General features: G+C 48.9%; 93 protein-coding genes (2 of these 93 cut by a window edge). 70 read left to right on the top strand and 23 right to left on the bottom strand.

The window, feature by feature from the left end:
- The 7 genes from FPZ45_RS04250 to FPZ45_RS04220 all read right to left on the bottom strand — a co-directional run.
- Positions 1 to 668 carry the 5' portion of a carbohydrate ABC transporter permease gene (locus FPZ45_RS04250; RefSeq protein ID WP_425456947.1) on the bottom strand. 244 nt of this gene lie to the left of the window's left edge, so 668 of the gene's 912 nt are visible here — the first part of the coding sequence; its start codon is at positions 666 to 668; its stop codon lies off the left edge, out of view.
- Between the two features lie 123 nt (positions 669 to 791).
- Positions 792 to 2,513, bottom strand: a complete 1,722-nt coding sequence (locus tag FPZ45_RS04245; protein ID WP_144698764.1) for an extracellular solute-binding protein — start codon at positions 2,511 to 2,513, stop codon at positions 792 to 794.
- A 90-nt stretch (positions 2,514 to 2,603) separates the two neighbouring features.
- Positions 2,604 to 3,464 (bottom strand): ABC transporter permease, encoded by an 861-nt coding sequence (locus FPZ45_RS04240; RefSeq protein ID WP_144699268.1) that lies wholly within the window; start codon positions 3,462 to 3,464, stop codon positions 2,604 to 2,606.
- 103 nt (positions 3,465 to 3,567) lie between these two features.
- Positions 3,568 to 4,293, bottom strand: coding sequence for a glycerophosphodiester phosphodiesterase (locus FPZ45_RS04235; protein WP_144698762.1), 726 nt, complete (start codon positions 4,291 to 4,293; stop codon positions 3,568 to 3,570).
- A 337-nt stretch (positions 4,294 to 4,630) separates the two neighbouring features.
- On the bottom strand, positions 4,631 to 5,428 hold the full coding sequence (locus FPZ45_RS04230; RefSeq protein ID WP_144698760.1) for a DeoR/GlpR family DNA-binding transcription regulator: 798 nt from the start codon (positions 5,426 to 5,428) through the stop codon (positions 4,631 to 4,633).
- 29 nt (positions 5,429 to 5,457) lie between these two features.
- Positions 5,458 to 7,206: a LamG-like jellyroll fold domain-containing protein gene (locus FPZ45_RS04225; protein WP_144698758.1), complete on the bottom strand. Its 1,749-nt coding sequence runs from the start codon at positions 7,204 to 7,206 to the stop codon at positions 5,458 to 5,460.
- A 1-nt stretch (position 7,207) separates the two neighbouring features.
- Complete coding sequence (locus FPZ45_RS04220; protein WP_144698756.1) at positions 7,208 to 7,777, bottom strand: 5' nucleotidase, NT5C type; 570 nt, start codon at positions 7,775 to 7,777, stop codon at positions 7,208 to 7,210.
- A 633-nt stretch (positions 7,778 to 8,410) separates the two neighbouring features.
- Here FPZ45_RS04220 and FPZ45_RS04210 point away from each other — a divergent pair.
- The 8 genes from FPZ45_RS04210 to FPZ45_RS04175 all read left to right on the top strand — a co-directional run bounded on the left by FPZ45_RS04210 (position 8,411) and on the right by FPZ45_RS04175 (position 19,881).
- Positions 8,411 to 10,105 (top strand): extracellular solute-binding protein, encoded by a 1,695-nt coding sequence (locus tag FPZ45_RS04210; RefSeq protein ID WP_144698754.1) that lies wholly within the window; start codon positions 8,411 to 8,413, stop codon positions 10,103 to 10,105.
- An 84-nt stretch (positions 10,106 to 10,189) separates the two neighbouring features.
- Positions 10,190 to 11,080 carry an ABC transporter permease gene (locus tag FPZ45_RS04205; protein WP_144698752.1) on the top strand — a complete coding sequence of 297 codons (891 nt, stop codon included), beginning with the start codon at positions 10,190 to 10,192 and terminating at the stop codon, positions 11,078 to 11,080.
- A 15-nt stretch (positions 11,081 to 11,095) separates the two neighbouring features.
- Entirely contained in the window at positions 11,096 to 11,980 is an 885-nt protein-coding gene (locus FPZ45_RS04200) for a carbohydrate ABC transporter permease (protein ID WP_144698750.1), read from the top strand.
- A 29-nt stretch (positions 11,981 to 12,009) separates the two neighbouring features.
- A complete protein-coding gene (locus tag FPZ45_RS04195; RefSeq protein ID WP_144698748.1) occupies positions 12,010 to 13,770 on the top strand; it encodes a glycoside hydrolase family 35 protein in 1,761 nt (586 codons plus the stop codon).
- A gap of 21 nt (positions 13,771 to 13,791) precedes the next feature.
- Positions 13,792 to 15,906, top strand: coding sequence for an alpha-N-acetylglucosaminidase (locus FPZ45_RS04190; RefSeq protein WP_144698746.1), 2,115 nt, complete (start codon positions 13,792 to 13,794; stop codon positions 15,904 to 15,906).
- A 23-nt stretch (positions 15,907 to 15,929) separates the two neighbouring features.
- Positions 15,930 to 17,252 (top strand): sulfatase family protein, encoded by a 1,323-nt coding sequence (locus FPZ45_RS04185; protein ID WP_144698745.1) that lies wholly within the window; start codon positions 15,930 to 15,932, stop codon positions 17,250 to 17,252.
- Between the two features lie 243 nt (positions 17,253 to 17,495).
- Positions 17,496 to 18,341 (top strand): formylglycine-generating enzyme family protein, encoded by an 846-nt coding sequence (locus tag FPZ45_RS04180; protein ID WP_144699266.1) that lies wholly within the window; start codon positions 17,496 to 17,498, stop codon positions 18,339 to 18,341.
- A gap of 25 nt (positions 18,342 to 18,366) precedes the next feature.
- Positions 18,367 to 19,881, top strand: coding sequence for a sulfatase family protein (locus FPZ45_RS04175; RefSeq protein ID WP_144698743.1), 1,515 nt, complete (start codon positions 18,367 to 18,369; stop codon positions 19,879 to 19,881).
- Between the two features lie 256 nt (positions 19,882 to 20,137).
- On the opposite strand, the gene FPZ45_RS25210 is transcribed toward FPZ45_RS04175, so the two are convergent.
- The gene (locus FPZ45_RS25210; protein WP_186438225.1) at positions 20,138 to 20,329 is read right to left on the bottom strand and encodes a hypothetical protein; all 192 of its coding nucleotides are present in this window, start codon (positions 20,327 to 20,329) and stop codon (positions 20,138 to 20,140) included.
- A 510-nt stretch (positions 20,330 to 20,839) separates the two neighbouring features.
- Here FPZ45_RS25210 and FPZ45_RS25205 point away from each other — a divergent pair.
- From FPZ45_RS25205 to FPZ45_RS04135, 8 genes are all read left to right on the top strand, one after another.
- A complete protein-coding gene (locus FPZ45_RS25205; protein WP_186438224.1) occupies positions 20,840 to 21,742 on the top strand; it encodes a sensor histidine kinase in 903 nt (300 codons plus the stop codon).
- A gap of 5 nt (positions 21,743 to 21,747) precedes the next feature.
- Positions 21,748 to 22,566, top strand: coding sequence for a response regulator transcription factor (locus FPZ45_RS04165; protein ID WP_144698739.1), 819 nt, complete (start codon positions 21,748 to 21,750; stop codon positions 22,564 to 22,566).
- 199 nt (positions 22,567 to 22,765) lie between these two features.
- Complete coding sequence (locus tag FPZ45_RS04160) at positions 22,766 to 29,158, top strand: DUF7601 domain-containing protein (RefSeq protein WP_144698737.1); 6,393 nt, start codon at positions 22,766 to 22,768, stop codon at positions 29,156 to 29,158.
- Between the two features lie 22 nt (positions 29,159 to 29,180).
- Positions 29,181 to 29,948 carry a class B sortase gene (gene srtB / locus FPZ45_RS04155; protein WP_144698734.1) on the top strand — a complete coding sequence of 256 codons (768 nt, stop codon included), beginning with the start codon at positions 29,181 to 29,183 and terminating at the stop codon, positions 29,946 to 29,948.
- A gap of 340 nt (positions 29,949 to 30,288) precedes the next feature.
- Positions 30,289 to 30,723: a heme-binding protein gene (locus FPZ45_RS04150; protein ID WP_144698732.1), complete on the top strand. Its 435-nt coding sequence runs from the start codon at positions 30,289 to 30,291 to the stop codon at positions 30,721 to 30,723.
- Positions 30,724 to 30,750: 27 nt separating this feature from the next.
- Complete coding sequence (locus FPZ45_RS04145) at positions 30,751 to 31,227, top strand: tautomerase family protein (RefSeq protein ID WP_144698730.1); 477 nt, start codon at positions 30,751 to 30,753, stop codon at positions 31,225 to 31,227.
- A 36-nt stretch (positions 31,228 to 31,263) separates the two neighbouring features.
- Complete coding sequence (locus FPZ45_RS04140) at positions 31,264 to 32,058, top strand: SDR family NAD(P)-dependent oxidoreductase (RefSeq protein WP_144698728.1); 795 nt, start codon at positions 31,264 to 31,266, stop codon at positions 32,056 to 32,058.
- 416 nt (positions 32,059 to 32,474) lie between these two features.
- Positions 32,475 to 33,680, top strand: a complete 1,206-nt coding sequence (locus FPZ45_RS04135; protein ID WP_144698726.1) for an MFS transporter — start codon at positions 32,475 to 32,477, stop codon at positions 33,678 to 33,680.
- A gap of 26 nt (positions 33,681 to 33,706) precedes the next feature.
- On the opposite strand, the gene FPZ45_RS04130 is transcribed toward FPZ45_RS04135, so the two are convergent.
- Both FPZ45_RS04130 and FPZ45_RS04125 read right to left on the bottom strand, forming a co-directional pair.
- Positions 33,707 to 34,168 carry an Lrp/AsnC family transcriptional regulator gene (locus FPZ45_RS04130; RefSeq protein WP_144698724.1) on the bottom strand — a complete coding sequence of 154 codons (462 nt, stop codon included), beginning with the start codon at positions 34,166 to 34,168 and terminating at the stop codon, positions 33,707 to 33,709.
- 316 nt (positions 34,169 to 34,484) lie between these two features.
- Positions 34,485 to 35,855 carry an LLM class flavin-dependent oxidoreductase gene (locus tag FPZ45_RS04125; RefSeq protein WP_144698722.1) on the bottom strand — a complete coding sequence of 457 codons (1,371 nt, stop codon included), beginning with the start codon at positions 35,853 to 35,855 and terminating at the stop codon, positions 34,485 to 34,487.
- Between the two features lie 345 nt (positions 35,856 to 36,200).
- Between FPZ45_RS04125 and FPZ45_RS04120 the strand changes: the two genes are divergently transcribed.
- The 6 genes from FPZ45_RS04120 (at position 36,201) to FPZ45_RS04095 (ending at position 43,603) form a co-directional block, all read left to right on the top strand.
- Positions 36,201 to 37,226: a methionine ABC transporter ATP-binding protein gene (locus tag FPZ45_RS04120; RefSeq protein ID WP_246120314.1), complete on the top strand. Its 1,026-nt coding sequence runs from the start codon at positions 36,201 to 36,203 to the stop codon at positions 37,224 to 37,226.
- On the top strand, positions 37,216 to 37,878 hold the full coding sequence (locus tag FPZ45_RS04115; protein WP_144698718.1) for a methionine ABC transporter permease: 663 nt from the start codon (positions 37,216 to 37,218) through the stop codon (positions 37,876 to 37,878). Before FPZ45_RS04120 ends, FPZ45_RS04115 begins: the two co-directional genes overlap by 11 nt.
- Before the next feature lie 54 nt (positions 37,879 to 37,932).
- Positions 37,933 to 38,910: a MetQ/NlpA family ABC transporter substrate-binding protein gene (locus tag FPZ45_RS04110; protein WP_144698716.1), complete on the top strand. Its 978-nt coding sequence runs from the start codon at positions 37,933 to 37,935 to the stop codon at positions 38,908 to 38,910.
- Between the two features lie 136 nt (positions 38,911 to 39,046).
- Positions 39,047 to 40,276 carry an acyl-CoA dehydrogenase family protein gene (locus tag FPZ45_RS04105; RefSeq protein ID WP_144698714.1) on the top strand — a complete coding sequence of 410 codons (1,230 nt, stop codon included), beginning with the start codon at positions 39,047 to 39,049 and terminating at the stop codon, positions 40,274 to 40,276.
- Between the two features lie 88 nt (positions 40,277 to 40,364).
- Positions 40,365 to 42,602 (top strand): SfnB family sulfur acquisition oxidoreductase, encoded by a 2,238-nt coding sequence (locus tag FPZ45_RS04100; RefSeq protein ID WP_186438223.1) that lies wholly within the window; start codon positions 40,365 to 40,367, stop codon positions 42,600 to 42,602.
- 32 nt (positions 42,603 to 42,634) lie between these two features.
- Entirely contained in the window at positions 42,635 to 43,603 is a 969-nt protein-coding gene (locus tag FPZ45_RS04095) for an aldo/keto reductase (RefSeq protein WP_144698710.1), read from the top strand.
- A 58-nt stretch (positions 43,604 to 43,661) separates the two neighbouring features.
- Here the strand turns inward: FPZ45_RS04095 and FPZ45_RS04090 are convergent, their stop codons facing one another.
- The gene (locus FPZ45_RS04090; RefSeq protein ID WP_246120313.1) at positions 43,662 to 44,579 is read right to left on the bottom strand and encodes an AraC family transcriptional regulator; all 918 of its coding nucleotides are present in this window, start codon (positions 44,577 to 44,579) and stop codon (positions 43,662 to 43,664) included.
- A 98-nt stretch (positions 44,580 to 44,677) separates the two neighbouring features.
- Between FPZ45_RS04090 and FPZ45_RS04085 the strand changes: the two genes are divergently transcribed.
- Positions 44,678 to 45,340 carry an SDR family NAD(P)-dependent oxidoreductase gene (locus tag FPZ45_RS04085; protein WP_246120312.1) on the top strand — a complete coding sequence of 221 codons (663 nt, stop codon included), beginning with the start codon at positions 44,678 to 44,680 and terminating at the stop codon, positions 45,338 to 45,340.
- Here FPZ45_RS04085 and FPZ45_RS04080 read toward each other — a convergent pair.
- Positions 45,337 to 46,584 (bottom strand): M20 metallopeptidase family protein, encoded by a 1,248-nt coding sequence (locus tag FPZ45_RS04080; RefSeq protein WP_144698706.1) that lies wholly within the window; start codon positions 46,582 to 46,584, stop codon positions 45,337 to 45,339. The two genes, FPZ45_RS04085 and FPZ45_RS04080, sit on opposite strands and share 4 nt — an antisense overlap.
- Positions 46,585 to 46,828: 244 nt before the next feature.
- On the opposite strand from FPZ45_RS04080, the gene FPZ45_RS04075 reads away from it, so the two are divergent.
- From FPZ45_RS04075 to FPZ45_RS04055, 6 genes are all read left to right on the top strand, one after another.
- Entirely contained in the window at positions 46,829 to 47,785 is a 957-nt protein-coding gene (locus tag FPZ45_RS04075; RefSeq protein WP_144698704.1) for an ABC transporter permease, read from the top strand.
- 17 nt (positions 47,786 to 47,802) lie between these two features.
- A complete protein-coding gene (locus FPZ45_RS04070) occupies positions 47,803 to 48,672 on the top strand; it encodes a carbohydrate ABC transporter permease (protein ID WP_222430759.1) in 870 nt (289 codons plus the stop codon).
- Between the two features lie 135 nt (positions 48,673 to 48,807).
- On the top strand, positions 48,808 to 50,415 hold the full coding sequence (locus FPZ45_RS04065; protein WP_144698702.1) for an extracellular solute-binding protein: 1,608 nt from the start codon (positions 48,808 to 48,810) through the stop codon (positions 50,413 to 50,415).
- 75 nt (positions 50,416 to 50,490) lie between these two features.
- Complete coding sequence (locus tag FPZ45_RS04060; RefSeq protein ID WP_144698700.1) at positions 50,491 to 51,951, top strand: response regulator transcription factor; 1,461 nt, start codon at positions 50,491 to 50,493, stop codon at positions 51,949 to 51,951.
- Positions 51,941 to 52,351, top strand: coding sequence for a hypothetical protein (locus FPZ45_RS25650; RefSeq protein WP_246120311.1), 411 nt, complete (start codon positions 51,941 to 51,943; stop codon positions 52,349 to 52,351). Before FPZ45_RS04060 ends, FPZ45_RS25650 begins: the two co-directional genes overlap by 11 nt.
- A gap of 47 nt (positions 52,352 to 52,398) precedes the next feature.
- A complete protein-coding gene (locus tag FPZ45_RS04055; RefSeq protein WP_246120310.1) occupies positions 52,399 to 53,757 on the top strand; it encodes a sensor histidine kinase in 1,359 nt (452 codons plus the stop codon).
- On the opposite strand, the gene FPZ45_RS04050 is transcribed toward FPZ45_RS04055, so the two are convergent.
- From FPZ45_RS04050 to FPZ45_RS04035, 4 genes are all read right to left on the bottom strand, one after another.
- A complete protein-coding gene (locus tag FPZ45_RS04050; protein WP_144698698.1) occupies positions 53,745 to 55,067 on the bottom strand; it encodes a sensor histidine kinase in 1,323 nt (440 codons plus the stop codon). The genes FPZ45_RS04055 and FPZ45_RS04050 overlap by 13 nt on opposite strands.
- A 128-nt stretch (positions 55,068 to 55,195) precedes the next feature.
- A complete protein-coding gene (locus FPZ45_RS04045) occupies positions 55,196 to 56,263 on the bottom strand; it encodes a hypothetical protein (protein WP_144698696.1) in 1,068 nt (355 codons plus the stop codon).
- Positions 56,244 to 56,600 (bottom strand): PadR family transcriptional regulator, encoded by a 357-nt coding sequence (locus FPZ45_RS04040; protein WP_144698694.1) that lies wholly within the window; start codon positions 56,598 to 56,600, stop codon positions 56,244 to 56,246. The genes FPZ45_RS04045 and FPZ45_RS04040 overlap by 20 nt, the downstream gene beginning before the upstream one ends.
- Before the next feature lie 142 nt (positions 56,601 to 56,742).
- Positions 56,743 to 58,110, bottom strand: coding sequence for a dicarboxylate/amino acid:cation symporter (locus FPZ45_RS04035; RefSeq protein WP_186438221.1), 1,368 nt, complete (start codon positions 58,108 to 58,110; stop codon positions 56,743 to 56,745).
- Positions 58,111 to 58,286: 176 nt separating this feature from the next.
- Between FPZ45_RS04035 and FPZ45_RS04030 the strand changes: the two genes are divergently transcribed.
- From FPZ45_RS04030 to FPZ45_RS03985, 10 genes are all read left to right on the top strand, one after another.
- Positions 58,287 to 58,718, top strand: a complete 432-nt coding sequence (locus FPZ45_RS04030) for a MarR family winged helix-turn-helix transcriptional regulator (RefSeq protein ID WP_144698692.1) — start codon at positions 58,287 to 58,289, stop codon at positions 58,716 to 58,718.
- Between the two features lie 59 nt (positions 58,719 to 58,777).
- The gene (locus tag FPZ45_RS04025; protein ID WP_144698690.1) at positions 58,778 to 60,052 is read left to right on the top strand and encodes an MFS transporter; all 1,275 of its coding nucleotides are present in this window, start codon (positions 58,778 to 58,780) and stop codon (positions 60,050 to 60,052) included.
- A gap of 110 nt (positions 60,053 to 60,162) precedes the next feature.
- The gene (locus tag FPZ45_RS04020) at positions 60,163 to 60,771 is read left to right on the top strand and encodes a class I SAM-dependent methyltransferase (protein ID WP_144698688.1); all 609 of its coding nucleotides are present in this window, start codon (positions 60,163 to 60,165) and stop codon (positions 60,769 to 60,771) included.
- 403 nt (positions 60,772 to 61,174) lie between these two features.
- Complete coding sequence (locus tag FPZ45_RS04015; RefSeq protein WP_144698686.1) at positions 61,175 to 61,396, top strand: hypothetical protein; 222 nt, start codon at positions 61,175 to 61,177, stop codon at positions 61,394 to 61,396.
- Between the two features lie 169 nt (positions 61,397 to 61,565).
- Positions 61,566 to 62,795, top strand: a complete 1,230-nt coding sequence (locus tag FPZ45_RS04010; RefSeq protein ID WP_144698684.1) for an MFS transporter — start codon at positions 61,566 to 61,568, stop codon at positions 62,793 to 62,795.
- Positions 62,796 to 62,996: 201 nt separating this feature from the next.
- Positions 62,997 to 65,066 carry a HelD family protein gene (locus tag FPZ45_RS04005; RefSeq protein WP_144698681.1) on the top strand — a complete coding sequence of 690 codons (2,070 nt, stop codon included), beginning with the start codon at positions 62,997 to 62,999 and terminating at the stop codon, positions 65,064 to 65,066.
- 83 nt (positions 65,067 to 65,149) lie between these two features.
- Positions 65,150 to 66,493: a spore germination protein gene (locus FPZ45_RS04000; RefSeq protein ID WP_144698680.1), complete on the top strand. Its 1,344-nt coding sequence runs from the start codon at positions 65,150 to 65,152 to the stop codon at positions 66,491 to 66,493.
- A complete protein-coding gene (locus FPZ45_RS03995; RefSeq protein ID WP_144698678.1) occupies positions 66,486 to 67,556 on the top strand; it encodes a GerAB/ArcD/ProY family transporter in 1,071 nt (356 codons plus the stop codon). Before FPZ45_RS04000 ends, FPZ45_RS03995 begins: the two co-directional genes overlap by 8 nt.
- The gene (locus FPZ45_RS03990) at positions 67,553 to 68,620 is read left to right on the top strand and encodes a Ger(x)C family spore germination protein (RefSeq protein WP_144698676.1); all 1,068 of its coding nucleotides are present in this window, start codon (positions 67,553 to 67,555) and stop codon (positions 68,618 to 68,620) included. The genes FPZ45_RS03995 and FPZ45_RS03990 overlap by 4 nt, the downstream gene beginning before the upstream one ends.
- A 276-nt stretch (positions 68,621 to 68,896) precedes the next feature.
- The gene (locus FPZ45_RS03985; RefSeq protein ID WP_144698674.1) at positions 68,897 to 70,381 is read left to right on the top strand and encodes an Lsa family ABC-F type ribosomal protection protein; all 1,485 of its coding nucleotides are present in this window, start codon (positions 68,897 to 68,899) and stop codon (positions 70,379 to 70,381) included.
- Positions 70,382 to 70,392: 11 nt separating this feature from the next.
- Here the strand turns inward: FPZ45_RS03985 and FPZ45_RS03980 are convergent, their stop codons facing one another.
- Positions 70,393 to 71,304: a LysR family transcriptional regulator gene (locus tag FPZ45_RS03980; protein ID WP_144699258.1), complete on the bottom strand. Its 912-nt coding sequence runs from the start codon at positions 71,302 to 71,304 to the stop codon at positions 70,393 to 70,395.
- A gap of 117 nt (positions 71,305 to 71,421) precedes the next feature.
- Here FPZ45_RS03980 and FPZ45_RS03975 point away from each other — a divergent pair, with 117 nt between their 5' ends.
- From FPZ45_RS03975 to FPZ45_RS03965, 3 genes are all read left to right on the top strand, one after another.
- Complete coding sequence (locus FPZ45_RS03975; protein ID WP_144698672.1) at positions 71,422 to 72,576, top strand: MFS transporter; 1,155 nt, start codon at positions 71,422 to 71,424, stop codon at positions 72,574 to 72,576.
- A gap of 429 nt (positions 72,577 to 73,005) precedes the next feature.
- The gene (locus tag FPZ45_RS03970) at positions 73,006 to 73,587 is read left to right on the top strand and encodes a TetR/AcrR family transcriptional regulator (RefSeq protein ID WP_144698670.1); all 582 of its coding nucleotides are present in this window, start codon (positions 73,006 to 73,008) and stop codon (positions 73,585 to 73,587) included.
- Entirely contained in the window at positions 73,584 to 74,522 is a 939-nt protein-coding gene (locus tag FPZ45_RS03965) for an SDR family NAD(P)-dependent oxidoreductase (RefSeq protein WP_144698668.1), read from the top strand. Before FPZ45_RS03970 ends, FPZ45_RS03965 begins: the two co-directional genes overlap by 4 nt.
- A 19-nt stretch (positions 74,523 to 74,541) precedes the next feature.
- Here FPZ45_RS03965 and FPZ45_RS03960 read toward each other — a convergent pair whose 3' ends face one another.
- Complete coding sequence (locus FPZ45_RS03960) at positions 74,542 to 75,726, bottom strand: MFS transporter (protein WP_144698666.1); 1,185 nt, start codon at positions 75,724 to 75,726, stop codon at positions 74,542 to 74,544.
- A 98-nt stretch (positions 75,727 to 75,824) separates the two neighbouring features.
- Between FPZ45_RS03960 and FPZ45_RS03955 the strand changes: the two genes are divergently transcribed.
- The 7 genes from FPZ45_RS03955 to FPZ45_RS03925 all read left to right on the top strand — a co-directional run bounded on the left by FPZ45_RS03955 (position 75,825) and on the right by FPZ45_RS03925 (position 83,610).
- On the top strand, positions 75,825 to 76,772 hold the full coding sequence (locus tag FPZ45_RS03955) for a helix-turn-helix transcriptional regulator (protein ID WP_144698664.1): 948 nt from the start codon (positions 75,825 to 75,827) through the stop codon (positions 76,770 to 76,772).
- 243 nt (positions 76,773 to 77,015) lie between these two features.
- Positions 77,016 to 78,548: an argininosuccinate lyase gene (gene argH, locus FPZ45_RS03950; RefSeq protein ID WP_425456955.1), complete on the top strand. Its 1,533-nt coding sequence runs from the start codon at positions 77,016 to 77,018 to the stop codon at positions 78,546 to 78,548.
- A 45-nt stretch (positions 78,549 to 78,593) separates the two neighbouring features.
- Positions 78,594 to 79,544 carry an amidohydrolase family protein gene (locus tag FPZ45_RS03945; RefSeq protein WP_144698662.1) on the top strand — a complete coding sequence of 317 codons (951 nt, stop codon included), beginning with the start codon at positions 78,594 to 78,596 and terminating at the stop codon, positions 79,542 to 79,544.
- Complete coding sequence (locus FPZ45_RS03940; RefSeq protein ID WP_144698660.1) at positions 79,541 to 80,914, top strand: sugar ABC transporter substrate-binding protein; 1,374 nt, start codon at positions 79,541 to 79,543, stop codon at positions 80,912 to 80,914. The genes FPZ45_RS03945 and FPZ45_RS03940 overlap by 4 nt, the downstream gene beginning before the upstream one ends.
- A 16-nt stretch (positions 80,915 to 80,930) precedes the next feature.
- The gene (locus FPZ45_RS03935; protein ID WP_144698658.1) at positions 80,931 to 81,866 is read left to right on the top strand and encodes a carbohydrate ABC transporter permease; all 936 of its coding nucleotides are present in this window, start codon (positions 80,931 to 80,933) and stop codon (positions 81,864 to 81,866) included.
- Between the two features lie 14 nt (positions 81,867 to 81,880).
- A complete protein-coding gene (locus FPZ45_RS03930; RefSeq protein WP_246120308.1) occupies positions 81,881 to 82,708 on the top strand; it encodes a carbohydrate ABC transporter permease in 828 nt (275 codons plus the stop codon).
- Positions 82,709 to 82,944: 236 nt separating this feature from the next.
- A complete protein-coding gene (locus FPZ45_RS03925; RefSeq protein WP_144698654.1) occupies positions 82,945 to 83,610 on the top strand; it encodes a FusB/FusC family EF-G-binding protein in 666 nt (221 codons plus the stop codon).
- A gap of 202 nt (positions 83,611 to 83,812) precedes the next feature.
- Here the strand turns inward: FPZ45_RS03925 and FPZ45_RS03920 are convergent, their stop codons facing one another.
- Entirely contained in the window at positions 83,813 to 84,589 is a 777-nt protein-coding gene (locus FPZ45_RS03920; RefSeq protein WP_144698652.1) for a DeoR/GlpR family DNA-binding transcription regulator, read from the bottom strand.
- A 233-nt stretch (positions 84,590 to 84,822) separates the two neighbouring features.
- Here FPZ45_RS03920 and FPZ45_RS03915 point away from each other — a divergent pair, with 233 nt between their 5' ends.
- From FPZ45_RS03915 to FPZ45_RS03880, 8 genes are all read left to right on the top strand, one after another.
- On the top strand, positions 84,823 to 86,172 hold the full coding sequence (locus FPZ45_RS03915) for an ABC transporter substrate-binding protein (RefSeq protein ID WP_144698651.1): 1,350 nt from the start codon (positions 84,823 to 84,825) through the stop codon (positions 86,170 to 86,172).
- A 95-nt stretch (positions 86,173 to 86,267) separates the two neighbouring features.
- Positions 86,268 to 87,188, top strand: a complete 921-nt coding sequence (locus tag FPZ45_RS03910; protein ID WP_186438220.1) for a carbohydrate ABC transporter permease — start codon at positions 86,268 to 86,270, stop codon at positions 87,186 to 87,188.
- An 18-nt stretch (positions 87,189 to 87,206) separates the two neighbouring features.
- A complete protein-coding gene (locus FPZ45_RS03905) occupies positions 87,207 to 88,025 on the top strand; it encodes a carbohydrate ABC transporter permease (RefSeq protein ID WP_144698647.1) in 819 nt (272 codons plus the stop codon).
- A 17-nt stretch (positions 88,026 to 88,042) separates the two neighbouring features.
- Entirely contained in the window at positions 88,043 to 89,053 is a 1,011-nt protein-coding gene (locus FPZ45_RS03900) for a zinc-dependent alcohol dehydrogenase (RefSeq protein ID WP_144698645.1), read from the top strand.
- Positions 89,050 to 90,486: a xylulokinase gene (locus FPZ45_RS03895; protein ID WP_144698643.1), complete on the top strand. Its 1,437-nt coding sequence runs from the start codon at positions 89,050 to 89,052 to the stop codon at positions 90,484 to 90,486. Before FPZ45_RS03900 ends, FPZ45_RS03895 begins: the two co-directional genes overlap by 4 nt.
- 81 nt (positions 90,487 to 90,567) lie before the next feature.
- Positions 90,568 to 91,362 (top strand): glucose-6-phosphate isomerase family protein, encoded by a 795-nt coding sequence (locus FPZ45_RS03890; RefSeq protein WP_144698641.1) that lies wholly within the window; start codon positions 90,568 to 90,570, stop codon positions 91,360 to 91,362.
- A gap of 24 nt (positions 91,363 to 91,386) precedes the next feature.
- Positions 91,387 to 91,941: a glucose-6-phosphate isomerase family protein gene (locus tag FPZ45_RS03885; RefSeq protein ID WP_144698639.1), complete on the top strand. Its 555-nt coding sequence runs from the start codon at positions 91,387 to 91,389 to the stop codon at positions 91,939 to 91,941.
- Positions 91,926 to 93,086, top strand: coding sequence for a mannitol dehydrogenase family protein (locus FPZ45_RS03880; protein WP_186438219.1), 1,161 nt, complete (start codon positions 91,926 to 91,928; stop codon positions 93,084 to 93,086). The genes FPZ45_RS03885 and FPZ45_RS03880 overlap by 16 nt, the downstream gene beginning before the upstream one ends.
- A gap of 150 nt (positions 93,087 to 93,236) precedes the next feature.
- Here FPZ45_RS03880 and FPZ45_RS03875 read toward each other — a convergent pair whose 3' ends face one another.
- Positions 93,237 to 94,631, bottom strand: coding sequence for an MATE family efflux transporter (locus FPZ45_RS03875; RefSeq protein ID WP_425456944.1), 1,395 nt, complete (start codon positions 94,629 to 94,631; stop codon positions 93,237 to 93,239).
- A 189-nt stretch (positions 94,632 to 94,820) separates the two neighbouring features.
- Here FPZ45_RS03875 and FPZ45_RS03870 point away from each other — a divergent pair, with 189 nt between their 5' ends.
- The 5 genes from FPZ45_RS03870 (at position 94,821) to FPZ45_RS03850 (ending at position 101,311) form a co-directional block, all read left to right on the top strand.
- Positions 94,821 to 97,922: an ATP-binding protein gene (locus tag FPZ45_RS03870; protein WP_342780021.1), complete on the top strand. Its 3,102-nt coding sequence runs from the start codon at positions 94,821 to 94,823 to the stop codon at positions 97,920 to 97,922.
- 126 nt (positions 97,923 to 98,048) lie between these two features.
- Positions 98,049 to 98,420, top strand: a complete 372-nt coding sequence (locus tag FPZ45_RS03865; protein ID WP_144698635.1) for a GntR family transcriptional regulator — start codon at positions 98,049 to 98,051, stop codon at positions 98,418 to 98,420.
- Between the two features lie 55 nt (positions 98,421 to 98,475).
- Complete coding sequence (locus FPZ45_RS03860; RefSeq protein WP_144698633.1) at positions 98,476 to 99,249, top strand: hypothetical protein; 774 nt, start codon at positions 98,476 to 98,478, stop codon at positions 99,247 to 99,249.
- Positions 99,250 to 99,274: 25 nt separating this feature from the next.
- Positions 99,275 to 100,582 carry a hypothetical protein gene (locus tag FPZ45_RS03855; RefSeq protein ID WP_144698631.1) on the top strand — a complete coding sequence of 436 codons (1,308 nt, stop codon included), beginning with the start codon at positions 99,275 to 99,277 and terminating at the stop codon, positions 100,580 to 100,582.
- Positions 100,583 to 100,606: 24 nt separating this feature from the next.
- Positions 100,607 to 101,311 carry an ATP-binding cassette domain-containing protein gene (locus FPZ45_RS03850; RefSeq protein ID WP_144698629.1) on the top strand — a complete coding sequence of 235 codons (705 nt, stop codon included), beginning with the start codon at positions 100,607 to 100,609 and terminating at the stop codon, positions 101,309 to 101,311.
- Positions 101,312 to 101,687: 376 nt separating this feature from the next.
- On the opposite strand, the gene FPZ45_RS03845 is transcribed toward FPZ45_RS03850, so the two are convergent.
- The 3 genes from FPZ45_RS03845 to FPZ45_RS03835 form a co-directional block, all read right to left on the bottom strand.
- Positions 101,688 to 101,933: a hypothetical protein gene (locus FPZ45_RS03845; protein WP_144698627.1), complete on the bottom strand. Its 246-nt coding sequence runs from the start codon at positions 101,931 to 101,933 to the stop codon at positions 101,688 to 101,690.
- Positions 101,934 to 101,935: 2 nt separating this feature from the next.
- The gene (locus FPZ45_RS03840; RefSeq protein ID WP_144698625.1) at positions 101,936 to 102,256 is read right to left on the bottom strand and encodes a heavy metal-binding domain-containing protein; all 321 of its coding nucleotides are present in this window, start codon (positions 102,254 to 102,256) and stop codon (positions 101,936 to 101,938) included.
- 79 nt (positions 102,257 to 102,335) lie between these two features.
- Positions 102,336 to 103,268 (bottom strand): helix-turn-helix domain-containing protein, encoded by a 933-nt coding sequence (locus tag FPZ45_RS03835; RefSeq protein ID WP_144698623.1) that lies wholly within the window; start codon positions 103,266 to 103,268, stop codon positions 102,336 to 102,338.
- A 142-nt stretch (positions 103,269 to 103,410) separates the two neighbouring features.
- On the opposite strand from FPZ45_RS03835, the gene FPZ45_RS03830 reads away from it, so the two are divergent.
- The 8 genes from FPZ45_RS03830 to FPZ45_RS03795 form a co-directional block, all read left to right on the top strand.
- A complete protein-coding gene (locus FPZ45_RS03830) occupies positions 103,411 to 104,523 on the top strand; it encodes a glycosyltransferase WbsX family protein (RefSeq protein WP_144698621.1) in 1,113 nt (370 codons plus the stop codon).
- Between the two features lie 134 nt (positions 104,524 to 104,657).
- A complete protein-coding gene (locus FPZ45_RS03825; protein WP_144698619.1) occupies positions 104,658 to 106,394 on the top strand; it encodes a sensor histidine kinase in 1,737 nt (578 codons plus the stop codon).
- Positions 106,391 to 107,944, top strand: a complete 1,554-nt coding sequence (locus tag FPZ45_RS03820; protein ID WP_144698617.1) for a response regulator — start codon at positions 106,391 to 106,393, stop codon at positions 107,942 to 107,944. The genes FPZ45_RS03825 and FPZ45_RS03820 overlap by 4 nt, the downstream gene beginning before the upstream one ends.
- Positions 107,945 to 108,047: 103 nt before the next feature.
- Positions 108,048 to 109,403 carry an ABC transporter substrate-binding protein gene (locus FPZ45_RS03815; RefSeq protein ID WP_186438218.1) on the top strand — a complete coding sequence of 452 codons (1,356 nt, stop codon included), beginning with the start codon at positions 108,048 to 108,050 and terminating at the stop codon, positions 109,401 to 109,403.
- A 92-nt stretch (positions 109,404 to 109,495) separates the two neighbouring features.
- Positions 109,496 to 110,368, top strand: a complete 873-nt coding sequence (locus FPZ45_RS03810; RefSeq protein WP_186438217.1) for a carbohydrate ABC transporter permease — start codon at positions 109,496 to 109,498, stop codon at positions 110,366 to 110,368.
- Positions 110,369 to 111,196 carry a carbohydrate ABC transporter permease gene (locus tag FPZ45_RS03805; protein WP_144698611.1) on the top strand — a complete coding sequence of 276 codons (828 nt, stop codon included), beginning with the start codon at positions 110,369 to 110,371 and terminating at the stop codon, positions 111,194 to 111,196.
- 7 nt (positions 111,197 to 111,203) lie between these two features.
- On the top strand, positions 111,204 to 113,462 hold the full coding sequence (locus tag FPZ45_RS03800; RefSeq protein WP_144698609.1) for a glycoside hydrolase family 88/105 protein: 2,259 nt from the start codon (positions 111,204 to 111,206) through the stop codon (positions 113,460 to 113,462).
- A gap of 1 nt (position 113,463) precedes the next feature.
- Positions 113,464 to 115,343, top strand: the 5' portion of a protein-coding gene (locus FPZ45_RS03795; RefSeq protein ID WP_186438216.1) for a LamG-like jellyroll fold domain-containing protein. 1,249 nt of this gene lie beyond the right edge of the window; only the first 1,880 of its 3,129 coding nucleotides appear in the window; it begins with the start codon at positions 113,464 to 113,466; its stop codon lies off the right edge, out of view.

Genomic DNA, 115,343 nt, shown 5'->3' with positions numbered 1-115,343 from the left:
TCTCGAACGTAGAATGCGCCAGTAAACCAATCATTCCAGTGCGCAACAGCATTAAACAACGCGATGACAGCGACAACTGGTTTGCTGAGCGGCAAAATAATTCTCATAAAAATGGATAAATCATTGTACCCGTCGATCCGTGCCGATTCTTCAAGACTTGGACTGATTTCCTGGAAGAAGGTCCGCATGATAATGATGTTCCATGCACTGTACAATCCCGGTACAACGTAGACCCAGATCGTGTTCGTCAGTTGCAAGTCTTTCAACAGCATATAATAAGGAATGATACCGCCGCTAAACAGCATTGTGAAAAATATGAGCATTGTAAAAAAACGAACGCCTGGCATCGTTCTGCTCTTTAAAGCGTAAGCTGCCATCGCGGTTAAAAAAACGCTCGCGACTGTCCCGGCAATCGTACGAAACATGGATATACCAAATGCATTCAAAATATTGGAGGAAGTAAAAACTTCTTTATAGTTTTCAATAGACCACATTCTCGGCCAAAAATAAATGCCGCCTCTTTCTGCATCTTTACCGGAATTGAAGGAGAGCGCGAAAATATTCAAAAGCGGCAAAATAATGGATAAACATAACAGGATGATCGTCACATAGATAACGATCCGGGTAATTTTTTCTCCTGTAGTAATCTTGTAAAATTCGTTCCCCACGTGATTTGCACTCCTTCAAGGTTTGCGATGCAAAACGGATGCCAAAGCATGTACAAATAGTGAGAGGTCGGTTTTATCGAAGAACCGATAAAACCGCCCCCCTCAAACAGCAATCAAAATATGTTACAGGTTCACCTTCGTATTCGGATCAGCGTCTTTTTTCTCAAGCAGCGCCAAGTAATCTTCCAAGCCGGCTGCGTACAATTGCTTCGATGCCTGATCGAGAATTTTCTTTACTTCATCCTCGCTTTTTGCATAATAAGCCCGTATGATGCTTTCGTTATAATTATCGAGTGCAGCCTTGAATTCCTGTTCCTTCGAGAACTCGCCTAGGAAAGCCATTGGAGAGTACGTATCCAACATTTCCGCATTTTTCCGTTTTTCGTCCCAGCCCCAATATTCGGCAAGCTTGAGCGGGCCCTCATCAACGTTGGGATGAGCTGCGTTGCCATATTCTATTTCACCGAAGTCGTCAATTCGATCAACGTCAGTATTGCCCAGAAGTTCGCCCCAAGCATTTCCTACACCTGCGAACCCGAGCGCTTTAGCAGCATTGGGATCTTTATCTTTCAGTTCAAACACTTCTTTTTTTACAATCGGATTGCCTTTAGCATCCAACGTGTAGTCTCTTCCTTCAATTCCATACTGCCATAACAGCTTGCCTTCGCGGCTCGCCAGGAAATCCGCAAATTTAACAATTTCTTCTGGATTTTTCGTCGTAGTCGGAATTGCCCAAGCGCCGCCAGATGTTTTATAGTCAATCCCCATTCGAAAAGGCTTGTCGCCTACATTAAGTGGGCCAATCGGTAAATAATGCATATCTTTATTGAAATCAAGGTAGTTGTGCATATCCGCAACGATCGCGAAAGACCCGTTCAAAATGCCTTCTGTTGCGCGATTTTCATCCATTGTATAAAATTCAGGGTTCATCAGTTTTTCTTTCAGCAGCTTTCGGACGAATTCTACGCGCTTCAACGGGTAATCCGTCTGGATCTCCTGAACGATTTTGCCTTCCTTGTCCCGTCCAAAAGTATGGTTGACGTTGATTGTTAGATCGCTATACAATGCTTTAACTTCCTGGCCGCCCCAATATCTCGGACCGATGACAGAGACGTCTTTCCCATTGTAATCTTTGAAATTGCCTGCTTTAATTTTTTGTGCCAGTTCATAGATTTGCTCTGAAGTTGTAATCTTTCTTGGATCCACATTCAGTGCTTCAGCGATATCTTTGCGAATGAAAGGTCCACCAAACGATTTTCTCGTCACATATCCTACTTCTCGCGAAACGTTCATATGCATGAAGTAGGCTGCGCCGTTAAATTCCGGACGGAACATGACACCTTTATTCGTATCAAGCGGCAAGTATCCCTCTTGTAAATACTTGCTGTATACTTTCGTATCCTTCATGAAAGGGGCTAGGTCAGTAAACTTGCCTTCGCGCGCAGCTTTCAGTACAATGGGCATTTCCTTTCGACCGCTATGATTCAAATAAAAGGCGATAAAGTCCGGTAAGTCGTTGGCAGCAAGACCGGCAATTAATCCGTCGAGCGAATTTTGCGCACGCATGAGATTGAATTCGAAATCTATTCCTGTTTTCTCTTTAATTTGCTTCAATATTTCCGGGTTCATATCTTCCGTAATATCGTCTGCATCCATAAAGACCAAGCCTTTAATCTTGCGGTCGGCAATCCAAGTCGCTGGTTTTCCTGTGTTATCCTTGCCGGTTTCTTGCTGGGTATTCTGCTGATTCCCTGCATTTTCTTCCTTTGTTGTACATCCTGTCATAACTACCGAAGCGATCAGTGGAATTGCTAGCATCCTTGCCCATTTTGTTTTCTTCAACATGGTTTCTCCATTCCCACTTTCTCTTTGTTTTAGATGGTATAAAAAGCTGTTAATCGTTTCTCTCCAAAGAGAGAGGCTCTCAAGGAAAAGTTACCAAACCGAAGTGCCAGACACTTTTCGAGCGAAACGATTAGCAGCGACCACAAGAATTAAACCAATAACGCCTTGCATCATACCGACCGCAGTTGCGTAGCCGTATTGGCCTTCCTGTAAACCAACGCGGATCACATACGTATCCAGAATGTCTACAAGCTCTGCATTGCCTGGCATTTTGAGCAAATAAAGCTGGTCGAAGCCAGCTGACAAAATGCTTCCAAGCGATAGGATAAATACGATCAAGATGGTCGGCCGAATCGATGGAAGGGTGATGTTCCATACTTCTGCCCATTTGCTCGCCCCATCTATTTTGGCCGCCTCGTACATATCTTGATTAATTCCGGCAATAGCCGCCAGGTAGATGATTGAATCCCAGCCGATTGTTTTCCAGAGATGGCTGCCGAACATAATTTGATAAAAATAGTTTGATTCATTCATATAGAACGTGCTGCCGTCACCGCCGAAATAGGTAATCATTTCGTTTAACAACCCGGTATCCGGTGCCAAAATTCTTTGCATTAAACCGACGATAATTACCCATGACATGAAATGCGGCAAGTACGCAATACTTTGGGCTATGTTTTTAAACCATCTGCTTCTGATTTCATTGAACATAAGCGCCAGAAGAATCGGGAAGGGCATCCCGAGAAAAAGTTTCATGGAGCTGATGATGAGTGTATTTTTGATTAATGTCATGCTTTTATAGTCGTTGAAAAATTGTTCGAAATATTTGAGGCCTACCCAAGGACTCTCAAGTATGCTTAGATTAAATTTGAACTCCTTAAACGCCAGCAGCAACCCGCCCATCGGAATATAGGAGAAAATAATGAAGGATGCAATACATGGCATAAGCATCAAATACAAATAACGATGGAGTAGTACTTTTTTCCATATGTATAAAGGGCGTTGCAAGACAGGATTCCTCCTTCATTAGAAAATTTCTGAGAAAAACAAACAACTAGCCTCTTTGGGCTTGGAGCTGTTTTAACAGCGTTACATTGTTGGTGGTAATCTCATCTACGCCTATCTCAATCATGTTGCAGATCGCTTCCTCATCGTCCACGGTATAAACCCACACCGCTAAACCTAACGCATGAGCCTCTTCAACGACTTCCCGTCGGCAAGTTCTGTAATCCATGTTCAAGCCGAAGTATCCGCCAGCATGCGCCCGTTCGCTTATGGCTCGCGACCATGAGGCATATTCTCGTTCTTCATCATTAGTAAGATCATCCGGAGTGTTGTAAAGAACCTTGATCCCGCTATAAGAGTCTGTAATGCCATTTGAGCATCCTGTAATGAAGACAAGGTCTTCCGCTTCGGAGCGTTGAATGCTTTGAATGGCCGGTTGAATTGTGGCTTCCGTTTTGATATCTAGGTTGAGCTTTATCCCGTGTGTTCTAGCCTTGTCCACAATTTCATCGAGCGAAGCGATATTGTGAAATTCGTAGGCGGGGTTGATCTCCATACGGTTTTCAAGCTGGTTTAATTGCTCGAATGACATTTCGTGAAGTAACGGGCTATGGTCATGCATGAGTACTACTGTGCCGTCTTTAGTCGCCCGGAGATCGACTTCTACTACGTTTGCTCCCATAGAAATGCCGTCCATGAAGGAAGCCATCGTATTGTCCGGGGCGGTTCCGCAACCCGTATGTGCGCAAGTAAGTGGAAAAGATCGGTGGTTCATAAATCGTTCTCCTATTCCTTCAATTTTCATCACGCCATAATTACTATTGTTGTGATATTTATATTGTAAGTTGAGATTGTTATCGTGGTATTTCCACATTGACAAGTTATTATTAAGACTGATGTTGATGTTTTATTATGAATTAGAGGAATAATGGAAAAAAAACGACCTTTTTGTGTGGTTTATTGACGGAATGTTAAAAAAGCAAAAAGAACCAGGCTGAAATGCCGTAGGGAGCGGAGGGAGGCGTTGGAATAAAAATGCCCTCCCGATTTCCTGTTAGGAATCGAAAGGGCTAAAAAATTTGTTGCCTAGCTATTCGGGTTATCTGACCGAACTACTCCATGATTGCATTGGCGGTAATCCACGTAACCCCCTTCACCTCTAGCTCTTGTGCCCATGCTTTTGGATGCTCCTTTTCACATACGACCACATCAATTGATTCTAAAGGAGCAATGTGGCAGAAGGCTTGTATACTGATCTTGCTATAATCCGCCAGAATTATGACTTCCTTCGCTTTCGATATCACCGTTCTGGTTATAACAGAATCATTCATATTGTAATCGCTAATACCTGTCTCAATCGAAATACCCCCCACCGAAATAAAAGCCTTATCCACATAGAGATTTTTAAGCATCTCCAACGAAAGATAGCCACTTACAGATTGTTGCTCCAGCGATATTTCGCCGCCCAGAATAATGATTCGCCCGCTGAAGAGGGCTTGGGACAACGATTCCGTCAGCAGATTCGCGACCGTTAAGGAATTCGTGATAACCGTTATTCGTTTCTTGCCATTGAGGGAGCGTGCCAATTCATGGATCGTTGTTCCCATATCCATATAGATGGTATTTCCGTCCTGGATCAGATCGACAGCCCGGTACCCAATAGCCTTCTTTGCTTCATGATTAAGAATTTGTCGTTCCCGATACGGGGGCTCGCCCTCATCATATTGCACCTTTACAGCTCCGCCGTATACACGTTTAAGCTTTCCTTCCTCCTCCAACACAAACAGATCACGCCGAATCGTTTCATTCGAGACTTGAAGTTGTTCAGCCAGCGCGATAACCCGTACCTTTCCAATCGAATCCAATTGTATGAGAATATGCTGCTTTCGTTCTTCGGATAATAGAGACATTGAGCGATCACTCCGTATTTATCGGCTTATTAACTCTCGGTTACAAAATCAAAGCGTTTCTTAAAAAAAAATGGAATCACAAAAGTATGATATTCTCCCGTCAAGTACCGGTAATCCGGATAGGACAGCGGTTCGTTTTTTCCTAATTGCTCTACCCAAGGCGAGTAGGTCAGAAAAGAAATTTGGTTAGCCTCCTCATTAAATCCAGCTAGTCTCATCCAACCATTCCCGCCACGATAGCTATCTTGGTAATTGACCAACAGTTGGATGACCTCATGATCGGAATTATTTTTTCGTGTATGGTGAACAGTCCCGTCATAATGTCCATTCACGGTCATGAACACCTGATTATATGGAGCAACTAACTGCTCCCATATAATCCTTCCGTTCTCCGATTCATGGGAAGTCCGGCGTTCACCGTCCTTCGTCGCATAAAGAATATCATGTGACACAATAATAGTAGGCATTTGCCGATGTTCCTCGAGCACTGCTTTGCACCATGCCATGTCCTGCAAAAGGTACTGCATATCTGCCATTAACCATAGATAATTATAGCTTCCTGCTTTAATAAAACCATACGAGCTGTATCGGGACGGTGAATGGCCTTTATAGTGTTCCTTGCCGCGAAAGCGATCAGGTCCGAAGTGTTGCAAATAAGTATCGACGGCATCATAGTCGTGGTTTCCGGCGGTCATCATATACGGAGTATGAGATTGATCCAAGAGGGATATCGCTCTGGAAGAGCGATCCCACTCATCCGGGGCATCACTATGATCAACGATATCTCCTACAAACGCAGTCATGGCAATATTCATTCTGGAGTGATTGTCCACAATCCATTTCATCTGCGCATCAAACATTTCGGGGTTTAAATAGACAAGCTTCTGGGCATCGGGGACAAGAACGAAATGATAAGCGCTACTCTGGAATGAAAGCGGAGGCTCCTCGTTAGTGCCTTGAAGAACTTGCCGCGGCTTGGAATCGTGCAGCCAATCTGATCTTTCAAGAGGTTCTCCTGTGATGCGAATCTCTCGAATAGAGCCAGAAAACAGTTGATCCAGTTGGCCGCCCCATTCCGAGGCTCCAATGTTCCACGCGTTTCCTGCGATTACAGAGACACCCATGATATCTCTTGAAGGACTGTTGAAATCACAAATTCCGTCCACATACAAAAGGGTTTGTATCGTATCATTAACGATGACGACATGATGCCATTGTCCGGGCTTCATATAACGCGACCAATTCGTAACCGATGAAGTCTGATTCGTAGGATGACATACCCATTGGTATTCCTTGCAATTTGAAATAGATAACGTTGCAAGAAGTTCGTTTTCTCCCGACTTGCCAAGATCCGCCGCTCTGCCCTGTCTTGTCAGCACTCCCATCCAGCTGTGTCTATTCTCATCGAATAACTCTGGCATTTTAACAACGGCTTCGATTGTGTATCCTTGCTCGAATCTCTCATGATTGAGAGGGGCATCTTTCACGGTTCGAAAATAGCAGCCTGTGCCTTTCTCGCATCGATCATTATATAAAGATAAGCTGGCTCCTCCCGAAGTATCCTTCATCCATTCAAGATGAGAGTTGTAGAGTTGCTGGTTGCCTTCTTGAGTTGTGACTAATTCGATATGATTGCAGAGGCCGCTCTCATCGGTTAGGACCAGATTCCCTTCCTGAATCGATCCGGATTTCGTATGGATCGGATCGAATATCCAGTGGGCTAGTACTTGTGGAGGTTCCTGGCGCTTGGGGATATGCATGACACGACTCATTTGCATATTACTTAACCTCCCTTTCTATTTCGATACCATCTATCAAACGTTCTCTGTCTATGAAAAACTCTCTCACCTCAGGCCAGTTATTCACTCTAACGTACCCGGTTTCCAAAATATTGTGGGGCGCAGTGTAAAGAATGCCTTTCCCTCGAAAACGATCAAGCTGTTTTACATTGTCATCAATTAAATAATCAGCGTGAATAATGCTCTTGTTTCCGCAAAAAACAAAATTCATTTGATCAAGAAAGCTAAAGTGTTCAAGTAACCATTCGTATTTGGCTTTAAAGGAAGCCGGAACCTCCATTGCGGCAGTCGTGATATATATTTCATAAAAATGGCTGAGCTCGCGTATGACCTCTTGACTATGTTCGATAACCTTCAGTTCACGAAAGAAATTTTCTTTACCATAGTAGCTTTCTATCTCTCTTGTACGCTGAGGCCTTAATTGTAGCAATGTCTTTCCATGAAGATCCGTTAGATGCAGGTTATCCTGATAATCCCTATTGTACCATTCCAGATGTGTGGCCACAGTATCCGCCATGACTTCATCCATATCAATTGCTATCCGTTTCAAAATAATCTCTCCTACTTTCAACATTGAACTACTCAACAAAACGAAACAATCGGAAATAAACAGTCTACATACCAAAATTGTAGGCGTTTATTGTTTTCATTATTTAAAGTCCATATCAGCGTATTGTAAAACCAACGGAAAAGGCATGCACTTAAGGATATTTATAGTTTTGAGTTGATCGACTCGGCGAAATCGAGGTTGTTCATTTATCGTATAGATCGCGGCAGCTGTCGACAAAACTATCGGAAGAGGAGGGAAATTTGGAAATAGAACGAAAACGCAGCATAAGTAGATCCGTGTATGTTCCTTGGATTTAGCTTCACCTCTCATCGTCAGGCGACGATACGGTTGGCTCCTAAGACGATCTCACGGTTCAAGTAGAAAGTACGGGAATTAACGAACCGAACGAAACCGATGTCGATGGAGGAGCGAATTGGGAAGCTGAACCGCTCCCTGATAATCGATTGTATAATTCACTTTTTGTCTACTGCAAAGTCACTTATTTTCTCTTAACCTCTAATTGGACTGCTTAACTGTAGATAATAAGATACTAATCAAAGATACATTTAACCCATAGCTACCTACATAGCCGTTATAGTAAAGACAAGCTATTACATAAGAGAGGGGATTTCAATGAGAAAAAGAAAGATGCTAGCGGGTGTAATCGCTTTAACCTTGGTACTATCGGCATGCGCGAAAAATGAGGGCAATGAAGGGAAAGCGTCAAACTCGGGAGCGAGCCCAACGGCTTCGCAAAGCGCTGAAGGTACCGCCTCGGCATCGAAAGCTTCGGAGGAAAATCCATTCAAGATGGCAGAGCCTGTTGAAATCTCCATTATTAAATCTGTCGTTCCTGATCTTCAGCTGCCTGCAGGCGAGTCCATCGAGAATAATCACTACGCGGACTATATTGCGGAGAAAACAAATATTCGCTTTAAGGTTTTGTGGTATGCGACAGGAGATGATTATACCCAGAAGCAGAAATTAGCGATCGCTAGCAACGACTTGCCGGATATCATGACCGTTGATGAGACAACGTTTCGTTCTTTGGTTGAAGGCGGGCAGGTTGAAGATTTAACCGAGTATTATAATAAATATGCCACGGATAAAGTGAAGGAAATGTATGGAGTTGCCAACAATCTGCCTTTGGAGAAAGCGACGATAGATGGAAAGCTTTACGCCATGCCGAATATTAGCGTGCTGGCCGACTCGATCAGTATGGCATGGGTAAGACAGGATTGGCTGGATAAGCTAAAGCTGCCGGCGCCGAAAACAGTGGACGATATCGCTACGATCGCCAAGGCTTTTGTCGAGCAAGATCCTGACGGGAACAATAAGAACGATACCATTGGATTGGTAGGCAACAATGTAGATCTATATTCATTCGCTTATACAGGCAGTTATGACTTCACAGGGATTTTCCATGCGTTTGATTCCTATCCCGGCTTATGGTTGAAGGATGAGAACGGGAAGGTTGTATATGGCTCGACAACGCAGGAAACGAAACAGACCTTGGCCAAGCTCAAGGAGATGTACAATAACGGCCTTATTGATAAAGAGTTCATGATCCGTAAAGAACCGAGCCAACTTGTCAACAGCGGCAAAGCGGGACTTTTCTTTGGGCCTTGGTGGACTCCTTGGCCGCTGGGCGACTCCATAAAAGTGGACAAAACAGCAGATTGGAAGCCCTATCTGATTCAAGATTCGCAAGGTAAATATAATACGCATATGGTTCCGCCGACTACGCAATTTCTTGTCGTGAAGAAAGGCTTCAAGCATCCCGAAGCGCTTGTGAAGCATATCAACTTCTACTTGAGTTCCGGTACGGGCGTTAGTGGAGCAAGAGACAAGGCAGAAGAGGAACAACGGTTGGATAACAAATTGTTCCAGCATCTCTATCCTTTGTATACGACATTCGACTATCCTGACGCAGTGGCGCGCAAGCATGACATGCTGAAGAATGCATTGGACGGTCAAATTCCGCTTGAAGAGCTTACTCCGGAAATGAAAGGGCATTATGACAGATGGCAGAGAGACCTTCAAAATCCGAAAGCCGAACCCGGCGACTGGTCTGCTCCTTATGCTTATCTGTATGGCGGCGGCCTTCTGAAGCAAAAAATGGATAAAGAAGTCTATAACGCATTTACGGCGACGACCAAAACGATGAGTCAAAAATGGGCGAATCTCTTGAAGATGGAAAAAGAAGTTTTCTTCAAAATCATTGCCGGCAATAAGCCGGTAGATGACTTCGACAAGTTCGTCGAAGATTGGAAGAAGCAAGGCGGAGATCAGATTATTGCGGAGATCGAGGCGGAATTGCAAAAATAACCAAGAAACGAGGGACGCATGCTACTGCGTCCCTCGTTATAACAAGAAGAGCATGTATGTATAACAGATTGGATGTGGAAATCGATGAAATTCCGGGCTAACCAAGTACATTACCACATGATGTTGCTGCCGGGACTCTTGCTCCTTGTTGTGTTTAGTATCATCCCGATGGCAGGGATTGTCATGGCTTTTCAAGATTTCAAAATAGGTCTCGGCATATGGAGATCCCCTTGGATTGGCTTGCAAAACTTCAAATACTTATTCGAACTGTCTGATAGCAGGGTGATTTTCTATAATACCATTTTTATTGCAGTATTCAAGATCATTGGGAATCTGTTTGTTCCCTTGACATTCGCCATTCTTCTTAACGAGTTAAGGGGGCGTATATTCAAAAGGTTCGTCCAGACCGTCGTTTATTTGCCCCATTTTTTATCGTGGGTTATTTTATCGGGAATCATCGTTGAAATGACCACTACGGACGGCCTAGTCAATCAAGTCGTCAAAGCGTTCGGCGGAGAACCCATTATCTTTCTGGCAAGCAATCAATGGTTCCCCTTTATTCTGATTTCTAGCGATGTATGGAAGGAGTTCGGATTCGGAACGATCATCTACTTGGCTGCGTTAACGGGAATTAATCCTGCTCTATACGAGGCGGCGGTCATCGACGGAGCATCGCGACCGCAACAGATTCGATATATTACGTTGCCGCTGCTCGTTCCTACGTTTATCCTGCTTGCAACCTTAAGCATTGGGAATGTGTTGAATGCTGGATTCGATCAAGTATTCAATTTATATAACCCGTTAGTCTATGAATCGGGCGATATTATCGACACCTACGTCTATCGCGCCGGCCTGATCAATGCCCAATTCGGACTCGCGACAGCTGTCGGCCTTATGAAATCTGTCATTTCATTTCTGTTGATTATTGTATCTTATACGTTGGCATCCCGGTTTGCCAATTATCGCATCTTCTAAGAAGCAGGTGATCTTATGGTCATGAATCGAACTCTATCGGCACGGCTGGCTCAGTATGCATTAGTGATTTTTATGATACTTGTCTTGCTTACTTGTATCATCCCCATCTGGCATACGGTTGCCGTTTCATTCAGCCACAAATCGTATGCCGCAGCCGGCATGGTCGATTTTTGGCCGAAAGGGTTTAATACGATCGCTTATCAGCAAATTATTGCTGACCCCGTGTTCGTTAACTCCTTTTTAGTTTCCGTTAAGAGGGTATTGCTCGGCGGAGGCATTAACTTCCTATTGGCGGTATTAATGGCGTATCCGTTGTCCCGGTCGTCGCAAGAGTTTCGATTCCGCAACATTTATATGTGGTTCCTTGTCTTCACGATGTTGTTCAGCGGAGGCATTATTCCACTGTACATTCTCATGAAAACTCTGGGAATGTTTAACTCGATTTGGGCGTTGGTTCTGCCCGGTGCCGTTCCCGTTTTCAATGTGATTTTGCTGGTTAACTTCTTCCGGAGCATTCCGAAGGATTTAGTGGAAGCCGGTCACATGGATGGGGCGGGCCCCTGGTATATGCTATTTAGGGTGTTTATCCCGATTTCGACCCCCGCATTAGCAACGATTACCCTTTTTAGTATCGTCGGACATTGGAACGCTTTCTTTGACGGACTTATATTTATGCGTACACCGGAGCATTATCCGCTTCAAACGTACATTCAGCAGCTTGTTGTTCAACTAAACACGCAAAATTTAGATTCATCACAAGTAGAGCTATTGTCCAAGCTTTCCAACCAAACGTTAAATGCGGCTAAGCTTGTTGTGGCCATGGTTCCGATTCTAATCGTTTATCCTCTTATTCAACGGCACTTTATACACGGCATTATGCTGGGATCTGTCAAAGAGTAAACCCATACCAAACGACAAGGTGATTGTAAATGACAGTCTTTCATACGGATGGAAACCGATTTGTTATGGACGGGAAGCCGGTCCGGCTCATCTCCGGCGCGATCCACTATTTCAGAATCGTACCCGACTATTGGCTCGACAGGCTTAACAAGCTGAAAGCTTGCGGCTTTAATACGGTTGAAACCTATATTCCATGGAATCTGCATGAGCCTCAAAAGGGGCGGTTTCATTTCGAAGATATCGCCGATGTCGTTCGATTCATTGAGACGGCGGCTGAACTTGGCTTGCACGTTATTATTCGGCCAAGCCCCTATATATGCGCCGAATGGGAGTTCGGAGGACTTCCCTCGTGGCTGTTAGCCGATTCGGACATCCCCCTTCGTTGCGCGCATCCCTCCTATCTGGCTCATGTAGACGATTACTACGACGTTCTAATGCCTCTATTAAAGCCGCTATTATGTACGAACGGCGGCCCGATTATTGCGATGCAGATCGAGAACGAATATGGCAGCTACGGTAATGATTTAAGCTATCTTCAGTATTTGCGGGACTCGATTACAAAACGTGGAATAGACGTATTGCTGGTTACATCCGATGGCCCCGAGGATATTTGCCTTCAGAGCGGCATGATACCCGGAGTTCTCGGGACTGTAAACTTCGGTTCGAATCCAGAAGAGGCATTCGCCAAATTGCAAGAATATCAACCCGATCAACCGCTCATGTGCATGGAGTACTGGAACGGGTGGTTCGACCATTGGGGAAAAAACCATATAACAAGAGAGTCGAAGGATACCGCAGACGTTTTCGACCGGATGCTGGAGATGGGAGCTTCCGTTAACTTCTATATGTTTCATGGAGGAACGAATTTCGGATTTTACAACGGAGCGAACAACCACACTGGGGTTTACGAGCCGATCGTAACCAGTTACGACTACGATGCTCCATTGAACGAAGCAGGCGACCCTACGGCGAAATACTTTGCCATTCGCGAGGTGCTGTCCAAGTATACGGATTTAAGAGATGTCCCGGCACCTGAACCTTCCAAGAAAAAAGCGTATGGCAAGGTTCGGTTATCGGAGCGTGCGGATTTATTCGACAGTCTTCCTCGCTTATCTCAGTCGATCCGACGGATATCCCCCGAGTCTATGGAGAAATTGGGTCAGGATTACGGATTCATTCTGTATTCCACGTTTGTAACCGGACCGAAAAAAGATTGCGAATTGATCATCGAGGATATCCGAGACCGTGCCATCGTGTTCGTGAACGGGACCGAAGCAGGTGTGCTGGAACGGTGGAAACCGACGCAATTGATGCTTGATATTCCGCCTGAAGGCGCTCAAATTCAAATCCTCGTTGAGAATATGGGACGGGTAAACTACGGGCCATATATCAAGGATACCAAAGGGATTACTGGCAGTGTTCGCTTGCAAAGCTTGGGCTGGTGCAATCAGTTTCTTTTCGATTGGGATATCCGTTCGTTGCCCATGAATGATTTAAGCGAGCTGCAGTTTCATTCTCAGGACCATTCAACAACGATGCCGGCCTTTTACAAAGGAACCTTTCAAGTTGCCGAGGCAGCAGATACCTTCCTCGATGTAGAAGGTTGGTCGAAAGGCGTCGCATTTATCAATGGCTTTAATCTAGGCCGGTATTGGAGCGTCGGTCCGCAACGCAGATTGTATGTTCCGGCGCCGCTGCTGCGCCAAGGGCTTAATGAGATTGTATTGTTTGATCTTCACGGCGTTAGTGAGCCGTCCGTCACATTCCATGAAACATCGTCATTAGGGTAAGGGAGATCGGAGGAAAAGAACTTGGATTTCGGAATAAACAAAAATCTGAATACGCAGTCTGTTGCAGGCTTAATCGAGCGAGTGATCGGAGAGGAGCTTGCGAGTAAGGTAATCGTTGAACAGATTAAAGCGGAGAGCGGTCATGACGTGTTTGAAATCGAGAGCCGCCCCGATCGCCTCATCATCAGAGGTTCATCCGGCGTGGCGGCGTCATCCGGATTTTACTGGTATTTGAAGCATGTTTGCAAATCCCATCTCTCTTGGTGCGGTAGTCGTGTTCATGTTCCTTATCCGTTCCCTGAAGTATCGATCCCGGTTAGGAAAGTAACCCCTTATCAGTTCAGATACTACTTGAACTACTGCACGCACTCCTATTCCATGGCTTTCTGGGACTGGGACCGTTGGCAGCAGGAAATCGACTGGATGGCCTTAAACGGCATCAACTTGGTGTTAAGCCTGGTAGGTCAAGAAGAAGCATGGAGGCGAACGTTATTAAAGCTTGGTTATACGGAAGCCGAGTGTAAAGCATTTCTTTGCGGACCTGCCTATTTCGCCTGGCAATGGATGCAGAACATGACCGGTTGGGGCGGCCCTCTCCCCGATTGGTGGTTTACGGACCGCGCGCAACTTGCAACTAAAATACATGAACGCATGTTATCGTTGGACATTATGCCTGTTCTGCAAGGCTACAGCGGGATGGTCCCGAACGATTTCCAACAGAAGTTTCCCGAATCCGAGCCTGTTGATCAGGGAAAATGGTGCGAATTCGAAAGGCCATCCTTACTGCTGCCTAGCGACCCTATGTATCGTAAGGTTGCTTCTACTTTCTATTCCGAGCAATCAGGCCTGTTTGGAAATGACATTCATTACTACAGTACGGATCCTTTCCACGAAGGAGGAAGAACGGAAGGGATTGACTTGACGGCATACGCCCGAGATGTACAAGCGATCATGCGGGAGTATGACGACAAAGCGGTCTGGGTACTTCAGGCATGGCAAGAGAATCCGCATAGCGAAGTGCTTGCCGGACTAGACAAAGACCATGCCCTGGTTCTTGATTTATGGTGCGAATCGCAGCCGGCATGGGTTCAGCGAAATGCATTTGACGGCGCGCCATGGGTATGGTGCATGATACAGAATTATGGCGGCAAGAACGGCTTGTTCGGTAACCTGCGGTTGCTCATGCAAGAACCGGTGAACACGGTCGGGCAATCCGGGTCAGGCCGCATGTCAGGCATCGGGCTGGCGATGGAAGGGATCGAGACGAATCCGGTCGTATACGACCTGATGACGGATATGATCTGGCGAACGGAATCGCCGGTATTGACCGAGTGGTTGGAGGGCTATATCGAACGCCGCTACGGTAAAGTCGTGCCGCAGGCGTTACAGGCCTGGCTCTTGCTTGCGGATAGCGTCTATAACTGCACGACCATTCAGCAAGGGGCGGTAGAATCCATTATTTGCGCTAGGCCTCATCTGGATATTTCCAATGTATCTACGTGGGGACCGACTCAATCCTATTACGATCAAACGAAAATTCAAGCGGCGGCGCGGCTGTTGCTGGAATGCTTCGATGAGCTGCAGGATTCGGAAGGCTACCTCTATGATCTAGTCGATATCACACGTCAGGGACTGGCTGATCTTGCACGGGATTATTACCATGCTTTCGTTGCCGCTTACCGTAGTGGGGAGAAAGAAGATTACGCGATGTGGTCGAACCGGTTTTTGAGCCTTGTGAAATCTCAGGATCAACTGCTCGGTACCCGTAAGGAATTTCTGTTAGGCCGTTGGATTGAGCAAGCAAGGTCTCTTGGCAGAACAACGGAAGAAAAGGAACGGTTTCAATTTAATGCGGTCACGCTAGTCACGTTATGGGGACCGGCAAAACCCGCTCAAAGCTTGCACGATTATTCTCATAGGGAATGGTCGGGGCTTATATCCGGATTCTATTTCCGTAGATGGCAAAAGTACATTGCGTTGTTACAAGAGTCACTAGATGATCATACAGATCCGAATCCGGTTGATTGGTATCAATGGGAGCTCGAATGGACACAAAACCCTGGCGCCTATTCGACTGAACCAAGCGGGAATATTAAACAAATCGTTTCGGATCTTCTCGGAGAGTACTTTGGTTAGAACAATGAAATGGAGGTCGCAGCTTGAATCCAACTCCTGAAAAACCTAATGTCATTGTTTTCTTCACGGACCAGCAGCGATGGGATACGACAGGCGTACATGGAAATCCTCTAAATTTGACTCCGAATTTCGATCGAATGGCCATTCATGGCACGCATATTGATTATGGCTTCACCTGCCAGCCGGTATGCGGTCCTGCTAGATCCTGCTTGCAAACAGGTGAATATGCGACACAAACAGGGTGCTTTACGAACGGGATTCCACTGCCGGAGGACAAGAAAACATTAGCCCATTACTTTCGTGAAGCTGATTATCATACCGCATATATTGGCAAGTGGCATCTGGCTAATACGCGAACGGAGCCGGTTCCAGAGGAGAAACGCGGAGGTTATGAGTATTGGTTGGGTGCAGATACGCTGGAACTCACATCCGATGCCTATGATACCGTCCTGTTCAATCAGGATAATGAGCGAGTTAAGCTGCCAGGCTATCGGGTCGATGCCCTAACCGATGCGGCCATTCGTTATATCGACGAGCAAAAGCAACAAGAGCATCCTTTTTTCCTATTCCTATCTTATTTGGAGCCGCATCATCAGAATCATCGAGATGATTATCCCGCTCCTGATGCCTATTCGGGTGCATATCATTCCAGTTGGGTTCCGCCAGATCTCGCTGCTCTTGGCGGTACGGCTCACCAGCATCTAGGCGGCTACTACGGTATGGTGAAACGTTTGGACGAAGCCTTGGGCCGAGTTCAAGATGCCTTGAAGAGCTTGGATATGACTAAGAACACGATTCTCTTGTTCCTGTCCGATCACGGCTGCCACTTCAAGACGAGGAACGCCGAGTACAAGAGATCGTGTCATGAGAGCTCTATACGAGTTCCAATGGCCATGACAGGACCGGGTTTTACCGCCGGAGGGCGTCTAGAGCAGTTAATCAGCTTAGTGGATATGCCGCCGACCTTGCTAGATGCGGCTGGCATCCAAGTGCCTGAATCCATGCAAGGACGATCGATTCTGCCGCTAGTCAAGCGCTCATCAACGGAATGGCCCGAAGAAGTATTCGTGCAGATTAGCGAGAGCGAAGTAGGTCGTGCGATCCGTACGAAACGATGGAAGTACAGTGTGGTGGCTAAGGATAGAAGTCCGACTGAAGATTCCTGCTCTGCCGAGTACGAAGAGCAATTCCTCTATGATTTGCAGGCCGATCCTTATGAGCTTAACAATCTGGTCGGTTGGGAATCTCACCGCGAAGTATCCGACGAGCTTCGCAGTCGCTTGATTCGTAGAATGATCGAAGCAGGCGAGATAGAACCGGTAATCAAGCCGGCGACTTACCAATAATGAATAGTAGAAGAACCCAGACTCTGGGTTCTTCTTATATACGCGGCGATCACATTTGCGCAGCAAGCCAGATGGCCGCCTAATACCCATAGAACACGAAAGGAGCTTTTGAACTTGGATCAACAAACAAGCCCTTGCTGCGCTGCTCGAAGAACCGCCGATCAACTGGAACACCAGCCGATATCCTTCGCATCTCCTATTTTTACGGAGGGGCGAAGCCCGAAGCCGGAACTGCAGGAAAATATGGTCTTCATCCCCGCTGGATCATTTATTATGGGTACAGATTTGAAGGAGGGGTTCCCCGCAGATGGAGAAGGCCCGCCTCGCTTGGTGCAAGTCGACGCATTCTCCATCTCCGCCTACGCAGTTACGAACGCCCAGTTCCAAGCTTTCGTAGCCGACACGGGATACGTGACCGAAGCGGAACGCTTCAACTGGTCCTTTGTGTTCCATCTGTTTGTCTCGGAAGTCGTCAAGCTTCAGGTGAAAAGCGTACCGCAAGCTACTCCTTGGTGGTACGTCGTGAACGGCGCATATTGGGCAAAGCCGGAAGGTCCTGACTCCGATATCCATGACCGGATGGACCATCCAGTCATCCATGTGTCGTGGAATGACGCGGACGCTTACTGCCGGTGGTCCGGCCAGAGGCTGCCGACCGAAGCGGAATGGGAGTATGCCGCCAGAGGCGGCCTTAAGCAGAAAACTTACCCTTGGGGAGACCTGCTTAAGCCGGATGGAAAGCACCGCTGTAACATCTGGCAGGGCAAATTCCCCATTAAGAACAACGCGAGTGACGGATACGAAGGAACGGCTCCCGTATATGCTTACGAACCGAACGGCTACGGCTTGTACAACATGTCAGGCAACGTGTGGGAATGGTGCGCCGACTGGTTTACGCCTTCTTATCATGTCGAGACTTCGCCAATGAATCCAAGATTCGATCGTCCCACAGGCAGAAGATCTATGCGCGGCGGTTCCTATCTGTGTCACCGCTCTTATTGCAACCGTTACCGAGTGGCAGCGAGAAGCTCGAATACGCCGGACAGCTCTACCGGCAACTGCGGATTCCGGGTCGTACAATCTCATTGACATGACGGAAGGAAGTGCGCGAACCATGCCACGTAAACGTAAAAATATTTTACTCATCACGAGCGACCAGCAGCACTGGAATACCCTAGGATTCCGCAATCCAGAAGTATCGACGCCGAACCTGGATCGTCTCGCGGCGCAGGGGACGACTTATAACCGGGCTTATTGCCCGAATCCGACGTGTACACCGACCCGCTCTTCCATTATTACTGGCCAATATCCGAGCCAGCACGGCGCTTGGTCTCTAGGGACGAAGCTGTCCGAAGATCAGCGTACGGTCGGCGAAGATTTCACGGCGGCGGGCTATCGGACGGCGCTCATCGGAAAGGCGCATTTTCAACCGCTCGTTTCCACGGAGGAATACGTGTCCTACGAATCGTACCCGATCTTGCAAGATCTCGATTTCTGGCGGAAGTTCAATGGCCCGTTCTACGGCTTCCAGCACATCGAGCTAACGAGGAACCATACGAACGAAGGTCATGCTGGACAGCATTATGGGGTTTGGCTGGAAGAGAACGGCTGCGACAATTGGCGCGACTACTACATGAAGCCGGCTGGCTCAATGGATCCGTCGGAACGGCATAAGTGGCGCATCCCGGAGCGGTTCCATTATGACGCCTGGATCGCCGAGCGCACGAACGCGTTGCTGGTAGAATACGCGGACAACGATGAGCCGTTCTTCCTCTGGTCGAGCTTCTTCGATCCGCATCCGCCTTACCTCGTGTCGGAGCCTTGGGATACGATGTACGATCCAGACAAGCTTACGCTGCCTACAGTTACCGAAGGCGAGCATGACGCCAATCCGCCTCACTTTGGGCTGACGCAGCAGACCAACCCGGATTTCTCGGCGTTCCGCGAAACGGGCAAGGGGATGATTGGCATGCACTCCCACGTTCACGACGAGCAGGAATTGCGCAAGGATATTGCCGTCTACTATGGCATGATCAGTCTCATGGATAAGTACATCGGCAAGATTCTCGACCAACTGGAGCGGCTCGGGCTCGCGGACGACACTGTCGTCGTGTTCACATCCGATCACGGGCATGCGTTCGGCCATCATGGCCTTATCGCAAAGGGTCCATTCCACTATGAGGACTTGATCCGGGTGCCGATGATCGTACGACATCCGGAGCAGAAGGTACGAGGACAGGTATCGGATGCGTTGCAGTCGCTTGTCGATTGCGCGCCGACGTTCCTTGGACTTGCGGAATTGCCGATTCCGCGCTCGATGACGGGCATCGACCAGAGTGCGGTGTGGCAAGGCGAGGTAGAACGCATCCGGAACCATATTCTGTGCGAGAACCATCACGAGCCGACATTGATTCATTTGAAAACGTACGTGGACGACCGCTACAAGCTGACTGTCTATTACAACAGGGAGTATGGCGAGCTGTTCGACCTCCAAGAGGATCCGGGGGAGCTGCGCAACCTATGGAACGATCCGCGGGCTGCGGAGCTGAAGTCGAAGTTGATGCTCCGGTTCATCTGGGCGGAGCTTGGCAAGGAACCGATGTGGATGCCGCGAGTGTCGGGAGCATAGAATCCGTTCTATTTCTATAAGTCTTGCAAGTTGCCGCACTTGTGTGTCACAATCCACATAATTGCCAAAGTTGCTTTTTTACGAATTATCGGCGAATTCTTGGGGGCTTGAGATCCGTATGATGATGAAATTTCTGGATGATTTTCTGTTGCCCGGTTCACTTAAAAAACGTCTAGTCATTTTACTGCTTATATGCTCTTTGTCCCCGCTCATCGTAATTGGCGGTATTTCCTACTATTCGATGCACTCCATACTTTCAAACAAGGCAGAACGGGCTGTTCGCGCGAATCTTCAGCAGGTCAGACTTACGTTCGAGAATACTTTCTCCCAGTTGAATCATGCCTCGCAGCTTCTTGCCTTTGATGGACGTGTCGGTCAAAGCTTGGATGCCTATCTCCAGGCCGAGCAATTCGAGAAGAGAGAACGGCAAGAAGAAATTCAAAGCCAATTCAATTTAATCCACTTCACTAATCCTTCGATCGGCCTTATGTTTTATTTTTCTGGAGATACATTGGAACACTTCTTTGAGAACTATTCCGTTAGCAATTTTGACCCTGAAGCTCTGCCTTTGCTGTCCCAATTCACGGGAATAAACTATTATGGCCCTCATAAGTCATTTAACTCCCTAAATGGGGATAACGCTGTTTTGTCCGTCATTCGGAAAGTGGACTTGCCCTCGAAAGGAAATATATATGTCTATATTGAAACTAACTACAAATATGCCGAGAGCATCATAAAGAATGACTTGTCGGTACAGTATTTAATCGTGGATCGAACGGACACTATTGTTTATAGTGAAAATCAGAAGGACTTTCCGCTACATACTAAATATTTTCAAAACGATAAGAAAACCGAATCGCGAAAAAGATATTTGACGTTTGAAGATGTAAGCAATCAAGAATGGAAGGTTATTTCTATCATCGATAGTAAAGTGTACACACAGGAAATTAGCAGCTGGGTGAAGCAATTTACGATATTTGCGATATGCTCCCTTTTGCTAAGCTTTCTGATTGCCTGGATCTTATGGCGCAGTATTTATAAGCCGCTTCAAATCCTATCCAAATCGATCGGACTTATTAAAAACAATAAGCTGATCTATTCGGTCCCCGCTACCCAAATCGTAGAGTTTGATCTCATTCGGGATGAGTTGGAAATGATGAGAAAACGAATTGGGGAATTGATAAACGAGGTTCGCGATAAAGAAAAGAAGAAAGCCCTTCTCGAAATCGAAAAGCTAACCCATCAGATTAATCCGCATTTCCTTTATAATACGCTGGATACGATAAGATGGCTGGCACGTGCGAACGGACAAGCCGAGATTGATACTTTGGTATCCACTCTTAATAAAGTATTGCACTATAACCTTGGCAAAGGCGGTCCTGCAGTTATTCGCGAAGAAATTGAAGCATTGCGCAATTATGTGAAATTGCAAGGGATTCGATATAACTTTGATTTTGATGTTAAAATTTTCGCGTCCGACGACATACTTGAGCTCCCGATCCCCAGATTTTTATTGCAGCCGTTAGTTGAAAATTCACTCTATCATGGGCTTGAGGATAACGGCTCCATTCAAGTTATCGTGGAGAGAGATGGAGAGAGGCATGTCCATTTATTTGTATCCGATAATGGACAAGGGATGTCCGACAAACAGATTCGCCGTTTAACGGGCACAGACGACGGCAATCAAGATAACATGGGTTTGGGGATCGGTTTGAATTATGTATACCGGATGTTAAAGTTCAAGTACGGCGAGGAAGCGGATTTGACGATCGAGAGCAATAACGGAAAAGGAACGTTGATCAAGCTTCGTATACCGATTATGGAACAGTTGCCAAACAGCCTTATGGAACTTGGGGGGTGACACCGATGATTAAAGTGCTGGTGGTGGATGACGATCATCTTGTAAGACGCGGATTCATATCGATGATGCCTTGGAGCCAACATGGGATGGAAGTCGTCGGGGAGGCATCGAATGGGCTAAAAGCATTAGAGTTTCTGCAAGAACATTCCGTCGACTTGCTAATCGTCGATTTGTTAATGCCGATAATGTCGGGCATGGAGCTAATGCGAGAAGTGAGGAAATTGTATCCTTCCCTTCATATTGTCGTTCTTACGTTTCATCAGGAGTTCGAGTACATTCAAGAATCGTTGCGGCTCGGAGCCGTTGACTATATTACAAAATTAGAGCTGGAAAACGAGCAAATGGACAGTGTTTTGGAGAGGATCTCTCAACGTGTCTTAGAGAAAACAAGGGATCAAACGAAACCCGCGGACCAGACGAGTCAGTCGATTTCAGATGGCATTCGAGATCGTAAGCAAACGGGGCTAGTCCACAACGACTACTCGGAGGAAGTAAGTAATGCTATCGTCAAAGCGATGGAGTATATTCAGAACGAAATTCATCATGACCTTCATCTCCCTGCCGTAGCAGCGAAAGTAGGCATAAGCCGGAGTTACTTTAGCCGTTGCTTCAAAGACATTGCCGGCACAAACTTCAACGATTATGTTCGGGGATTAAGGATTGAAAAGGCAAAGCAACTGCTAATGCAATCGAATCGTTCCATTCGCTGGATCGCATCAGAATCGGGATATCCGAACGAGAAATACTTTTGTCGGATTTTTCGAGAGGCAACAGGGCTACTGCCCAGTCATTATCGGAAAATAGAGGGGAGATCGTCGAAATGACGGTTTCTTTTTTTATGTCATCATCCATGAACTACAAGGCTCTGAGCATCATGCTCAGAGCCTTGTGTTCATTTATCGTACAGATCGTGGCGATAGAATGATGGCGATGTGCTGTGTATTTTTGGCGTATCGTGTTTGTGATTGGCGAAGATGGTCGTGCTGTCGACAAAAAATTCGAGAAAAGGAGGAGATTTTGGCAATGCAACGAAAACGCAGCATAAGCAAATCTATGCTATCTTTCTGTCTGGCGGTTATGCTCATGTTGCAAGCGGTGGCGTTCGTTGCTCCTGCGTACGCGGAGAGCGCATCGGACAATTCTGGAACGGCAACACCATCGGTAACGGAAGCAGTGTATGCCGCACCGATAGCACTCCCTGCTGCTCTGCTGGCAGTCCCGGCGGACAAAACGGAGGTGCTAAAGGGAGCTAATACATCCTTTCAACTGACGGTGGTGCAGGATGGCAAACCTGTTGTCGCCGGCGGAACCATCCAGGGCAGACAGCAATTTTCGCTCAAGATGGATGGTCTCAAGCTGCCGGTTAATGGTGATGACCCTCAACCGACGAATGCGGATACCAGCCTGTATATTCAGAAGGGTGACTGGATCGAGCTGAAAAGGGCGGACTACTTCCAGGAAGTGGTGCTGCCGACAGTTAACAAGCAATTGAATGCAGTAACAGAATTCGGACCGAAATTACTTGGTACTGCCTATTTCACTCCGAACAGTATCAAGATTGTATTTAATGGTGACGACTACTTTTTCAATGGTGTCGGACGAGAAGTTTCGTTCGGCTTTGAAACCACCGCTAATTCGGATTTGACCGGCCTGAATTACGGCGATACAATGCCGATCACTATTTTCGGTGGAGCGTACCAGTTGAAAAATCCGGACGTCATTCCGGCATACAGTATCATAATGAAGTCCAAGAGCAACCCTTCCGAAAACGGCTGGATCGCTACGGCGGCTATTGTAGAGGGGGCGATCGAGTGGCAGGTGGAAATTGCCGCTACGGATAAGTTTGACCCCTCCATCCCGCAGCCGCTGGATGGGCTGACGTTTTATGACGCACTTAATCCAGCTCTGGTGGGCACATATGTGGAGGGCTCCTTCAAGGTTAACGGTGTGGATGTAACGCTGAACAGTGGCACCACGAACGCGCTGGCCTACACCTTCCCTGCAGACTTCGGCGACAAGGCGACTATCACTTTCAAGACGTGGATCCCAAAGGCGAAGTATTACTATGAGTATAGGAGTAGCGATACTACATGGCAGACCGTCACCAACAAGGCGGAGCTGAGGGGCACACCGGGCACGCCGCTTTCCTCGAATGATTGGCGAGTCGCCATCAAGCCAGACTGGATTCAAACCAGCGCTTCGTATGATCATGCTAATGAAATGATCACATGGAAAGTCGTTGTCAACAACTATAACAAAAAAGGGTTAAAGGATTTTACGATCACAAATGTACTGCAAAATGAGCTAGAGTTTACTTCAGCCACATGGCAGACATGGGTAGATAATGTTGCCTCTGTAGTAACGTCAATTACACCAGATGCAAATAGCGTTTATTCTTTCGGGAATATTGACGGTAAAGTAGAGCTAGTGATTAAGAGTAAGGTGAAAAGTGGCTCCAGTTTCAGAATCGACCCACGCGCTAACTGGAATTTGGATACACCAGTCGGTATTCAGAATAATGATGTAAGGACTGGTACAAGACCTGGTGCAGTTACGGATGAAGCAATCGTTACTGTTGGGGCACACACCTTTACTAAAGGCGGCTCGATTTCGCAGGACGACTACAACCTCGGTGGGCTCACCTGGACCGTCGCCTTAACTCCGCAGTATGCGTTACCCGATGCGGTAGTATATGATGTACTGGTGCATGGCGGTAACTTGAGTGTCTTGGACAACGCTGTGGATGAAACAGGCGAGGTAGATCAGGCAACCATTGCGAAAATCAAATCAAATGTAAATGATGCGCAGCTTTGGAAGCAGTATTATCCGGGAACCTTGAAGCGTGTAACCAACGCGGCAGGCTTGAACCTAAAGGTGATTCCGTTGACCGTGAACAATGTAGTGGTGGCGGATTTGATCAAAGTGACCGGCTACAACAGCGATCAAACGACATCGTTCAGTTTCCGTTCTGTCGAAACCAATCCGGATATACTCTTCAGACAGCAAAATGCTGCAGCCGACGCAGCACGCTGGAATCGGGCATTGTTGTTTGATGGTTCGTCAGTAAAATTGGCGCAAAATTACAACAATCTATATCGGCGTATGCTGAATAAAGAGATGCTTTACGCGTCTAAGCCGGTGGATGTGAATGGGAACGAGCTTAAGGCTCCTCAATGGAATCGACCGGCTTCTGCTAATTGGGGATGGGTGATACCCAATGAAAAGAACTGGTTCACAAGCGATGATTTTACATCCGATGACCATATTCGAGCTGCCTATGATCAATCGACCAAAACCATCACTTTCCGACTGTCGGTGAACATGCCGGGCTATAACTCGGAGGTCATGAAGGATGATGGTGGAAACCGGGTGATCACTGATGTGGAGTTGGTAGACACGCTACCCGCGGGCTGGGAATTTGTCCCGTTTGATTCGAGCGGACAGTTGTATCAGCTTTGGAAAGGCTATTCGGACAATAGTACTTCCACGCGTGCACGCGCAGATACCGAAATCCTCCACGGCGCTCCGGCTCATGTGGTCAGCTTCTCCGCCACAGGCAACATCGGCACCTTCAAATTCTCCAAGCTGGAGAGTCCGTATGTCATTCTCGTGAAGGCAAAACCAACCAATGCGGCGCTGCAGCAGTATTTGGATGAGTTGATCAACAGTAATAAAAAAGAGCAGTTGTTGTATAACAATGCCGAGCTCTCCATGAAGTGGGGCGGCGTGGAAAAGAAAGCTACCGAAAAGCACAGGATTCTTGTGCCGATCCAAACGCTGAAAAAATCGGTGAAGAAGCCATCTCCCGGCGTGCTGGAATGGACGGTGAACTATTATCCGCCATATAACATGGATCAGGGCGTATATTTGGAGGACACCTTGGGAGCGGGTATGAACCTGCGCAAGGATGGAGCTGGAAAGCTCGTATTGACAACACCTAGTATGGCGGTTTACCGTGCCAAGCTGACCGCGAGCGGTGCACTGGAGCGGGATGGTGCAGCGCTGAACCTCAGCGACCCGAACTGTGAAGTTCAGGTGACAGCAGAAGCGGGCGAGGGTGGCAAGACTGTTTTGAAGTTCAATATGACAAATCCGAATAATCTCTATCAATTTGTGTACCAGACTGAGGTTGACCCTTCAAAAGTGAAACCTGGCGATAAGATGGGCAACGAAGTCAAACTGATGGGCGATGACAAGCTGAAATCTGTCAGCGCCAAGAGTGAGAGTACGCTGGACAGTTCAGACGTAGGAGGCGTTTCTAGCTCCAATGCCCAACTGCCATTGAAAAAGGTAGACCCTGACGGCAAACCGCTAAGTGGCGTAGAGTTTACGCTGTATAAGAAAGCCGACGGATCGCAAGTCGCCAAGGGGACAACCCAAACTGGCGGCACTCTCAATCTACTATTCCCGGATCCGGGCTATTATGAGCTAAAGCAAACTTATATTGACACAACGACATGGTTGCCAACTACGAAGATTTATCAGGTGTATGTAGGGAATACGCCAGGGAAGCCGATCTGGGTAGACGGCATTAAAGTAGATTCCACAAGTCCCCTGGTTGTGCCGACCCCTGCTGCAGGCAAACTGCTTATCAAAAACAGCGTGACCGGCAACGGTGGGGATACGAACAAGGACTTTACGTACACCATTACTTTTACCGGCGAGGGCGCGGATAAGAGCTATGCGTATACCAAGTCGGGCGGAACGAGCGGGAGTATCCAATCCGGAGAAACCTTCAAGCTCCAGCATAATCAGGAATTCAGCATCCCGTTGCTTCCTGCCGGACTTGGCTATACCGTTACTCAGACGGGTTACAGCACTGACGGTTATAGCACCGACCCAGTGGGCTTTGTACGCTCCGGAAGCATTAAAGCCGGAAATGAGCAAAAAGCAGAGTTCGTCAACAATCGGATGGTGTATGGGAATCTGTTGATCGGTAATACCGTGACCGGCAACGGTGGGGAGCAAGGTAAAGAATTTGAGTACACCGTCACATTCACCGGAACTGGAGAAGGCGGAAGCAAAGTCTATACCTACACTAAGCAGGACAACAGCACCGGAACCATCATTTCTGGCGGAATCATCAAGCTCAAGCACAACGAAACCGCCGACTTTAAGGATATTCTTCCGGGTACCGGCTATACCGTCACCCAAAAGGATTACTCGGCAGACGACTACAGCACCAACCCGGCGATCCTTTATCAAACTGGTAAAATCGTGGAGAAGACAACTTCCGAAGCCAAGTTCATTAATTCGAAGGATCTTCCCGGAGGTCTGCGGATCGGCAACACCGTGGAGGGTAACGGTGGGGACAAGGAGATGGAATTCGAGTACACTGTCACATTCACCGGTGCAGGTGCGAACAGAACGTATTCCTATACCAAGTCGGATAATACCACAGGAGTTATCCAATCCGGTGGCAATATCCAGCTCAAGCACGGACAGACGGTCACCATTATAGGCATCCTCAAGGATGCGGTTTACACCGTCACACAAGAGGATTATGCAACGTACGGTTACACCACCGACCCGGCGAGCAGAAAGCATACAGGTACCATTAAGGAGAATGAAATCGCCCAAGCTCCTTTTGTGAACGCCAGATACCTTCCTGGAACGCTTGCCTTAGAGCCAAAAACGCAGAAGGTACCCGGAGACGGTAAAACATCTTCTGAGCTGACAGCCACCCTCACGGGAACGGACGGTAAGCCGGTAGAGGGCAAGGAGATTGTGTTTACCTTGGCGGGCAAAGAAATCGGAAGGGCTATCACCGACAAAAACGGCAAGGCAAAGATTATATATACGCCGCCGAAGTTGAGTGATACAACGCCGAAGGAACACGAGATCACTGCGACGACCACAGCCACCAGTCCATCAGGTGTGCCATACAACGAGGCTAAGGCAAGTGTGATCACAATGCCGGCGGCGCTCATTGGTGTTCTACGGGACAATACTACGGGCGAAGTCATTCCAAATGCGGCCATTAGCGTAAAGAACGTTAAGACCGGTGAGGAGCAAACCATCACGACTGACACGGATGGAAGGTATTACCATCCAGTTCAGCGGGATGAAGAGTATACCATTACTTACACCAAGATGATTATGATTGGTGAAGTGTTAACGCCTGTTCCATTCACGCAAAAGGGAATCATTGAGAACACCGATCCTACAACGGAGGGTAACCTGATTCCAGCGGAAATTACGGCGGTGGGCATCGTGCTCTTCAAGAAGCCTGATGGGAAATCTTCGCTTCTTAACAATGTATTTGCCGGAAAGCTGCATGTCTATTTGAAAGATGAGAACGGCAACTTTATTTCGGAGAACGGTGCTCCTAAAGCATTCGCTTTGCAAAATAACGGCACATTCGCTGCAGCAGGGCTATCCACGGGTAAGTATACGATGGAAGTGCGTTATGAATTTGAGCCGGGCAAAGAACTGACGCTCATTCAGAATGCGGTGCTGGACGTGAGGGCGAACGGCGAATTGAATATTTCGCAGGAGCTCGTTGACCCGTATGGCATAATCACGGACGCAACGACTGGCGCAACAATCGAGGGCGCTGAAGTGACGCTGTACTATGCGGATACGCCTAGGAACAGGGCGAACGGCATCGTGCCGGGCACGAAAGTAACATTGCCTGCGATTCCGGGTTTTGCGCCGAACGATAACGCCGGCCCAAGTCAGAACAGCGACGCGACCGGCTCCTATGCGTATATGGTATTCCCGGACACCGATTACTATCTGATTGTAACGAAAGCCGGGTATAAGACACATACGAGCCCAACCATCACTGTCGGAACCGCCATCGTACGCTACGATGTCCAGTTAGAGCCGATAAGTTCCGGTGGCAATAACGGCAACAATGGCGGCAATAACGGCAACAATGGCGGCAATAACGGCAACAATGGCGGCAAAAACGGCAACAATGGCGGCAACAACGGCAACAATGGCGGCAACAACGGCAACAATGGCGGCAACAACGGCAACAATGGCGGCAACAACGGCAACAACGGCAACAACGGCAACAACGGCAACAACGGCAACAACGGCAACAACGGCAACAACGGCAACAACGGCAACAACGGCAACAACGGCAACAACGGCAACAACGGCAACAACGGTAACAACGGCAATAACGGCAATAACGGTAACAACGGTAACAACGGCAACAACGGTAACAACGGCAATAACGGCAATAACGGCAACAACGGCAACAACGGCAATAACGGCAACAACGGCAGTAAGGGCAACAACGGAGCCGGTGGCAACAACAGCGGCAAGAGCATCAACGAGTTGGACAATATTCCGAAGACAGGAGATAATAGCCTATCGCCAATCTTCTATATGGCTTTGGCGCTTATGTCTCTGATTGTGATCGGGCTTAGTCTGCTCGGCGGCAGGAAAAAAAAGCACATTTAGTAACAGGAAAGGCGGTAAGAAAATGAGCAAATTCAAAAAAATTCTTATCGCCTTTTCCTTTCTTCTGTTGGTTTTTTCACTCGTTTCTCTTGCACGTATTTACCTGCAGGATTATGCTGAACAGCGGCAGATGAAAGAGCTGGCAGAAATACGAGAGATAGGCGGGGGTGCTGGGGCACCCTCGTCTTTTATCGCGAAGGCGAAGTCGCAGGTTATGCTCCCTGAATTTCAAGAGCTTTACAGGAGAAACCCCGATCTTGTCGGTTGGTTGAAGGTGGATGGCACTCGAATTGATTATCCAATTATGCAGAATCGGCAGGATTCGGAATACTATCTCGATCATGATTTCGATAAAAAGAAAAACAAAAATGGGCTCCCCTTTTTGGACGCCCATAATCAGATAAACGGTTCGGATATTCTGCTGATTCACGCGCACCACATGAAAAACGGCGCGATGTTTGCGGATTTGATGAAGTATAAGCAAGAAAGCTATTATAAAGAACATGCTACGTTTCAGTTCAGTACGCTTTATGAAAAGGAAGAATACGAAATTGTTGCCGTCATCCTCTCAAAGGTTTATCGAAAAACGGATGACGTCTTTAAATACTACCAAATTGAGGGAGTAAGTACCTCCGACGAATTTGACTTGTATACTCAAAACATCCAGAAACTCGCTCTTTACGACACGGGCGTAACAGCTCGGTATGGCGACAAGCTTGTTGTTCTATCTACATGTGAATACTCAACTACAGACGGCCGGTTAGCAGTGGTCGCCCGAAAGCGTACATGATCATGTTGAAACACGGAATCAAGCTGCATAAAAACGCGTTCTCCCTTGGAGGACGCGTTTTTATATTCTTCAGACTGTATCGGCAGAGTATATCAGACGTATTTTGTTTGCCATGCTTCACCGCTACTCTTGATAATAAGCACTTTTTAGTGCCTATATCACAAAAAAGTACGTACTATTCATAATAGTTGTTATATCTCATAATAACATTCGTCAGGATGTCATCACCCTTAAAACCGTTCTGTTTGGACAAGAAGTGCTCCCACATTTTCCATCTCACGATGCCGAACAAAGAACATGCAAATTACATGAAATTCTATATATCAATGAGGTGAAGGACATGAGTATCGAATCTTTTGACCAAAAAATGGAAATGGTAAAACAGGAAGAGGATACGTTGCAATACGCCTCCTTTACAAATGAAGATGCACTTGAATTAGGGCTAAAAATAATCGAATTGGCGAAGGATGCAGGACAATCGATTGCTGTAGATATCACCAAACATGGTGTACAAGTTTTCCACTTTATGATGACAGGAACTACTCAGATTAATAACGAATGCTCCTATTATCTTGAAATCGAGGGGGCAAAAACCGGCATCACTTATAACGATAGAAATCTTTTGGATGCCTCGATTTATGGACCATATGGGGGCGGTTTTCCCATCGTAGTGAAAGGAAGCGGGATGATTGGGATCGTCGCGGTATCCGGTTTAACATCCGAAGAAGATCATGATTTGATCGTTAAGGCTTTGCGCTCTTTATTAAACAAGTAATTACGAATCAAAGAGGAGGTAATTAGTATGCCATTAATTACACTTCATACATGGCCAACAATGACCAAAGAGCAGAAAAAAGAATTCATCTTTAAGATAACAGAGTTAACGACTCAAGAATTACAGATTGTCCCTGATAAAATTCAAGTGTTGATTCAAGAACTTGAAAAAGAGAACTGGGGAAAAGCAGGATCTGCTGCATCTAACCCCGATTTTGCTCAGGAGAGCCGGGTTATCGATTGGGAAACTAAAGAGTCTTATCATAAACATGCAGACGATATAAATGGGATGGCTGTCGTAACCATTGATGTATGGAACACATTCGACCAAGCAACGAAAGATAGATGGGTTCAGAGTCTAACTCAGCTTATCGTTAATTTCACCCATGCGCCTCTCGATAAAGTTCTTATTGTCATTCGAGAAATGATTCCTGGCAACTGGGGACAAAGCGGTGTGACGGGGGCGGATAAAGACTTCCTATCAAAAAGTCGAACCTATTCATAACATTACGATCCTATTTAAATTCTTGGAGGAATGCGCGTGCATCTTCATTTACTAGGAAAAACAGCACTTGTTACGGGGTCTACGGCAGGCATCGGAAAAGCGATCGCCACATCATTAGCGGCGGAAGGCGCCAACGTACTTATTAACGGACGCAGTGAAGAAAAAGTAATGAACACGATCCATGAAATTCGAGACCGACATGCCGGCGTTAAACTCGAATCCGTAGTCGCGGATCTAGGAACAGAGCAAGGATGCCAACAGGTGATTGAGAAGTACGCTGACGTTGACATTTTGATTAACAACCTCGGCATATTCGAGGCTGCCGAATATTTCAATATTCCGGATGAAGATTGGTTTAGGTTCTTCGAGGTCAATATTATGAGTGGTGTCAGGCTCTCCCGCCACTACCTGAGCCGAATGATTCAGAAAAAAGAAGGTCGAGTCATCTTTATTGCCAGCGAGGCGGCCATTATGCCTTCGCAAGAAATGGCTCATTATAGTGCAACCAAGACGATGCAGCTCTCGATTTCCCGGAGCTTAGCCGAGCTAGCCAAAGGAACGAATATAACGGTCAATACCGTTATGCCGGGTTCCACTTTAACTGAAGGAGTGGAAGCCTGGTTAAATACTCTCTATCCTAATGAAACCATGACGGTAGAAGAAGCTGAGAAACGATTTATGAGAGAAAATCGGCCAACATCCATCATTCAAAGGCTTATTCGGCCAGAAGAAATAGCCAACCTTGTTACCTTCTTAAGCAGCCCTCTATCCTCAGCGATTAACGGTTCCGCTTTCCGGATTGACGGGGGACTAGTACGCAGCGTGTTTTAAGATTTGCTTTTAAAATGGATTGGGGAATTTCCTCAATCCATTCATTTTTTTTCGTTCAAATTGGAGCGAAGCATGCAACAACCAACAGTTTTTTTGGAAACGCCGACTAGGTTGAATGAGGGGGACACAGCATCCATCGCATATTCAGAAAGCTTGAGCCATTAAATGGCTTGAGCTTTATTTTGTTACGGGATACTTTGGGCTTTTGGCGGGGCAGCTTCGGGGGTTCAAGTGATTGCTTATAAGTTATAGGAGAACATCAATAAATGAATTGATTATATAACTGAAACGTTCAAAATCCAGTTACTATTATATGTAATTTATTTAATGTATCTTGTAAACTTTTATTCACTAGTCGGAAAGACGCTTGGCACAGATCAACCGATCTAGAAATTATAGATAAGAGGTGCATCAAAATGAACCAAAACATATCCACGGCCATACGGAGTGACACGGGCAAATCTGCTTCTGATCGTCTTCCATGGGCGGGATTACTCTCTTTGGCAATGGCGGGGTTTATCTGTCTCCTAACCGAGACGCTTCCAGCGGGTTTATTGCCCCAGATCAGCGATGGGCTTGGAATTTCTGAAGCTCTCGCCGGTCAGCTCGTTACCTTATTTGCGCTTGGCTCGGTGGTAGCGGCGATACCTCTGATCGCCTTAACACGTGGATGGCGAAGACGGCCATTGTTGCTTATGTGTATTATCGGGTTTCTTGTGTTTAATAGCATAACTGCTTTATCTTTCAACTATACACTAACATTAGTTGCACGTTTCTTCGCGGGTGTGTCCGCCGGTGTTTTGTGGGGGATGACGGCAGGTTATGCTCGACGTATGGTTAGTGATTCACTCAAGGGACGAGCGATGGCGATTGCAATGGTCGGTGCACCTCTTGCCATGGCGCTCGGGGTCCCTGTCGGAACATATCTCGGTGTCCTTGTTGGCTGGCGAACCGTTTTCTGGATCATGTCTTTGATGTCGATGGCACTCATTGTATGGATGTTTTGGAAACTGCCCGACTTTTCCGGACAGGCATCCGATAAACGTCTCTCTCTTCGCAAAGTGTTCGTTATACCTGGGGTTCAATCCGTACTCTTTGTCGTTCTAACTTGGGTACTTGCGCACAATATCCTCTACACCTATATTTCACCGTTCTTGAGTAAGGCTAATCTTACTCAGCGCGTCGATCTCGTATTATTTATCTTCGGCATAACATCGGTTGTCGGCATCTGGTTGACTGGTTTATGGATTGACCGAATGCTTCGATCGTTAGTTATAATCAGTTTATCTGGTTTTGTCCTGGCATCTATTCTGTTGGGTATTGGAAGCAGCCAGCCCATCATGATCTATATGGGGGTTGCCGCGTGGGGATTGACGTTCGGCGGAGCGGGAACATTGACGCAGACGGCGATTGCCGAGGCTGCAGGCGATAGCGCCGATGTAGCCCAGTCGATGCTGGTAACGGTATGGAATACGGCCATCGGCGGTGGCGGCGTAATCGGCGGGATTCTTCTCGAAAAATGGGGTGTAGGGAATTTCCCTTGGATATTGTGCGTGCTGGTGCTTATTGCGTTGACCGTAGCTTGGCGAGCAAGAGGGCACGGTTTCCCTTCGAAGAACTAACTGATGTCCTCCCGAATGATATCTCTCTAATCCCGGTTGGCTAATGCTTGTGCATCTTCAGGGCGGGATATAAGAAATTTATGATCGATTGGCGATGACATTACAATCAGAATGGTGTAGGTTCCATATTTATCGCATTTATTTCCGAACTCTTCGAGGGAACGCGTAGAATCGGTCATAATTTTCAGCAAATAGTTGTGTTCACCGCTAATACGGTGACATTCAACCACCTCTGATGAGGTGCGGCAAAAATCAATGAAGTCATTGCAATCCCGTGTGTGAAAAAGCATATAAGCGGTCGAATGTTTGCCGATTTTCTCAGGAGAAACAATCGTCCGATATTGCTCGATCATTCCCTTTTCTTCCATCCGTTTAACTCTTTCCGTTACAGCCGGTTGTGAAAGTCCGACGCACTTGCCAAGCTCCGTCATGGAAATTCGCGCTTGATGCTGAAGATGGTACAAAATATTTTGATCAATTGGATCCACGGACAGGACCTCCTTTAAATTGAAGGCATTTTAGATCGATTCCCTCATTTTTTATTTTACACTTAGTCACTTTAAAATTCACAATAAAATAGACTTCTCGCAGATTCGGATTCGAATTTGGCGAGAAGCCTTTTTTGCGATTCATGCACCAAATAAAAAATATCCCTTTACGCAGCGAATTCGCTCGAATAGGATACCTTCAGTGGTCTGATGGGTAGCTCGATTAAAACTGATTTTTTCGATAGGGTTTGTAAGAATAATAGCGGTTATTTTTCTTGCCGTCAACTGTCTTAGAGAAATTAATTATAAATCTTTTTTATCCTCTCCGAAAATTCGCACCCGGGTGACCGGTCGGAAGCAATCGTTGGTTTTCTCCAAATAGCTTTTCACGGAAGGTTCCCGGCGCGTACTCGGTTTTGTACACCCCTCGTTTTTGAAGCTCCGGTACGACCAGATCGACGAAATCGATCAAACTGCCAGGCGTAATCATATGTGCCAGGTTAAACCCGTCCACGCCAGATGCCTCAAAGTAGCTTTGAATACCATCCGCCACTTCTTGTGGATTACCTACAATCGACATCTTGCGTCCGGGCTGTTCAAATCCGTTCAGCACCTCGCGCACGGTTAGTTTCTTCGGATTGTCTTTTGTCAAGGAAGCCGCCCTAGACTGCCCATGTTCCGTATGCTTGTATTCAAAAGGGGCATCCAAATCGGAGTATTGGGAAAGATCGTATCCGGAAGATCCTCCGTATTGCGCCTTGGCAGCTTCTGGGCTCCACAGACTTGCATACTCCTCGTACTTCGCTTCAGCTTCCTCGGTCGTTTCCGCTACAACAACGTTCAGGAATGTAAAAGCTTTAATATGATCCGGATTGCGTCCGAGAGATTCTGCACGGTTCTTAATGTCCTGAATGTATTGCTTAGTCTGCGCTGGGGTCTGTCCTCCGACGAATATACATTCCGCATGGCGAGCTGCGAAGTCGCTTCCGCGTTGGGAACCGCCTGCTTGATAAATAACAGGAGTCCGTTGAAGCGAAGGCTCACTGAGATGGGGACCTGGTACCTTGAAATACTTCCCGGAATGATTGATCTCATGAACTTTGGCAGGATCCGTGAACATTCGATTCTCTACATCATGGACGATCGCATGATCTTCCCAGCTTGCTTCCCATAGCTTATATACGACTTCAAGAAATTCGTCGGCCATTTCGTAACGATCATCGTGCTTCATCATCTCCTGAAGCCCGAAATTTCGTGCGGCGCTTGGCAGATAGGATGTCACCACATTCCAGGCTAATCGCCCTTTCGTTAAGTGATCCAATGTGCTCATTCTTCGGGCGTGGGCATACGGATGCTCGTATGTTGTACTGACAGTTAGGGCAAACGACAAGTGTTTCGTTGCTTGCGCCATGGCGGGGATAACAAAGGCCGGATCATTGAGGGGAACTTGCACGGCATCACGGATGGCGGCATCTTTATTCTGCCCGTAGACATCATAAACCCCGATGACATCCGCCAAAAAAATAGCATCGAACTTTCCGCGCTCAAGCAACTGAGCCAGCTCTGTCCAATAATCCAAATCTTTGTACCTAGACGTTCGAACATTGAGCGGGTGTTTCCACAGTCCATGCGAGTTGTGCATGGCACTTGTCATATCAAATGCGTTCATACGGATTTGTTTACTCATATCGATTCCCCTAAACGTTGAAATTGACGATACTCTATCATTTTCCCCTTTTAGGTGTCAAGAGAGGTAAAAATGCTCATTTCTGCACATGAAAAAAAATGATTGACAACATCGCATGGTTGGAATTAAAGTGATTTCGTAGACTGGTGACTGATCAATCAGAACTGTGTTCCACTTCCAAGTGGCTCTGTTTCTCGGAGCAGAGGGGGCTAGTTCTGTGAGCGAATCCTCTTCCGAAAACGGGGGAGGGTTCTTTTTTTAACATCATTTCCGACTATTTTTATCTGTTTTATGAGTTTAAGCGACGCATTTATTAGGCTACACGCTGCAAAGGAGAGATCAGTATTGATTAAATTTGAGTCCGTCGGCAAAACATTCGGCCCCAAGAATAAACCTATCCGCGCTGTCGAAGATGTCTCCTTAGCTGTTGAGAAAGGAGAAATCTATGGCGTAATTGGATATAGCGGAGCTGGGAAAAGTACGCTTCTTCGGCTCGTGAATTTGCTGGAACGGCCTACGGAAGGCAGAATTCTGGTTAACGATCGTGACGTTACTGAAATCTCGTCCAAGGAGCTTCGTCATCTGCGCAGACGAATCGGGATGATCTTTCAGACCTTTAATCTATTCAACTCCCGAACCGTATTCGGCAATGTAGCCTATCCGTTAAAGCTGGGGGGGTATCCAAAGCATCAGCTCAAACAAAGAGTCGAAGAATTGCTTCGATTTGTCGGATTAGAGGACAAAGCCGATCAGTATCCCGAGCAGTTGTCCGGAGGACAAAAGCAGCGGGTCGGCATCGCGAGAGCGTTAGCGACATCACCGGACATTCTCATCTGTGATGAGGCAACCTCTGCCCTTGATCCAGAAACGACGAATGAGATTCTCAAACTGCTCAAAAAAGTAAATGAGGAGTACAACATCACCATTCTCTTGATCACTCATGAAATGCACGTCATTCGCAGTATATGCGACCGAGTCGCGGTTATGGAGCAGGGGAGAGTCATCGAGGAGGGGAACGTATTCGATCTATTTGCCAATCCGCAGAAACAAACAACCCAGAACTTCATCGGTTCCGTACAGAACGACAAGCTTTCCCCTAAATTACTGGAAAAGTTAAAGAGAGACCACAAAGGAAGGCTGTTTAGAATCATCTACAAAGACGGCATAGCAAGCGAGCCAATCTTGTCGAGGGCTACGAAAAAATATGATGTCGATTTTAACATTATTTATGGCAGCATCAATGAGTTACAGGGCAAATTGTTCGGCAGCCTCATCGTAGAGTTTACCGCAGAGAACGGCAAAATCAACGAAGTGATCAATGAACTGGGAGAGAGCGTCGAGTTCAGGGAGGTTATCGATCATGAAAGTTGATTGGAGTACATTTGGGCCGCGACTTTTAGAGTCGACCGGCCAAACCTTAACGATGGTGTTGGTAACCCTTGTTGTATCGAGTTTGTTCGGATTGATCCTTGGACTTCTGCTGTTTGTTACACGCAAAGGAAACATTCTGGAAAACCGAATCATTTTTATGATATTAAATTTGTTTATTAATATCATTCGCCCGATTCCATTCATTATTTTCCTAGTGACGATCAGTCCCGTAACGCGATTTGTCATCGGCACAACCATTGGAACGTGGGCAGCTGTTTTCCCGATGGCTATCGTGGCTTCATTCGTTATTGCCAGAGTGGTTGAGAATAACCTCGTCTCTATCGATCCGGGCATTATCGAAGCGGCCAAAGCGATGGGAGCCAATTGGTTCCAGATTGTATTCGGCGTACTTGTCCTAGAAGCGCTCGGCCCCCTCATACTTGGTTTAACGTTCATAACCGTTGCGCTTATCGATTTCTCGGCAATGGCAGGAACGGTTGGAGGAGGTGGTTTAGGCCACCTAGCGATGACATATGGCTATCAGCGCTTTGATAGCTCGGTAATGCTAGTCACCATCGTTATCCTTATTATTCTTGTACAGATTGCTCAGTTCCTGGGCAATCGGATCTCGCGCAAGTTTTTGCGCCGGTAATCTGCGGCCTTGTCTTCCAAACAAAAAAAACTATTCGAATGGAGCTGGATTTCAATGAAAAAACAATTATGGCTTAGCTTAGTAGTCATTCTCGCAATTCTGGTGGTTACCGCTTGCGGCAACAAAAATTCCGGGAATAACAAGCAAGCTGCTGCACCGGAAAGCTCGGCGCCGGCATCCGCTGCCGCTGTAGAATCACCTTCTCCGTCACCGTCTCCTGAACCTCCTAAAGAACCTATCAAGGTCAAGATCGGCGTAACCGGATCAGACGGCCCGCAATGGCCGCTGTTTAAGGAAAAAGCGAAAAAGGAACTGAATGTCGATATCCAGTTGATTGAGTTTGCCGATTACACATTGCCTAACTTGGCATTGGCGAATAACGAAGTCGACATTAACTCGTTCCAGCATCTGGCTTTCCTAAGCAAATTTAATGTGGAGCATAATCTGGACATCGTACCGATCGGTTCAACCGTTGTCGCACCGCTCGGTCTGTATTCCCAAAAATACAAAACGGTTGACGAGATTCCAGAAGGCTCCAAAATCGCCATTCCTGACGATCCGTCTAATCAAGGCCGCGGGTTGCTTGTGCTTCAACAAGCAGGTCTGATCAAGCTGAAGGATAACCCAGGTTTGTTTGCTACTCCTGACGACATCGTCGAGAACCCGCACAAAATTAAAATCGTTCCAGTCGTAGCCCAACAAACTCCTCGTGTTCTGCCGGATGTTGCAGCATCGATTATTAACGGTGGTATTGCGGGGCAAGCAGGTCTGAAGCTAGCGGATGCTATTTTCCATGATGATCCTAAAGCCGAGTCGACAAGACCTTATGTCAATGTCTTCGCCGTTCGCAGGGCAGACGTTAATAACGCTACCTACCTGGAGCTTGCTAAACTCTATCAGCAGCCGGATATCGAAGAAGCCGTATTAAAGGATACGAACGGAGCCAGCTTCGTTACGAACATCCCGGTCGAGCAGCTCCAACAAACGTTAGATCAATTGATCGAAAATATTAAAGCGGAAAAAGCGAAGTAATTAAAAGATCTGCACCGATTCTTAGGGACTCCTACGGCTGCTTACCGGTAATTTTACCGGGGAGCAGTCGTTAAGAGTCCGTTGAGCGTATCGGAAGGCGAACACTTGAGTTGTGAAATCAACAAGGAGGAGCAGGATGGGAGACACAAAAGGCGTATGGGGTAGCGATCCTTCGGACAGCTACGATCAGCTTGCAGATCGATTTAGACAGACTTTTCATCGAATTCGGGAAGGCTCCGTTCAGAGAGACTTAAACCGTAAACTGCTATACGAAGAAATCGGATGGTTAAAGGAAATCGGCTTCGGAGCCTTACGGATTCCCCAGGAAAAGGGCGGGTTCGGTGCAACGCTTCCCGAATTTTTCAACCTGCTGATCGAATTGGCGGAGGCGGATTCAAATCTGCCGCAGGCGATGCGAATTCATTTCGGTTTCACGGAGAGAATCTTGGGCTTGCCGGAAGGCGAGCAGCGGGATAGATGGCTGAAGCGGTTGGCGGAGGGGGCTCTCATTGGCAACGCTCAGACGGAGACCGGAGAGTCGAAGGTTGGGAGCTACGCTACGAAATTGTCCAAGAGTGAGGGACACTTGAGGCTAAACGGAGTGAAGTATTATTCGACGGGCACGATCTATGCGGATTGGATCGTCGTGGGAGCAACTGACGAAGAAGACGAATTTGTGACGGCGATCGTACCGGTGACGGCGAAAGGGATCGACATTGTGGACGATTGGGCAGGATTCGGCCAGACGCTTACGGCTAGCGGTACGACGACGTTTGCAGATACGCCAGTGGACAAGGACGAAGTGTTGAAACGCGAATCGTATCCGAAATATGGCACGGCATTCGTCCAGATGGTTCATCTCGCGACATTGGCGGGTATTGCCAGGGCGGCTGCGAGGGATGTCTCGGCGGCGGTTAAGGAACGCCGGAGAACGTTCTCGCATGCGGCAGCCAACACTTCTGCCGAGGATCCGCAAGTGCTTCAGGTTGTTGGGCGTGTGCATAGCCAAGCGTATGCCGCGGGAGCGATCGTATTGAAGGCTGCACAAGCCTTGCAGAGAGTGTACGACATCGAGGCGACCGCCGATGCCGAGTATGCGGATAAGATAAAAGACGAGGCCGATATCGAAGTGGCACAAGCACAGACGGTCGTTGCCAGACTAACGCTGGAAGCCGTTTCTTCCATCTTCGATGCGCTCGGCGCCTCGGCCACCGCCCGAGCGAAAGGGCTGGATCGTTATTGGCGCAACGCCCGGACGATCACTTCACACAACCCTCTGATCTACAAAGAGAGAATCGTGGGCGACTACACGGTTAATGGAACTCGCCCACCTATCGGCTGGCAGACCGGAATTGCAAACAATTAATGTCTTGACCATTTAACTGGAGAAAATGCGAATAGCAGCCCTTTCCAATACAAGGTATATTTCGATCAACCTAAAAAGGAGGAAAGGTATGTCGATTAAAATAGAAGCTCCGCCTGTGGTGGAGCCGGAAGTTGCTGACGTAATTGGACTTGCCTACGAACTTGGGGAGTTGCCGCTCGATCTTCGGCGGAGAGGCATCCCGGCGATTCGATATGCCAGTGCCTATGGAAGCAGCGGTTTGAGGTTTAGCACAAGCACTGCGGCTGATTATACGCTTCAATTCGAGAGTCCAGCGCGGGTGCTGCGGCGTTTATCTTCTGGGGAAGATATTCGCATCGTCGGACTTACGCTTCAGTATCGGCGAGAGTCGATACTCATACGTTCGGAATCGCCTTTTCGGACCGTGGCGGATTTGAAGAATACTAAACTGAATATCACCTATAGCGGCAATCCCGATGAAGTTATCCGCATTCGCGAAGCGAAAAAGAATCTGGATGCCGCGCTTATGCGGACCGGGATCTCGTCGGATAGACTGAATTGGTTAGAACTCCATCACACTGAGGGAGTGGACGATTTAAATGCCGGGAGGCGGGAATTGCAAGCTCTGCTGCTCGGAAAGGTGGATGCCGTCTACGCAAGCAACGCTCTCACTGAGCAGACTCGTCAGTTGCTCGGCGTTCGAGAACTGGAGGATTACATTTCCTATAATCCCGCCGTGGCGGTGTTGACAGCTTCCTCAGGCTTGATTGTAGAACATCCAGAATGGGTGGAACGCATTCTAGCCCATCTCTTCCTTGCTTCCAATTGGGCTTCGGAGAACCACGGCGAAGCGCACAGGTTCGCAGCCAAACAATTCGGTTTGCCCGAAGAAGCCGTTGAGTCTGTCTTTTCGGAGCACCTGTACAAACAATTCGGGACAGCCGTCACAGATGACAATTGGAACCGTCTCGTCCACCTCCAGAAGGAGCTGCAGTCGCTCGATTTGCTGAAACAGAATGTTTCATTGGACGATGCGCTGGACCAAGCAATCATTCAGAGGGCGCAATCGCTCTTGGACGGTGGGCAGATCGAGATTCCCCAGAACGAGCCGATCTCCCAATATGCGGAGAGTGATCTGCCGGACTCGTTCTTTACAGATCGTCAACCAGCTCGGATACTTACTGGGGACGAGGATGCGCTTGAGGCGGCACGAACTTTCGCTGAGGAGATTCGACCGGGTGCTTCGGAGCGGGATCGTCGGCGCAAGCTACCGCTCTGGGAAATGAAGCGACTCGCAGAGCTTGGCTTACTTGGACTGGTTGTGCCGAAGGCGTACGGCGGGCCAGACGTGAGTACCCGCACACTTGTGGAAATCTTCAAGATCATCTCGCACGCCGACGGATCGATTGGTCAAATACCGCAAAACCATCATTTCTTTTTAAAGTCAATCGAGCTTATCGGCAGCGAGGAACAGAAAAGCTTTTTCTTCAGTGAGGTGCTGAAGGGTGCTCAATTCGGCAATGCTTTGGCTGAGCGAAGCGGCAACAAAGGCGAAAAACGAATATTGACCTCGATTAGGAAATCGGGTGGCGAGGAAGGTTATGAACTTTCCGGCAGCAAATATTATTCGACCGGGGCGCTTTATTCCCATTGGATTCCCGTCACTGCACTGGATGAAGATGAGAAGCGATTGACCGCTTTCGTACCGAGACATGCTTCGGGCGTAACCGTGCTGGACGATTGGTCTGGCATCGGCCAGCGTACGACGGCTAGTGGCAGCGTCGTGCTCCGGGAAGTAAAAGTGCCGGAACGCGATCTATTCCAACATTGGAAAATTTTCGAGGGACCGCAGTATTTCTCGGCATTTGGTCAAATCATGCATGCGGCGGTTGACATCGGTATCGCTAAGGCTGCTTTGGAGGATGCGGCGTTGTTCGTCCGAGAGCGCACGCGTCCTGCTTACGGCAGCGGGGCGACCAGCGCGTCGGAGGAGCCAGATCTGATCCGCCGGTTCGGAGAGCTCGGCATTCGCTTGCAAGCAGCGGAAGCATTGCTAGATCGAGCCGCGGACGCCATCGATGCAGCGAAGAAGGATCTGAACGCGGAGACGGCAGGACAAGCCGCATTGACGGTGGATTCGGCGAAATGGCTCGTTACGGAGACCGCGATCGAAATTACGAACGCCCTATTCGAAGTCGCGGGCACATCCTCGATGGATCGCAAGTACAACTACGACCGTCATTGGCGTAACGTCCGCATCCATACGCTGCACGATCCGGCTCGCCTCAAGCTTCATAACGTAGGCAAGTGGTTCCTCAACGGCGTTTATCATGAATTCAAAATTTAGCGGAAATAGTCGACAATGGAGGCAAGCGGAACTTGAAGTATAAAACGGTTGGAAAAACGGGCATTCAGGTGTCAGAGCTCTGTTTCGGGACGATGTCGTTCGGCGGCAACGCCGACAAGGAGACGTCCAAACAATTGTTTCATCGATGCTTGGACAAAGGCATTAACTTTTTCGATAGCGCCGACGTTTACAGCGGCGGGGTGGCAGAAGAAATTCTGGGCGAACTTATCGCGGGCAAACGGGACGAATTGGTCATTACCTCGAAGGCCGGGTTTCAATTCGGAACCGATCCTAACGCACGAGGTGCCTCGCGCAGACACTTGTTTCAGTCGGTGGAGAAGAGTTTGAAACGGCTTAAAACGGATCGTATCGAATTCTATTTTATTCATCGTTTCGATTCGCTAACGTCGATCGAGGAGACAGTACGCGCATTGGATGATCTGCGTCGGCAAGGAAAAATATTATATCCCGCCGTGAGCAATTGGGCAGCTTGGCAGATCGCCAAGGCGCTTGGCATCTCGGCGAGAGAAAGCCTAGCCGGCTTCGAGCTGATTCAACCCATGTACAACCTCGTTAAGCGCCAAGCCGAGGTTGAGCTTCTGCCGCTGGCCGAATCGGAGAAGCTCGGGGTTATTAGCTACAGTCCGCTCGGCGGGGGATTGCTGACCGGTAAATACGGAATCGGCAAGAGGCCTGATTCCGGCAGGCTGGTGGAACAGAGCAACTATACGAAACGCTATGAGAGCCATGTCTATTACGATATTGCGGACAGATTCGCCGCATATTCCCGCGAGCATGGCATTCATCCAGCCACCTTAGCGGTAGCTTGGGTGCTTAGCCACCCGGCGATTACTTCACCGATTATCGGCGCCCGCAATGTAGAGCAACTGGAGCCGTCTCTTGCGGCAGTAGATCTGGATTTCACGGATGAGTGGAGAAACGAGATCACGGCGTTGTCGATCGACCCGCCGCTAGCCACAGACCGCAGCGAGGAAGCATAGCTGTGTTCGAGAGAACGCCCTTATTGCGGCGTTCTCTTTTTAGATCTTTGAATAGTCATTAACCACTCGTTACTTGTTGACGTAACCCGATAACGTCTCTGCGTGGTGGACTTCCAAAAAAGCGGCTGTAATCTCGACTAAATTGAGAGGGGCTAACATAACCTACTTGATAGCACGCCGTTGTCGCATCCATGATTTCGGAGAGCATTAGCCGTCTTGCTTCATGCAGGCGAAGTGCTTTTTGGTATTGTAAAGGACTCATTGAAGTAATGGATTTGAAGTGCACTCGAAAAGTGGATTCACTCATGTGTACCATATCAGCCAATTCAGCAACCTTTATTTGATCGGAGTAATGATCACGAAGCCAAGTAATCGCTCTCGTTACTCGATTGGCTTCCGATCCTGGAAAACCAAGTTCGGCGATGCGAGCTCCAATAGGGCTGCGCAGAACTCGGATTAAAATTTCATCCATCGCAAGGGGGCCAAGCAATTCTGCATCACTGGTATTCGTCAAACAATTCAACAGTCTTGATGCAGTGCTAATCATCCCTACGTCGGCATCCAGAATAATACCTGCGCTCCATTTCGTTACGGCTGGCACGCCCTTTGGATATACTCGGAGGGCTAATTCAGCAATTTTATGCGGGTCTAGAACCAATTTCACGCTTAGATAAGGCTCACGATGGCTAGCTTGAGTGACCTTCAAAGCAATAGGAAGGGCAACGGGAAGCATCAGGATTTGCGATTGATGGAATCGATAGACCTCTTGCCCAACGGTCACAGTCTTAGCACCTTGAGCAACGATTAACATGGAGGGCAAGTCGAATGAGTTTACAGAGTTTTCATTGACTTGCGAATAACGACTGACGGACAGGCTAGGGATGCGTTTCCCGAAAGTTCCATCATATGGGGCGTGGGTGCTGATAAGGCTAGCTAAGCGAGCTGTTTCTGCAGCAAGTGATTCTTTTGATTCCATCAATGTCGACAGTCTCCTCTGACTACCTTTTTTCATTTATTTGGCGTATAATCCAAGTAAATGCATAGGAATACAATAGATCATCTATAGGAGGATGAATGATGAGCAAAAAAGTGGCGGTAATCGTTGGAGCGGGGCCGGGTGTCAGCCTGCATGTTGCCCGTAAATTCGGTCAAAATGGCTTTCATGTCGTATTGGCGGCACGCAGTGAGACGGCATTGGAGCAATTCGTGTCGCAGCTGCGAAATGAAGGGATTACAGCAGATTATACCATAGTTGATGCGGGCAGCCCGGCTTCTATTGAATCAGGCTTTCAAACGATCAAAGAGCAGTATGGCTCGCCGGAACTGTTGATCTACAACGCTGCGATCATCGAGGCGCTCCAACCGTCTTCCTTAACGAACGAAACGCTCACCCGGCACCTTCAGGTCGATGTGATCGGAGCGGTGGAGAGCGTCCGTCAAGTGCTGCCGGATTTGCTGGAGAAGCAATCCGGAACGATCTTAATTACGGGCGGCGGCCTCTCTTTGTTTCCTGCTGCGAGTTACTCTGCGCTGTCCATCGGCAAGGCGGCCGTACGCAATTATGCGCTCACGCTGAGCGAGGAGCTTAAGCCTAAGGGAATTTTCGTCGGCACGGTGACGATCGCCGGAAGCGTAAAGCCGAATACGTATTACGATCCGGCGGTCATCGCGGATGCTTATTGGAAGCTGCATGTCGAACGCAAGGAGCATGAAATCTTATTTAGACAGCCCTCTTAAATCGACTGTTGCGGCAGTGAATGCAAGCCGGTCGTGATGAATTCTGTCCCGACCGGCTTTGTCAGGTATTGACCCACAATACTCAAAAAAGCTTTTGCCGACAGCACGAGCGCGCGTTCATCAATGTCGAAGCGGGGGTGGTGGTGCGGATAATGGGTTCTCTCGTCCGCTCCGCGCGCGCCGACATAGAAGAAACTGCCCGGTTTATGCTGCAAATAGTAGGCAAAGTCCTCAGCACCCATTCGCCTTTCCAGTTCTTTAATGATGGCATCGGGCATTGTATCGGCGATAGCCTCGCGCACAATCGAGGTTTCCTTGTCGTGATTGACTAGCGTGGGATAGCCGCGCAGATAGTCGATGTGAATGGACGCGTGCGAGGCGCGCGCCACTCCGTCGGCAATGCCCCGGAGCTCCTGCTCGATGAGGTCTCTGGCCTCGGGATCGAAGGTGCGGACCGTACCCTCCAGCAGCGTCTTTTCCGCGATAACATTAAACGCAGTGCCGCCTTGAATTTTACCGATGCTGACAACGGCAGGCTGCATCGGATCAACTCTACGGCTGACGATGTGCTGCAGCTGTCCGACCAGGCTGCAGGCAATTGCAATCGAATCGACCGTTTCGTGAGGACGGGCTGCATGCCCGCCTCTTCCCTCGACTTGGATCGTGAAGGCGTCAGCGGCAGCCATGAAGCTTCCGCTGCAAAACCCGATTTGACCGACTGGCAGCTCAGTGGAAAGATGAATGCCGAACACGGCATCCACGTCATGAAGACAGCCGTCGGCAATCATGGCCTGAGCGCCTCCCGGGGTCTTCTCTTCCGCATGCTGGAACAGAAATACGACCGTACCGTGCAGTTGCTCCCGCTGTTCGCTTAGCAGCGACGCGACCCCTAGCAGTGATGCGGTATGTCCGTCATGCCCGCACGCGTGCATAACGCCGGGAACGGTCGATGCGTATTCGGTCTGCTTTTCGTCCTGGATCGGCAACGCGTCGAAATCGGCTCTTAGCGCGATCGTCGCGCCCGGATGACTGCCCCGTAGCACGCCCAGCACACCCCCGCCGCCTACGCCTGTGCGCACTTCCAGTTCAAGCTTCTCCAGCTCGGCTGCTATAAAAGCGGCCGTCTGCTTCTCCTCGAACGACAGCTCGGGATGCCGATGCAAATATCTGCGCCAGCCGACAATACGATCCTCAAGCTTGTCCTCAACCTCTTGATGCCAGCGAACAATAAGTGACTCTGTCATAGATAATCTCACCTTTCTGTTGTCATTTATTTCATCCTTCGCCACTGTATAATTTATACTAATCCCATAGGATTAATTAGTCAATGAAATTAAAAATAGTACAAAATTCATTTAATTAATTCCATTTTATTAATTTCGGTTGAGAGTATCATTAATGACATGACATCGCCGCTCAGAGCTGCAGCGCCAACATTTCTACAGACAGGTGTTGAGTTAGAACTTACGCAAAAGAGGGATGATAAAAATGAAAGCGGTTTTAGACATCGAAGCAAATGCCACAATCAACAGAAAAACCCGAAAGAACAATTTCATACAAGCGATAAAGAGAGATTATCTGCTATATTTACTCTTACTGCTGCCAATGGCGTATATGTTCATATTTAAATATGCTCCAATCTATGGAATTTTAATGGCGTTTCAGGATTACAACATCTTTCAAGGAATCAGCGGCAGCGAATGGGTGGGGCTTGATGTCTTCAAATTCATTTTTGAACAAAATAGTTTTTACCGAGCTCTGACGAATACACTTGTTTTGAACTTTCTGGATTTAATAGCGGGTTTCCCGGCACCCATCATACTGGCCATTTTGCTGTATGAAATCCAATTTAAGAGATTTAAAAAAATAACCCAAGCTGTTCTGTACTTGCCGCACTTTTTGTCCTGGATCATTATCGGAGGGATGGTATTTCTGCTATTTTCCGCGAATGGCATGGTGAATACCGTTCTAAACGATCTTGGTTTAGGCAAAATTGAGTTTCTCTCTGATAAAACGAACTGGCTGATCATGTATGTCCTTGTTGGGATTTGGCAAAATGCAGGATGGGGCACCATCCTATATTTAGCGGCAATAACCGGAATCAATAGGGAGCTATACGAGGCAGCGGACATTGATGGGAGCAGCAGACTTCGTAAAATATGGCATATTACTTTGCCAGGAATTAAGCCTACAATTATTATTTTGCTTATCTTACAAATAGGAAAGATGCTCTCGATCGGGTTTGATCGACCCTACGTTATGGGGAACTCACTAGTAATCGAAAACTCCGATGTCATTAGTACATTTGTATACCGTGTAGGGATCGGGTCTGGCGATTTTTCGCAGGCAACGGCAGTTGGACTGTTTCAGTCTGTCGTAGGATTAGTATTTTTGGTAACGGCAAATTATATAGCTAAAAAAATTGGCGAGCAAGGAATTTGGTAAGGAGGGCGAGACTGTTGATCAGAAAAAGAAAAACGAATGTTGCTGATATCGTGATTATCCTAATTCTTACTGGCGTAGCGATTACTTGTCTGGTTCCATTCTTATATATGATTGCGCTTTCCCTAAGCTCGAATAATGCGATTATCTCTCAGAAGGTTACACTTTGGCCGGTCGAATTCACAATCGAAACCTATAAAACGATCTTAAACGATATGGAGATGATTTATACACTAGGCTACACGATTGTGCTTACCATTCTATTTACATTCGCTTGTATGTTTTTAACGATATGTGCGGCATATCCGCTTACAAAGAAAAGATTAAAAGGAAGAAACACGATCTTATCCATTATGGTGTTTACCATGTATTTTAGCGGAGGTTTAATACCGAGCTACATGCTGGTAAAGGAACTGGCATTGACAAATACCATGATGGGGTTAATTTTGCCCGGTGCTATGAGCGTATTCAATATGATCATCCTAAAAACCTTTTTTTCAGAGCTTCCGGAAAGCTTGGAAGAGTCGGCAGCTATAGATGGCTGCAATGATCTAGGGATACTTTTTCGCATTGTTCTTCCGTTATCTTTGCCTGCCATAGCAACTTTAAGCCTCTTTTACGCGGTTGATAGATGGAATGGTTTCCAGGATGCGCTTTTTTATATCACCGATAAGAACTTGTATCCCATGCAATTAAAACTGTACCAAATCATAACGGCAAATCAGCAGTTAGATTCCCAGCAAGGCGAAGGAAGTATGGGGGCTTATATTGTTCCTGAGTCATTGAAGGCAGCAAGCGTAATGTTTGCAACAATCCCTATATTGCTGATTTACCCTAAACTTCAAAAATATTTTGTTGACGGTGTCATGACGGGGGCAATTAAAGGGTGATCATTTACTGGCTTGAAGGGGGTTGATATTCTGTAAATCAGGCAGCGGCAGGGAAAGAAGCGCCTCGACTTCGGTGAGGCTAACGCGAATTGCAGTGGGGTTTCAAAGTGACTAATCGATGAAGGAAGGGTTAATATGAAAATTAAAAAAATGTTGGTTGTATTGTCAGCTCTGACGTTACTAACAAGTTCATTGGCAGCATGCGGAAGCAATAATGCAAAAGAAAGCCAGCCCACGTCATCTTCAACCTCAACCTCAACGTCTACGCCAGCGAAAGAGGAGAAGCCTTCAGGTCCGCCGGTTACGCTAACAGTTGAAATATTCGACAGAGGCATTCAGGGACAGCCGGACATGAACAACAATACATGGACAAGATATATCAATGACAATTTCGGAAAGCAGAACAATGCAATTGTGAAATTCGTTCCGGTCCCGAGATCTCAGGAAGTGGATAAGCTTAATGTATTGATGGCGGCAGGCGAGGCGCCGGATATCTCATTTACCTATGACGTCAACACCGTACACAGATACGCTAAAATGAACGGTATTATGCAATTGGATGATTTGTTGGCGGAGCACGGTAAGGACTTAAAGAATTTTCTAGGGGAGAAAGTTCTTTCGTATGGCAAGTATAACGGGAAACAGATGGCCATACCCGCGAAGAGAACTTCGCTGGCTTGGAATGGCATGTTTATCAGAAAGGATTGGCTCGATAAATTGGGGTTGCCTCTCCCGACTACCCGCGATGAATTATATAATACTTTAGTTGCATTCAGAGATAAAAATCCCGGAGGCGTCGATGGGGTTATCCCTTGGGGATTGGCAACAACCGGTATGAACTACAACACCGGAAACTTACCCGAGTCATTCTGGGAGGAGCAACCTGAGAAAGAATTCGTAGCAGCTGAGAGTTGGGGTTGGCAAAAACCTGGAAACAAGGAAGCGCTTAAGTTTCTCAACAAGCTCTATAATGAGAAATTAATCAGCCCCGATTTTGCTCTGGATAAAACAGCGCAGCAAGTGGATGCCGACGTTACAAACGGTAAAGTCGGATTCTTCAGTGCCAACTGGGACTATCCGTTAAGGCAAAAAATCAGCGAGCCCTTAAAAGCGAATGTGCCCGAAGCAAACTATGTTCCGATTGACACATTTACAAATTACGAGGGTAAGTATAAGAAAATCGCGTACAACGAAAACGGAATAAATGTCATCATCCCTAAAAGCAGTAAAAATGCGGAATTGGCCATTAAATATCTAGACTGGATGTCCAGCCCTGAAGTATTATACTTCCTGCAATACGGGGAAGAAGGGGTTAATCACAACGTGGTTAACGGCATTCCTCAGGTGATCAACCAAACAGGGGACAATATGCAAACCAGCTATATGAATCTGGATTATACCTTGGTTGTAAACGGCGTGTCGCTTGGCGACCCTGTGAAGAATATTAAAGCTTTAGCTGCATCGGCTCCGGGATTGGAAGAGGTTGCAGAACAATCGTACAAAATCAATACTACGGACACTTACACACTCTACTACTTCGATACGCCAAATGAGTCCAAAATTAAGTTTGGCAAAACGCTTGAGGATATGAACAAGCAAATGACGGATAAGCTCATTTCCTGCAAGCCATCCGAATTCGACAATTTGTATGATAAGATGGTTACAGAGTTTATGGCAGCAGGCGGGAAGGCCGTTATGGATGAAAACGTGAAGATATACGAAGCTATGCAAGCGAATAAATAATAAAAATTGTACATTCATATAGGCCGTTGACGGATCAGCGGCTTATATGAATTTAAGAGTTTCAAGGGGGTACTTATGTATCGTGTTATTATTGTAGATGATGAACCCTGGGCAATAAAAGGAATACGCAATGCATTTGACTGGAATAAATACGGGTTCGAAATAACGGGTCAATTTACAAGCGCCCATAAGGCATTTGATTTTATATGCGAGGAGAGTCCGGACCTGGTTTTTACGGATATTAGAATGCCTGAAATTTCCGGCCTTGACCTGATCGGGATGACGAAAAAAAAGGGGTTGGATGTTGAGTTTGTAATTGTAAGCGGTTTCTCCGAATTTGCTTATGCGCAGGAGGCCTTAAGATATGGAGCGCTGGATTATTTCCTAAAACCTATAGATATTGAAATGGCAGATCCATTAATCGAAAAGCTGGCATTGCATTTTTCTCAGAAGAGAAGTATGAGAAATAACGTAATCTTAGAGGCGTTAACCTCAACGGATAAAAATGAATTAAAGAGATTAACTCCACTTTTCGATCGTTCATCTAACGATTATTATCGCGTGCTTATTATTTATTCGAACAGCGAGAAAAACAATTGCAGCGAAACAAAACTATTGGATATGGAAAATACGTTGGAAGTTGAATTAGGATCAAGAAAAAAACTGTATATTCTCAGGAGCGAAAAAGAATCGGATGGGATTGATCGGATTGATAGTGCGGCTTTTGCGAGTCCGGATATAAAAGCGGTAGGAATCAGCAGTATTTCTAATCATATCGACCATATTTCGAAGCTGATCAAGGAAGCTGATATCGCAGCGTCAAAAGTATTCCTCTATGAAGAAAAAGGTATATTTAGGTATGAGCAAAAGCTAAGCCGCATCAAGCCGTTAATTGATGAGATCTCTTCGATTATTCAAGAGAAGAAGTTTGAGGAAATGGATGAAGTTATTAATGGATTCGTCGATTTTTTCAAGCATCATGATCTGGGCATGGGCGAGGTAGTTTATTTATGGAATCAAGTGGTCAGCGTACTGCTGGGCACATTTTACGAAGAACTGAAGGACATGGAACTGGATTTCCTGAATTACTCCGAACTGAAGGAGCGCTTTGAAAACTTTGATTCATTATGCGGTTTTTTACATGATGTATTTATCTACATCAAGGAGCTGAACAATCAGCATATTCATGAAGGGAATATTAACTCTTACTTTATTCAGATGGTAAAATACATAGATACTCATTTTCATAACAAGCTCTATCTTAAAGATTTATCCGCAAAATTTTTTATTAACCAAGTGTACTGCTGCCAATTATTCAAAAAAAATTTGGGCAAAACCTTTTCGGAATATATCACCGATTTGAGGATAAAAAAAGCCGGCGAGCTTTTGAAAAACACGACATTGTCCATTGAAGAAGTCGCGATAAAAGTTGGATTTATGGATTACTATTATTTCAATAAAGTATTCAAGAAACAATGCGGGATAACGCCTACGAGATTCAGAAAAGTTGATCGGAGTGAGGCATGTGCAAATTAGCAGAGTGAAACTTAAACATCAGATCTTGCTGATCTTTTTGATTGCGATTATTTTATTTACGGCAATGGAATTTTTCTTTTATTACAGCTTTTATAATCTGACTCAGAAAAGAGCCGCCAATTACGGAAATACAATAATCGAACAAACGCGCCAAAAAATAGATTCCGTTTTTAACGATATCAAAGTCAGTACGAGCATAGTCGCTAATAATAAAAAGATACAAGAATTTACCATTGAAGATGACGACTATAAGAGGGGTTTTGATTTAGGCCCATATGTCATCGATCTAATGGAATATATGAGGTCCTTTAATTCCTATGTGAACGGAATTGTTATTAACGATAATCAGGAAAGACGAGTTAGCAGTTTAGCTTACGCCAATGGAGATGTTTTTTTTTAAAACAATACGATGAATTTATCAGTGCATACAAAAATGAAAGCGAACCTGTGAATAAAGGAACGTTTACAAAAATATTAAAAGACGAAAAAACAGGAAGAGAAAATTTCTTTTATATAGCACCCATTATCGAATCGATCGGCGGGGTCCATTTTTCTCAAAAAACAGGTTATCTTTCGGTTATGGTCAATATGGAAAAGATGCAAGAACTTGTCGAGAATACGGAACTGACGCCTAACTCCACTCTATATATTCTGAACAGCCGAAATGAGGTCATTGCATCGAATAGCGAGAATGACCGAGACTTTTTATTTGAGGATATCCATTCCCTAGACAGCAATAGTTTGACCGATGGGCTAAAAACCAAAATAAACGGAGAGGACGTAATCGTTCACAAAAAGGACTTGGAACAGGCGGAAGGGTGGAGCATCGTAAGCTTCATTCCGGTGCATGAATTGACGACGGACATGAATGCGTTAAAAAGTATAAGTATAATAGCAGGAATCGGCATCATTCTAAGCTTGATTATTTTGGGGTATTTTTTGATGAATAATCTCACGCGGCCTGTTATGGGGCTTGTGGCGGATATGAGAAAAATCGGCGAAAGAGATATAGGCTATCGAGTAAAGGTGCGCTCGACAAACGAGATTGGCGTTTTGGCTTATGCGATAAACAGCATGATCGACAAGATGGAAGAGATGACACGAAACATGTTCAACACGCAGGCTCGGTTATATGAGTCGGAACTGAGCAAAAAGCAGGCTGAATTTTCCGCCTTGCAGAATCAAATCAATCCGCATTTCCTTTATAATACATTAAATTGCATAAGCAGTATCGGACTTGAATACGGAAGCAAGGAAATCGCGCAGATCACTTCATGTATGTCCAAGATTTTTCGATACAGCATTAAAACCGACGATCTAGTTCTGATAAGTGAAGAAATTGAAAGTATTAAGGCCTATATGAATATTATTTCCATTCGATACGAAGACAAGTTTTCTATGGAAGTAAATGTGGATGAAACGATATTGGAAATGAAAACGCCTAAAATGATTTTGCAGCCCATTGTTGAAAATTCAGTGTATCATGGTCTCGAAAGGTTGGATGCAGGAGGACATCTTCGTGTGAACGGGAGTATAGACGAGAACGGCGATGTAATCTTTCAAGTGTCGGATTCCGGAAGAGGGATAGGCAAGGATGAGCTTGAGACCATTAAAGCGAAACTGAACAGGGAATATTCGGAGAAAACGGAAAACAGCGCCGCCGGGAAAAGTATCGGTCTTTCCAATATTAATAATAGAATAAAGCTGCTATTTGGAGAAGATTATGGGGTGCAAATAGAAAGCCGGATAGGTTATGGAACGACAGTACGCGTTAAGATTCCCTCTCTTAATGGTTATGACACTTGATTTATGGACGGCAACCATATTAGAGCTTCCGTTCCTTTGCCCTTTTTACTTTTATATTCGATTTTCCCGTTAAATGCTTTAATAATCTTAAAAGAGACCATTAATCCGAGTCCGGTTCCATTGTTTTGGGTTGAATAGAAGGGGGTTCCGAGTTTGTCCAATTCATCCTCCGACATTCCGCACCCATTGTCGATAATTTTAATACACACATCGGAGTCGCTCCCTTTAAATGCTTGTATTGAAACGGTACCAGAATGCGAGTTGGAGGCTTCTATCGCATTTTTCGCAATGTTTGTAATGGCTTGAACGAACTTTAGCCGGTCTACTCTAATCCATAGATCGTCATCGGAGTGTATTTCCAATCGTACATCTTTCATTTGCGATAATTGATAAATAGGTTCCATCATTTGATTAAACATATCCGAAATGGCGAAATCTTCAATATGCTCAAGCTGCGGCTTTGCATAGTTTAAGAAATCGCTTAAAGTGTACTCCACACGATTAAGTTCGGATTTGGCATTCTCCAAGTACGCTTTGGTTTTCCCCTCCGAGTTTTTTAATGACAATTGGATAAACCCTTTGATAACGGTTAGCGGCGTACGAAGCTCGTGAGCTACCGAAGAAGCCAAATGACTTGCTAGACTTAGCTTTTCTGTATGTAAAAGGTGCTCTTGCATGGTGGTTGTCTTCAGGGTTACTTCCATTAAAAAGACAGTCATCATCATTGCGGCAAGTTGAATAAGACTTACTTGCACGATCATGAGATCAGTAAATTCGTTGGCCTGGTTCAAGTAGATCGCGGAAAGCAATGACGTTAGCCATGAAAAAATCAGCAGGCATATCGTGATGATTATCCGATTTGCAGGTTTTCTTTTTAGAAAACGAGGGTTAAAACAGGAGGCCACAACAAAAACAATTGCTGCTGCCGCAACCTGAGCAAAAGAACCGTCAACTTCAATAAATAATCGACATAAGGCTAAGCAAACAAAAGAAACAACTCCGCTAATGAATCCCCCATACAATAAGGAAACAATCAGCGGGATGTTTCTTAGATCGTCATTAAAGTCATTTTCAATCACGCTAGGCAGCACCATGGATAATAGGATTGCTGTTCCGCACAATAGGCCAAGCAAGATTTGGTTCGTTATAGATGATCTTTTTATTGAAGATTTGGTAAGCAAAACAAATTGATAAAGCAAAATCGGGAATAAAATATCAAGAAAATCTAAGAACAGATTCTTTGTCATTTCCCACCCGTTTCCCAAACGATTAATGAAAAAAATCAACATAATTATATCATTTTTTTCCATTTTACAAAATTCCAAAAACTCGATGCAACAAGAAAATCCGACCCAGTCAGGTCGGAGTTTCTTTAGGTTATGCGTGAGGTTGATGGCAATGCACTCGGTGGTTTCAGCCTCTTTTTACTCCCTAGGAATCAGCCTGCCACACGTTCCTTCGTCGATACGTGGCTCTTGGTCGCTCTATAGAAATTGGACGCATTCTCGATAACCATCACCAGTGCGATAATGAGCAGCGCCCTCTCCTGAATGATATCCCATATCCGGCTAACAGTCGTATAGCTATCAGTACTTGCTGTTACATTCCTCGTAACCGCTCCCGACGCAAGCAAATCGTTCATGAAGCTCGGATTCCAGATCGACTGGTCGGCCAACAAGAAAACGTAAATAATGAATATAGCTGCATCCGCAGCGAGCGTATAGAGCGCAAGTTTCGTCGTCCATTGCCCGATGAACAGCTTGATCGCTTCCCGCAAGATAAACAAGGCTAGCAAACCGTAGAAGAAAGGAAAAAATTGGTGGACAATATCCTGATTCCAAAATGGGATATACGTGTATGCTGAAGACCCAACATGAAGAAAGACGCCAAACAGGTTGGAATAGACGAAAATCACGAAAAAGAAAATGTAGAACATCATCGACACGATTGAACCGGATATTCGAATTCGCGCTCCGTTGTCCGGAATAGAGGGCAATTCCGAAGGGTGCCAGGCACCTTTTTTCTTTCGACCGATATCGGCAGCTTTCACGCCGGTGTACTCCATTATTGCGAAAACGATAGTCACCCAAGCCACCGTATAAACGCCTACCTCAAACAACGAACCTATAAAATTGACAATTAGTTGTTCCGTGCTGGACTGATCCAGAATGAGTTGAATTCCAAATGCAATCGTAACGCCGATTAACGACAAGATTCCAACGACCTTTAGAACAACCCAGTACCTATCGAACAACTCCGGACCGATCAAGTATCTTTTTGTCTCGCGATATTGCGCCGCCAGTTTCCCGGGATGACCAAGCTCCGTTAGTACTTCTACTGTAAGGGTTGCATGATCTTCTCTGCCTTGCGACCGTTCTTCTCGCATATCCTCGATCAGTCCGTGAAGTTCACGCTCAATATCCGCCCGCTGTCCGGCAGGCAATCTACTGGTAACCGCATAAACATAACGGTCGATCAGTTCTGCATCATTCTTCACCGCTGCCATCGATTAATCCCTCCATAATATTCGTCATCTTCTTCCACTCGGTACATAACCTGTCGTACACATCTTTGCCCAGCTCGCTTAGCAGGTAATATTTACGCGGACGAGCTTCGTCGGTGTCCCACTGGCTAGCGAGCAGGCCTTGCTTCTCCAGCCTGCGAAGCAGCGGATACAATGTGCCGGCATCGATATCTACTCCCCGATCCGCCAGTACAGTAACGAGTGAATACCCGTACTGCGGCTTCTTCAGCTGGCTTAGAACGCTGATCATCAATGTTCCGCGCCTAAGCTCCTGCATTAGCCCTTGAATCAATTCTTCGGATTTGGTTTTTTCATCCATATTTATCACCTGTCGTTATTATAGTGTGTGACGCACACTATTGTAAAGTACACATTAATCTAATTTTTAAAATAAAAGAAACTCCGATCCAACCGATCGGAGTTTCTTTAGTCAATTCATGCGATACTAACGCTAAGTTAGATTATACGGCATTCAAAGCGATATCTTCCTCGTCCTCGTCGCGATTGAATGCTTCGCGGTCGAACTCGCCTTCGGAGTTGGCGACCAACAGCGAGGTCACGGTCGTGCCTGTCGCATTGACCGCGGTACGGCCCATATCGATGAGCGCTTCTACGCCCGCGACGATCGCGATTCCTTCGAGCGGAAGGCCAAGCGCCGTAAGCACGACGGTTGTCGAGATGACCGCAGGGCCGGGCACGCCGGCTACGCCGATCGAAGAGATGATGCTAACAATGACAAGAATGATGTAATCCGTAATCGAAAGGTCGATTCCAAATACTTGAGCGGTGAACACCGCGACGATCGCGGGCCATATGCCGCCGCAGCCGTTAAAGTTGACGGATGCGCCAAGCGGGGCTACGAAGCTCGCGATGCGCGGCGAAACGTGCAACCTCTTCGTAATAACCTCTAGATTCACGGGAAGGACGGCATAGCTGCTCCGGGTGGTGAAAGCGACGGCGATCGTCGGGTAAATTTTGCGGAAGAACCGAATTGGATTCACCTTCGCAACGAACAGAACGAGTCCGCCGAACACGAGGACGAAGTGAACAATTAGCGCGACATACGACGTCACGATGACGCTACCGAGTTCTTGGAGCGTATCCCAACCGTATTTGGCGGTAATTCCGGCAATCAGCGCGAACACGCCATAAGGCGTCAAGCGGATTATGAATTTGACGACCTGATGCATCACTTGCGTGGCCGACTGAATCAGATCGCGAACCGGTTTGACGGCTTCGGCGTTCTTGGAGCCGACCTTGATTATGGCAACCGCAAGGAAGAGGGCGAAGATCAGCACGGGCACGACCTTACCTTGAGCGGCTTCGTTGAATGGATTTGACGGTACGAGATCCAGAATGACTTGAGAGAACGTCGGAATCTCGCGGGCCGTGAAGCCTTCCGGAACGGCTTGTTGAATGCCGCTTCCCGGGTTAAACAGCAGGGCGATCAACAGACCGATAATCGAAGCGACGCCCGTCGTGCCAAGAAACCAAGCGAACGTCTTGAATCCGATTTTGCGTAAATAATCCAGACTCGTTAAGGACGAGATGCTGTTCAAGACGAGAATGAATACCAACGGAATAACGAGCATTCGGATCAGATTGACATAAATGCTCCCGAACGTTGTAATGCCTTTCGTCTCGTAGCCCAGATTCTGAAAAATAATCCCTACGACGAGGCCGAGTCCCATTCCGATAATAACGCGTAGTCCAAATCCGAGCCGCTTTCTTGCCAAAAAGAACAGAATGGCGAATGCGATTATGGACGTCACAAAGCTGTACCAGTTTGTTTCGACCGCCGAGAGCAAGTTGTTTTGGATATCGTTCATGATGTAATTTCCCTCCTAAGTCAAGTGTTTTACTTGGTATTGCTTAATTAATTTACATACAAACGATTCCGTTGTCAATCGGTTTTTTGCCGTGCAAAGATGAAACGCCCCCCATTGACATCCGAATACAATGTCTTTATATTTGTTGTACATACAAAATAGGTGGAGGTGCCGAAATGAACGAACCGGATGAAAGCTTTTTGACCAACTGCTTATTTTTCACCGCGAATCGGCTAGGCCGCACGATCACGAAGATCGCGGAAGAAGCATTTGCCCCGACGGGATTAAGCCCGATGTACGGCTACTTGATTCGGCTTGCGGTCGGGACGCCCGGCATCTCCCAGAAAGAGCTTGCCGAGAAATTGTCTGTGGCGCCGTCAACACTGACCCGTTTTGTCGATAAGCTGGAGACTAGAAAGCTTGTAAAGCGCGAGGTGGAAGGCAAAACAGTACGTATCTATCCGACCCCGAAGGGGGCAGATGTGCTGCCTGTGATTAAGCAGGCATCCAAAAACTTGAGCGAACGGTACGAAGAGGTTTTGGGCAAGTCGTTCGCGTCGGAGCTCTCGAGGCAATTGGTTTTTTCCAGCGAAGAAATGGAAAAGTGATACGCATTTCCATGCGAGTTATATTGTATGTACAAACAAAATTAAAGAATGGTGAGATCATGAATCATTTGCCTCAGACTGAAACCTTTTACAGGAAGCAGCCGCGTATCCATTACGCCTGGGTCGTCGTCGCCGTCACGTTCGTGACGCTGCTTGTATCCGCCGGCATTCGCTCGATGCCAAGCATCTTTATGTTATCGTTCGAAAAAGAATTCGGCTGGAGCCGAGGCGGCATCTCAAGCGTCGTCTCTATGGGGATTTTACTGTACGGGTTGGTCGGTCCGTTCTCGGCCGCGTTCCTGCAACGGTTCGGCGTACGGCGCGTCATGATATTCGCGATCTCTACCTTGGTGGCAGGACTCGCGCTGACCCCTTTGATGACCGCCATCTGGCAGTTTGAAGTGCTGTGGGGGCTCGTCACCGGTATTGCGACCGGTTTTATGGCGAACGTACTCGGCGTCACGATCTCGAACAATTGGTTCGTCAAAAGCCGTGGACTTGTCGTCGGCATTCTGACCGCCAGCGCCGCTACCGGTCAGCTGCTATTTCTGCCGCTGCTTGCTCAAATTACCGTTCATGCCGGATGGAAATACGCGGTGTATGCGGCCGTTGCCGTACTTGTCATCTTGCTGCTTATGGTGGCTGTTTTCATGAGGAATCATCCATCGGATATCGGAACGGCTGCTTATGGCGCGATGGAAGTAGAGGCGCCAGTGCCGTTTCAAGGCAATCTGTTTCTATCGCCGCTGCTTGCTCTTCGTTCGGCACTCAAGAGCCGAGCGTTCTGGCTGCTCTCGGGCACGTTCTTCTTCTGCGGATTTTCGACGAATGGCCTGATCGGCACGCATTTGATTCCGGCTTGCGGCGATTTCGGCATCGCAGAAGTGATGGCAGCAGGCTTGCTCGCCCTGATGGGCCTGTTCGATCTGGTGGGCACGACTTTATCCGGATGGCTATCCGATCGTTTCGATAGCCGGTGGCTGCTTTTCTGGTACTACGGGCTTCGCGGATTGTCGCTGCTGTTTTTGCCCTACGCGCTCAGTGCCGGTCCGATGGAACTTTTGGTTTTCAGCGTATTCTACGGCCTTGATTGGATTGCCACCGTACCGCCAACGGTGAAGCTCTCGACGCAAGAGTTCGGAAAGGAGCGCTCCGGCATGATCTTCGGCTGGATCGTCGTCGCCCACCAGCTTGGCGCTTCCACGGCCGCTTATGGCGCAGGAGCTATTCGCGACTGGCTGGGCACATACTCGACAGCGTTCATCGCCGCCGGTTTTGTCTGTGTCTTGGCCGCTGTCATCTCGACCCGTATCGGCAAAAGTCAAACAGCATGAACCGGAATCTCGCCGCTATGGCATTTAAATTGAAACTTTCACGCCATAGCGGCTTATTTATTTTTGCGGTATAGTCATCTTAGTTTCTGTCTTGGTCGAGGAGGAATGAGATGGATAAGGCGAAGCAAATTCGATTGTTCGACAGGCAAGCCGCTCAATACGGCAGAAGAAAAGAAGGTCAGACTTTGCGAAGATGGCGCCGGGACCTTCTCAACCATGCGAACGGAGAAGTGCTGGAGCTTGCCGTAGGGGCTGGAGCGAATTTCCCGTATTACCCCGGAGGAGTGAAAGTGACTGCTGCCGATTTTAGCAGTGAGATGCTGAGTAAAGCGCGGGAAGTTGCGGCCGGATGTCGTCTTGATGCGGATTTTATTTTGACGGACATCGAAGGGCTGGAATTTCCGGACCGTTCCTTCGATACGATTGTCTCTACGTTATCCTTCTGTAGCTATGAGAACCCGCTGCGCGTCATGAAGAAGCTTCGACGATGGTGCAAGCCGGAGGGAAGCATTCTATTGATGGAGCATGGGATAAGCTCGAATGCGATCGTTTCCACTGTTCAGAGGATGCTTGATCCGTTGTTGTTTCGAGCCATCGGGTGCCACCATACAAGGAATATACCCGAATTGGTTCGCCAATCGGGTATGGTGATTACGCGCTCGGAGAGCCACATGTTCAAGATGGTTCATCTTCTCTGGGCGAAGCCGGGGACATCTTAAGTGCCGACAGAGTTTACATGAAAAAAACCAAGCCCTAAAGCTCAGGGACTTGGTTTTTTTAGCATATAAGAATTAATAACTGTTCGGGGTAGAGAAGGACTTCATCCTTTTTTATCAATAACGATAGAAAACATCATTGTTGATCAAAGCTGGCTAGATGGGTAAGCCAATAGCGATACAAAATATCGTTATTAGCTGCACAATAGCGGTCAAATAACCAAGTAACAGGCGAATAACGATGAAGAACATCGCTATTGCGGAAATATCATCGATAAATCATATGAATGGCGATGTTAAACATCGTTATTCATGAATCCATTTTGTAAAAGGTAAATAGATGTCCACGACATGATGACGAGTCTTTCATAAAATAAAAGACTAATATAGAAGGAGGTGTTCCTCCATGGCAACGACTTTGACCGCTGCGCAGAAGAAAAGATTGAAGAACAAAAAGATTGTTGCTTATTATAAAAATGGTGCCGTCATTTCAGGTATCGTAAAAGACGTTAAAGACGATCATGTGATTCTCGTCCCGAAAGAGGGTAAAGCCGAGATCAAGGCATTCTTTTTTGACGGCTTTTCACCGTTTTTTTTCCCTGGATTTTTTCCCTTTTTCTTTTTTTAATCTTGCAGATATTCGTTACGTTCTCGAAGAGAAAGACATACTGAGTGAAAACGTAAGAGTTTCTGCACATGTGTTACAATGAATTAAATTAAGCGATCGGAGGCTAGCCCGTTGTAAGCTCTTATTCCTTCACCCATTTGACAACTGAATATAGGGGAGGATAAGGCTCATGCTTACAAAATCGTTCCACAGACTCTGGCTCAGTCAGGCTCTATCGACCTTAGGAGACATCTGGTATATCCTGGCGCTGGTCGCAACGCTGTACCATCTATCCGGCTCGGCATTTATTACCGTTTTGTACCCTTTACTAAGGGTAGCAGGTATGACGGTTGGCAGTACCTTTGCTCCCGTCATCACTCCCAAGTTCCGTTTGAGCCGCCTCCTGTCCGTTTGCCTCGGAGGGCAAACTCTTGGACTCGGCTTACTTGCAGCGTATATGCTCATGTTCGGCGAAGAACATCTGAATGTTGCCTTATTGGTCTGCATGGTATTCTTGATCTCTATTCTAGAAGGCATTGCAATTCCGGTAAGATCATCATTAGTTCCCCTAACCGTGGCCGAAGATTCTCTGTTGAAAGCGAACGGGGTACTTACAGGCGTCGTACAGTCGTGCTCGCTTGCCGGTTGGGCGCTTGGTTCTATCGTCGTTTCTTGGCTCGGCGTCGGCCAAGTACTGATCTTCTCGGCTTTCTTGCTTTGCGGAGCTTGGAGTGTTTCTTCTCTCATCCGCGAATGCGGTGCCGTCTTATCCGAAGCATCCGGTACCGACTCGTGGTTCCGTTCGATCCAGGCCGGATGGCGACAATATTTTCGCGTGCCGAAATTGCGAGTGCTCCTCTGGATGAACGCTTGGGAAACGCTGTTCGGGGCTGTGTTTGCCGGAGCTCTTCTACTCGTGTTCGTAGGGGAACGTCTGCATTCCGGCGAGATATGGTGGGGATGGATAAACGGGGCCTACTTGGGCGGATTCGTGATCGTTAGCCTTTTCATCAGCCGCTTGTCCGGGCATATACGGAATCTGGGTATGATGCTCGCGGTAGGCAGCGGATGTTATGCGTTGCTTACTCTCGGATTTGGCTTCACGTCTAGTCCTTTTGCTGCGCTTGGAGTCATGCTTATTCTAGGCGCTTCCCAATCGGTGAAAGATTTAGCGGAACGTACGTTATATCAGACTAGCGTTCCTGCTTCCGAGTTGCCGCCATTACTTGCCGCCCAATCATCGCTTATATCGCTCTTATATGGAGTATCTTTATTATTATGCGGGTGGATTGCCGATTCGTTGGGTATTCAAACGCTCTATTTCATTGCTGCGGCTGGATTTGCGGTTTCCTCAGCAGGGGCGGTTACCTTCTTGCTTGTTTACGGTTCGCGACAAAAAAAGACAGTGACGAGTCAGTAAGTCCATTCGCTAAGAAAAACCAAGTCCTGAAGCTCAGGGACTTGGTTTTTTTATGCAATATCGAGATTGTGTCGTTATGCTTCGTATGCCTATTTTTGGACCCACGATAAAAATATAATACTACAAAGGAAATTATAAGTCTATATTTTTCTTCCAATTTCACTATACTTTGGAGTGATCTTAGGGAGAAGAGGGATAAGGATGACCGTGAATCAATCGGAAGCGGAAGAAAGGAAATATCTCGGCTCGATGGTATCCAGGCTGCAAAAAGCGATTCTGTTATTGGAAAACAAAATAAGCGTTACCCGACATGAAGTTATCGAGGCTAAGAAATATGTCTGGGAGAACATGGCTGGACTCGATCCCGCGGAGAGAGCGGCCAACCGGGTTGAAATCTCGCTCGCCATCGATCATGGGGAAAAGGCCGTAGACAAACTGAGAAGGCTCAGAAAATTGGCGGAAGCCCCGTATTTCGGCAGAGTGGATTTCGTTCCCGACGGACGCTCAAAGGGAGATGCTTATTATATCGGGGTACACGGATTCAACGAAGAAGACAGCCAAGAGAACCTGATCTATGATTGGCGTTCCCCGATCGCCAGCATGTTTTATGATTATCATGTCGGGAAGGCTGCTTATTCCGCTCCCGCAGGGGAAGTCAAAGGGGAGATCGGCTTAAAGAGGCAGTTCAAGATTAAAGACCGGGTTATGGAGTATATGATTGAAAGCTCCTTGAACATCAATGACGATGTGCTGCAAAAAGAACTGAGCCAAACGTCGGACGAAAAGATGAAAAATATAGTCGCCACCATTCAGAAGGAACAAAACGTCATTATCCGAAACGAGCATTCCTACGACTTAATCATTCAAGGCGTCGCCGGATCCGGTAAAACCTCGGTCGCATTGCACCGCGTCGCTTTTTTACTGTACAGGTTCAAAGGAACGTTAACGTCTCAAAACATTTTGATCATTTCTCCGAACAAAGTTTTTTCCAATTATATTTCCAACGTGCTTCCCGAACTAGGGGAAGAAACGATCATGCAAATCGGCTTTGAGGAGCTGGCCGCCAGGGAACTAGAGGGGGTATGCGAATTCCAGACCTTTAATGAACAGGTGACTGAGCTTTCCGATTACAGTGACGACAACTTGATAGAGCGCATCAAGTACAAATCGAGCATGGACTTTGTTCATAAATTAGATCGCTTTGCAGCGCATGTTCGCGAGAACGATTTTGTACCTTCCGACCTGATCATGGGTAACGCGAGAATCTCCAAAGCGGATATTTTAAGAGCGTACCAAGCCTCCGGGAATGTGCCGATTAAACAAAAGCTGGAGAAAACAGCCTCGGTCATTGCGGGAAACGCAAGGGACGAAGACGGCGACAAGCTAAAGCCGGCCGCTGTTAATAAAATCAAAACGGCTATTAAAAAGATGTATAAATCCCTGAATCTGTTGACGATTTATAAGGATTTTTATTCTTTCATAGGGAAGCCGGAGTTGTTCAAGCTGAGAAAACCGAGGAGGCTGGAGTTTTCGGACGTGTTTCCACTCGTCTATTTGAAAATTCTTGTTGAAGGTGCGAAAAGCTTCGATTCGGTCAAACATTTGTTAGTCGATGAGATGCAGGACTACACCCCCGTTCATTACGCCGTAATCTCCCGATTGTTCACCTGCAAGAAGACGATCTTGGGAGACAGCAACCAATCCGTCAATCCTTACTCCTCAACTTCGATCACCGAGATTCGCAAAGTATTTCCCGAAGCGGATACGGTAGAACTATTAAAGAGCTATCGCTCGACGATCGAAATCATCGACTTTGCTCGGCAGATTAACCCGAACGGCAAGATCATCCCGATCGAACGCCATGGCCTCCTCCCGAAGATCAAACAATCCGCAAGTCAGGACGGCGAATGGACGGATGTGAAACAAGCGATCACGGAATTTCTGGAATCAGAAAATCGATCGTTGGGCATCGTTTGCAAGACGCAAGCTCAAGCCGAACAGATGTATAAAGAAATCAAGGATAAACACGAGGATATCCATTTGCTTAATTTCAGCAGCGACCAATTTTATGAAGGGATTATGGTCACTTCGTGTCATATGGCCAAAGGTTTGGAGTTCGACCATGTGATCGTGCCGTTTGTCGATGCATCGAATTATAAGACGGAAATGGACAGAAGCCTGCTGTATATTGCATGCACGAGAGCCATGCACGTTTTGACGCTAACTTTCCAAGGAGAACAATCTTTGTTTATTTCGAAAATAGGAGAGTGAGGAACAGTTTAATCGGCACGCAAGGTCATCCCGCATAAAGCGATTTTCAAAGCGGCATACTACTTCGGAAGAGGTGGTAAAATTTGCTGAGATCCGAAAAACAAAGCCTTCAGGGGATGGAAAAGCGGCTCTATGACCGGTTTCGGAAAAGCTCCGATTTCACTTGCAGAACGGTGGTTATCGCGAACGAGGAATTTAGAGCTTGTTATCTGGAATCTTTAGTTAATCTCCGGACGACATTGTCCACGATAAATCAAAATACAGTCCAACCTGATAACGATTGGACTCGGCAAGATTTCCATGCGCTAGAAGACGAAGATGATTCTGTCATTCGCCTGTCCTACGAATTGCTGCGAGGCAATCTTATTCTGTTCAATAAAGAAGATTCGGTCACCGTCATCGAACCGGAGCAGCCCGATATTTCGCGATCAATCGCAATTCCGAACAGCGAAAATCCGATTCAGTCTGCATTCGATGCTTTTACGGAAGACATAGATAGAAATATTGGGCTCCTGCGCAAAAAAATGATCTCGGATCAATTGGTCATTGAAACCCGGTTTATAGGGGGCCGCTCGGTCAAAAAACTTGCCGTCATTTATCTGGAAGGCACGGCCCGGCCGAAAGTGATCGAGTCCATCCGAAAAAGTCTGGATGAGAATAGCGACAAGGAGCTAACAACGGCGCGGGATCTGACCCGCATGCTGGGGCATCCCAAATTCGCGATTACGCCGACTTATATCTCGTCCGAGTTGCCCACAGAGACGGTACAAAATCTGATGAACGGAAAAGTGGTTATCCTCGTCGATCAATTATCGTTCGCTTTCGCTTTTCCGGCGATCGTGACGGATTTATGGACCACGACAATGGATGCGAACTTTCCGCAGATATTTCAAGTTTTTTTGCGCATTATCCGAGTTGGAGCTACGTTATTGGCGGTTACGCTTCCGGGACTTTATGTCGTACTGAATTCCGTAAACCCGGAGCTGCTTCGAATACAGTTGGCCATAACCGTGGCCAAAAGCAGGGAGGGGGTACCTTATCCTTCCATCATCGAAATGCTGCTTGTCCTGTTGCTGCTGGAGATGATTATCGAGGCGACGATCCGGCTTCCCAAAAACATCGGACCCACCATCACGATGATCGGGGGCATCCTGCTGGGACAGGCGATCGTTCAGGCCAAACTGGTCAGCAATTTGTTGATTATCATATTGGTGGCTTCCGCTATAGCCAATTTTGCGCATACGAGCTATATGAATGCGATCGGCATACGGATATACAAGTACGTGGTGATGATCGCCAGCTCTTTTTTCGGGATATTGGGGTTAGAGGGTGCGATGATTTGGATTACGCTTTATTTTGCCTCCTTGACGACCTGCTCGGTACCTTACTTAAGCTTAAGTCTGAAAGGACAGGCTTCCGATGAATAAAATCCAGACGGTGACCTTATTGTTTCTTCTGCAATTGGCATCGGTATTCGCCGTATTACCCGAGCGAATGATCGCAGCTTCCTCCGGAGGTCATTGGATAGCGGTTACCATCCTTTTTGCGGTTGAACTGCTCTTGCTATGGTTGTATTTGAAGGCGTTGTCGCTGTTTCCCGGGAAAACGGTCGTGGAAATATGCATAGGCGCTTGGGGGAAGTGGGGGACGAGACTTGCCGTAATCCCGTTGCTGGTTTTTTTGATGCTCGATCTGATCCTGCTGGCCTATTATCAATCGATTGAAATCAAAACGGTGTTGCTTCAGCAGACGCCGATCGCCGCGACATCCGTTCTTTTTGTTTTCCTTTGTCTCTACGGAGCCTGGAAGGGGCTTGCCGTTATCATTCGCGCAAGCATCGGGTGGTTTTTTCTGTTTATGCCTTTTGTCCTCTTCTCCGTACTGATCAGCATCAAAAATTTTAAATTCCATTACATGTTCCCCCTATGGAGCGGCAGCATGAGCTTCCTCTTTCATCCGGATTTCTATGTCGGAACCGTTATTTTCGCCGGATTCTTGTTTCTCGGCATGACTTCCTCCGAAACCCGGATTGGATTCGGCAAAGCGGCCGGGGCGGTGGGATTTTCATTCGTGTTCGCGTTGTTCTCCGTTTATATCCCTCTTCTCTTATTCGGGCAGGAAACCGCGATTCATTTGCAGTACCCCTTGCTTTTGGCATCGGATACGATTGATATGGAATGGGTCGTATTTGATTGGCTCCCGAGCTTTTACGTCGTTTCTTCCAGCGCGCTTGGGATACTGAAGGTTTCCGTGCTGCTTTGGATGTTCGTGTCGCTCCTGCATCGGTTATTTATGCCTAAAGCCAACAGCAGATGGATTCTGTCGTTTGCCTGCGTAATCCTATATCTCTCTTGCCAGCTGATACCGAACATCGGTGTTCTTAATTCCTATCTATATCTGAATTCGTACTTTTGCTTGTACGCCACGATCGTCTTTCCGATCCTTGTATTCCTTGCAGCACAACGGCGCCGAAAGAAGGTGAGCGCTTGAGCGTCCGCATGTTAAAGGCTCTGGCTGCAGCGCTCATCTTGGTTTTGCCACTGGTAGGATGCTGGGACACGAAGGACATTAACAAGCAATATCTTCCTGCTGTTATGGGGATCGGAAAAGGCCGAACGGATAAATACAGGGTCATTCTGCAAATCCCCAATGCATCGGGAAAAACTCAGTTTTTGGAAAAGGAAGCCAAATCCATCAGCAAGGCGGTTGATCTGATCCGGACCGATTCCGAGAAGAACATCAATTTAGTGCATTTAAGGCTATTGATACTTGATAAGGAACTAGCCCGACAAGGGATAAGCAATATCGTTAATTTCGCCGTCCGCGCCAATGATATTTCCATTAAAGGGATGGTGGCGGTAGTGGACGGAGACTTCGAGAAGACGCTTTACCATGAAATATCTCCGACGCCGGAAGTTTCGTCGTATGATTTTTTCAGCGAAGAAGCGGGATGGACGCCCAATCAATCGATTTTAAGAATATGGGAAGCTTATCGCGGTCTGAATTCCTACTCCGAAGATATGGCGATCCCTATGCTCAGTAACGGCGATCGCACCTTGTTTACCTTTAAAGGCACGGCCGTCATGCGGGAGGACCGCATGGTCGGAACGCTGAGCAAGGACGAAACGCTATTGTACAATTTATTCAAGGGGAAATACTCCAGGGGGACGATCGAGGTCGCGCAGAACACGAGCGTCATGATAGAGAAAGCAAAAATCAAACATCATCGGCATTGGTCCGATAACGGGCCATCCCTTGTGACCGATATTACCCTCGGTGTCGTGATCATGGAAAGCCCCAGAGATAAAAAGCATGCGCAGATCGAGAAAGAGATGCGAGAACAATTGAGTCGGCAGTTTAACCAGACCGTAAAAAAAATACGCGACTATCATTCGGATGTGCTGGGGATCGGTATGATTTTCCGCCCGCGTCTTTCGGAAAGGAGCATCAACGAATGGAAATCGAAGTGGTTTCCCATGCTAGAGCAGAAGATCAACGTTCATGTGAACATATTGAATGAAATTTACCTGAAAGACCCAGACGTTGGATCCTAATCCGGAAGTTGCAACGAATAACCCGATGTGTTAATATTTTGCTAACATTTAACGACAGGAGATGAAGAGAATAATGTGATTTTTCTTGCCTTCGACTTCAAGAATAAAGCGGAACACGTTTTATTTCCTGTGGGCAAGAAAGTTACTTTATTCTTTTCACTCAATAAATATATCCTATTCGGCCCTGCGTAGGGTGGTTTAGACGTATTTCTTTGAGCTGTAAGAAAGGTAACTTTCTTGCGGCTCTTTTTTATTTTCACGAAGGAGGTACCCCCTATGTCAATGATTAAAGTAACGAACCTGACGTTCGCCTATGACGGCAGTTACGATAACATCTTCGAGAACGTAAATTTTCAGATCGATACCGACTGGAAATTGGGTTTTACGGGGAGGAACGGCCGGGGCAAAACCACGTTTCTCAACCTGCTGCTCGGCAAGCTCGAATACAGCGGAACGATCACTGCTAACGTCGAGTTCGAGTATTTCCCATTTCGAGTCGAGCATAAAGAAAACCATACGATCGACGTCGTCGCCGATATTTATCCGGATTATGAGCATTGGCAGCTTCTACGGGAATTTTCTCTGCTGAGGGTGTCGGAGGACGTGTTATACCGGCCGTTCGAATCGTTATCCAACGGGGAACAGACGAAGGTGCTGCTTGCGGCTCTATTTTTGAAGGAAAACAGCTTTCTGCTCATTGACGAGCCGACGAACCATCTGGACATACATGCCCGGAAGCTGGTCAGCGATTATTTGAAAGGCAAGGCAGGTTATGTCGTGGTTTCGCACGACAGGGCTTTTCTCGATAACTGCGTGGACCACATTCTGTCGATCAACAAGACGGATATCGAAATCCGGAAAGGGAACTTTTCTAGCTGGTGGGAAAACAAACAACGACAGGACAACTTCGAGATGGCCGAGAACGACAAGCTAAGGAAGGACGTCAAGCGGCTGTCGGAGGCGGCCAAGCGTACGAACGATTGGTCGCACGAAGTGGAAAAAACGAAAAACGGTACCCGCAACTCCGGCTTGAGGGTTGATCGAGGGTTTGTCAGCCACAAGGCCGCCAAAATGATGAAGAGGTCCAAATCACTCGAGCACAGACAACAATCCGCGATCGAGGACAAGTCCCGGTTGCTCCAAAACGTCGAAAGCTCGGAAAGCCTGAAAATCTCCCAACTGGCGTATCACAAACATCAGCTCGTCGAGCTTGACCGCGTTGCGATTCAATATGGCGACAAAGAGGTGTGCCGCGACGTCGACTTTGCGATCGAGCAAGGAGACCGCATTGCGATCTACGGTCCGAACGGGTCGGGAAAATCCAGTCTGCTCAAACTGATTTGCGGCGAGAATATTCCCTATTCAGGTACGCTTCGGGTAGGAAGCCAATTGAAAATTTCCTACGTCTCGCAAGATACCTCGCACTTGCGGGGGGACTTGTCGGACTTCGCCAGAAGCAACGGGATCGACGAAAGCCTGTTCAAATCAATCTTGAGGAAACTCGATTTCTCGCGTTTGCAATTCGAGAAGGACATCGCGTCCTTCAGCGGCGGTCAGAAGAAGAAGGTGCTGATCGCGAAAAGCCTCTGTGAGCGTGTTCACTTGCATGTATGGGATGAACCGCTGAACTTTGTCGATGTCATATCCCGCATGCAGATCGAAGAACTGCTGCTGGAACATTCTCCGACGATCCTGTTCGTGGAGCATGACAGCGAGTTTTGCAACAATATCGCAACCAAGGTCGTGGAACTGGAAGGATAACATCCAGGCGGTTAAAGGGGCTCTTCGGAGCCTCTTTTTTCTGGACCGTTAAAGAAATCGATCAGCCCGTTCGTGAGTTGCCGATGTGCGCCGCTAATAAATCGATCCGCGCTATATATGAGCTCCAGATGACGGACAGGTGCAGGTTCGGCGATTGGGATCATCTTGATATCCGTCCGTTCCGGCATTCGTCTGAGCAAGCCCTCAGGCTGTATAGCTGCCCCAACTCCGGCCGAAACTAACTGCAGCAACGACGTGGCCGAACCGGTCTCCATGACGGTGTCTAATTCAAACCCCTCTTTTCGGCATACCGCATCGACCAGATCGCGGCCCAGAAAACCTTTCGGATACATCACCAAGGGGTGATCCTTCAGCTCTTGCAGCGCGATTTCCTTCCTGTCGGCTAGCTCGCTTGCCGAGTGAACGAATAGCTGGTAAAATTCGCGCCCCAGCGGAATTTGGACTAATCTTTTGTCCGGGAGTCCTTGCAGACTAATTCCGATATCGACTTTATGGTTAAGCACTTCTTCATGTACAAATATGGTGGAGATCACCTGCAGCCGGATGTCGGGAAATTTGGATTTGAATTGAACGAACAGCGGAACGAGCTGAAAATCCAGGTCGGAGGGCAATACGGCAAGACGAACTGTTCCTCGTTCTCCATGCAACAGGTCTTTAATGGCGCTCTTGGCATCCGATTCCGCTTGCAGCATCTTCGCTCCATATAGCCGCAGGAGCTGGCCGGCTTCAGTGGCGACGACTTTCTTGCCGATACGATCGAACAAGGGCATTCCTAGCTCCGCTTCCAGGAAGCGAATTTGCTGGCTTAATGTCGGTTGTGAGATTCCTAACGCTTCGGCCGCCCTCGTAAAGTGAAGATGCTCGAATACGGCCATAAAGTACTGTATATTTCGAGTGTCCATCATTGTCACCTGCTTACCCATAGTATTTTACTATTATAATAATATGAATTATTGGATTGAACAATGAGTCGCAAGTTCATATACTTGAATCAGCGAAGAACGAGGGAGGAAAAACACGTGAGAAACTTATTTTTATTGCTTGCCATATTTATGGCATCGTTGAATCTTAGACCAATCATTACGTCCGTCGCGCCATTGCTCGGCACTATGCAAAGCGATCTGGGAATGAGCGGGCTGACGGCAAGTCTGTTAACGACGTTACCCGTATTGTGCATGGGCATTTTCGCTCCGCTGGCAACGGCATTACGCGATCGATTCGGATTGGAGCGTACGATATTTATTGCATTATTAATCATTACAGGGGCGACCGCTTTCCGGGGCATCGTCAGCTCGGTCACGATTTTGGTGGTTACGGCGCTAGTAGGGGGAATCGGAATCAGCTTGGCAGGCCCACTGCTGTCCGGATTTATTAAGAAGTATTTCCCGACGAAGCCGGGGATCGTCAGCATATATTCCGCTTCTATGACCTTAGGGGCAGCACTGGCTTCCGCGCTGTCCATTCCGATCTATAATCGAAGCCATCACAGCTTTGGGTTGACCTTGTCATGCTGGGCGATTCTTGGCATCGTTGCGCTGTTCGTTTGGTCGGCATTTCTTCGCAACAGAGCCGGCCAACAAAGTCCTGGACGTTCCAGGCTTCCAATTCGAAATAAAAGAGCGTTGCTGTTAACGTTATTTTTCGGATTAATGTCGAGCATGTTCTATTCCCTTACGGCGTGGATTTCTCCGATTGCGCATAGCTTCGGCCATAGCGCTGCAAGCGCGGCTGTACTTCTTACCGTATTTACTTTGATTCAGATCCCTGTATCGTTAACGATTCCGACTCTTGTAGCCAGAACGGGCAAACGGAGATTTTTTCTGATCTTCTGCAGCATATCCGAGCTTATCGGAGTATTGTTGATCCTGTTTCATCTGCCGATGCTGGCGGCCGTCATCTGTCTAGGTATCGGGGCAGGAGGTTTGTTCCCGCTCGCGCTTATGCTGCCGATCGTCGAGACGAACACATCGGAGGAAGCCGGGGCTTGGTCAGCCATGTCCCAGTGCGGCGGTTATATCATCGGCGCGCTCGGGCCATTGCTGGTCGGGGCGATATACGACGGTACCGGAAGCTTTAGCGCGGCGCTTCTTGTGATGCTTGCGATTATCGTGACGATGATCGGCGTGCAACTGCTGATTACCGGACGCAAGGCTGAAGCTCACGCAAGCTCATGAGCGGAAACGGGTACCTGTAGTCCGACGAAACCTAACTAAATCGCACGAAACCGTGTCACGGGTACCTGTAGTCCGACGAAACCTAACTAAATCGCACGAAACCGTGCCATGAGCGCCTGTAGTCCGACGAAACCTAACTAAATCGCACGAAACCGTGTCACGGGTACCTGTAGTCCGACGAAACCTAACTAAATTGCACGAAACCGTGCCATGAGCACCTGTAGTCCGACGAAACCTAACTAAATTGCACGAAACCGTGCCGCGAGCACCTGTAGTCCTACGAAACCTAACTGCTCATTCTCCAATAACTGTGGGGCTGTCTCTCTAGGTCGTATAACGACGGGGGTGACAGCCCCTATTATATATGATAGAATCAATACATAACACATGATATATATCGATTGACATATAATGATGAAGGAGCATGAAATGGCACCAAAAACCAAATTCACGAAAGACCAGATCATCGACGCGGCATTCGAAATCGCCAGAAAGGAAGGCATCAAAGGCATCACCATAAGAAAGGTGGCCGAGAAGCTGGGGAGCTCCATTGCTCCGATCTATGTCAATTTTAAAGAGGTAGACGAATTGATCCGGGAGGTCGTGAAGAAGACGTCCGCCATCAGCAAACAGTTGCTGATGGAACAAAATACGGGCCATCCGTTTTACGATATCGGGGCTGCCAGCCTACGGTTCGCCAAGGAGTATAGCGTCCTGTATCGAGATCTTGTCATGAATAAGAACGATTATATGAGCGATCAGGGGAACGAGACGGGCACACTGGTCGAGATGATGAAACAAGACCCCGGACTCGCAGGCCTCGCGGATGAAGAGCTGATGACCATTTTATTGAAGATGCAAATTTTCCAGACCGGTCTATCTGTCATGATGGCCAATGGATTGCTTCCGGAAGACTTCGACGAAGGAAAGACGGTTCGTCTATTACAAGAAACGGGCGGCGATATCATCGCTGCGGCGCAGATGCGCAAGACGGGAGGAGAACCGACATGAGAGATAAGATCGTCGTCATTACCGGCGCGAATTCGGGAATCGGCAAAGCCGCTTCGCTTAAGTTCGCGTCGGAAGGCTATCGCGTGGTTATGGCTTGCCGCAACTTGGAAATCAGTAAAACCGTACAACAAGAAATTATGCATCGTACAAACAATCCTAACGTTGATTTGATGGAACTCGATGTTGCTTCTTTCGATTCCATTCGCGATTTTTGTTCGGCATTTAAAGCCGCATACCCTCGACTGGACATCTTGATCCATAATGCCGCTTACTTAAATCATGGAGAGAAAGAGTATAAGCTCAGCCCCGAGCATATCGAGATAAGCTTTGCTACGAACGCGTTTGGTCCTTTCTTGATGACTCGTTTATTAGCAGATCATCTTGCGAAGTCGCAGGACCCGAGAATCCTTCATGCGTGCACGACGAACATTAAGCACTTTTTCGATCCGAAAAGGAAAATCGACTTCGATAATCTGCGCGGCGAATACCGCGAATCGCGGCGGCATAACGTCTACAAGATGTACGGAGACTCGAAAATGGCGCTATTGATGCTGAACTTCAAGCTGGCGGAAGAACTGAAAAGCCAAGGGATCAAAGTCAATGCGCTGCAAATAAACCGCGTCAAATTATCAAAAGAAACGATTCGCAAAATGCGTTCCATCTGGAAGGTGCTTGCATGGGCGCAGAATCTGACGAACCCTTTGCCGTCGGGCATGGCCGATAACTATTTTCATATTTGCACCTCTGACGAGTATAAGGAAGTGACGGGCCAGCTGATCAACCACAAGAGAGAGATCGTTCAGCTGGCATCCAGCGAGAAAGGCATTCATCAACTAAAAAATATTTTCGGCTCGGGAACTTACCCTAACTATGCGACAGACGCCTACAATATTGAGAAAATATGGGGGATGAGTATCGCTCTGACCGAAGGCTAAAGGTTTGTCGATATAGAAGTTACTGCCCGGCTTTGGCCTCCGCCGTAGCCGCTTGCGTCGACAGAACGCCGCTGAACACAAAGACGAGCAGCGAGCATGCCAGGGAGATTGCCGCGAAAATACCGATGGCGGAATAGCCGTTAAAGGTCGCGTATAACGTTCCGGCCACCCAAGCGCCGCACGTTGTCGCCGCGTTCATCGTGGATGTGGATAGGCTGGAGATGGTGCCGCGAATCGTCGGGTTTAACCCGTTCATAATCGTCACCATCAGAGGGAACAAAATCCCGAGAACCAAAAATATAAAGAAGTACGCACCCGCGGCGATCGAAGCCGTCGTTACATGAGGCAACGCGACATAAGCAGCCGCTAAGATCGCCATCCCCGCCGCCATCGTCCGTAAAGGGTTAAGCGCCTTAATGACGGACGCGCTCATTAAGCTGCCTAGCAGATTTCCGAGTCCCAAGAAAATGATTACATATCCGGTTTCATCGACCGCCAAGTGAAAGCGATCCGCCATCCATTTGCCCAGAAAAGCAAAGGTGGCGCTGCTCCCGAGATGGACGCAAAAGTAAGCCAGGTACGTGCCTCGCGCTTTGCCGCTCTGCAGAAGGGGGACGTATCTTCGGAAGATGGACGATGGCGCTCCTTGCGATTGTCGAGGTTTCATTGCGGGTACATAGATGGCGACCGCGGCCGCCAGCGCAAGGGCAAATAGGCCGATCGCCCAGAAGGGAACGGACCAACGGATGGATGCCAACAGGCTTCCGATCGGCACGCCGAACGCTTGGGACATTGCAAGCCCGGCATAGACGACGCCAAGCGCCTTGCCGATTCTGGCCGGCGGGAACAAGGTCGGAACGGCGGCCCACACTTGCGGCGCCGTAAAGGCGGCGCTAACGCCCGCCAACAATCGGAACAAAACCATCGTCCAGAAATCGACGGCGAATCCGCACAAGGCTGTCGAGATTGCGAAGCAGACGAGTCCTCCGACCAGCACTTTTTTACGATCCCACCCGTCGGATAAAGGTCCGGAGATCAACGCGAACGCCGCCGATCCCAAAGTATAGGAACCCATCATCCAACCGGCCTTTTCGGTCGGCACGTCGAACATGTTTTGCAGCGTCGGAATGAGCGGAGAAATCAGAAACGTATCCGTCCCGATCACGAACATGATAAGGAAAAACAAGGCGATTAATTTGCGCATTTTCATCATCCGTTTCTTTGGAATTTGACTCAAATCCCATTGTAGATAATAATAGTGACAACAATTGTCACAAATCTAAAAGTAGGAGCAACTCGGTCATGTCCAAATCGAAACGTCTGTTGGAGCTGATGATGACGGTCAACCGGAAGCGGAAGTTTACGGTGAAAGAACTAGCCTCGGAATTCGGCGTGTCAGCGAGAACGATGTTAAGGGACCTGCAGGAATTAAGCGAACTCGGGTTCCCGCTATATTCGGAAGTCGGTCCTCATGGCGGTTACCAGGTGCTGAAGGAAAGCATTCTTCCGCCGATCGCTTTCTCCGAAGAAGAAGCCGTGGCGCTTTTTTTCTCCGTTCACGCGCTTCGTCATTATTCATCCCTCCCTTTCGAAGCGGAAGCGACTTCCGCGCTGAATAAGTTTTATTTGCATATGTCCGGAGACGTTCGCGACCGTATCGATCAGATGAAAAACCGAGTGGACTTCGTAACGCCGACAAGACAGCAGGAATCCCCCTATCTGTCCCTATTGCTCGAAGCCGCCGTTAGGCAGAAAGTGCTGGTCATCGAGTACAAGTCGCGGGGGGAAGAGGCTTGCCGCCGCATTCAACCGATCGGTATTTATGCAAACAACGGTTTATGGTTCTGCCCGGCGTATTGCTTTGCACGTCAAGACTTTCGCATTTTTCGTTGCGATCGTTTCGTTTCGGCCACTTTCGATGAAGGTGGAACGGAGCCGTTGGATCTGCGGAACGTTCATCTGGGCAACAAAGATGAGGTTTACCGCCGTGAAGCGGAAGCGGTCGAACTGCATGCGGAATTGAGCCCCCAAGGGGTGCAGATGTGCGAGGCCGCCCTGTGGCTGACTTCTCATCTGCATGTCCGGGAGGATGGGACGGGGTGGCTGGAAGGGCCGATTTCGCGGAACGATATCGCTTTTTACGCCCGATTTATGATCGGATTGGCGAGCGAAGCGACCGTGAAGCAGCCGCCAGAGCTGGTTGATCATATGAAACATCTATTGGCGGAAATCAAGGCCAAGTATGAGTAACGAGACCCTCATCCCCGTCGAAGATCATGATTTTCTATATAATTATAGAATTATTCGATTAAGGGATTTCTTTACAAATCAAGGGACGAATGCTAAGATGCAATAAATTGCAACTTAACCGAGTTGTTTGGTTGGTTTAATATGAGGAACCGAATGAAACCCTGATCTACCAGTCCGCTGGAGACCGTTTTCCCTTAGAGGGAGAACCGGTCTCTTTTTGTTTGGGGTTGTCGGAGCGGTTCCATCTTGGCAAAGGGGGAACAGGCTTTGTTGGAGAGGCGAAGCAGCCATCCGGGAGAACAAGGAGCATTTCCGGGCAAGACGTATGCGGAGATTGTGCTCGAACCGGCTTACGAGCAAGCCAAGCGACATTTGCTCGGCCCGATGATCGCGGTGAACAAGGCGCATCTGATCATGCTCCGCGAGCAAAATTTGATCGCGGAGCATGAGGCGAACGGAATCGGCCGGGCTCTTCTCGGGTTGGATCAGGAGAAGCTGCGGAATAACCGGTATACCGGTAAGTTCGAGGATTTGTTCTTTGAAGTGGAGCACGAGCTTGCCGTTCTGGCGGGGGAACGGGCGGGGAATCTTCATCTAGCGAGAAGCCGCAACGATATGGGCATCGCCATCTACCGAATCGTTCTGCGCGGCAAGTTGCTGACGGTATTGCAGTCAGCACTTAGCCTGCGGCGGCGGCTGATCGATTTCGCGCGAAAGCACGCGGAAACGCTGATGCTCGGCTATACGCATACGCAGCAGGCGCAGCCGACGACGGTCGGCCATTATATCGCCGCCGTGTCCGATTCGCTCGGACGAGACATCGGAAGGTTGATCGCCGCTTATCGCAATTGCAATCGCAGCAGTCTCGGGGCGGCGGCTCTCACGACTTCGGGTTATGCGATCAGCAGGGAAAGGACGGCGGAACTGCTCGACTTCGACGATCTGATCGTCAACGCCTACGACGCGGTCGGAGGAGCCGACTACGTCGGAGAGATCGCGGCAGCCGTCCAGCTTGCCGCTATCAATTTGGGTCGATTTTCTCAGGAATTGCTGCTATGGGGGACGACCGAATTTGCCGGCATCCGAGTGGCCGATCCATACGTGCAGATCAGCTCGATCATGCCTCAGAAACGTAATCCGGTATCGGTCGAGCACTTACGCTCGCTTCTGTCGGCGTGTGCCGGCGACGCCGGAACCGTGCTAATGATGATACACAATACTCCTTTCGGAGACATCGTCGATACGGAGGACGATCTTCAGCCTTATGTTTGGAGGTGCCTGCGAACGTTGGATTCGGTCTATCGGCTGCTGGCCGAGATCGTAGCGACGTTGGAAGTGAACCGAGAAGTTCTGCGCGCGAGGGTGAAGGGTAGCTTCGCGACCTTAACCGAACTGGCGGATACGCTCGTTCGCAAGGAGGGGCTTCCTTTCCGCGAGGCCCACGGCATCGTAGCCTCTCTGGCAAGGCGAGCCTATCGCTCGGGCATGTCGGCAAGCGATCTCACGGTTCGTATGCTTAACGAGACAGCGCTGGAACGAATCGGACGATTGCTGTCGTTATCCGAAGATGAGTTGCACGAAGCGCTCGACCCCGAACGTTTTGTCGCGATCCGCGACGTGATCGGCGGACCGAACCCGCAGGAAGTCAACCGGGCGTTGTCCGTTCAGGATGCGGAGCTTCAAGAAGCTCAAGAATGGACGCAGAAGAAACAAGAATCCCACGAGCATAAGTTCAAAGAATTGGATCGAACGATCGCCGGTTGGTTTCTAGACTGAACGATTGGCATACAAGAATCTGCGATAAGGAGGAATTAGACAGCGATGTTTAGAGCGGGGTTTCAAGTATTCGATATTCACGGCCATTTACCTTTTTCCTCCACGCTCGGTCGTGAAAGACATGATAAAGTCGTGCAGTATGGCAAAGAGCGATCCGAACGCATGCGCTTGTCCTGGGATCTGCGCGCGGCCGAATCCGATCCGGAACAAACGGGCCGCCCTCTGGTCGAGCGATGGAAAGACGAACTGGACCGTTACGGGATCGGAGGCCTCAACTTCCTGACCGGGAAGACAAACGAAGAACTGGCCGAGCAGATCAAAGACTATCCGGATCGCTTTACCGGCTTCGCTTCCCATCCGATCGACCGTCCGGGCGCGGCGGAGGAGTTGCGGCGGGCGGTGAACGATCTGGGGCTCAAAGGATATAAGCTGTTCGGGCCGCTGACGCAAATTCCGTTCGGCGATCCGTCGTTAACGCCCGTTTGGACGTTTCTTGCGGAGCGGCAGCTGCCGGTACTGATCCATTTCGGCATGCTCGGCCATGCCGGGGGCATCGTCCAGCATTTAAATATCAACCCTCTGTCTATTTTCAACGTGGCGGCGAATTACCCGGACATTCCGATCATCGTTCCGCATTTCGGGTGCGGCTACTTCCAGGAATTGCTGCAATTGTGCTGGAGCTGCCCTAACGTGTACGTCGATACTTCGGGCTCCAATCAATGGATCCGTTGGGTGCCGTACGAGTTGACGCTGGAGACTCTGTTTCGCAAAACGTACGAGTTGATCGGGCCTGAGAGAATCGTATTCGGCTCCGACTCGATGAGTTTCCCCCGCGGTTACAATTATCGGTATTTGCAGGATCAGATCCGCACTGTGCGCGACTTGAGACTGGCTGAACCGGAGATCGAAGCGATCTTCGGCAATAACGCAAGAAAGCTGTTGAATCTGGAGCCATCGCTCCCAATATCCGAAATAAAGGAGAATGTCCGATCATGACCAAGAAAACCTTGCATTCCAAAACGATATCGATTGCTTCCCTCTCGCTTCTCATTCTGCTGGCCGCTTGCGGAAGCGGCGGAGACAATAAGAAGAACGAGGGAGCCGACCAAAATCAATCTTCCGAGTCGAAAGCTTCCCCCGTGTCTGCATCCGTGCCCGATTCCGGCAAGGAGAAGGTGACGATCGAATATTGGCAGTACGAATATCCGGCCAAAGTGCAGCTCGTGACCGAATTGATCAAGCAGTTCGAGGCCGAGAATCCGAATATTACGGTCAAGCAGACCAACTTCCCCTACGACCAATATAACGAGAAAGTCGCTACTCTGGTGCCGGCCGGCAAAGGACCGGACGTGATCAACTTATACTACGGCTGGCTTCCGAAATACGTATCTTCGGGATTTCTTCAGTCGTTGCCGGAATCGGCGTTCCCGGCGTCGGATATCGAGAGGGATTATTATCCGCTTGTCGGCGCGGCCAAGATCGACGGGAAATATTGGGCGATTCCTACTGCCGTCCGTACGTTGGCGCTGTTCTATAACAAGGATCTCTTCACCAAAGCGAACGTAGAGCAGCCTCCCGCAACTTGGCAAGAGCTTGTCGATACCGCTGTCAAGCTGACCGAGAAGGATTCCAAGAATCAGTTCGTCGTGGAAGGCTTGGCGTTCGAACCCGGCGCGCAGCTTCACCACTGGTATCGCGACGGATTGTTGCCGCAGGCGGGCGGCGAAGACCTGAGCGATGACCGGCGCAAGATTCTATGGGCCGATTCGCCGGCAGGACTTGAAGCGTTCCAGTATTTGGTTGATTTCGCGGTCAAATACAAGGTCGGCACGCCGGGCGTCTTTACGGACGATGCCGCCGCGTTCAAAACCGGCCATGCGGCCATCAATATCGACGGTTCGTTCCGCCTAGGCTCTCTGAAATCGGACGCGCCCGATCTCAAATACGGCATAGCTCCGCTTCCGTCCTATAAGAACAAATCGGTTCCATCCTCCTTCTGGGCGAACGCGATCACGTCGAACGTGTCCGGAGCCAAACTGGAGGCCTCGGCCAAGTTCCTGCAGTTTCTGACCAGCAAAGAGGTTCAGGAGCAGTGGGTGGAGAAAGTCGGAGAACTGCCTGCGCAGAAGGCGGTCGCCACCCAAGACAAATATTTGAACGACGAGAAGCTGGGACCGTTCATCTCGCAGTTGGACAACAGCAAAGCCCACTTCTTTATTGACGAGACGGGAGAGAGGACTCTGTTCGTAGATGCGGTTAATGAAGTGCTGCTGAATGGCGTCCCTGCGGAAAAAGCGTTCCAGAGTCTCGTCTCCAAGACGCAAAAGCTGTACGACGATTACTGGGCTAAAGCGGGAAGCAAATAAGGGAGGCGAAAGCCGCATGATCGCGAGAACCGCTCGAACGAACGCGGCTGCAGGATGGAAAACGATTCCTCTTCGAATCTCGTATCGAACGCAGCGCTATCTGTTTATTTACCTAACGCTTGCCGTCCCGCTGCTTTACTTTTTCGTAACGCGTTTGTTGCCGATTATCTATTCTTTCTACATCAGTTTCAGGGAATGGAATATTCTATCGCCCAGCAAGCCCTATGTCGGCTTCGCGAATTACAGCGGTCTGTTCACGGATGAAATCTTCCGCAAATCGATCGTCAATACGTTTCTGTTCGTTGCCGTCGGCATACCCGGCCAATTGGCGGCGGGACTCGCCGCGGCGTTGCTTCTGCAGAGCATCCCCAGGTTCAGAGGTTTTTTCCGGACCGTTTATTTCATTCCTTACATTACGAGCATCGTAGCGGTCAGCTGGGTTTTCCGCTGGCTGCTGATGCCGAACGGTTGGGTGAATTCGGCGCTTCTGAATCTCGGGCTGGATGCCCAATTGTTCCTGCTTTCGCCCCGGCAAGCCCTGTACGTGATCGCCCTGTCGATGATCTGGCAGAGCGTCGGGTTTCAAATGCTCGTCTTCGTCACTGGACTCGAGGGCATACCTGCAATGTACTATGAAGCCGCGCGCATAGACGGGGCGAACGCCTGGCGCAGATTCCAGCATATTACGCTGCCGTTGCTCAATCCCGTCATCCTGTTCTCGGCGGTCATCGCCGGCATCTCCTATCTACAGACGTTCACCCAGATCGTAAGCATGACGGGAGAAGGCGGTCCGCTCAATTCGACGAGAACGCTCGTCTATCATATTTACAAGCTGGCTTTCAAAAATTTCGAAATGGGCAGTGCTTCGGCTGCAACGGTGATTCTGTTCATTATCATTTTCGCCTTTACGCTCGTGCAGATTAAAGCGCTCGAAAGGAAGGTCGAGTATTGAAGGAGGCGAGGCGAGTGATAGCTTCGAGAAAAGATACATTTGCGGTCGCGCGGTATTTGCTGCTTATCGCGGGCGTGGCGATCACATTATTCCCGCTGCTGTGGATGGCCGCCACCTCTTTTAAGCTGCCGCAGAATTTGTATGACCTGAGCCTGTTTCCTTCGCCGGCGAGTTGGGGGAGCTATTCTTATATTTTCGATAAGGCACCCTTCGGCACGTGGATATCGAATACGGCAATTGCTGCGGTTGCGACGACGGCTTCCGTGCTGGTGTTCGATACCGCCGTCGGATATGTATTGGCCCAATTTTCGTTTCCCGGCCGTAAACTTATTTTTCTGTTTATTATCAGCACGCTGATGGTCCCGACGGAGATGCTGATCATTCCCTGGTATCTGCTAGCGACGAAGCTGGCGCTGACGGATACGTTCGCCGGCTTGCTGCTGCCGGGACTGTTGACTGCGTTCGGCATCTTTCTGATGCGTCAATTCATGGAGTCGCTGCCTTCGGAGCTTCTCGATGCGGCCCGCGTCGACGGCTTGAACGAGTGGAGCATTTTCGCCCGGATCGCGCTCCCGCTGATGAAACCAGCCTTGGCTACGTTAGCGATATTAAGCTTCATCTCGAACTGGAATCAATTCATTTGGCCGTTTATCGTTCTGCAGACGGAAAACCGATATACGCTGCCGGTCGGCATGGTATATTTCTCAAGCGAGCTTAAGGATAATAACGGCTGGATTCAGATCATGGCGGGAGCGACCGTATCCGTGATTCCGCTGATCGCGATTTTTACGATTTTCCAGAAAAAAATTATTCAGGGCATCGCCCTAAGCGGGATGAAATAGGCGGATGTAATTGAAGCTAATGGGGGAATGTTTTATAATTTTATTGAACGGAGGTCGATACAAATGGCAAATCAATTTGCCGGTACAAGAAGCAGCTCATGCAGAGCCTGACATTAGGGCGATACTTTGCATGGGCGGTCAGTTAACGAAGTCGCCCCAATAAGCTCATATCGTTTCTAATAACGGGCTTTGCACCTTATTTTTTATTTTGATTACAAATAAGGGGATGAAAGCAAATGCTCGTACCATTCATTAGAAACCATCAATTCAACTTGATCAATAAGCAAGTAGGTCATCTTCAGAATACCTGCAATACCGTTTCCGATCCGAAAGTGGTGGAATCGGTTAGAATCGGCACTCAAACGAAAGTGCTTGAAGCGTTCCCCGAGGCGTCGGAACTTCAACAGCAGCTGCTGCGGAGGTTTGCCGCGTTGAATTCGAGGGGAGAATTTCAACAGTATTTGGATTCGTTGGAGCCTTTTCGGACGGAAATTGAACCTTTGGAGGAGAAGCAGCTCAAGAAACTGTTTCCGAAAATCAAAAAGCTGAAGGTTCCCGACTTGACCACTGTTGATTTTCGGAATATCACTTACCTGGGCTGGACCGATATTGCGTCGAATAGATTGTTTATCGTGTATCGACTGAACGGGCAATACGTCGGCATCGAAGGAAGATATACGCCGACGAATAAGAAAGGCGTCTGTTTTTTGTGCAATCGGCAAGAGGAAGTTGCGTTATTCTCGGCCATTACGAAAGCGAAGCCTCCTAAAGCTTCGCCTGATTACTACAAGGCGATCGGCAACTATATGTGCGTGAACAGCGATGCGTGCAACAAGAACATTACTGATGTCGCTATGTTGGAGAAATTCGTCTATGACGTGACGGGGAATTACGAGGCTTAAGCCGAATTACACGATATCGAAGTTACCATTCCTGCTTCTACGGGGCTGTCTCAAAGCGATTTATCGTTTTGGGATAGCTTCTTTTTTTTGAAGAAAACCGGTTTGCGCCATAGCTATTTCCTCGCGAGCGTTGTCCAACAGCATGGCGCAATATATGGCTGAAGCCTTGTTCAGGCCCAATTCGCCTTAGCACTTCGGGCTGCTATTCCTTGGCGATATGAATTTCTATTTTGTATTTACCGAGCTTCTCGATCATCGATTCCGGAGCGTTCTGATCGGTAACGAGATGATCGATTTCATCCAGAGGGAAAACTTCCGCCAAGGAGTTGATGCCGAACTTGTCGGAAGTGATGAGCAGCACCTTTTGCTTCGAGCTTATTGCCATTCTTTTTTTCACTTCGATTTCTAGCGGGTTCGGGTCGGTAATGCCGGAATCGAGCGACAGACCGGACGCGCTGAAAAAGAATGTATCCGAATTGATTTTTTGGAAAAAGTTTTCGGCCTGCGAACTGACGAACGTGCGGGACGTTTGCCGGAACAATCCGCCCGAAGCCATCAGGTTCGCCTTGGGGCAGTGCTCGGCGGCCAAGTTCATGACGTCAAGCCCATTGGTCAGCAGTGTGATTTTACTGTCTTTAAGATGGGGAACCATGTGGGCAATCGTCGTTCCGCCTTCCAGCACGATGATATCGTTATCACGAACGAAATGCTTTACCGCATATCTGGCGATCATTTCTTTCTCCGCATTATACAGCGACTGCTTGCTGGCGAATTTCGGCTCGAGAATGTTCGTCAGAGCTTTGACGTGCATGACCCGCCCGTGCTTTCGGATGATGATGCCTCTTTCCTCGAGAGAGTTGAGATCTCTCCAGACGGTCATGTTGGAAATGTTGAAGTACTCGCACAGCTCGGACACCGATACGTCGGAATGCTGTTCAATATATTTCTCCATTTGGATTTTGCGAACATCGGAACTCAATTCATCAGGCCTCCCCTTTGTGTTACATTATATCATTCTATTTTATATTTGGAAATTACTATTCCAAATATTGAAATGTAACCGTTGACATTTTATTTATAACGATATAAAATACCAATTAAGCTTCAAAATAACATTAATTTTGATATGTTATATCACTTCGGAGGTGAGATTCTACTATTTCATAACACCGTTTCAGAGAGGAAAGGCTACTAATTATAAGGGGTGTTCACATGCAAACGAAAAAGTGGATTCATACCACGCTCGTCCTGTCGCTTTCTTCTACGTTGGCGCTGACGGCCTGCTCGTCCTCCAATAATGGTCCATCGTCATCGCCGGGCAGCGAAAGTACGGGGAAGGAAGGTTCTCCGGGCAAGACGAACGAGAAAATTACGTTTTACGCGCAATACCATCCCGCAATCGACGCACTCAAGCCTCTCATTCCGGATTTCGAGAAAGAAACGGGAATCAAGGTGGAGCTGAATGTACTGCCGTATCCTCAAATATTAGATAAGCAACAAGTGGCTTTAACTTCAGGAAGCGAATCGATCGATGTCGGCATGGCCGATCCGATGTATTTGAGCCAATGGAATAACGGCGGAATGCTAACCGATCTAAGCGCGCTGATCGCCGACAAAAACGCAACGAACGACGAACGGCTCGCGCTGGACGATTTCATGCCGCAAGCGCTTAAACAAATGAGCAAGGACAACGTCCAGTACGCTTTGCCTCTTTACGCGGAGACAACGGAGCTGTTCTACAACAAAAAAATGCTGGAAGACGCCAACGTTCCGGTTCCGACAACGCTGGACGAACTGATGGAAGCCGCCAAAAAATTGCATGATCCGAAAAAGGGCCAATTCGGCATCGTTTTGCGCGGACAAAGAGGCAACGGGCTTAATATTTTCATCTGGACCGGTATTTACCGTTCCTTCGGCGGCGAGTTTCTTAAAGACGGCGCCAACGACTTCGATTCGCAAGCAGGCGTCGCGGCGACGAAATGGTACGGCGACATCTTGACGAACTACGGCCCTCCGGGAGCTTCCAGCATCGGATGGCAGGAAGCGCTCGATACGTTCTCGCAAGGAAAAGCGGCCTTCATGATCGACGCGTCCACTTTTGCGGGATCGCTGGAGGATTCGAAGAAATCGGCGGTTGCCGGCAATGTCGGGTACGCTACGCTTCCGAAAGGCCCGAACGGATCGTTCCCGGCTCTGGCCGCGTGGGGCATGTATATCCCGAAAAACTCCGCGAAAAAAGAAGCGGCATGGAAATTCATCCAATGGGCGCTAAGCCCGGAAGTACAACTCAAATCCGCGGTCGAGCATTCCCGATCCGACGTCGCCCGCCAATCCGTCTGGCAGGACGAAAGCTACCGCAGCCTGTTCGGCTCCTGGGGCAATTGGGCTGACGTGACTTTCGACAATATCAACATCGCTTCTCCGGATTATCGTCCGATGATCAAAAACTGGACTCAAGTCGGCGACGATCTGGGAGCTCTCGTGTCCGCCGTAACCGCCAAGACGCTTACAGCCGATGCGGCCATGAAAAAAGCGCAGGAAGAAATTAAAATCACTCCATAGTTTTACCGAACGCATGTCCGGCTCTTAACGGCGGTTTGCTGGCGCATAAGCGAGCCGCGGATTGGCCGGACATGTTTCCTCCAAGGAGTCAGAGGGTGGGAGATCATTTGAAAGTCCGACTATTGAACCCGTTGAAACGGTTGTCGCAAAGAAACAAAGTATTGTTTTGGATGCTGGTCCCGTGTTTGGCGTTTATTTTCATCCTAACGATATATCCGACGGTATACTTGCTTTTCGTATCGCTGACCTCTTACAACACGATGGAAAAGGGTTCGATGAAGTTCATCGGTCTCGCCAATTTCGGTACGTTTTTGACTGACGCAAACGCATGGCACGCATTCTGGATTTCCATGAAGCACGTCGTCGTTACGCTCTCGCTGGAGCTCGTTCTCGGAACGCTGACGGCGATCGCGGCTTACAAGCTGCTGAACAAATGGTATTCGAGATGGCTTCGGACGATCGTCCTGCTGCCGCTTATGGTTCCTTCCGTCGTAACCGGAATAACGTGGGCGCAGCTGTTCAGTCCGACCAACGGATTTTTTTCGTATCTTGCGTCCAAGTTTGGCTTGTATTCGGTCGGATTTCTCGGGGACGCCTCCACGGCGTTTTCATCGCTCGTCGCCATCGACGTATGGCAATGGACCCCGTTTATCTTTTTGATGATTTTGGCCGGTCTCGAAGCCTTGCCGGCAGAGCCGTACGAAGCGGCGTCTATCGACGGAGCGGGAAGGACGAGAACGTTCTGGTCCATTACGATCCCTCTGCTGAAACGGAACTTTTTGATTACGATCATATTGAAAATCATATTCAGCTTCAAAGTTTGGGCTGAAATTTATATGACGACAAGGGGAGGGCCGGGCAATTTAACGGAGACGCTGAACGTTCACATTTTCAACGTTGCCTTCGTAAACAACAACTTCGGCTATGCCGGCGCATTGTCGTTCGTTTATTTGATTATTCTCAACGTCATATTGCTCGCGTTCTTCAAGGCGCTCTTTCCGAAAAATGCCGTATAGACAGGTGGTGAAAATGAGATGACAACGAAACGCGATCCTTGGAATATTTTATACTTTTTGTTCCTCGTCCTGATGCTCGCATTTTGCGCGCTGCCGATTTACTGGATTTACACGATTTCGATCAAGCATCCCGTCGATGCGCTGTCGATGCCGCCGTCATTTATTTTCACGCCGACGCTGGACAACTTCCGAACGATTTTCGAAGAAGATTTCTTCAGCCCGTTTTTCAACAGCTTGAAAACTTCGCTTCTGGCGACATTCGGCACGATTTTGCTGGGAGCGCCCGCTGCTTACGCCTTCTCCAGATGGGAAGGAAGACCGCTTAAAAATACGCAGCTATGGATTTTATCGCCGCAGATGATTCCGCCGATCGTCGTTATGGTTCCTTTTTTTCTGTTCTGGACGACGCTTCATTTGACAGGCACCCATATTCCGCTCATCGTCATGCTGATTTTGGCCAACTTGCCGCTGTGCGTATGGATCGTCAAAGGGTTTTTCGACGACATTCCGATCGATTTCGACGAATCGGGAATGTTGGACGGCTTGAACCGGGTAACGGTGTTTTTCCGGATTGCGCTTCCTCTCAACTTGTCGGGACTCGTAGCGGCCGGAGGATTCATCTTCATTCAATGCTGGAACGAGTTCACCTTCTCGTTTTTGCTGACCGAGGAAGGCAACAAGACGCTGCCCGTCCAAATCGCCCAATTCATTACGCCGACCGGAACGCTCTGGGGACAAATTACGGCGGCTTCAGTGATGGCGACGCTGCCCCAAATCATTTTGCTTATTTTCCTGCAAAAGTATCTCGTTCGCGGCTTTTCGATGGGGCTTAAATAAGAAAGGAGTTGTGCGGAATGAAATCGGTCTTGTTGAACGCCCCGCGGAGCTTGTCGGTTGAGGAAGTCGAAGAGCCGAACCGGCCCGGGGACGGCGAAGTGCTCGTTCAGGTGCAGCGGGTAACGCTGTGCGGCTCGGATATTCATTACTTTCTGCACGGCTCCCATTCGACGAAGGTGCAGTTTCCGATCGTCCTCGGTCACGAGGCTTCGGGAGTCGTCATCGCGACGGGAGACAACGTAACTTCGGTCAAGCCGGGCGATCGGGTGGCGATCGAGCCGGGCATATGGTGCGGACGGTGCGTTTATTGCGCGCGGAATCAGTATCAATTTTGCGAGAAGATGCAGTTTATGGCTTCCAAAGGCTATCCCGGAGCGCTGCGTGAAAGGGTCGTCTGGCCGGAGTCGGCCGTTTGGAAATTGCCGGACCGGATGTCGCTGGACGAAGGGGCGCTGTTGGAGCCGCTATCCGTTGCGTACGCGGCGATGGAGGGCACCGATTTCGGACAAGCGTCCAGCGCGCTAGTTCTAGGTGCAGGCTCGATCGGGCTGCTAGCCTGCGGCTTGATCCGGCAGCTTCATCCTCATGTCGAATGTTTTGTGCTGGACAACCGCAAGGAACGGTTCGATCTGGCGAGACGGCAAGGAATCGATACTGGCCGGGCGATCGTTTCGGGCGATGCGGACGCCGAGTTTCCGGCGGCCGACATCGTCATCGATACGACGGGACATCCGGGCGTCATCGAGAGCGCCTTCCGTTCCATGAACAAGGGCGGCCGCATTCTGCTGATCGGCTTGTCCCGCCAACCTCTCGGGCTGGACGTTATGGATTTGGTTTACAAAGGGGTGACGATCAAAGGCTCGTACCGTTACTCCCACACGTATCCGAAGCTGCTGGAGCTATCGGACGTCCATAGTTTCGGGACGTCCAGTCTTATTACGCACCGCTTCGGGCTCGGTCAGGCGCAGGAAGCGTTCGAAACCGCGTCGGCGGCGCAAAAAAGCTTAAAGGTCGTGATTGAACTGTGAAGAAAGACGCGATCGTTACCTTTGATATCGGAACCAGCTCGCTGAAGGCGTGCTTATGGAATTGGGACGGAAGCATCGTCGCAACGGAGCAGGCGGCGTACGAAGTCCGTTTCGGATCGAACGGAGAAGCGGATCAAAATCCGGAAGACTGGCTGAAGGCCGCCATATCCACGTCGGCCTTGCTTATGAACGAATACGGGGAGCAGTTTGCCGTCGCGGCGATCGGCTTGACCGGTCAAATGAGCGGTTGCGTGCTGGCCGATTCCGAAGGCCACGCGAAGCTGCCCGCCATGACCTGGCAGGACAGAAGGTCCGCATCCGTCATTCAGCCGCTCTCTTCGGCAATTACGGATAGTTGGTTCTACGAACTGACGGGCCAGCGGTTCGATTCCGGGCTGCCATTCGCGAAGCTGCTCTGGATTCAGAAGCATTATCCGGAGCTTCTGCCCGGAAGCACGATGTTCGACGCCCCCAATTGGCTCGCCTTTCGGCTGACAGGCGCCAAAGTGAACGATATTACCAATGCGTCCGGGACCGGTATTATGAACATCCGCACGCGCGAATGGTCGGACGAAATCGGCCGGGCTCTGAACATTCCGCTCGACGTCCTGCCCCGAATCGTTCCGTCCAGCGCCGTCGCGGGCGCGCTGTTGCCGGCAATGGCGCGGCAATTGCGGCTTACCGCCGGAATTCCGGTCGTCATCGGAATGGGCGACGGGCCATCGTCGTGCCTGGGACTAGGCATTACGAGGTTCGGGCAAGGGTATTGCCAGATCGGCACGTCGGCATGGATCAGCACTTACAGCGACCGTCCGCCGTCGGAGAAGGACGCGGGACTGCTCACTTACGCCTATGCCCACGGATACGTGCCGACCGGTTCGATGCAGGCGGCCGGACAGGCGCTATCCTGGGCGAAAAGCTTGCTCGGAGAAGCGAAATTGGGCCATTACCCGGACGCTAAGCTGCCGTACCACCTTCCTTACATGTTCGGCGAGAGGTCGCCTCATTGGTTTAGCGAGCCTCGCGGCACTTTTCTCCATATGGCTTCGTGGCACGGAAGGAACGATCTTTATACGTCCGTCTTCGAAGGAGTCGCTTTCCACCTACGGTCGATCAAAGATATTTTCAGAAAAGGCGAACTGCTGGCGCCTGACCGGCCGCTGCTGTTTTCAGGAGGAATGCTAGGATCGCCGGAGATTGCGGAGCTGCTGGCCGTCATGTTCGGGGAACCGATTCTGGTCGCGGATAATCCGGTTTCCTCCACCGGTCTCGGCGCCTTCTTCTGCGCCAAAGCGGGCGTCGAGAACAAGGATCCGCTCGCGATCGCGGAAACGCCGCCCAATCATCTTGTACGCGGCGACGAGAATTACGCCGAACAAGTTACGGAACGCTATTCGAATTTTTTGCGGTATGCCGAACGAATTCTCCATTAAAAAGCTTGCAGACAGAAGAGGAGTAGAGAGAACAATGCGCATAGGTAACCGATTGAACCGGAACGGAGGGAGAAAAGCATCATGAGCGAACGTGCATCGGTTTATTATCCGGGACTGGATGTAGAAATTGAACAGAATCCGCTCGGATTCAAATATGGAGATGGCGTATACGGTCCGGCTCCGGAACGGCGGACGTTGGACCAAATCCGCGGAAGTCTGCGAAATCCAGATTCCGACGGCCCCGAAGTCGTCTACTCGATCGCGATGGACGTGGCGAAGGAGCGGCATCGGAGCGTGCTGGAAGAGCGCATGCTTCTGTTCGGTATCGTCACTTACGCGTCCGGCCGAATCGGGGACGAGCCGGTCCGCAGCCAGGGTCATATCCATCGCGTATCGGAGCATAGCGGCTGGTCGCCTCCGGAAATCTATGAAATCTGGTCAGGCAAAGCCTATATTTATATGCAGGAAAAAGCCGAGGATGATCCCGGAAGATGCTTCGCCGTCCTTGCCAAAGCAGGCGACGTCGTTGTTGTTCCGCCGTTCTGGGCTCATGCGACAATCAGTGCGGATCCGAATCAGGCGTTAACTTTCGGAGCGTGGTGCGACAGGGAATACGGATTCGAATACGACGACGTCAAAGCGCACAAAGGACTTGCCTGGTATCCGGTTGTCGAAGACAATGGGGATATCCGGTGGGTGCGGAACGAAAACTATCGCCTTTCCGAGCTTATCGTGAAAGAGCCGGGTGATTATTCGCGCCTGGGTATCCGGAAAAACAAGCCGATTTACGAGCAGTTCGAAGACGATCCGGATTTGTTCCGATTCGTGTCCAAGCCGGGCATAAAAGGGAAGGAATGGATCGCCTTCGCTCCGTAATCCAGTAAGGCAGGTGCAGTGCTTATGATTATTTCTTCCGGAGCTTTCGTTTCGGACAACGGCCGTTTGCGGGGCGAGAATGTCGCCGGATCGGTTCGGAGGCTTAAAGATTTGCCGGGCTTGTTCATGGACGATACTGCGTACCGTTCCATGGATCCTGAGCAAATCGTGTACGAAGTGCAGTTGCACAACTCTTGCGGGAGCGCGGAAGGCGGGTTGTTGTTCGGCACAAGTACGGTTACTCCGGGTAAGGTCGGTCGGGAATATTTCATGACGAAAGGACATTTTCACGAAATACGCAATAGGGCCGAATATTATTGGGGAATTTCGGGCAAAGGCGTGCTGGTGACGATGGACGAACGAAGGCAGGCGAGCACGGTGAGAATTGAACCGGGTTCCTTGCATTATATTCCCGGGCATGCCGCCCACCGGATTGTGAACATCGGTGATTGCCCGCTCGTTGTAGGGGCATGCTGGCTCGCCGATGCCGGATACGATTACGATTTGTTGGCGAAGGAAGGGTTCTCCGTGCGGATCGTAGAGGAGAATGGAGCTCCCGCCATATGGAGCAACAAATAACGACCTTTGTCGAAACGGAAAGGGCGAGCGGAATGAATTTGAAAACGATCGTGCATTTCGGCGCGGGAGCGCTTGGACGCGGAATGGTGGTCCCTCTTCTGTTCGAGAGCGGATACGAAGTCGTTGTGCTTGACACGAACGAGGAACTGAACCGCGAGTTGAACCGCGAGGGCGGGTACAGGCTGAAGCTGTCGGACGACCAGAGCGGGGATGGGGAACGGGAAATCCGAATCCGGGAGGCGCTCTCCCCGGTTGCCGACAGGGACAGAGTAGCGGAGTATTTGAAAAGTGCAAATGTGGTGACGACGTCGGTACGCCGGGAAAATCTCGTTCACGTTGCCCGGGCGCTGGCGGAAACATGGGGCGAGCTGGACGGGGAAAATCGGATGGTTATTTGCTGCGAAAACATCGAGAACGTTGGGAGCTTGTTCAGAAGCTTGCTGGTCGAGGCGGCCGCAAGCGAGGAGCAAAGCGCCCGCTTGCGGCGGATAGCCGTTCCGGATACGATCGTCGACCGCATTTGCACGGCGAACTGGCCGGAAGGCACGAATGTAGTAGCCGAAACGTTCCACGAATGCTCGGTCGACGCCAACGAAGCGCCGCAGACAGGTATCACCCTCATCCCATCGGTCGCTCGGATCGAACGAGACTTCGCCAGAAAACGGCTGCTGCTCAATACGTATGCCGACGCTATTTCCTTCCTAGCTAAGGGGGAGGGCAAAACGTATTTGTTCGAGGCAGCGCGAAGCGACGACATCAACCGGATGATCGAGCCTTACATGGCTTTGCTTCAAGAGATGCTCAAGCTCGAATACGACTGCGACTCTTCCGAGCTGCAAGAGTGGAGAAGCAAATACAAGAGTCGGTTAAGCAATTCCGGGATACCGAGAGAGTTGGACACGGTGGCGAGAAACTTGTGGGCCAAGCTCGATTTGAATGAACGGTTCGCATGGCCTTTAATCAAGCTGCAAGAACACGGGGTCGATATCGGCGAGGGCGCGAAGTTTTTGGCGAAGCTCGTTCGGACGGCGGACGGCGAGGGGCAATCCGCGGCCGAGCTTCAAGCGAAGCTTGAAGGGCTGTGGGGAACGACTCCGGCCGGCCGAAAGTTGTGCGAGCTTGTAAGCGAGCGGCTCGGCGAATAGTCCGGCATTCCAGGGACTGTCCTGATTGGTACCGTAAGGGACCCGAAAGGACAGTCCCGTTTGAATGGATGGAACGCGAAGGGACATTCCCGGGCAAGAGGAGAATGTCCCTTTACGATAGATTAATAAATCTGAAACAATGGCAGCGACTTACACGAGCTTATGCTTATACCACTTATCTCCTCTTAATCGCAAGCCGAAGATCAATCCCCGTACGCCCCACTCGGCAATCATGGCCACCCATATCCCCATGACCCCGTACCCAAGAACGATGCCTAGAATATAACCCAGACTAATACGGAAAAGCCACATCGTAAGCAAGGAAGCGATGGACGTGAACTTCGAGTCCCCGGCCGCGCGCAACGCCGCGGGCGTGATGAAGCTGAATGCCCATAGAATAGGCTGAGAAACGGCCATTAGCAAAAAGAGCCAATAGATGGTAGGCACTGCCTCGGTCGGCGCGGCGTACAATTTCATGAGCAGCGGAAAGAGAGGCAAGCTGAGTAAGGTCAACAAAGTAAATAGGATAAAGGACAACCATAGGAATGATTTGATAAACTTCCTGGCATCCTGTACGTCTTTTCTTCCGATACACTGCCCTACGACAGTCACGATCGCGATGCTTAGCGTGCTGCCGCCAATCTGCAAGAACATCGCGATCGAACCGCCGATCGCGTTGGCCGTCATGGCGATCGTGCCGAATTTGACGATAAAGGTTTGCGTCAATAATTTGCCGCCGTTAAAGAACATTTGCTCGGCTGCGAACGGCAGTCCGATGAACATCATTTTCTTCAGAATGCTTGCGTCGAGTTGAAATAGCTTTCTCATCTTAAATTGAAGCGTATGGTTGTATCTGAGCAAGTAGATGAACGAAGCGATCGCTCCGATGCCGCGCGCGATAATGAGCGAGATGGACAGGCCGATGATTCCCATATCGAAACCTTTAATGAAAACGAAGTTCAAAACCATATAAGCGAGATTCATAATGACGGAAAGATAGAGGCTGGCCTTCGTTTCGGATACGCCTCGAAGAACACCGGCGACGGACTGCTCAACCGCGAGGAAAGGAAGCGAGATGCAGCTCCCGATCAAGTACAGCGTCGCTTTGTCGAACACGTCGGCCTCGGCATTGCCGAACAGCAGGCCTAACGTCTGGGCATGAAAGATAATGACGACAATGCTGATGAGGAGAGCGAATCCGGTTACAGCCGTTATCGCTTGGGCTGCGGCGCGGCGCACCATGCCGGGATTGCCGCTTCCCTTATATTGCGCGACAATAACGGTTCCTCCGGTCGCCACGGCGATAAATATGCTGATAATGAAAAAATTCAGCGTATCCACGGTGCTAACGGCGCTGATCGCGGCAACGCCGGAAGAGCTGATCATTGCAGTATTCAGGATGCTCATCAGCACGATGAAGGCGGTATCGACAAAAATCGGTATCGTGATTCCGAATAATTGCTTGTAATCCATAGAATTCCCCGTGAAGTATTTGCCGAGCAGGAATTCCGCTTTGTTTCGTATGGCTGCGCTTGTCTGGCTCAATGGATCATCACTGCTTTTCTTTGTCTGACATGAAAGACTACCTGTATTCTACTCCAATCCTCAAAGTCTGTAAAAGCTTTCGTCTATGCGATTGAACGGGGCTGATTAGTTAGGGTATACTTTCCATATCCAAGGATTTTTAACAATCGATTTGCCTATGATACAGGCGATTTAAGGAGTCTAGTTGTTTTGTTAAGAACCTATTTTAAGATGGAAAGACGGAAACTCGCCGTTGGTTTCTCCCTGTTCGTCCTTATATTGATAGGCTCGCGCATTCTTTGGATTACAGCGTTTAACGGCGCGGATCAACCGCATGCGGTTAACGGACAGTTGGATTTGCGAGATTGGAACGCCGAAGCGGGTAGTCCCTTGACGCTAGATGGTCAATGGGAGTTTTACCCGTATGCTTGGCTGATTGAAGGAGCGAACCGAACGGAACCCGCCGCAAGCGTTCCCGATTACATTCATGTTCCGGGAAGCTGGAACGCGCACCTGAATCCGGAAAGTCGCGAGCCTTACGGTTACGGCACGTATCGGCTGCGCATTCTCGTTAATCCGGAGAAGGACCACCTATACAGCATACGCGTTCCGAGCGTTCGCAGCTCGTCCGCTTTGTACGTGAACGGCAGCTTGCTGGCCTCTTCGGGGCAGCCGGGAGCGGCAGAGGACGAGTATGCCGCGGGCAACGTTCCGTACACCGCTTCTTTTCATTCCGGCAGCAGCGGCATCATCGAGGTCGTTGTCCAAGCGGCCAACTACAAAGATCCAAGGGAAAGCGGAATCGTCCGTTCGATGAAGTTCGGGACGGAGAAAGCGATTGCCAAGCAGACGCAGTTGTCGATAAACATGCAACTGATGGTAGCCGTCGTTTTCTTGATGCATGGCGCATATGCGCTCATATTATTTTTCATCGGAAACCGGGATGTCAGATTGCTTTACTTCTTTCTGCTGCTCGTCGGCGCTATGCTGATGTTTCAGCTAGGAAGCGATGACAAGCTTATTCATGTCTGGTTTCCGATCGGTTACGAGTGGGGCTTCAAATTGGTCCACCTCTCCATGGCCGTCATTGCCTATTCTTTGATCCAATGCGTCAGATTGCAACTTCCGGTTTCCTGGCGCAAGCCCGTTCAGGCATTCGCAATCTTCTGCGCAGTCGCCGGATTGCTGGCGCTCGCGCTGCCAGCCAAGCCTCTCGTGACGATCCAATCTTTATATACGGCGTGCGTTGCCCTATCTATTCTATCTGCCGGGGGATCATTGCTCCGCGAGTCGATGAAGAATATCAAGGACAACGTGTTATTGCTTATGTCCCTGATCGCGTTCTCAAGCCATCTCGTTTGGTGGTTTTTGCTCATGTTTACGGGGATTAAAGTCGTATACTATCCGTTTGACCTTATCCTATCGACGACTTGTTTCGCGTCCGTCTGGTTCAGACGATATTTTCAAGCGCTCGAGGAATCGAAGAAACTCTCGGAGAAGCTGCGTAGAGCGGATAAGCTGAAGGACGAGTTTTTGGCTAATACGTCCCACGAACTGAGAAATCCGCTGCATGGCGTTCTCAACATGTCTCAAGCCGTTCTGGAGAGAGAGCGGTCTTCGTTGCAAGTCAGCAGCGTCAAGGATTTGGAGACCGTACTGTCCGTCGGACGGCGGATGTCGCTGATGTTGAACGATTTACTCGATTCGATGAGTCTAAGGGAAGGAACTCCTCGGCTGCACTTCCGGCCTTTCTCGGTGCATGCCGTCGCCACCGGCGTAATCGACATGCTCCAATTCATGACGGAAGGCAAGCGGGTTCATCTATTGAATCGCATTCCCGATCAGTTCCCGCAAGTGATCGCCGATGAAAACAGGGTCATCCAGATCGTTTTTAATCTGCTTCACAACGCGCTGAAGTACACCGGCGACGGAGAAGTATCGATAAGCGGCCGCGTACAGGATGGCAGGGCGCTAATTACGGTTGCGGATACGGGCATCGGGATGGACGAGGAAACGATGCGGCGTATTTTCGAGCCTTATGAGCAGCATGATGCCGGCCAGACGATGGTCGAGGGAGGGTTCGGATTAGGGCTGAGCATTAGCAAGCAATTGGCGGAGCTGCATGGAGGCACGTTGCATGCCAGCTCCGTTCCCGGTCAAGGTTCAGAATTTTCCTTTACGCTTCAACTGTCCGATTCTGCCGTTATCCCAGGAGAAGACGAGCTGGACTTGGCTTCGTTCGCTTTCGCGGAGGTCGCTTCAGCCGTCGCTCCAGCCGTCCCGTCCGATAGGGATTCAGAGCGGCAGTCTGGGAGCTACGAGGATCGGCCGAGAATACTGGTCGTCGACGACGACCCGGTGAACCTGAAAGTGCTCGAAACGATTCTTGGGCAGGAACATTATGAGATCACGACGGTCACAAGCGGATATCAAGCATTGGACGTATTGGATGAGAAAGAATGGGATTTGGTCATTTCGGATGTTATGATGCCGAGAATGTCGGGATACGAGCTGTCGCGCACGATTCGTCAACGGTTCACGATCGCCGAGCTTCCGATTCTCCTCCTGACGGCAAGAAGCCTGCCGAAGGATATTGAGAACGGATTTCTCTCCGGCGCCAACGATTATGTCGCGAAGCCGGTTGATCCGCTGGAGATGAGATCGCGGGTTAAAGCGTTAACCGATGTCAGACAATCCGCGCGCGAGCGGCTGCGAATGGAGGCATCGTGGCTTCAGGCCCAAATTCAGCCGCATTTCCTATTCAACACGCTGAATTCGGTTGCCGCGCTGAGCGAGATCGATACGGAGCGGATGCGCAAGCTGCTCGAGACGTTCGGCCATTTGCTGAGGGACAAGTTCAGACCTCGAAATATCGACGAGCCGGTCCCCATCGAGGAGGAATTAAGCATCGTTCGCTCGTATCTTTTCATAGAGAAGGAGCGCTACGAAGACAGGTTAAACGTGGAATGGGAGCTCGACGATTGCCGGGACCTGAGAATACCGTTGCTGACGATTCAACCTCTGGTCGAGAATGCCGTCCTTCACGGCATTATGAAGCGCGCCCGTGGAGGCAAACTGCTGATCCGCATCCGGAATGGAGAGACGCACGCAGAGATCTCGGTCGAGGACGACGGCGTCGGGATGGACCATACAACGCTGGAACGATTGCAAAGCAGAACCTCAGCCGGTTATTCCGGAGTCGGTCTTCTGAATACGGATCTTCGATTAAAGCGCCGGTACGGGCAGGGCCTTCATATTCAAAGCATACAGGGACAGGGAACAACGATTTCGTTCACGGTGAACAAATCTTAATCGGTTGGATCTTTATCAAACGCGACAGCGAACAGGCTGATCGCGTTTTTCAATGTTATAAGCAGGATTGACATTACCATTGTATTACTGACATAATACAATGGAGGATAGGCAGGTGAGAAGCGCGTGTTGAATTTCTACGAACTAAAGCTGAATCACAAGGACCCCGTATATTTGCAGGCGGTCTTGTACGTGAAACGGCAAATTCTGCTGCGCAGAGCGGTGTCCGGAGACAAGCTGCCTTCAAGGCGCGAGATCGCCGCTCAGCTTAGCATTAATCCGAACACGGTGCAGAAAGCCTTTAAGCTGATGGAGGATGAAGGCTTCGTTCGAACGAGCAGTACGCTCGGGAGTGTCATTTATGTCGACGAGACGATAATGCGCCGCATCGAAGAACAATTGACCCGGGATCTGGTTAAATCGTTCGTCGAATCGGCCAAAGAAATCAATCTGTCGTTCAAGACGGTCGTGGAGCTGATCAGCGAGAACTGGGAGTGAGTTTTTTTTCGTTTGCTTGTACTATATCTATAATACAATAGGGGTGCTGAGCGACATGAAGGGGTTATACCGTCTCGTCAACATCGAGTTTGCCAAGTGGCTTATGTTTATCGCGGTGCTGTGCGCCGCCGCCGTCATTTTGCCGCAGATTGCGATACAAGACCGTTTGAAAAATTACAACGAGTTTACCGTGAACGCCCCTTTCGAGGAGCTTTACGCTTCGTCCGGAGGCGCGATGCTTTTTCTCGTTTTTCTCGCTCTGATTTGCGCCTATTTCCTGGTGACGGTCTATGCGGATTATTGGGGCAGCAAGAGCGTCTATACGTACTTAACGCTTCCTGTGAAGCGCGAGGCGCTGTACTTCAGCAAAGTTATCGTGTTCGCGGCTTGTCTTCTCCTGTTGCTTGCAGCGCAGTTGATCGGCATCCGGCTTGGTTATGCTATCTATGCCAATAAGGTGGCGAGTTACGGAGAGGGAATGTTCGTCGTGCATAACGGTTATTTCTTGGCGATGATCCGCTCCGAGTTTTTCCGCCTATTGCTCCCTTTGAGCTTCAGCAGAATGTTATCTACGTTTGCATTGTTAGCAGTTACCGTTACGGGATTCTATTATGGCGCGCTCTGCGAGCGGAGCAGGAAGTTCTACGGATTCGCCGCAATTATTGCCGCCGCATGGATCGCCATCAGCGTAATCGGATACCGCATGAATGAGAAGCTCCATTATATGGAGCCGAAGACCTTATATGTAAGCAGCGCATTGCTCTTGGTTCTAAGCGGATTTTTCATCTGGCACGGGCTTCGTATCGTACGTAAGGGCGCAGTCGCATAATTACGAGAAGGAAGGAGGGAACGAGATGGATCGAATCAAGAAACACGCCGCCATTCCCGCGCTGGTTGCGGCACTGGTAATCGTGATCGCTTTTGGCGTTAACGCTTACGGGTTAAAAGACAAGGGCATGATCGAATTAAAAGATTTGCAGGGAAACAGGGAAGCGATCGCGGACATCAAGTTCGGCGGAGAATTAAGAGACGGCGTGCACCGGATGGCATTTGACATTGATCGGGGAAAGGTCAGCGCGAATACGGAGCTTTTCAGGCAACCGAATAATTCCTATGTATACCGTTACGCTTTTGGCGGATCAAAGCGAACAGAAGACGGAATGGAATACAGCGTTGAGAACTATACCTCAACGTATAAGTTCACGTCGCGCAAACTCAAGTATTGGTATACGATTCCCGTCGGTAATGCGGAAGTAACCTTGCCTGTTGCTTACCATGATCCCGAAGGGCGAGCCGATAGTATCACGCTGGCGAATTCGCCGGAATACGGCTTGGCGAAAATCGGGGATAAAGTATACTTTACTGCTCCCTTATCTTCTTATTTCACCGGCTCGAGCGGGATCTATGAACTGAAATTCTACGACTGGGGTTTCGGACCCGGCGCGAATCCGAAGGTGTATGATCCCCGTAAAGTCGTCGACATTCCGTTGGAAGCGAAGAAGCCGGACGGAAGCTCGGGCATGGAAATTCTCGGCCTTGAAGCCGTAAACGGTCGATTGGCCCTAATTACCGTGGAGAACAACAAGCTGTATATTAGAAGCTACGATAACGAGACCGGGGAACTGCTCGGAGAAGCCTCGGTTCAGGTCTTCTTCTTGTCTGGAAAACCGGACAGTCAACTGCCTGCAGGCGCCGCGGCCTACTCCGAAGGATATGAAGCGTATATCGACCGGGACCGCCCCATACTGACGCTGAGCTTTCGCACCGTTTCTTCCGGAGAAGAACGGAGGAATACGACGGTTTTCAGTTTTGATTTTACGGACGGAGTCAATCTTGCGGATACGACCTATGCCTTTTTGAACGACGGAGAAGAGGATACGTACAGCGGGATCAAGGATATGATCTACCGGAACGGCAAGCTGTACGTGATCAAATCGTGGCGCGAGCCGGAAAATGAACATTCTCGCACCCGCTATGAAGTTGCTCGTCCTAAACATATGTACGTATATGTCTATGAGCATTCGAAGTTGATCTACAAGGGCGAGCTGATGACCGAGATGAACGATGACAACATACGGACGTATAACCTTTATTCCGGAATGGGCGGTTTTGGCTATGATCAGATGGATTATCGGTATTTCGCCAATATTGCGATCGAATAAGACTGGAATGCGGAGGGAACGTCAGTGATCGAACTTAAGTACGTAGATAAAAGATATCCGACGAGCAATGCCTTGTTGTATGTTCACGGCTTAACGATCCGCAAAGGCGAGATCGTAGGCATCCTTGGAGAGAACGGGAGCGGGAAAACGACGTTGCTCAAATCAATCATGGGAATCGGTGAACTGCAAAACGGCGAGATTACGATCGAAGGGAAATCCGTCGGCGAACAATACGAGCGAATGGCATTTATTACTGAAGAGGGCAGCTTCCTGCCTCATCTGACGCCGAAGAAATACGCGCATTTTCTGGCGGAATTCTTCCCCCAGTTCGATCTCGAATACTTTAATGAGCTGCTCCGGCGTTACGAGCTGCCTACCGATCGGAGGATCAGAACGTTCTCCAAAGGGCAAAAAATGAAGCTGGAGATCAGCGCGGGCCTTGCCAAAAGAGCCGACTATTTCTTCATGGACGAACCGTTCGTGGGCAAAGATATTTTCGCGCGGCGAGAGTCGCTGAAGCTGATGATGTCCGGTCTGAAGGGCGACGAGACGCTGCTGATCACGACGCATCTGATCGACGAGATCGAGAACGTCATCGACCGCGCCGTAATCCTTTTTAAAGGGCTGATCCGGCAAGATCTTTATATCGACGATATAAGGGAGCAGGGAAAAAGCCTGGCGGACGTCATGCAAGAGGTGAGAAACACAAGGCCTTTTTATGACCATTGAAATTCAAAAGCTCAAGCCGGTCATCGGCTTGAGCTTTTTTAACAGTATAGAATTTATAAGTTTCCAGGGGTGATACAGGTCTTCATCCTTTTCGTTTTTTGGTTCTTGGGGTGATTAGTGATGAAAAACATCGTAATTCCGCCTTGTGGGGCTCTGATGGGGAGCAAGTACGATGAAAAACATCGCTAAGAGGAGCGAGCCTCCACTTTTTATTCGCCTCAGGGGTGATTAGTGATGAAAAACATCGTACTTCCGCCTCGCGGGGTACTGATGGGGAGCAAGTACGATGAGAAACATCACTAAAAGGAGCGAACACACTCATTAGGACCGTCAGGGAACGAACTTATCCCTGACGGTTTTTCTTACATGAATCCGGTCAGTTTTTCTTGTCTTCGATATTCTGATAATAACGTTCCCCGTTACGAGGATTAAACCAGACTTGCTGTTTAATGCCTGTCGTCGGATCGATAAAGACTTCGTCCGTTTTTTGAAATTCGAAAGGGGGTTCGTTCACGGATCTTTTTAATCGATTGCGTCGATAAATGATCGTTCCGATGATCGATATGACGACGACCAACGGGCCGCAAATAAAGTAGAGAACCGCGAGGAATGTCATGGTCATGGCTACGCCTTTTCTACGATAACCGCAGTTCCGTAAGCCACGATCTCAGACATGGTCTGACCGATCTCGCCCGAATCGAAACGCATCATGACGATGGCGTTCGCGCCCATGGCATGCGCGTTTTGAATCATGCGGTCAATGGCGGATTTGCGAGCATCCTCGATCATCTCGGTGTATTCTTTGATTTCTCCTCCGAACACGCTGCGAATCGAAGCCGTAATATTTCCCCCAAGACCGCGGCTTCTTACGGTAACGCCGAATGCGTGACCTAATACCCGATCGATACGGTAGCCTGCGATATTTTCCGTTGTTACGACTAACATGTCATTCACTCCTGTACGATTGATGATAAGAATATACCACATTTCTTCGAACCGATTTCATAAAACATGAAAATGCAAACTAAACTTGCTCTTCGACGTTGATTCGCTTCTGTGCGCGATATTGTCCGGGCGTGAGACCGGTTTGCAGTTTGAACTGCTTGTAAAAATGATCGCTGTCTTTCAGTCCGACCTGCCGCATAATTTCTTTGACGGTTAATGCGGTGCTGTGCAATAGTCGGCGGCACTCTTCCAGACGTCTCTGCCGAAGATAATTCTTGAATGGCATCCCGAAATGCTTGGGAAACATGCGGGACAAATGGCGAGGACTCCAATGCAAATCCGCCGCCACCGCCGCCAATGAGACTTCGCTTAAAGATTTGCTTTGGATGGCCTGAATGATGCGATCTTTCACTTGACTCGTAAGTTCTAAGGGAGGCCACTCCGCCTGATGAATTTGTCCTTGTTCCGTAGCCAGACATAGGTTGGAGAAAAGCTCCAAGATAACAGCGGCCAGTCGGGTGCGGCTTATCGCTGTATTTTCTGTGCTCAAGCTTTTTAAGAGATCCGTTTGCTGGCGCAGTATAGCGTGTTTATCGATAATGTGTATCCAGTCCGGCCCTGTTGTCTGAATCGCCTCTGGCCAGCGTAACAGCCATGCAATCATACGGCGCACGGCTTCATCGGGAACAAAGCGGGTCAAGTCCTTCAGCCATTCGGCGCGAAATATGATGTCCCTAACCAACAGCTTCGAAGGAGCCGAGCCGTTTAGCGCCGGACGGAAAACATGTGTAGTGCCGACAGGGATCATGTAAAAATCATTTTCTTGAGCGGCAAAGGAAGCGCCGTTAACATACTGTGTCCCTTTGCCGTTAAGTACTAGTATGATCTCGGGAAAGTCGTGCGAATGTTCCTGCAGCCAATGATGTTCATAGACGTCTTTGACCGTGACAAACTCTCCGTCCGGCAATACTTCGGCTTCCGAATAATGACTGAATGATCTCGTGGCCTTCATGTGCCGTTTTTCCCTCCTGTCTTATAAACCCGGATAGTGTCTAATAACCCGGTAATTTTCTTGTGTTGCCCTATTATACAATAAGGCCATCAGCTGAAAAATCACGAATGTGGCTGAATAACAGCAATGTGGAGGAATCACGATGAGCAAATATGATGTTGCCGCCTACATTTGGCCCGCCTATACGGGAGACGAACCGAGATCCAGAATGTTCTGGCCGGAAGGTATGGGGGAATGGCAATCGGTCAAAAATGCGGTCAAGAAATTTCCAGAGCACGACTGGCCCCGCCAGCCGTTATGGGGATACGTCAATGAGGCGGACCCGTATGTGATGGAAATGCAAATCAATGCAGCCGCGGATCATGGCGTCAATGTATTTATTTATGACTGGTATTGGTATGATCGACGGCCATTCCTGGAACAGTGTCTGAATAACGGGTACTTAAAAGCCCGCAATAATGACCGAGTGAAATTCTACTTGATGTGGGCCAACCATGATGTGAATCAGGTTTGGGACATTCGGATTTCGCATCAAGAGGACAACATCATATGGGAGGCAGCAGTAGACCGGCAGGAATTCGAGCGAATTGCCGATCGACTGATTGATCACTATTTCAAACAGCCGTCTTACTATACGATTGAGGGAAAACCCGTGTTCATGATTTACGATTTGGCGAATCTGATGAAAGGCTTGGGCGGGGCACAGGCTGTGCGCGACGCTTTCGACTGGTTCCGCGCGCGAGCTGTAGAGAAAGGACTTCCCGGACTTCATTTGCAGCTTACCTTGTGGGATGAGCGGAACTTTAATGTAAGCGGTGTGGATGGGAACAAGACGGCCACTACAGCCGAAATCGTGAACCAGCTCTGCTTTGACAGCATGACACACTATCAGTTTGTCCATTTCGTCGACGTCGATCGCGACTACAACGAGATTATGATCGATGTGACGAAAGAATGGGAACGTATCAGCAAAGCTTACGACATTCCTTATTTCCCTCATATTTCTTTAGGTTGGGATAACAATCCGAGATTCCAGGGGTTCCGGCCTCAGGTTGTGAGGAACAATACGCCTGAAAATGTACAGAAAGCATTTCAACAAGCTAAATCTTATGTTGATGCGCATCCGAACCAACTTCCGCTGATCACGGTGAACAGTTGGAATGAATGGACGGAAACGAGCTATTTGCAGCCGGACGATCTTAATGGGTACGGATATCTGGATGCGGTGAAGAAAGTTTTTGGCGGCAAGGAATAGAAAGATAGCTTAATACGGGTACTTGCAGGCGTTAAAGATGTCAATTGGAACAAAGAGATAGACAAACACAACAAACCGACTTTTTAGTAAAATCGGGATACCGAATCGATATTTTATTGGAAGGACGCGTACACATGCTGTCATCGATCAAGAGTCTGATCCATACGATCCGTTCCCGATTATTCTATAAAATACTTATCATCAACACCCTTCTTGCGCTGATTCCGCTGGTCATTGTAAGCACGACTTACTATTACAGATCGAATCAATTACTAGAAAAGCACGCAGCCGAGGAAGCGCAGCAAAAATTGACGAAAACCGCAAACCGGATTGACGATCTGCTGTATGCCGTCAAAAATCAGATGATCAGATTCGGCGAACAGGATATCGTGCATCATTTGGTCATGGCGGAATCTGAATCAGCTGTGCCGGACAGCGGACGCAACGCATTGACCGAACTGCTGCAAGCGGAGCTGACCGGAGCCCGGTTGTCGCTCGATGGCGTCATTGACAATATCTACTTGTTGAGCGGCTCCGGCCAGCTGTACGGTACGGAAGCCGAACGTGGGCTGCAATATCCCGAGGCCTTCCGGATAATGCCGTTTCAATTCGACCGTGTTCCTGAGTGCGCCTTTTTTACGGATTATAACCGAATGGCTTGCATCATGAAGTTATTTCACGAGGGTGACAGCAATGCGGGAAGGAATTCGTTCGGGCGGCTCGTCTTTACGTTGGATGTGCAGAAAGTCAGTTCCTTGTATGGCGACTTCCTTAAAGATACGTTTTATATCATCACCGCGGACAACCTTATTCTTTCGGCTTCCGATCGGAATGCGATCGGCAAGCTGCTGGATATCCGAGCGGCAGGCGAACGGTTTGTCATTCAACAAAAATCAAGGTATACGGAATTTCAATACATCAGTCTAGTTACGCCAAGTGCAGGCCCGGTGATTCGTCAACAGGCGATTTTCTCCGCCAAAGTTACGTTGTTCGCCTGGATTTCCATTGTGATCGTCACTTATTTCGTGCTTAAAAAAATTACGATCCCGATTCAACGGTTGACCCGGTTGATGCGGTCTGTGGAGAGGGAGGATTATAAGTTGATCGGCGGCATTACGTCAACCGACGAGATTGCGTTACTATGCCAGGGCTACAACCGGCTTGTCGAACGGACAAGCGAACTGATCGAAAAAAATTACAAGAGCGAGCTCATGTTCAGGGAAGCGGAACTAAAGGCGATCCGCATGCACATCAACCCGCATTTTCTATATAACACGATGGAATATATCAGCATCATGTCGCAGACGCCAGATAAGGCGAGGTACATCCCCGATATCGTATATAAGCTTTCGAGCATATTCAGGTTTTCCATTACGCCGGGCAATGTGCTTGTACCGCTCGAAATGGAGCTTTCCTTTGTGGAAAAATACCTTGTTATTCATCAATTCCGTTACGGCGACCGGATGCGTTATGTGATCGATATGTCGGATTTAGTGAGGAATATGTCCGTACCGAAGCTGATTTTGCAACCGCTGGTGGAGAATGCGGTCATTCATGGCATCGACCAGCTTCCGGAGGGAGGCATGATACGCATCTCGGCGCGGGAGGAAGATTACTGTCTGGTCATTGAGATCGTCAACGACTCGCCGAACGAGCGAGCGGGGGCGGATGAGAACGGCGCGGCGGAGCGGAAAGGCAAGAAAGGGCTTGGTTCCGGAATGGACAACGTCAAAGCCAGAATCCGGCATCATTACGGCAGTGGCTACGGGGTCCGGCTGGAGCGGCTCGAAGGAGAACGGAAAGTGAAGGTGCAAGTTGTACTCCCCATGGAGTTGATGGACGCCGGCGAAGACAGGGAGGCATTCCAATGAGAATCTTGATTGTGGACGACGAGCAGGAAATACGGGAGTATATTGCGTCCATGCAGGAGTGGCGGAAAATCGGATGCGAAATCGCGGGTACGGCGGCAAATGGCGAGGAAGCGCTTGCGATCCTTGAACGGGCGCAAGCTGATTTGCTCATAACGGATATTCGGATGCCGATCCTTGACGGGATCGGTTTGGCCGAAGCGGCAAGATCCGCCTGGCCGAGTATGCCGATCATTTTCCTGACTGCTTATCACGAGTTCGAATATGCTCGCCGCGCGATCAAGCTTGGCGTAGCCGATTTTATTATGAAGCCGTTTCGCCCTGAAGATCTGATCAAGAGCGTCGGTGTTCTGCTCGACGAACGCGAACAGTTGAACGGCTGGAGAGAGCATGATGATTTTTTTGAGCTGTTCAGCAACGAAACAGTGGAGGCGGACAGGAAACACGAGTGGCTGAAAAAACACAGGGTGGCAGACGGCCCGTTCATGCTATTGTATGTCGAGTGGGATGGGACGACCGATTCGATAACGGAGTATGCCTCATTCGCCCACATTCATCTGCGAAGCCTCATAAGCAATGCTTCCGGGACTTCTGGTTTTAACGGACTCACGGCTTCCAACGGTAGAGGCATGTATCTGCTTATTCCGCTCGGTGAGGAGGAAGGGATGAAGGCCGAAGATTCGATCATGGCGTTTGCGCGATCCCTGGTAGCTTCCGACGGATACGATGTGGAGACCAGCTTTTCAATCGGTATCAGCAGCAGATTCCCTTCGTTGCTGCACGTTCCGGTAGCGATACGGCAAGCGGGCCGATGTATGGAATACCGGATGCTGCTTGGCCGAAAGTCCGTCATCGCCTATGATGCATTGAAGACGATAATGGACAATCGGGAACAGGAATCGGCGGATAAGGCCAACCGTCTGGCCGATTTGCTGCGGAGCGCGGATCATGAAGGAGTCAGTCGGCTGCTAAAGGATACGTATAGGGAAATGCTGTCGTCAGGCTCGAATAAGAAAGGGATGCAGCATTTCTGCCTTCAACTGATCGAGAAGGCGGATTCCGTATTGCGGGAGTTCGGGATCAATCCCGATCCGGACGAATTTGTAGGCATACGCGCAAAGATACTGTCGCTCGCTGTGCTGACCGACATTATGAAGGAGTTGGAGGGATGGCTGCTCCGCTCTGCGGATGCGGTAAAGCGCGTGATCGCTCAGTCCCCAAAACGAATCGTTGCCGATTTGCAGCGCATCATTGCAGAAGACTATGCCAGCGAGCTAACACTTCAGAATGTATCCGGACGTCTGAATGTCAACTATTCTTATTTGAGCCGACTGATCAAGAAAGAAACAGGGAGGAACTTTTCCGACTTGTTGTGGGAGCAAAGAATCGAAGCGGCCAAGACGATGCTGTTGCGCGAAGATATGAAGGCTTATGAAGTCGCTTACGCATCGGGCTTTAAAGATACAACGCACTTCAGTCTCCTGTTCAAAAAAACGACGGGGCTGACTCCGGGGACCTACAAGTCCCAAGTCTTGAAGCAAACAAACTCTTGATCAAACGGAACCAAGATAAAGTAAAGCGCAGCTATCCTCCGCCCGGCCGAAAAGATTTACAGTAGATTTGTAATCACTACAGATGAAGAAAGAGGGTACTGCGGTGAAGGCAAGATGGAAGTTGTTAACGACAGCGGCGGTGTTGGCGCTTTCGACGGCTTTGGCGGGATGCGGCGGCTCGAACGGTCAGGATGCTGCCCCTAGCGCATCAGGCAACGGGCAGCAGCAGACGAAGGCCCAGGATACGAATGACAAGAACTTTACAATCCGCGTAGGAGCATGGTTTCTGGACGATCGGCCGCATATGCAGGTATTCAAAAAGGCTGTCGAAGAAAAGTACAAGACGCTTTACCCGAATGCCCAAATTCAATGGGACGTCGTGTTGGGCTCCACCTATTTCGATAAGCTACGGGCCCAATTCGCCTCCGATTCCGCTCCGGATGTTGTGTTCTACCAGGGACAGGAATTTGCCAAATCGGGCAATCTGGAAGATCTGTCGGACGAGCCTTGGGTAAGCAGGCTGACGGATGGCGCCAAAATGGACGTGCAGTCGCATTACAACGGAAACACCTACGCTTTACCGATGGGAATGGCGATCGGCGGCGGAGTTTGGTACAACAAAAAAATATTTGCGGACCTTGACTTGCAGCCGCCGAAAACGATCGATGATTGGATGCAAGTGAACGAGAAAGTAAAGGCTGCCGGTAAAGTGCCGGTAACGCTCGGCTTTAAAGACTCGTGGACGGCATCGATGTTCCTGAGCCAATGGTTCGTATCCATGGGATTTTCGACCGACCCCCAATACGGCATGAAAGTCTACAACGGCGAAATCAAGCTCGCAGACGATCCCGCCATCCGCAATGTGATGGAAACTTTCGAGAAAATGAAGAAGCAGGAGCATTTCAATAAGAATGCGCTCAGCATCGATTGGCCTCAGTCCGGCCAAATGTTCGCTTCCGGAGATGCGGCGATGATTATGCAGGGGGCCTGGATGCCCGGTACGAATGCTGACAATATCCAAAAGGGCGGCTTCGAACCGTTTGATATCGGATTTTTCCCGCTCATGGACGATAAGGGCAACGTCAGCATTCAGCTGTCCTCCAACGAGGCGGTCGGGGTCAACGCCAAATCGAAGTTAAAGAAAGAAGCGAAAGATCTGGTTAATCTAATAACAAATCAGGAAATCATCGCTCCTTTCAACAAAGGGGAAGGTTCTCTGGCCGTTCTGTCCGACGTTACTGTTCAATACGATTACCCGGTGTTGGATGAATTGGTCGATCTCGTAAATAAATCGAATGTCATTCCGTACAGGCTGCAAAACTTTATTCCGGCAAGCGCCCATACAAGCCTTGTCGAAGCGGTAACCAAAGTGGTGTCCGGAGTCAAATTCGATCCCAAGGATCTCGAGGCGGCACAGGACAACTTCGAGAAAGACAAGGCTACCGTCATTCTGCCATAGTGACTTAAGATTTATAACGTCTATCGTTCAGCCGCACATGATGCGGCTGAACCTATATATCAAGATAAACCGGATAAGGTGATGAAATGGGCTTGCAGCGAAAACAGTATGCAACAGCGATCGGCTTTTTGGCGCCTGCATTTGCTATATTTTTTGTCTTCTTCTATTTTCCATTTTTGCAAAGCGTCTATTATTCATTTACGGAATGGAACGGGCTTTCCGCCCCGCGGATAATCGGCTTGGATAATTACAAGCGGCTGTTCGATGATCCCCGAATGATCGACGGGTTGTACAACACGTTAAAAATGGTCGTGTTCGGATTGCTGATTCAGAACCCTCTGGCATTGCTGATCGCCGTGCTTTTGAATAGGAAATTCCGCACAAGAGCCTTTTTGAGAACCGCTTTTTATTTGCCGGTGATCATCAGTCTGGTCGTCGCTTCGGTTATTTTTGGACAAATTCTGCGCTACGACGGATTTGTCAACGGCCTCTTGACGGCGGTGGGCTTGGACGCTTTTGCGGTCGATTGGCTCGGAACGGTGAAATTTTCTTTCCCGTCGATCATCGTATTGTCGCAATGGCAGGCAATCGGTTACTGCGCAATGATTTATTTGGCCGGACTTCAGTCGATTCCTCCGGATATGTTCGAAGCGGCCGAGATCGAAGGAGCGAGGGGCTTCGTTCTATTCCGCCACATCACGTTTCCCATGTTGATGCCGGCTGTTTCCATTGTTCTTTTTCTGACGATTGTCGGCGCCCTTCGGTTGTTCGACTTGCCTTACCTGCTAACGGGCGGCGGGCCGGGAACATCATCGTACACGTTGTTTTTGGCTGTCTACAATTCGGCTTTCGTCAACCAAAATTTCGGCTACGCGACGGCGGGCGGAATCATGCTGGCGGTCTTAATCATTTTAGTTGCAGGGCTGCAAATGGCCATTACCCGGAAACGGGAGGTCGAGTTGTAGATGCAGATGGAGAAAAAAGCGCCGCTATTCATTGAATTGATCCTGATTGCTGTATCGCTAATTTTTTTGTTTCCCGTTTTTTTTCTAGTGGAAATGAGTTTTAAAGAGCCGGGAATCTTTTTCGATCCGTTCCGGCTGCCGAACAGCTTGTATTTGGACTATTACCGAGCGGCTTTTACCAAAATGGATTTCTTCACGGGACTCGGCAATTCGTTGATCATCACGATTTGCGGCCTTGGGCTTACCGTCATCGTCGGCTCCATGGCCGGTTATGTGTTGACGAGAAGAAATGAGAGGCTGTTTCGGTTCATCCTTCTCTTCTTTCTTACCGGCATGGTCATTCCAGCTGTAGGGTCGATTATTCCGCTGTTCAAGATGGCGATTCAGTTGAAGTTGGTCAATACGCGAACGCTTCTGGTGTTGCTGTACACGGCGCAGTTCGTCCCGTTCGCTTCTTTCCTCTATTCGGCGTTCACTAAATCCATCCCCAAGGATCTGGAGGAGTCGGCCCAGATCGACGGGTGCGGCATGTTCAAGATGTATTGGACTATCATTTTTCCGCTGCTGATGCCGGCTACGGGAACTTTTATCATCACCCACGTCTACAGCATATGGAATGATTTTCTGACGCCGTTGATCTTCATCAACCAGGCGGAGAAAATGACGCTGATGCCGCAAATTGTGCAGTTTATGTTCAACCAGCAATCGATCAACTACGGTCCCGTCTTTGCGGTCAGCGTATTGGCGGTACTGCCGCTCGTGATCCTGTTTGTTTTTACGCAGAAATATATGATCAAAGGCCTTGTGCTCGGATCGGTGAAAGGATGAGAACGCGATGAACGAGAGGATGGAGCCAGGAAGTTCCATAAGTGAAGCGGGCGTCACGGAACCGGCCGATGTGCTGAGATTGGTAACGGGAAGAATGCTGGAGACAAGACCGAAGCATGCAGTGCGGCTGCGGCCTTATACGGAAGTGCCGATTCGGCAGTCGTCCCCGTTCGGGCCGTATCAAGCCGATTTCGCATCGTTGTGGCCCGATAGTTCGGCAGGCGATCTTGCCTATGCGGCAGCGAGATTTCATGCAGACAGAGAGCAGGAGGTCGTTGTAACAATCATCGGTGCGGTGAAGCTCTGGATCGACGGCCGGGAGCTATTATCGTTCTCGCGAGGCACAACCGCGGTTTCGGTCCGCATGAAGCGGGGATGGAACGCGATGCTGATCAAGTGCATTCATGACGGTCAGGATTGGGGGTTTGGCATTACGATCGGATTTCCCCGGTATCCGACGATGTGGGCCAAAGATTATTTGTTCTCGACCCGGCCGACATTTCCGCAATCTGAGCTGCTCGGCGAAGAAGGGTTTGCATATATCGGCCCCTTCCGTTCACCGCGCGGTCCATGCAACGAGCGGCAACTGGCCGACCGAATGGAGGTGAAGCTGCAGCCGGAAACAGACCCGGCTCCATTCGACAAGAGCTGTCGGTACGAAGGAGAACTGCTGGAATGGCAACCGAAGCCGTGTTTCGGCGATCGGCCGGAATATGCCGATTTTTGCCGGCTTTACGGCAGCACATCCTCCGCTTGCGCATTTGGGGTGACTGGCTATCAAGGGAGCGGAGATGGCGGTGAACTGAAGCTGCGAATGACCCATGAGGGGCCGGCGAAGATATGGGTAAACGGCATTGCCGTTTATCGAGCCATCCAATCGGGGGAGGCGGAAATCACTGTTCCGAACAAAAACGCCCGGCATGAAGTGTGCGTCAAATCAGTGCGTTCGGAGCAGGGCTGGGGGTTTACGGCTTTCATTACGAACGGGAAGGGGGAGCGGATCGAATCGCTTCCGTACCTGGATACCCGCCGTAGTCGAAACGTCGAATGGGCTTATATCGGCCCTTTCGGCTTGCCTGAACCGCAAACAGCCGTTGAACTGCTCGATTATCCGTTCGATGTCGAACGGAATGTCGCATTTGACCGGACCTATCCGACCGGACAAGGCAACCTAGCCTACTGGCGGCTGAATGCGCCTGCAACATCGATCAGGCCCTATATGGACGGGTTCTTTTTCGGTCAATGGTTCTATGCAATTCAGTTGGGGCTGTACGGATTGTTGGCGTCTGCGGAGTGGACGGACAATCAGGAGCAGCGAAGTTATGTGCTGGAGAGCATGTCCGTTATGGCCCGCTATTTCGACTATGCCCATTGGGACAAGGAGCGGTACGACGTATCGTCGCTCATTCCAAGGGCTTTGGAGTTGCAGGAGCTTGATCCTTGCGGGATACCGGGCTTGATGATGATCGAAGCTTATTGCCGGTTGGACGATCCCCGCATCATGTCGGTGATCACCAAGCTGGCCGATACGGTGATGAATCGGGTTCCAAGGTTGGAAGATGGTACGCTGTTCCGGGTCGAGACGATGTGGGCCGATGACTTGTTTATGAGCTGTCCGTTTCTCGCAAGGCTGGGCAGCTTGACCGAGGATGCCAGCTATTTCGATGAAGCCGTTCGGCAGGTTGAGGGATTCCGCCGACGCCTGTGGATGGCGGATAAACGCCTGTTCTCGCATATCTACTTCCCGGCGGACCATGAAGCGAATCGCGTTCCTTGGGGGCGCGGCAATGGCTGGATCTTGTTTGCGCTGACCGAGATCCTGCTGTATCTGCCTCCGGAGCATCCGGGCCGGGAGACGCTTCGGGGCCGATTCGAGGAGCTGGCTGCAGGCGTGGCGGCGCAACAGGGCGATACCGGCATGTGGCATCAGGTGCTTGACGAGCCGGATTCTTATGAGGAGACGTCATGTACGGCCATGTTCGTGCTTTCGCTGGCGAGGGGCTTGCGGCTCGGCTGGTTCAGGGAGTGTAAGGATACAGCGATGGAAGCGATGCTGAGGGGGTGGACAGCTCTGTTGGAACGTTGCATCGACAGGCATGGTAATGTATACGGCGTTTGTTTAGGTTCGGGGTGCGCAAGAGACAAGGCTTACTACTTCGATATACCGACTTATATTAACGATGACCACGGTACAGGTGTCGTTTTACTCGCAGCAGTCGAGATGGAGAAGCTTCGCATGCATGAAACGGACAGGAGGAATCGATAGGATGAAGCGTAACGATAAGCTGTTCATAGTTTTGCTGATGCCCCTAATCGCGATTTTGCTTCTGGCCGGTTCGGTCTCCGCGGCGGGGGAGCAGAGAGCGATTCACGAACAAGACGTAATGGTCGACGATCAGGTTCATTACTGGAATACAGCGGGGTGGGACCGTTCGAAGCTGATCACGTATGACAACTATCAGTACACGGTTTATTGGGACTCGGATTATAAATTGGTGTTGGCCAGACGAAATTTGATTAACGAAGACATCCAGTCGATAAAGTTCGACGACGAGCTGCCCGGTACACCGTACGGCGGCAATCAGACGCAGCGTGACAACTCGCACCGCAATGCGGCGATCGGCATAAGCCCGGCGGACGGAACACTTCATTTATCCTTCGACCACCATGCGGATCCGATGAAGTACAAGGTATCGAGAGCGGATTTTATCACGAATCCTCCGGCGGTCATTTCGGTTTCCGATTTCGGGTCGACGACAAGCGTTGTCGGTAGTCTGGACAAAATCACATACCCGCGATTTTTCAACGATAAGAACGGTAAACTGTATATGAGCTTCCGGAACGGGCCGAGCGCCGGGGATGCCGATTCGTATTTGTTTAAATACGATTCGGGAAGCGGAGCGTGGTCGCCGGTCGCCGGGGCGGGCATGGTCATCTCAAGGGCCGGCGTCATATCCGCTCCAAGCGGGCGAACCGCCCCCTACGATGTCATATGCGAATCGCAGAAGCCGCAGGGGGGCAATCCGCCAAACGATCCGCCGAACGATTACGAACACTCCTATTGCCGCAGCGCATACGAGCATGATTATGTGTTCGATTCTTCCGGTTCCGCTGGTTCGCCGGGTCGGCTGCATGTAACCTGGACCTGGCGCGAGCAATATGACGATAATTCGCTCGACAGCGGCGTTTATTATATGTATAGCGATGACAGCGGTGTCACCTGGTATAACAATAGCGGTGTTCAGATTGCCGACTTGCAGGCGAACGATCCCATTCGGATCGACGACCCAGGCTTGATGGTCGTTTCGGCGCCGCAGGAATCCTGGATTATCAACAATGGCGGATTTGCGCTTGATTCTAACAATCAGCCGCATATTTTTACCGCCCGCTCGACGGTATTGGCCTCGGATGCCGCCGGCACGAATATGCACAATATCCATTATTGGCGTGATGCGTCCACCGGAGCCTGGCATTCGCAATATATGGAATCCACGGCAGAGCCGTTGCTCTTCTGGAGAACGAGGGGCGACATCGCGATTGCCCCCAACGATGATATTTATGCCTACAGCCTGTACAAGAACGCATTGTACATTTATCAGGCAAGCGCTTCGGACAATTGGAGTACCTGGAAGCAATATGCCATATCCGAAACGTTCATGTCCGGAGACGGGATGAAATATGATCTCTCCCGGTGGAAAAACGATGGCATCCTCTCCATTCCGGTCCTGGATAAAAGAGAGGATGGCGTGACCAAGTATGTGATTAAGGAGTACCGAATTGGTGTCACGACAGAGCCTCCCGCGCCAAGACAGCTGGCCTCGCTGCGGGAAGCCGGCAAAATAACCGTGAGATGGGACAATACCTTGCGGGCCGAGCAATATGACGTTTATCGCAGCACAAGCATAGACAGCGGGTTTTCCAAAATGGCCACGGTGTATACTCAGAGCTTGCGAAGCAAGTACGAGGATACCGCAATCAACGGCTCCACGACGTATTTCTATAAAATCAAAGCGGTAAACAACGAGGGAGAGAGTCCGTTCTCCGATTATGTGTCATCGGTTGCGCCTTGCAATAGCAGCGACAGCTTGAAAGGCCATTGGCGGATGGATGAGCTTGCAGAGAATACGGCATTAGACTACTCGTCGTG

Origin of the sequence: Cohnella terricola (genome assembly GCF_007786475.1) — a bacterium.
GTDB classification, from domain to species: Bacteria; Bacillota; Bacilli; order Paenibacillales; family Paenibacillaceae; genus Cohnella; species Cohnella terricola.
Note: the sequence above shows the minus strand (reverse complement) of the source record. Positions and strands in the feature narration are given on the sequence as shown.

Bases quoted from the DNA above. Each gene is read 5' to 3' on its own strand.
- FPZ45_RS04245 (WP_144698764.1), bottom strand. From the start codon at position 2,513: ATGTTGAAGAAAACAAAATGGGCAAGGATGCTAGCAATTCCACTGATC.
- FPZ45_RS04240 (WP_144699268.1), bottom strand. From the start codon at position 3,464: ATGCTTATGCCATGTATTGCATCCTTCATTATTTTCTCCTATATTCCG.
- FPZ45_RS04235 (WP_144698762.1), bottom strand. From the start codon at position 4,293: ATGAACCACCGATCTTTTCCACTTACTTGCGCACATACGGGTTGCGGA.
- FPZ45_RS04230 (WP_144698760.1), bottom strand. From the start codon at position 5,428: ATGTCTCTATTATCCGAAGAACGAAAGCAGCATATTCTCATACAATTG.
- FPZ45_RS04225 (WP_144698758.1), bottom strand. From the start codon at position 7,206: ATGCAAATGAGTCGTGTCATGCATATCCCCAAGCGCCAGGAACCTCCA.
- FPZ45_RS04210 (WP_144698754.1), top strand. From the start codon at position 8,411: ATGAGAAAAAGAAAGATGCTAGCGGGTGTAATCGCTTTAACCTTGGTA.
- FPZ45_RS04205 (WP_144698752.1), top strand. From the start codon at position 10,190: ATGAAATTCCGGGCTAACCAAGTACATTACCACATGATGTTGCTGCCG.
- FPZ45_RS04200 (WP_144698750.1), top strand. From the start codon at position 11,096: ATGGTCATGAATCGAACTCTATCGGCACGGCTGGCTCAGTATGCATTA.
- FPZ45_RS04195 (WP_144698748.1), top strand. From the start codon at position 12,010: ATGACAGTCTTTCATACGGATGGAAACCGATTTGTTATGGACGGGAAG.
- FPZ45_RS04180 (WP_144699266.1), top strand. From the start codon at position 17,496: ATGGTCTTCATCCCCGCTGGATCATTTATTATGGGTACAGATTTGAAG.
- FPZ45_RS04175 (WP_144698743.1), top strand. From the start codon at position 18,367: ATGCCACGTAAACGTAAAAATATTTTACTCATCACGAGCGACCAGCAG.
- FPZ45_RS04165 (WP_144698739.1), top strand. From the start codon at position 21,748: ATGATTAAAGTGCTGGTGGTGGATGACGATCATCTTGTAAGACGCGGA.
- FPZ45_RS04160 (WP_144698737.1), top strand. From the start codon at position 22,766: ATGCAACGAAAACGCAGCATAAGCAAATCTATGCTATCTTTCTGTCTG.
- srtB (WP_144698734.1), top strand. From the start codon at position 29,181: ATGAGCAAATTCAAAAAAATTCTTATCGCCTTTTCCTTTCTTCTGTTG.
- FPZ45_RS04150 (WP_144698732.1), top strand. From the start codon at position 30,289: ATGAGTATCGAATCTTTTGACCAAAAAATGGAAATGGTAAAACAGGAA.
- FPZ45_RS04145 (WP_144698730.1), top strand. From the start codon at position 30,751: ATGCCATTAATTACACTTCATACATGGCCAACAATGACCAAAGAGCAG.
- FPZ45_RS04135 (WP_144698726.1), top strand. From the start codon at position 32,475: ATGAACCAAAACATATCCACGGCCATACGGAGTGACACGGGCAAATCT.
- FPZ45_RS04125 (WP_144698722.1), bottom strand. From the start codon at position 35,855: ATGAGTAAACAAATCCGTATGAACGCATTTGATATGACAAGTGCCATG.
- FPZ45_RS04115 (WP_144698718.1), top strand. From the start codon at position 37,216: ATGAAAGTTGATTGGAGTACATTTGGGCCGCGACTTTTAGAGTCGACC.
- FPZ45_RS04110 (WP_144698716.1), top strand. From the start codon at position 37,933: ATGAAAAAACAATTATGGCTTAGCTTAGTAGTCATTCTCGCAATTCTG.
- FPZ45_RS04105 (WP_144698714.1), top strand. From the start codon at position 39,047: ATGGGAGACACAAAAGGCGTATGGGGTAGCGATCCTTCGGACAGCTAC.
- FPZ45_RS04100 (WP_186438223.1), top strand. From the start codon at position 40,365: ATGTCGATTAAAATAGAAGCTCCGCCTGTGGTGGAGCCGGAAGTTGCT.
- FPZ45_RS04090 (WP_246120313.1), bottom strand. From the start codon at position 44,579: ATGGAATCAAAAGAATCACTTGCTGCAGAAACAGCTCGCTTAGCTAGC.
- FPZ45_RS04085 (WP_246120312.1), top strand. From the start codon at position 44,678: ATGATGAGCAAAAAAGTGGCGGTAATCGTTGGAGCGGGGCCGGGTGTC.
- FPZ45_RS04080 (WP_144698706.1), bottom strand. From the start codon at position 46,584: ATGACAGAGTCACTTATTGTTCGCTGGCATCAAGAGGTTGAGGACAAG.
- FPZ45_RS04075 (WP_144698704.1), top strand. From the start codon at position 46,829: ATGAAAGCGGTTTTAGACATCGAAGCAAATGCCACAATCAACAGAAAA.
- FPZ45_RS04065 (WP_144698702.1), top strand. From the start codon at position 48,808: ATGAAAATTAAAAAAATGTTGGTTGTATTGTCAGCTCTGACGTTACTA.
- FPZ45_RS04060 (WP_144698700.1), top strand. From the start codon at position 50,491: ATGTATCGTGTTATTATTGTAGATGATGAACCCTGGGCAATAAAAGGA.
- FPZ45_RS04050 (WP_144698698.1), bottom strand. From the start codon at position 55,067: ATGGAAAAAAATGATATAATTATGTTGATTTTTTTCATTAATCGTTTG.
- FPZ45_RS04045 (WP_144698696.1), bottom strand. From the start codon at position 56,263: ATGGCAGCGGTGAAGAATGATGCAGAACTGATCGACCGTTATGTTTAT.
- FPZ45_RS04040 (WP_144698694.1), bottom strand. From the start codon at position 56,600: ATGGATGAAAAAACCAAATCCGAAGAATTGATTCAAGGGCTAATGCAG.
- FPZ45_RS04035 (WP_186438221.1), bottom strand. From the start codon at position 58,110: ATGAACGATATCCAAAACAACTTGCTCTCGGCGGTCGAAACAAACTGG.
- FPZ45_RS04030 (WP_144698692.1), top strand. From the start codon at position 58,287: ATGAACGAACCGGATGAAAGCTTTTTGACCAACTGCTTATTTTTCACC.
- FPZ45_RS04025 (WP_144698690.1), top strand. From the start codon at position 58,778: ATGAATCATTTGCCTCAGACTGAAACCTTTTACAGGAAGCAGCCGCGT.
- FPZ45_RS04020 (WP_144698688.1), top strand. From the start codon at position 60,163: ATGGATAAGGCGAAGCAAATTCGATTGTTCGACAGGCAAGCCGCTCAA.
- FPZ45_RS04015 (WP_144698686.1), top strand. From the start codon at position 61,175: ATGGCAACGACTTTGACCGCTGCGCAGAAGAAAAGATTGAAGAACAAA.
- FPZ45_RS04010 (WP_144698684.1), top strand. From the start codon at position 61,566: ATGCTTACAAAATCGTTCCACAGACTCTGGCTCAGTCAGGCTCTATCG.
- FPZ45_RS04005 (WP_144698681.1), top strand. From the start codon at position 62,997: ATGACCGTGAATCAATCGGAAGCGGAAGAAAGGAAATATCTCGGCTCG.
- FPZ45_RS03995 (WP_144698678.1), top strand. From the start codon at position 66,486: ATGAATAAAATCCAGACGGTGACCTTATTGTTTCTTCTGCAATTGGCA.
- FPZ45_RS03985 (WP_144698674.1), top strand. From the start codon at position 68,897: ATGTCAATGATTAAAGTAACGAACCTGACGTTCGCCTATGACGGCAGT.
- FPZ45_RS03980 (WP_144699258.1), bottom strand. From the start codon at position 71,304: ATGGACACTCGAAATATACAGTACTTTATGGCCGTATTCGAGCATCTT.
- FPZ45_RS03970 (WP_144698670.1), top strand. From the start codon at position 73,006: ATGGCACCAAAAACCAAATTCACGAAAGACCAGATCATCGACGCGGCA.
- FPZ45_RS03965 (WP_144698668.1), top strand. From the start codon at position 73,584: ATGAGAGATAAGATCGTCGTCATTACCGGCGCGAATTCGGGAATCGGC.
- FPZ45_RS03960 (WP_144698666.1), bottom strand. From the start codon at position 75,726: ATGCGCAAATTAATCGCCTTGTTTTTCCTTATCATGTTCGTGATCGGG.
- FPZ45_RS03955 (WP_144698664.1), top strand. From the start codon at position 75,825: ATGTCCAAATCGAAACGTCTGTTGGAGCTGATGATGACGGTCAACCGG.
- FPZ45_RS03945 (WP_144698662.1), top strand. From the start codon at position 78,594: ATGTTTAGAGCGGGGTTTCAAGTATTCGATATTCACGGCCATTTACCT.
- FPZ45_RS03940 (WP_144698660.1), top strand. From the start codon at position 79,541: ATGACCAAGAAAACCTTGCATTCCAAAACGATATCGATTGCTTCCCTC.
- FPZ45_RS03935 (WP_144698658.1), top strand. From the start codon at position 80,931: ATGATCGCGAGAACCGCTCGAACGAACGCGGCTGCAGGATGGAAAACG.
- FPZ45_RS03925 (WP_144698654.1), top strand. From the start codon at position 82,945: ATGCTCGTACCATTCATTAGAAACCATCAATTCAACTTGATCAATAAG.
- FPZ45_RS03915 (WP_144698651.1), top strand. From the start codon at position 84,823: ATGCAAACGAAAAAGTGGATTCATACCACGCTCGTCCTGTCGCTTTCT.
- FPZ45_RS03905 (WP_144698647.1), top strand. From the start codon at position 87,207: ATGACAACGAAACGCGATCCTTGGAATATTTTATACTTTTTGTTCCTC.
- FPZ45_RS03900 (WP_144698645.1), top strand. From the start codon at position 88,043: ATGAAATCGGTCTTGTTGAACGCCCCGCGGAGCTTGTCGGTTGAGGAA.
- FPZ45_RS03890 (WP_144698641.1), top strand. From the start codon at position 90,568: ATGAGCGAACGTGCATCGGTTTATTATCCGGGACTGGATGTAGAAATT.
- FPZ45_RS03885 (WP_144698639.1), top strand. From the start codon at position 91,387: ATGATTATTTCTTCCGGAGCTTTCGTTTCGGACAACGGCCGTTTGCGG.
- FPZ45_RS03880 (WP_186438219.1), top strand. From the start codon at position 91,926: ATGGAGCAACAAATAACGACCTTTGTCGAAACGGAAAGGGCGAGCGGA.
- FPZ45_RS03860 (WP_144698633.1), top strand. From the start codon at position 98,476: ATGAAGGGGTTATACCGTCTCGTCAACATCGAGTTTGCCAAGTGGCTT.
- FPZ45_RS03855 (WP_144698631.1), top strand. From the start codon at position 99,275: ATGGATCGAATCAAGAAACACGCCGCCATTCCCGCGCTGGTTGCGGCA.
- FPZ45_RS03845 (WP_144698627.1), bottom strand. From the start codon at position 101,933: ATGACCATGACATTCCTCGCGGTTCTCTACTTTATTTGCGGCCCGTTG.
- FPZ45_RS03840 (WP_144698625.1), bottom strand. From the start codon at position 102,256: ATGTTAGTCGTAACAACGGAAAATATCGCAGGCTACCGTATCGATCGG.
- FPZ45_RS03835 (WP_144698623.1), bottom strand. From the start codon at position 103,268: ATGAAGGCCACGAGATCATTCAGTCATTATTCGGAAGCCGAAGTATTG.
- FPZ45_RS03830 (WP_144698621.1), top strand. From the start codon at position 103,411: ATGAGCAAATATGATGTTGCCGCCTACATTTGGCCCGCCTATACGGGA.
- FPZ45_RS03825 (WP_144698619.1), top strand. From the start codon at position 104,658: ATGCTGTCATCGATCAAGAGTCTGATCCATACGATCCGTTCCCGATTA.
- FPZ45_RS03820 (WP_144698617.1), top strand. From the start codon at position 106,391: ATGAGAATCTTGATTGTGGACGACGAGCAGGAAATACGGGAGTATATT.
- FPZ45_RS03805 (WP_144698611.1), top strand. From the start codon at position 110,369: ATGCAGATGGAGAAAAAAGCGCCGCTATTCATTGAATTGATCCTGATT.
- FPZ45_RS03800 (WP_144698609.1), top strand. From the start codon at position 111,204: ATGAACGAGAGGATGGAGCCAGGAAGTTCCATAAGTGAAGCGGGCGTC.